Source organism: Pseudomonas sp. LBUM1652 (genome assembly GCF_059716105.1).
This window is the reverse complement of the sequence record NZ_CP166804.1, coordinates 3,883,689-3,999,031: the sequence shown is the minus strand read 5'-3', so window position 1 is coordinate 3,999,031 and position 115,343 is coordinate 3,883,689. Positions and strand designations below refer to the sequence as shown.

Here is a 115,343-nt window from a genome sequence, read left to right as displayed (position 1 = left end):
GCGCAGTCAGCCCCCCTTGATGACTATGGCTGGCCTCGACGGCGCTGATCGGGTCGTACGTTTGGATACGGCGCAACTCGCCTTCCCATTGCAGATACAGCGAATCGCCCTGGCGGATCGCGCGCAAGTTACGACGTACACCGTCGTGCTCGATAACCAGTGTTTCACCACTCAGTTTGGCGTTGCCACCTGCATCCAGTGTCAGCGCCCGATCCTGGCCTTCGCAACTTAAATGCAGGGTGATCTGTTGCGGCAGACCTGCACGCAAACCGCTGTTTGCAGTCCACGGCGAACTCGGATCATCCGCCCGGGCAATCCTCGGCAGGCTCTGCGCAAACGCCTGCGCCGCTACATTCCAGAACGCATCACTCAACTCACCCGGAGCCGGCAACAGTTGCTCCTGATAACGCGGAATAAACCCGGTATCCAGTTCCGCCGCGGCAAACGCCGGATGAGCGATGATCCGCCGCAGGAAATTGATATTGGTCTTCAATCCGCCAATCGCAAACTCATCGAGCATGCTCAGCAAACGCAATCGCGCTTGTTCTCGATCCTCGCCCCAGGCAATCAGCTTGCCGAGCATCGGGTCGTAAAACGGCGAAATCTCATCACCTTCTTCCACTCCACTGTCGACTCGGCGTCCCGGCCCTTCAGCCGATTCACGGTACAACGCCAGGCGCCCGGTCGCGGGCAGGAAGTCATTCGCAGGATCCTCGGCATACAACCGCACTTCAATCGCGTGGCCGTTGAGCGGGACTTGCTGCTGAGTGATCGGCAATACTTCGCCACGGGCAACGCGAATCTGCCAGGCCACCAGATCCAGGCCAGTAATGGCTTCGGTCACCGGGTGCTCAACCTGCAGTCGCGTGTTCATCTCCATAAAGAAGAATTCGCCACGCGCATCGAGCAAAAACTCCACGGTGCCAGCGCCGACGTAGCCGATTGCTTGCGCCGAACGCACGGCCGCCTCGCCCATCGCACGGCGCAGTTCCACCGTTAGGCCCGGTGCCGGTGCTTCTTCGACGACTTTCTGGTGACGGCGCTGGATCGAGCAATCGCGCTCGTTGAGGTAGAGGCAATTGCCATGCTGATCGGCGAACACCTGGATTTCCACGTGGCGTGGCTTGAGCAGGTATTTCTCCACCAGCATCCGCGAATCACCGAACGACGACTGTGCTTCACGTTGAGCGGAGGCCAGTGCCTCAGCGAGTTGGCTGACGTCCTCAACCACTTTCATGCCTTTGCCGCCACCGCCAGCTGTGGCTTTCAGCAGGACTGGATAGCCGATGCGTTCGCAGGCAGCGCGGAAGGTCTCGAGATCCTGCGCTTCACCGTGGTAACCCGGCACCAACGGCACGCCGGCGGTTTCCATCAGCGCTTTGGCTGCGGATTTGCTGCCCATCGCGTCGATGGCCGAGGCGGGTGGGCCGAGGAAAATCAGGCCGGCCGCTTCGATGGCGCGGGCGAAACCGGCGTTCTCCGAAAGAAAGCCGTAACCTGGGTGAATCGCCTGTGCGCCGCTGGCCTTGGCCGCCGCGATCAGCTTGTCGATTTGCAGATAACTGTCGGCGGCTTTGCTGCCTCCGAGATCAACCCGAATATCCGCTTCACGGCTGTGCCGCGCTTCGCGGTCGGTGGCGCTGTGTACGGCGACAGTGGTCAGGCCAAGGGCTTTGGCGGTACGCATGACCCGGCAGGCAATTTCGCCACGGTTGGCCACCAGCACGGTGGTGAGAACAGGTGCGCTCATCAACGCGGCTCCTTGGTAGTAGTTGCGGCTAGCCAGTTCGGCGGGCGTTTTTGCAGAAACGCGCGCAAACCTTCCTGGCCTTCGGGGCTGACGCGGATACGGGCGATGGCGTTTTCGGTGTAGCGGCGCAGCGCCGGGGTCAGCGCTCCGTTCCCTACTTCACGCAGCAAGTCTTTGCTCGCGCGCATGGCGGCAGGGCTGTTGAGCAGCAGATTGTCGATCCATTGCTCGACGCGTTGATCAATTTCAACTGCCGGATAGCTCTCGGACAACAAGCCGATTTCCCGCGCGCGTTGACCGCCAAAACGTTCGGCCGTCAGTGCGTAACGACGTGCCGCGCGCTCGCCAATGGCCTGCACCACGAACGGGCTGATCACTGCGGGTGCCAGGCCGATACGCACTTCCGACAGGCAGAACTGCGCGTCATCGGCGCCAATGGCCATGTCGCAGCAACTGATCAATCCCAGCGCGCCGCCGAACGCCGCGCCTTGCACCACGGCCAAGGTCGGGATTTTCAGCTTGGCGAGGTTGTACATCAGCTCCGCCAGCTCGCGGGCGTCGTCGAGGTTGGTGTGGTAATCGAGTTCAGCCGATTGCTGCATCCAGGCGAGGTCGGCGCCGGCGCTGAAGTGTTTGCCACGCCCGCGCACCAGCAGGAAACGCAGGCTGGCATCGCTGGCAACCTTGTCGAGGGCGAGGATCAGTTCGCGGATCATTTCGGCGTTGAAGGCGTTGTTCTTTTCTGCGCGGTTGAGCCACAGGGTGGCGAAACCTCGTGGGTCGCTTTGCAATTCGAGGGTGTTGAAATCGCTCATGAGATTCTCCCGATCACATCCGGAACACGCCGAAGCGGCTCGGTTCGATAGGCGCGTTCAGCGACGCGGACAAGGCCAGGGCCAGCACATCGCGGGTCTGCGCCGGGTCGATGACGCCGTCGTCCCACAGCCGTGCGCTGGAATAGTAGGGGTGACCCTGCTCTTCGTACTGGTCGAGGATCGGTTGCTTGATCTCGGCTTCCTGCTCGGCGCTGAACGCCTGGCCGCTACGCTCAGCCTGCTCGCGCTTGACCTGCACCAGCACGCCGGCGGCCTGTTCAGCGCCCATCACGCCAATCCGCGCGTTCGGCCACATCCACAGAAAACGCGGATCGTAGGCGCGACCGCACATGCCATAGTTACCGGCGCCGAAGCTGCCGCCGATGATCACGGTGAATTTCGGCACCTTGGCGCAAGCCACGGCGGTCACCAGTTTCGCGCCGTGCTTGGCGATGCCGCCGGCCTCGTATTTCTGACCGACCATGAAGCCGGTGATGTTCTGCAAGAACAGCAGCGGGATGCCGCGCTGGCAGGCCAGTTCGATGAAGTGCGCGCCTTTTTGCGCGGCTTCGGCGAAGAGGATGCCGTTGTTTGCCAGAATCGCGATCGGGTAGCCGTGCAGGTGAGCGAACCCGCAGACCAGCGTGGTGCCGAACAGCGCTTTGAATTCATCGAACACCGAGCCGTCGACCAGTCGCGCGATCACTTCGCGCACATCGAACGGTTGCTTGGCGTCGGCCGACACCACGCCGTACAACTCATCGCTGCTGTAGAGCGGAGCAATCGGTGCGCGCTGTTGCACTTCACCGAGTTTGCGCCAGTTGAGGTTGGCGACACTGCGGCGGGCGAGGGCGAGGGCGTGTTCGTCGCTCTCGGCGTAATGGTCAGCGACTCCGGAAATCTTGCAGTGCACGTCGGCGCCGCCCAGATCCTCGGCGCTGACGACTTCACCGGTCGCGGCTTTCACCAGCGGTGGGCCGGCGAGGAAAATCGTTGCCTGATTGCGCACCATGATCGCTTCGTCGGCCATCGCCGGCACATAAGCGCCGCCGGCGGTGCACGAGCCCATGACCACGGCAATCTGCGGAATGCCCATCGCGCTCATGTTGGCCTGATTGAAGAAGATCCGCCCGAAGTGCTCGCGATCCGGGAACACCTCGTCCTGGCGTGGCAGGTTGGCGCCGCCCGAGTCGACCAGATAAATGCATGGCAAACGGTTTTGTTGGGCGATGGTCTGCGCGCGCAGGTGCTTTTTCACGGTCAGCGGATAGTACGAGCCACCTTTCACGGTCGCGTCGTTGGCGACGATCATGCATTCGACGCCTTCGACCCGGCCAATCCCCGCAATCACCCCGGCAGCCGGCACGTCTTCGCCATAAACGGCGTGGGCGGCCAATTGGCTGATTTCCAGAAATGGCGAGCCCGGATCGAGCAAGCGGTTGATGCGCTCACGCGGCAGCAGTTTGCCCCGCGAGGTGTGCCGTTCCTGAGCTTTCGCGCCACCGCCCTGGGCCACTTGGGCGAGCAGGGTGTGCAAGGCGTCGACCTGTTTGAGCATTGCCGCGCTGTTGGCGGCGAACTCCGCTGAACGCGGGTTGAGCTGAGTGTGCAAGGTTGCCATGGCCAGCTCCGTTTAGCGGGTTTCGTTGAACAGTTCGCGACCGATCAGCATGCGACGGATCTCACTGGTGCCGGCGCCGATTTCGTACAGCTTGGCGTCGCGCAGCAAGCGACCCGCAGGGAATTCGTTGATGTAACCGTTACCGCCCAGAATCTGGATCGCGTCGAGGGCCATTTGCGTGGCGCGTTCGGCGGTATAGAGGATCACGCCGGCGGCGTCTTTGCGGGTGGTCTCGCCACGTTCGCAAGCCTGGGCCACTGCGTAGAGGTAAGCGCGGCTGGCGTTGAGCTGGGTGTACATGTCGGCGACTTTGCCCTGGATCAGCTGGAATTCGCCGATGCTCTGGCCGAACTGCTTGCGGTCGTGGATGTACGGCACGATCAGGTCCATGCACGACTGCATGATCCCGGTCGGGCCGCCGGACAGCACGACGCGTTCGTAGTCGAGGCCGCTCATCAGCACTTTCACGCCGCCGTTGAGCACGCCGAGGATGTTCTCTTCCGGCACTTCGACGTCATCGAAGAACAGCTCGCAGGTGTTGGAGCCGCGCATGCCGAGTTTGTCGAACTTGTTGCTGCGGCTGAAGCCTTTCCAGTCGCGCTCGACGATGAACGCGGTGATGCCGTGGGGGCCTTTTTCCAGATCGGTCTTGGCGTAGATCACGTAGGTATTGGCGTCAGGGCCGTTGGTGATCCAGGTTTTGCTGCCGTTGAGGACGTAGCGGTCGCCGCGTTTGTCGGCGCGCAGTTTCATCGAGACCACGTCGGAACCAGCGTTCGGCTCGCTCATGGCCAGCGCGCCGACGTGCTCGCCGCTGATCAGCTTCGGCAGGTATTTGATTTTCTGTTCGTGGTTGCCGTTGCGGTTGATCTGGTTGACGCAGAGGTTGGAATGCGCGCCGTAGGACAACGCCACCGAGGCCGAGCCACGGCTGATTTCTTCCATCGCCACGACGTGCGCCAGATAACCCAAACCAGCGCCGCCGTACTCTTCCGGCACGGTGATGCCGAGCAGGCCCATGTCACCGAACTTGCGCCACATGTCGGCCGGGAACAGGTTGTCGCTGTCGATCTGCGCCGCACGTGGGGCGATCTCTTTAGCGACAAAGGACTGAACCTGATCGCGCAGCATGTCGATGGTTTCACCGAGGGCGAAGTTCAGGGATGGGTAGCTCATGGGTCACCTTTTGGCTTTTTTGTAGGGTGGGGAGGGCGGTCGTGCCGCTCTCACCTTTACGTTAACGTAAGCCTGTGAGGTATGACTGTCAATCACCCTTTACGTTAACGTCAACTTGAGCGAGAGTAGGGGCAGTTCAAGATTGCTAAACCCACTAATAAAGACAATAGGGGTCGTCATGGATCAACCCAGTGCAAACCCGCAGCGCAGCTATACCCGTGGCTCCCAGGACAAAACCTTGCTGGCGATGACCATCGGGCAGAAGTTCGACCAGACCGTCGCGCAATACCCGGATGGCGAGGCGCTAGTGGTGCGGCATCAGCAGTTGCGCTATTCCTGGCGACAGCTGGCCGACGCGGTGGATCTGCATGCCAGAGCCCTGCTCGCATTGGGTTTACAGGCCGGTGACCGGCTCGGTATCTGGGCACCGAATTGCGCGCAGTGGTGTATCACGCAAGTGGCCACCGCGAAGATCGGCGTGATTCTGGTCAACATCAACCCGGCCTACCGCAGCTCCGAACTGGAATACGTGCTCAAGCAATCCGGTTGCCAATGGCTGGTCTGCGCCGGCGCGTTCAAGTCCTCCAACTATCACGGCATGTTGCAGGGATTGCTGCCGGAGCTGACGGAGCGGTCTGTCGGTCAGTTACGCAGCGAACGCCTGCCGGATCTGCGCGGGGTGATCAGTCTCGACACCCAGCCGCCGCCAGGTTTCCTGCCGTGGTCGCAACTGGCCGATCTGGCCGTCAGCATCTCCCCGCAACAATTGCGCGAACGCAGCGACAGCCTGCACTTCGATCAACCAGTGAACATTCAATACACCTCCGGCACCACCGGTTTCCCCAAGGGCGCGACCCTCAGTCATTACAACATTCTCAACAATGGTTACATGGTCGGCGAAAGCATCGGCCTGACCCCGCTTGATCGACTGGTGATCCCGGTGCCGCTGTATCACTGCTTCGGCATGGTCATGGGCAACCTCGGGTGCATCACCCACGGCAGCACGATGATTTATCCCAACGATGCCTTCGATCCGTTGCTGACCCTGCAAACCGTCGCCGAGGAAAAAGCCACCGGGCTCTACGGCGTGCCGACCATGTTCATTGCCATGCTCGATCAGCCGCAGCGTGCCGAATTCGACTTGTCGAGCCTGCGCACCGGGATCATGGCCGGCGCTACCTGTCCGATCGAAGTGATGCGCCGGGTCATCAGCGAGATGCACATGAGCGAAGTGCAGATCGCCTATGGCATGACCGAAACCAGTCCGGTTTCGCTCCAGACCGGGCCGAACGACGAACTGGAGTTGCGCGTGACCACGGTCGGCCGCACTCAGCCGCAACTCGAAAGCAAGATCATCGACGAGGCTGGCAACCTGGTTCCACGCGGCACTATCGGCGAACTCTGCACCCGCGGTTACAGCGTGATGCTCGGCTACTGGAGCAACCCGCAGGCCACCGCCGAGTCCATCGACGAGGCCGGATGGATGCACACCGGCGACTTGGCGAGCATGAATGACGAGGGTTACGTGAACATCGCCGGGCGTAACAAGGACATGATCATCCGTGGTGGCGAGAACATTTATCCGCGTGAGCTGGAAGAGTTTTTCTTCACCCATCCGGCGGTGGCGGACGTGCAGGTGATCGGCATTCCGTGTTCGCGTTACGGTGAGGAGATTGTTGCCTGGATCAAATTTCACCCCGGCCACAGTGCTTCCGAGCTGGAGCTGCAAACCTGGTGCAAGGAGCGCATCGCACACTTCAAGACGCCGCGACACTTCAAGTTCGTCGAAGAGTTTCCGATGACGGTGACGGGCAAGATCCAGAAATTCAGGATGCGTGAGATCAGTATCGAGGAGTTGAAGGCGCTGCATTGAAGATCAAAAGATCGCAGCCTGCGGCAGCTCCTACAGGGGATCGGTGTAGGAGCTGCGCAGGCTGCGATCTTTTAAAAACACAAAACACAGAAAGCACAAAGGGGAGCCGAGGCTCCCCTTTAATTTTGTCGTCGCGTGCTCTTTTTTATTATTGAGGGTCGGTCTGTTGTTGTTTTTGGTAACCGTGGCCCTTTACCGCTGTTTTTGGCGACCCCCATCCGGGGTCAAGAGCAAACGTATTTTTTTGAGCGCTGATCTGCTTTCTCGTTAAACGATCCAACCGATTCGGGAGCTACCTGAAGGTAGTTTTATTGTTCTCTGCCCGGTTGCGGGTCACTCCTGAGAGCACCCTGAAAAGCACACCTTCTCCAAAAAAATCTGTTAGCTGCGTCTCTGTCGTGTTGTTTTTGTTATGTCAGAGTCGGTACGTCTTATTTTTATTGGTTTGCTGCTTTTTATTCTTGTTATGCCATAGAGATAGCAGAACGCGTGCCAACTTTTAAAAATCCTTATAAATCAATGGTTTGATATTTTTGGTGAGTTTTTCGCTCAGCCGAAACCAGACAATTTGTTTCCGTGTTACTCGCTTGCGACCACACTCCGGACGCAGCGGTAACACCATCTCCCTCACTGTGCGCTACGGGCCTTGGCCACGCGCGAACCGCTTGGGCGACCGAGCACGGCGCTGATTTGCTGACCCGCAGCAATCAAGGCGTCCAGATCGATACCGGTCTCGATACCGAGGCCATTGAGCAGGTACACCACGTCTTCGGTGGCGACGTTACCGCTCGCGCCTTTGGCGTATGGGCAGCCGCCGAGGCCGGCGATAGAGCTGTCGAACACCGCAATCCCTTCGAGCAGGCTGGCATAGATGTTGGCCATGGCCTGGCCGTAGGTGTCGTGGAAATGCCCGGCGAGTTTGTCGCGCGGCACTTGTGCCGACACCACCTCGAACAGACGGCGAGTCGCACCCGCAGTGCCGGTGCCGATGGTGTCGCCCAAAGACACTTCGTAGCAGCCCATCGCGTACAACTCGCGGGCGACCATGGCGACTTGCTCCGGCGCGACCGTGCCTTCATACGGGCAGCCGAGCACGCAGGAAACGTAACCGCGCACGGTAACGCCATGCTGTTTCGCCGCTTCCATGATCGGCGCAAACCGCGCCAGGCTCTCGCTGATCGAGCAATTGATGTTGCGCTGTGAGAACGCCTCGGAGGCAGCGGCGAACACCGCGACTTCCTTGACCCCGGCGGCAATGGCGTCTTCAAACCCGCGCAGATTCGGTGCCAATGCGCCGTAGGTCACGCCGGGTTTGCGCTGGATCTGCGCGAACACGTCGGCGGAACCGGCCATCTGCGGCACCCACTTCGGCGAGACGAAACTGCCGACTTCTATATAGCCAAGACCGGCGGCGCTCAAGGCGTCGACCAATTGCACCTTATCGGCGACGCTGATGGGTTGCGCTTCGTTCTGCAGGCCATCGCGCGGGCCGACTTCGATCAGGCGTACTTGGGAGGGGAGGGACATGGGCTGAGCCTGCTGATTATCTGAATGCAAGGGGATTTTTGTGGGTTTACTGAACCGCTTGCTGGCTCTTGAGCGTCTGCTCCAGCGCCTGCACGCAGCGCTCTTCGGCGGTGTCGAGTTCCAGCTTCATCTGTTCGATGTCGAGCAACTGCTGCTCAAGCTGTTCGCGGCGCTCGCTGATTTTCGCCAGCATGCTGTTGAGCTGTTTGGTGTTACCGCTGGACGGGTCGTAGAGTTCGATCAGTTCGCGGCACTCGGCCAGTGAGAAACCGATGCGCTTGCCACGCAGGATCAGTTTCAGGCTGACTTTGTCGCGGGGCGAATAAATACGTTCCTGGCCTCGGCGCTCGGGGCTGAGCAGGCCTTGCTCTTCATAAAAGCGGATCGCCCGGGTGGTGATGTCCAGCTCGCGGGCGAGGTCGGAAATGCTGTAAGTCTGGCTGCTCATGAAAGCGCTCGAAAAAAGGTCTTGGCGCTAAGCTAATGGCAGGTTGACGTTTACGTCAAGCGTGGACTGCTTACGCCTTATCCAGCTTCTTCTCATGCGCCGTTACCTGTTGGCACAACTCGATCATCTGCTCGCGCATCCAGCGATTCGCCGGGTCCTGGTCGGTACTCTCATGCCAGTACAGGTGAGTCTCCACCGGCGGCACATCATTGACCGGCAGATTAAACGCATGCAGTTCATGCCGCCGGGCGAAACGCTCCGGCACAGTCATGACCATATCGGTCTGCTGCATCACCTGGGACGCCATCAGGTAATGCTGCGAGCGCAGGGCGATCTTGCGCTGAATGCCCATTTTGCCCAGCGCCAGATCGACATAACCCAAACCGCTGCGGCGGCTGGAAATATGGATGTGGGTCAGCGACAGATAGTCATCGAGGGAAAGCTTTTCCTTGCCCGCCATCGGATGGCCCTTGCGCATCGCACACACGTAACGGTCTTCCATCAACTTGACGTGGCGCACCTGCGGGTCGGTGTTGAGCGGCGCGTCCACGGCAAAATCCAGACGCCCGGCCGCCAGTTCCTTGGTGGTTTCCCGGCGTTTGGAAAGGAAACTTTCGATGATCACTGTTGGCGCCAGACGGCGCAGGCGTTGGAACAGCGGCGGCAAAATCACTGCTTCGGTCAGGTCGGTCATGCTGATGCGGTAGGTCTTGACCGCTTGCGCCGGGTTGAAAATGCGACTTTCCTGCACCGACACGCGCAACAGCGACAGTGCGTTGCGTACCGGGCCAATGATGTTCTGCGCCATCGGCGTCGGCACCATGCCCTGGGCGGTACGCACAAAAAGCGGATCGTTGAAGGTTTCGCGCAACCGCGCCAATGCGTTGGACACCGCTGGCTGAGTGATGCCGACAATCTGCCCGGCGCGGGTCAGGTTGGCTTCGGTGTAGATCGCGTCAAAGACGATGAAAAGGTTGAGGTCGACCTTGCTCAGATTCATAACGCGGCTTCTCTTGTTTTTAAGGGCTGACGATCACTGGATCATATATCGGTGATGAATGTTTATACACGCCGAGAATAGGCTAGGTAAATTATCAGCGCTGTTCTAGCATCGATTGCATGACTTAAACAACCTCTGCTCAAGAACTGCCTTAACCATCGGGAGCTGCTCATGGATTTCGCTTATTCGCCCAAGGTGCAAGAACTGCGTGAGCGCGTGACCGCGTTCATGGACACTTATGTTTACCCGGCCGAAGCCGTGTTCGAGCGCCAGGTTGCCGAAGGCGATCGCTGGCAGCCGACGGCGATCATGGAAGAGCTCAAAGCCAAGGCCAAAGCCGAAGGCCTTTGGAACCTGTTTCTGCCTGAGTCGGAACTCGGCGCCGGCCTGACCAACCTTGAATACGCACCGCTGGCGGAAATCATGGGCCGTTCCTTGCTGGGCCCAGAGCCGTTCAACTGCTCGGCGCCGGACACCGGCAACATGGAAGTCTTGGTGCGTTACGCCAACGAAGAACAGAAACAACGCTGGCTCGAACCGCTGCTGCGCGGCGAGATCCGCTCGGCGTTTGCCATGACCGAACCGGACGTTGCCTCCTCCGACGCCACTAACATGGCCGCTCGCGCCGTGCGCGATGGTGACGAGTGGGTGATCAACGGCAAAAAGTGGTGGACCTCCGGCGCTTGCGACCCGCGCTGCAAGATCCTGATCTTCATGGGCCTGAGCGACCCTGATGCACCGCGCCACGCCCAGCACTCGATGATCCTCGTACCGGTCGACACCCCGGGCGTGAAAATCGTTCGGCCGCTACCGGTGTTCGGCTATGACGATGCGCCGCACGGTCACGCCGAAGTGCTGTTCGACAATGTGCGCGTGCCGTACGAAAACGTTCTGCTCGGTGAAGGACGCGGCTTCGAAATCGCTCAGGGTCGCCTTGGCCCTGGCCGGATTCACCACTGCATGCGTTCGATCGGCATGGCCGAGCGTGCGCTGGAATTGATGTGCAAACGCTCGGTGAGCCGCACTGCATTCGGCAAACCGCTGGCACGTTTGGGCGGGAACATCGACAAGATCGCTGACTCGCGGATGGAAATCGACATGGCGCGCCTGCTGACGCTGAAAGCGGCGTACATGATGGACACCGTCGGCAACAAAGTGGCCAAGAGTGAGATTGCGCAGATCAAAGTCGTCGCACCCAACGTGGCACTGCGTGTGATCGACCGGGCGATCCAGATCCATGGCGGGGCAGGGGTTTCCAACGATTTCCCGTTGGCCTACATGTACGCCATGCAACGCACCCTGCGCCTGGCCGACGGCCCGGACGAAGTGCACCGCGCGGCAATCGGCAAGTTCGAGATCGGCAAATATGTGCCGAAGGAGATGCTGCGTAGCGAGCGCTGATCCAGCACAGCGGTGATCGTTCCCACGCGGAGCGTGGGAACGATCAATCATCAAATTCAATACACCCAAACCTCAACCCGTCGATTCTTGATCCGCCCCTCATCCGCACTATTCGCCGCCACCGGCATCTGCGCTCCAAACCCGCGAACCTCCCGCAACACCACGCCGTTCTTCACCAGCTCCCGCCGCACCGCCATCGCCCGCAGCTTCGATAGCAAGTCCGCGCGCGCCGGGTCGTCCTTTACATCACCAAACCCAATCAGCGTCACCGTGCGATCAGTCTTGTTTTGACGCTTTATATAGTCGAGCACCCGGGCCAGATCCTGTCGCGCCTTGTTATCCAGGCTCGCGCTGCCTTCCTCGAAACGGAAGTTCACTGTCAGACGCTGGGCGTGACGGCTGAGTGATTGGTAACCCTCGGGCATCAGCGCATTCGGTGCGACCGTCATGGCCTGAACGGTCTGGCTGATAAACCCGTTGGCCGCCACGATCGCCTGGCCCTGACGACTTTGCGCGAACGCCGCCAATGCTTTCGCCCAAGGATTCTTGCTATTCGGCGGCATATAGAAGAACAACCTGCGGGACAAGGGATAGTCCTCGGTGGCGATCAAGCTGCTCAGCGGCAGCATCGACTGCGACGCACCATCGGCAATCGCCACCGCTTTGGCCTGGCGCACGTAAGGTAAACCGATAAAACCGATGCCTTGCGGATCGGCGCTGACGGCATCGGACAATTGCTCGCTGGATTCAAACCTTTTCGCAACGCTACTCAGATTTTTCCCACGACGACTGAGGACCAATTCCTTAAACGTGTCGTAGGTGCCGGACTGATCATCGCGTGCATATAAATGAATCGCCCCGCCATGGCCGCCGAGGTCTTCCCAGGTTTTCACCTCGCCGGCAAAGATCCGCGCCAGTTGTTCGGTGTCCAGTTGCTGCAACGGGTTGTCGGGGTGAAGGATGATTGCCAGGCCATCGATGGCAATGACTTGCTCGGCTGCGGGGCTTTTCAAGTCGCCGAGCGATTGCAGGCTGAGCAGTTCGCTGTCCTTGATCGGGCGGGAGGAGGCGGCGAGGTCGGCAGCGGCGGCTTTGAGCGCAGTGAAGCCGGTGCTGGAACCGTGGGCTGCGATTTCCACCACGACGCTTTTACCTTGGGCAGACTGGCCGACGATCCGCAGTTCGTTGGCGCTGTCCGGGGTTTCGCGGTGGATCTTCAGCAGCCCTTGTTCCCGTAACAGGCCTTCGACCAACGCCGGGCCGAGTTCGGCGCCGATGGTGTTCGAGCCTTGGATGCGCAATGCCGGGCCGTTTTCAGGGATGGGCAGTGCAGCGGCGGAGACCGTCAGCCATCCACTCAAGAGAAAAACGCACAGAACACGCAGGGTCATGCCGGCACCGAATCAAGCCAAGGGGATTGCCGGGGAGATTAAGTCAGGCGCATGACCAAAACATGACAGTGATCCCACAGGAGAATTTCAGGCGATTTGAAGATCAGGCCAGTTCAAGCCAGATCGGCGCATGGTCCGAAGGCTTTTCCATCCCGCGCAGTTCATAGTCGACACCCGCCGCTTTCACCCGAGGCAACAAACCGTGGGAAGCGAGGATCACGTCGATGCGCAGGCCACGCTTCGGCTCGTCTTCAAACCCACGGCTGCGGTAATCGAACCAACTGAACATGTCGGTCACGTCCGGGTTCAGGTGGCGGTAGCTGTCGGTCAGGCCCCAGTTTTTCAGGCGGGCCATCCACTCGCGCTCTTCCGGCAGGAAGCTGCATTTACCGGTTTTCAGCCAGCGCTTCATGTTGTCCGGGCCGATACCGATGTCGCAGTCTTCCGGGGAAATATTCACATCGCCCATCACCACCAGCGGCTGTTCATTGTGGAACTGGCTTTCTAGCAAGGCTTGCAGATCGCTGTAAAAGCGCTGCTTGGCGGGGAATTTGGTTGGATGGTCGCGGCTTTCGCCCTGTGGGAAATAGCCGTTCATGATCGTCACCGGAACGCCGTTGGCGTCGGCGAAAGTGCCCCAGATGAAGCGGCGCTGGGCGTCTTCTTCGTCGGTGGCAAAACCTTTGTGAATCGCGATCGGCTCCTGACGCGAGAGCAGGGCGACGCCGTAGTGACCTTTCTGGCCGTGGAAATACACGTGATAGCCCAGCGCACGTACTTCTTCCAGCGGGAACTGGTCGTCGTGGACTTTGGTTTCCTGCAGGCCGATCACGTCCGGCTGATGTTTTTCGATCAGCGCTGCCAGCTGATGCGGACGCGCGCGCAGTCCGTTGATGTTGAAGGAAACAATCTTCATGGTCGGCAGTCCTGGCAAAAGGGCGATGCTAGCTGACATGTGGGGTGGGGGCCAGTGTGGGGTAGGGGAAATCGCTTTTGCCTGCCAGATAAATGTTGTCTGAACCGGCGTCATCGCGAGCAGGCTCACTCCTACAATTGAAATGCGTACCCCTGTAGGAGTGAGCCTGCTCGCGATTGGCGGTCGCCCGTTCGATGAAGATCCAAGGTTGGTCTATACCTGTGGGGAACTGTGCCAACGGCAATAGGTTCGTACCAACAAGAGCGCAGTCATTTTAGCCGCGCCCCGGGGAGAATCACCGTCATGCCTGAAACCCAGACCGCCATCGCCGACATTCATATGCTCGACCGCGGCTATTCCCGCGAAGCACGATCCCTGCTGTATCAGGCCTACCGCCACGAGCCGACTTTCGGCTACCTGTTCGAAGCCGAGCGTCCCGGCTACGAGCAGCGGGTGCGGGCGACGGTGCGCGAATTGGTAAAACAACACTTCCTGCAGGATCTGCCGGCCATTGGCCTGCTGGTCAACGATCGCCTGATCGGCATTGCCCTGATTGCACCGCCGCAACGCCGTTTGGGCATCACCGAGAGCTGGGCGTGGCGCCTGCGCATGGTGCTCAGCACCGGTTTCCGCTGTACTCGCCGCTACCTGGAATATCACGATGCCGTGGCCGCCTGCGTGCCGAGCGATTCGGTGCACATGTTGCCGCTGCTGGGTGTTCACCCGCAGTTCCAAGGCAAACACTTCGGTGAGCAACTGCTGACTGCCGTGCACAACTGGTGCGCGGTGGACGAAACCTCGCAAGGCGTGGTGCTCGATACCGGCAACCCGCGTTACCTGGAATTCTATAAACGTCAGGGTTATCAGGAGATTGGCGAAGTTGCCGTCGGCCCGGTGCGCGAACACGTATTTTTCCACGCCAACCCTCAGGTGTTACAAACTGCAACAGCATAGCAATCGAACTTCTTGGGAAATTTCCTCTTCTATTACGCTCCCAAGCCCGTGATAGCATTCGCGCCATGAAGTTTCCAGGAAGATTTACCAGTGGCGTGCTCATGCTGTTATCCAGCTGTGCGGCGCTGGCGCAAAGTGAATTGGATGTGCGGATCAAACCGTCCAACGATGCACTCAAGGCCAATATAGAAGGCTATATCGGCAGCCTCGGTGACCGTGACGAAGAAGCCTTGCTGCGCTTCAGTCGCGGTGCCGAAGAGCAGGCGCGCAAGGCGGCCCAGGCGTTGGGCTACTATCAGCCGCAGATCGACAGCGACGTGAAGGGCGGCGAAAAACCGCGTCTGGTGCTGAACATCGATCCCGGCGAACCGATTCGTCTGCGCAACGTCACAATCCGTGTCGACGGCCCGGCTGCCTCCTTTAAATCCTTTCGCGTGCCGAAAGCCGACGTGCTCAAGCCCGGCGCGGTGCTCAACCATGGTCGCTACGAAGACGCCAAACGGCTGATCCAGAATCAGGCCTCGCGCTTCGGTTATTTCAGCGGCCATTTCACCAGTCAGAAACTCATGGTCGACCCGCGTGCCGGTGTCGCCGATGTTGAATTGATCTACGAAAGCGGCCCGCGTTATGCGCTGGGCAAAGTCAGTTTCGAGGGTGATACGCCGTTCGACGAAGACCTGCTGCAACGCATGGTGCCGTTCAAGGAAGGCGAGCCGTATGACTCCGAGCTGATCGCCGAACTCAACCGCGACCTGCAATCGAGCGGCTATTTCGAAGGGGTGCGCGTCGATGCCGCACCGACCACCGCGAAAAACGAGGTGATCCCGGTGGACGTCAAACTCGACACGCGCAAGCCGCGCACCATGGGCCTGGGCCTCGGTTATTCGACCGACGTCGGGCCACGGATCAAGGCCAACTGGACGCGCCATTGGGTCAATCCGCAGGGCGACAGTTATGGCTGGGAAGCCGAACTCTCGGCGCCACGGCAGAACGTCGGCCTCTTTTACGACATTCCGCTCGACCCGCCGCTGACCGACAAATTGCGTTGGGCCGGTGGTTATCAATTCGAAGACATCGAGGGTTCTGACACCCTGAGCAAGCTGCTGACCTTCGGCCCGGAATGGCACAGCAAGTTGCCCAGTGGCTGGCAACGGGTGATCTCGCTGAAATGGCAGCGCGAGGAATACGAGCTCGGTGATGACTCGGGTTTGAGTACCTTGCTGATGCCCGGCATCAGTTATTCGTACTTGAAAAGCGACAACCGCATCGACCCGCACAATGGCTATCGCCTGACCTTTGAAAGCAAAGTCGCGAAGGAAGGCCTCGGCTCGGACAACAACCTTCTATATGGCACCGCGCTGGTCAAAGGCCTGACCACGGTGTTCGACAAACACCGTTTGCTCGGCCGCGTGCAGGTCGGCGGCAGCGCCACCAACGGTTACGCGTCGGTGCCGCCGTCGCTGCGTTTCTTCGCCGGTGGCGATCAGAGCGTGCGTGGTTACGACTACCAGAGCCTGTCTCCGGAGAACTCCGACGGCAAACGTATCGGTGGCCGTTACATGGTTGCCGGCAGCGTCGAGTATCAATACTCGGTCGCCGAGAAGTGGCGGGTCGCGACCTTCGTCGACCAGGGCAACTCTTTCAACAAACTCGAACTGCCGAACCTCAAGACCGGGGTCGGTATTGGTGTGCGCTGGGTCTCGCCGGTGGGGCCGATCCGCCTCGACCTGGCCCACGCGCTGGACGACGATGGCGGCATCCGGCTGCACTTTTCCATGGGGCCTGAGCTGTGAAACGTGGTTTGAAAATAACGGCACTGACGCTTCTGGCGCTGGTGTTGTTGATTGTCTTGAGCATCGCTGCGGTGCTGGGTACGCAGGCTGGCAGCCGTTGGGCGCTGGGTCTGGTGCCGGGTTTGAGCGTAGAAAATTTCCAGGGCCGCCTCGGCGGACAATGGAGCGCCGATCACCTGTTGTGGCAGCAAGACAGCAGCCGCGTCGAGTTGCAGAAGCCGATTTTCGCCTGGTCGCCGCTGTGCCTGACGCGCATGACCTTGTGCATCGACCAGCTCAAGGCTGATCAGGTCATTCTGCAATTCCCGCCGAGCGAAGAAACTACGCAAAGCGGTCCGATCAAACTGCCGGATCTGCAATTACCGGTGGCCCTCGAGCTGGGCGACGTGCAGGTCGGCAGCCTGTTGTTTAACGGCAGCGAACAACTCAAAGGCCTGAAACTGGCGGCGCACTGGACCGCCAAGGGCATGCAGATCGACAGCGTGCAATTGCAGCGCGACGAGCTCAGCCTGAATCTGTCCGGTCTGTTGCAACCCTCCGGTAACTGGCCACTGAACATCGCCGGTGATCTGACCCTGCCGTCGCCGGGCACCGGCCCATGGACGTTGGCGTTAAAGATCGACGGCGACCTGTTGAAAACCCTCAACCTGAACGCCGACAGCCGTGGCTACCTCGATGGCCAGTTGAGCGGTGAACTGCAACCGCTGGTGGAAAACCTGCCGGCCAAGGTGCGCATCACTTCCGAGGCGTTCAAGCCGAGCGCCGACCTGCCGGACACCCTGCAACTCAATCAACTGGTGCTGACCGGCGAAGGCGACCTGAAAAATGGTTATCAGCTAAACGGCAACGCCACACTGCCCGCTGATAAAGGCCCGGTCGCGCTGTTGCTCAAAGGCAAGGTCGACGCCAGCGGCGCGCAAATCGCCGGGCTCGACCTGACCGCCAACGACAAGCAAAGCCTCAAGCTCACCGGCAGCGTCGACTGGAGCAAAGGCATCACGGCTCAAGCCAACATCAATTGGCAGGACTTCCCGTGGCATCGGCTCTACAACGAAATCGACGAGCCGCAAGTCGCCTTGCGTACCTTCAACGGCGAAGTCTCCTACACCGACGGTCAGTACATCGGTAACTTCGCCGCCGCGCTGGATGGCCCGGCGGGGGCGTTCAGCCTGAGCAGTCCGTTCAGCGGCAGCCTTAAACAGATCGCACTGCCGCAACTGAAAATGGAAGCCGGGCAGGGCAAGGCCGAAGGGCATGTGAACGTGCAGTTCGCCGACGGCATCGCCTGGGACACGGCGCTGGATCTGTCAGCGCTCAACCCAGCGTACTGGGTCGCGGAGCTGCCGGGCACCTTGGCCGGGCCACTGAAAAGCAAAGGCGAAATGAAGAACGAGCGCTTGAGCCTGACAGCCGACCTCGATCTGAAAGGCAAACTGCGCGGCCAACCGGCGATCCTGCAAGCCAAGGCTGACGGTGCGGGCGAGCAGTGGAATCTCAACGCCCTGCAAATCCGCCTCGGCGACAACAGCATCATCGGCAAGGGCAGCCTGCAACAGAAACTCACCGGGCAGATCGACATCAAACTGTCGCGTCTGGCCCAGCTGTGGCCGCAATTGCGCGGGCAGATCAACGGTCAGGTCAACGTAGCCGGTACGCTGAAAGCGCCGCAAGGCAAGCTAGGCCTGCAAGGTTCGCAACTGGCCTTCCAGGACAATCGCCTGCAAAGCCTCAACCTCGACGCCACCCTCGACAGTGCGCAACGGGCGAAAATTGATCTGAAAGGCTCAGGGATTCAGGCTGGCGATACGTCGCTGGGTACACTGACCGCCAGTGCCCAAGGCGACATCAAGAGCCAGAAACTCAGCCTCGATCTGCTCGGGCCGAAACTGAAACTGGCGTTGGGCCTGGACGGCAATCTCGACAAGGGCAACTGGCGTGGACGCTTGGCCAGCGGTGACATTCAGGCCGGTGGCCAGGACTGGAAGCTGCAAAACCCAGCGAAACTCGAACGTCTGGCCGACGGCAAGATCAACTTTGGCGCCCACTGCTGGATGTCCGGCAGCGCCAGCCTGTGCGGTGAAGATCAACGGCTGATGCCCGATCCGAAACTGCGCTACCACCTCAAGCAATTCCCGATTGAGAGTCTGGCGCAGTGGCTGCCCAAGGATTTCGCCTGGCAGGGCAAGCTCAACGCCGATCTGCAACTGGACGTGCCGGCCAGCGGCCCGAACGGTGTGATCAGCGTTGATGCCAGTGGTGGCACGCTGCGCATGCGTGAGAAAGATCAGTGGCTGGATTTCCCGTACCAGACGCTCAAGCTCACCAGCAAACTCACGCCGAAGCGTATCGACACCGACCTCAATTTCGTCGGCGGCAAACTCGGCGAATTGATGGTGCAGGCGCAGCTCAATCCGCTGCCGAAGAACAAACCGCTGAGCGGCTCGTTCCGCTTGAGTGGGCTGGATCTGTCGGTGGTGCGGCCGTTTGTGCCGATGGTCGAGAAACTCACCGGGCGCTTGAACGGTAGCGGCACGATTTCCGGCGGGCTACTGGCACCGCTGGTCAACGGTACGGTGCAGCTCAGCGACGGCGAAGTGTCGGGTGCCGAGTTGCCGATGGAACTCAACAATCTGCAACTGCAAGCCGTGATTGCCGGTGAGTCGGTGCGTCTGGACGGCGGCTGGAAAAGCGGCAAGACCGGGCAGGGCAGTCTGAACGGCAACGTCGCCTGGGGTCAGGCGCTGGTGGTTGATCTCGCTTTGAAAGGTACGCAACTGCCGGTCACCGTCGAGCCATACGCCAAGCTTGAAGTGGCGCCCGACCTGAAGATTTCCATGGCCGGTGATGAGCTGAAGATTGCCGGCAAAGTGCGGGTGCCCAAAGGCGAAATCACCGTGCGCGAATTGCCGCCATCGACGGTGAAAGTCTCCGATGACACGATCATCGTCGGCGCGCAGACCGAAGAGGGCAAACCGCCGATGGCCATGAAAATGGACATTGATGTAGTCGTCGGCGAAGACAAACTCAGCTTCGCCGGCTTCGGCCTGACCGCCAATCTGCAAGGTCAGGTGCACATCGGCGACAACATGGACACCCGCGGCGAGTTGTGGCTCAACGACGGCCGTTACCGCGCCTACGGCCAGCGCCTGACGGTGCGGCGTGCACGTCTGCTGTTTGCCGGCCCCCTCGATCAGCCGTATCTGGACATCGAGGCGATTCGCCAGACTGACGACGTGATCGCCGGTATTCGCCTGAGCGGCAGTGCCGAGCAGCCGACTACGCAGATCTTCTCGGAACCGGCGATGAGCCAGGAGCAGGCGTTGTCCTACCTCGTTCTTGGTCGTCCGCTGAGTACCAGCGGCGAAGACAACAACATGCTCGCGCAAGCGGCGTTGGGTCTCGGCTTGATGGGCAGCTCTGGGGTGACGAGCAGTCTGGCCAAGGACTTGGGCATTCAGGATTTCCAGCTCGACACCCAGGGCAGCGGCAACACCACCAGCGTGGTGGCCAGCGGCAACATTTCCGAAAAACTCAGTTTGCGTTATGGCGTCGGCGTGTTTGAACCGGCCAGCACCATTGCCCTGCGGTACAAGCTGAGCAAGAAGGTTTACCTCGAAGCGGCCAGTGGCGTCGCGAGTTCGCTGGATATCTTCTACAAGCGCGATTTCTGATTCATCTCTGAAAGATCAAAAGATCGCAGCCATCGGCAGCTCCAACAAGGGTTTACTCAATCCCTGTAGGCGCTGCCGATGGCTGCGATCTTTTGCTTTTGGCTTCTGAAGCACCACCACCTATCCGCCAATTACAAAGCCTCCTAACTATTTGTTTGACATTCGCTGCCTAGGCAGTAACATCTCGACATACATTCACTGCCTAGGCAGTTATTAGGTGAGCAAATGAAGCATTTCACCCCGGACGAATTCAAACACTGCCATCTCGGCCTGTTGCTTGGCCGTGCTGCGCTGCTCAAGGACCGGATCATCGACACCCACATGGAACCCCACGGCATCACCGCCGCGCAGTTCAAGGTGTTGATCATCATGGCCCAGTTCGGCGTCGACACCCCGGCTGAGCTGTGCCGGCATCTGTCGCTGGACAGCGGTTCGATGACGCGGATGCTCGATCGTCTGGAGCAGAAAGGTTTCCTGGTTCGCCAACGCAGCGAAGGCGATCGCCGTCAGGTGCAGCTTCGACTTACGGAGCAAGGCCAGCAACTGGCCGATCGCCTGCCGCACATCGGCGCCGATGCGATGAATGAACTGGCCGGCGCCGTCACTCCGGACGAGTTGAAGACCCTGGAATACATCCTCAAGAAAATTCTGCTGGCAGCCGGTGACCCGATCACCATCCAGCGGTTAGGTGAACACAATGAGCGGTAAAACCTTGCGCAGCAGCCTGACACTCGTGCTGTCGGCGATGATCCTCGCCGGTTGCGCCAACTACAGCGGCCTCGATACCCAAGGCCAGAACCTTGATCCGAAAAGCCTGAAAGTCGGCCAATCCCTCAACGGCGTGACCCTGTCGCCGGCCGCGTGGCCGAAAAGCGACTGGTGGACCAGCCTCGGCGATCCGCAACTCGACGGTTTGATCCGCGAAGCGCTGCACGACAGCCCGGACATGCAGATCGCCGAAGCCCGCGCCCATCAAGCCAGCGCCGCTGCGTATGCCGCCGATGCCGCGCGTTATCCGACCCTCGACGCCAGCGCCGGCATCAGCCGTTCGCGTCTGGCCAAGGATCAGGACCCGCGAGGGCAGGGCGATGCCTACGCCACGGTGCGTAATGTCAGCGCCGGCTTCAATTACAACTTCGATTTGTGGGGCGGTCAGCGTGACGCCTGGGAAGCCGCCCTCGGTCAGGCCCGTGCCGCCGAAGTCGACCGTCAGGCTGCGCAGTTGACCCTCGCTGCCGACGTGGCCCGCGCTTACAGCGATCTCGGTCAGGCGCACATCGTCTATGACCTGGCCAACGAAGACCTCAAGCGCACCAAACAGATGCTCGATCTGAGCCAGCGTCGCCTGAGTTCCGGGATCGACAGCCAGTATCAGTTCCAGCAAACGCAAAGCCTGGAAGCGAGTTCCGAAGCCAGCCTGATCGATGCGGAAAAACGCCTGAACAGCGCGAAAATCGCCTTGGCCGTGTTGCTCGGCAAAGGCCCGGATCGCGGCAACGAAATCGCCCGGCCAAAAGTGTTGCAGGCCAGCGCCGTGGCGGTGCCGTCGGTGTTACCGGCGGAACTGCTCGGTCGTCGCCCGGATCTGGTCGCTGCACGCTGGCGGGTAGAAGCGGCGAGCAAGGACATCGACTCGGCGAAGACCCAGTTCTATCCGAACCTGAACCTGACGGCCTCGGCCGGTGCCGAGTCCTTGTTGGGTGACGCAATGTTCGGTTCGGCCAGTCGTTTCTTCAATATTGCCCCGACCATTTCGGTGCCGATCTTCGATGGCGGACGCCTGCGTGCCAACCTCGATGCGCGCGACGCCGATTACGACCTGGCGGTGGCGCAGTACAACAAAAGTCTGGTGAAAGCACTGGGCGATGTCAGCGACACGATCAATCAGTTGCGTGACATCGGCCGGCAGATCGGCGCGCAGCAACACGCCACCGACATTGCTCAGGACTCTTACAACACCGTCGTCCAGCGATACGGTTCCGGCATCGGCAACTACCTGGACGTGCTCAGCATCGAGCAGCAATTGCTCCAGGCCCAGCGTCAATTGGCCAACCTCAATGCCGAGCAGATCGACCTGTCGATTCAACTGATGCAAGCGCTGGGCGGCGGCTTCCAGGGGCAGACCCTGACCGCAGCCAACGCCACCCCAGCCACGTCGCACAACTAATTCAAGGTATTTGTCATGGCCACTGCCGAAAACACTCAAGCTCCAGACAACACCCCAGACACCGGCAATCCGCGCAAACGCAAAGTGATGCTGCTGGTGCTGGCGGTTATCGTCCTCCTCGCTGTTGGCGGCGTCTGGGCGTATCACGAATTCATCGGGCGCTTTAACGAAAGCACCGACGACGCCTACGTCAACGGCAACGTCGTGGAAATCACTCCGCTGGTGACCGGCACCGTGGTCAGCATCGGCGCTGACGATGGCGACCTGGTTCACGAAGGTCAGGTGCTGATCAACTTCGACCCTAACGACGCTGAAGTCGGCCTGCAAAGTGCTCAGGCCAAACTGGCGCGCACCGTGCGTCAGGTGCGTGGCTTGTACAGCAACGTCGATGGCATGAAAGCCCAGGTCAATGCGCAACAGGCTGAAGTGCAGAAGGCGCAGGACAACTTCAATCGCCGGAAGAATCTCGCCGCTGGCGGGGCGATTTCCCAGGAAGAACTGTCCCACGCTCGCGACGACCTGACCTCGGCGCAAAACGCCCTGGCCAACGCCAAACAACAACTGAAAACCAGCAGCGCGCTGGTCGATGACACCGTGGTGTCGTCGCACCCGGACGTGATGTCGGCTGCTGCGGATCTGCGTCAGGCCTACCTGACCAATGCGCGCAGCACCTTGATCGCGCCAGTCACCGGTTACGTCGCCAAACGCACCGTGCAACTCGGTCAGCGCGTACAACCGGGCACCGCGCTGATGGCGGTGATTCCACTGGATCAACTGTGGATCGATGCCAACTTCAAGGAAACCCAACTGCGTGACATGCGCATCGGTCAGCCAGTCGACATCGAGTCCGACATCTACGGCAGCGACGTGAAATACAGCGGCACCGTCGACAGCCTCGGCGCCGGCACCGGCAGCGCGTTTGCCTTGTTGCCTGCGCAGAACGCCACCGGTAACTGGATCAAGATCGTTCAGCGTGTGCCGGTACGGATTCACATCAACGCCGAAGAACTGGCCAAGCACCCGCTGCGGGTGGGCCTGTCGACCAACGTCGAAGTCAATCTGCACGACCAGAGCGGCCCGGTACTGGCCCAGCAGCCACCGCAAAAAGCGTCGTTCAGCACCAACGTCTACGACCGTCAACTGGCCGAAGCCGACGCGATGATCGCTCAGCTGATCCACGACAACAGCGCTGCGGCCAGCAAAACCGCGCAACGCTGATTCACCACTGACCCTGTGGGAGCAGTCTTTGTGGTGAAGAGATTCATCTGGGAAGAAGGGATTCTTCTGTAGAGAAAAGATGCATCTGTGGCGAGGGGATTTATCCCCGATGGACTGCGAAGCAGGCCCGTCTTTTTAGGACCAAAAGAGGGGCCGCTTCGCGACCCATCGGGGATAAATCCCCTCGCCACAAAAGCTCCCTCATCACAAAAGCGTGTTCCCACAAGGGCTGCTGTGTCTGTAACAGACGCAGCGTCAACTTTGTTCCAAAGGATTCACAATGAGCAATAACGCCTCTTTCACGCCGCCCAGCCTGTTGCTCAGCACCATCGGCCTGTCGCTGGCGACCTTCATGCAAGTGCTCGACACCACCATCGCCAACGTGGCATTGCCGACCATTTCCGGCAACCTGGGGGTGAGTTCGGAGCAGGGCACCTGGGTGATCACCTCGTTTGCCGTGAGCAACGCCATTGCGCTGCCGCTGACCGGTTGGCTCAGTCGGCGTTTCGGTGAGGTGAAGCTGTTTCTCTGGGCCACCATTCTGTTTGTGCTGGCCTCGTTTCTCTGCGGTATCTCGACGTCGATGCCCGAGTTGATCGGCTTCCGCGTGCTGCAAGGCCTGGTGGCCGGGCCGCTGTACCCGATGACACAAACCCTGTTGATCGCCGTTTATCCCCCCGCGAAACGGGGGATGGCTTTGGCGTTGCTGGCGATGGTCACGGTGGTCGCACCAATTGCCGGGCCGATTCTCGGTGGCTGGATCACCGACAGCTACAGCTGGCCGTGGATCTTTTTCATCAACGTGCCGATCGGGATCTTTGCGGTGATGGTGGTGCGTTCGCAACTGGCCAAGCGGCCGGTGGTGACCAGTCGTCAGCCGATGGATTACGTTGGGCTGATCTCGCTGATCATCGGCGTCGGTGCCTTGCAGGTGATCCTCGACAAAGGCAATGACCTGGACTGGTTCGAATCGAACTTCATCATCATCGGCGCAGCGATTTCGGTGATTGCCCTGGCGGTGTTCGTCATCTGGGAAATGACTGACCAGCATCCGGTGGTGAATCTGCGGCTGTTCGCGCACCGTAACTTCCGTATCGGCACGATTGTGCTGGTGTTGGGTTACGCCGGGTTCTTCGGCATCAACCTGATCCTGCCGCAGTGGCTGCAAACGCAGATGGGTTACACCGCGACCTGGGCGGGTCTGGCCGTGGCGCCGATCGGCATTCTGCCGGTGCTGCTGTCGCCGTTTGTCGGCAAGTACGCGAACAAGTTCGACCTGCGCTTGCTCGCCGGGCTGGCGTTTCTGGCGATTGGCCTGAGCTGCTTCATGCGCGCCGGGTTCACCAATGAAGTGGACTTCCAGCACATCGCTCTGGTGCAACTGTTCATGGGCATTGGTGTGGCGCTGTTCTTCATGCCGACCTTGAGCATTCTGATGTCGGACTTGCCGCCGAGCCAGATTGCCGACGGTGCGGGCCTGGCGACCTTCCTGCGGACACTGGGCGGCAGCTTTGCCGCGTCGCTGACCACGTGGATCTGGATTCGCCGTGCTGATCAGCATCATGCGTATATGAGTGAAAGCATCAGTACGTATGAGCCGGCGACGCGCGAGACGTTGAATCAACTGGGCGGGGCGAGTCATTCGGCTTATGCGCAGATGGATCAGATCCTCACCAGCCAGGCGTACATGCTCTCCACCGTGGATTACTTCACGCTGCTGGGTTGGGGCTTCATGGGGTTGATTCTGATTGTGTGGCTGGCGAAGCCGCCGTTTGCTGCCAAGGCAGGGCCGGCTGCTTCCGGGCATTAAGGTCAAAAGCCCCTCACCCTAACACTCTCCCGGAGGGAGAGGGGACTGACCGTGGTGGATGTTCGGGATACATCGACCTGACAGACTTCAGTCGAACTCAGGTTTTGAAAAGCACAGAGATCGGCTCCCTTTCCCCCTCGCGCCCCCTGGGGGAGAGGGCTGGGGTGAGGGGGTAGCGATCTTCAGCCGTGCGGCAAAGCCAGCGGCGGGGCGAAGTCGAATGGCGCTAACGCATAGCCGTTCTCATCCACCTGCAACGCCCACCCTTGACGATCCCAATCCCCCAGCACAATCCGCTTCGCCGCTTGCTCACCGAGCTGCAGCTTATGGATCGCCGGGCGATGGGTGTGCCCGTGAATCAGGGTTTTCACGCCAAATGCCTGCATGATCCGCGGAATCTCTTGCGGCGTGACATCGACAATGTCATTGGCCTTCATCCGCACCTGCGCCCGGCTTTCGCTGCGCAGCTTGCGCGCCAGTTTGTGGCGGGTGCTTAAAGGCAGGTTCCGCAGGATAAACAGGGTGATCGGGTTGCGCAGGTAACGACGCAGCTTCATATAGCCGGCGTCGCGGGTGCAGAGGCTGTCGCCGTGCATCAATAGCACCGGTTCGCCGTAAAACTGCACGACACTCGGGTCCTTCAACAGCGTGCAGCCGGCCTGTTTGCAGAAGGCCTTGCCGAGCATGAAGTCGCGATTGCCGTGCATCAGAAAGATGGCCGTGCCGCTGTCGCTCAATTCGCGCAGGGCCTGGCAGATGGAGCGCTGGAAGGGCGTCATGGCATCGTCGCCAATCCACGCCTCGAAGAAGTCGCCCAGAATGTACAACGCACTAGCCGAGCGGGCGCGTCCGGCGAGCAAATCCAGAAACGCCCGGGTTATGTCCGGGCGCTCCTCTTCCAGATGCAAGTCTGAAATCAGCAATATCACGCTTCGATGATCTCGGCTTTCTCGATGATCACGTCGTCTGCTGGTACGTCCTGGTGGCCGGCCTTGGAAGTGGTCGAAACACCTTTGATCTTGTCGACAACGTCGGTACCGGCGGTCACTTTACCGAACACGGCGTAGCCCCAGCCTTGGGTGGTCTTGGCGCTGTGGTTCAGGAAGCTGTTGTCAGCCACGTTGATGAAGAACTGCGCGGAAGCCGAATGCGGCTCCATGGTGCGCGCCATGGCAACGGTGTACTTGTCGTTGGAAAGACCGTTGTCAGCTTCGTTCTGGATGCTTGGACGCTTGTCTTTCTTTTCCTTCATGCCTGGCTCAAAACCGCCGCCCTGGATCATGAAGTTACCGATTACACGGTGGAAAACAGTGTTTTCGTAGTGACCGGCGTTAACGTACTCGATGAAGTTGGCGACGGTGGTCGGCGCCTTTTCAGCATTCAGTTCGATGACGATGTCGCCATGGTTGGTGGTCAGTTTGACTTGAGTCATGGTCATTACTCTTCATAAGGAATTCGTGGTTATCGGACATTGAGCCCCAAAACCGGTTCAGCCTGCTTTGGCCAAGGTGCGCAGTTTAGCGTGACAGGCGCGAATTTCGAGGCTGTTTTTCAATTCCCGGCGATTAAATGCGTTCCTTTATAGGGCCTGCTCTGTCAGCCCCTTGACAGCATCGGCTATGATAGCGGCTTTGTTTTGTCTGGCCCCTCTCTGCGGCCGCGCACATGTAAGTCAAGGATCCTATGAGCAAGCCCACTGTCGACCCTACCTCGAATGCCAAGTCCGGCCCCGCCGTGCCGGTCAACTTCCTGCGGCCGATCATCCAGGCAGACCTGGACTCGGGCAAGCACACTCAGATCGTCACCCGTTTCCCGCCTGAGCCCAACGGCTACCTGCACATCGGCCACGCCAAATCGATCTGCGTGAACTTCGGCCTGGCCCAGGAGTTCGGCGGCGTTACGCACCTGCGTTTTGACGACACCAACCCGGCCAAGGAAGACCAGGAATACATCGACGCGATCGAAAGCGACGTCAAATGGCTGGGCTTCGAATGGTCCGGCGAAGTGCGCTACGCCTCGCAGTATTTCGACCAGTTGCACGACTGGGCGGTCGAGTTGATCAAGGCTGGCAAGGCCTACGTTGACGACCTGACCCCTGAGCAAGCCAAGGAATACCGTGGCAGCCTGACCGAACCGGGCAAGAACAGCCCGTTCCGCGACCGTTCGGTTGAAGAGAACCTCGACTGGTTCGCCCGCATGCGCGCCGGTGAGTTCCCGGACGGCGCCCGTGTGCTGCGCGCCAAGATCGACATGGCCTCGCCGAACATGAACCTGCGCGACCCGATCATGTACCGCATCCGCCACGCTCATCACCATCAGACCGGTGACAAGTGGTGCATCTACCCGAACTACGACTTCACCCACGGTCAGTCGGACGCCATCGAAGGCATCACCCACTCCATCTGCACCCTGGAATTCGAAAGCCATCGTCCGCTGTACGAGTGGTTCCTCGACGCCTTGCCAGTGCCGGCGCACCCGCGTCAGTACGAGTTCAGCCGCCTGAACCTGAACTACACCATCACCAGCAAGCGCAAGCTGAAACAACTGGTCGATGAAAAGCACGTCAATGGCTGGGACGATCCGCGCATGTCCACGCTGTCGGGCTTCCGCCGCCGTGGCTACACGCCGAAATCGATCCGCAACTTCTGCGACATGATCGGCACCAACCGTTCCGACGGCGTGGTTGACTTCGGCATGCTCGAATTCAGCATCCGAGACGACCTCGACCACAGCGCCCCGCGCGCCATGTGCGTGCTGCGTCCGCTGAAAGTCGTGATCACCAACTACCCGGAAGGCCAGGTCGAGAACCTCGAACTGCCGCGCCACCCGAAAGAAGACATGGGCGTGCGCGCTCTGCCATTCGCCCGGGAAATCTACATCGACCGTGAAGACTTCATGGAAGAGCCGCCGAAGGGCTACAAGCGCCTGGAATCGGGCGGTGAAGTGCGTCTGCGCGGCAGCTACGTGATCCGTGCCGACGAAGCGATCAAGGACGCCGACGGCAACATCGTCGAACTGCGTTGCTCCTACGACCCGGAAACCCTCGGCAAGAACCCTGAAGGCCGCAAGGTCAAAGGCGTGGTTCACTGGGTGCCGGCCGCTGCCAGCGTCGAGTGCGAAGTGCGTCTGTACGATCGCCTGTTCCGTTCGGCCAACCCTGAGAAGGCCGAAGACAGCGCCAGTTTCCTCGACAACATCAACCCTGACTCACTGCAAGTGCTGACCGGTTGTCGTGCTGAGCCATCGCTTGGCAATGCACAGCCGGAAGACCGTTTCCAGTTTGAGCGCGAAGGCTACTTCGTCGCGGACATCAAGGACTCGAAACCAGGTCAGCCGGTATTCAACCGTACCGTGACCCTGCGTGATTCGTGGGGCCAGTGATTCAGCGTCAAGGAAATTAAAGTGCTGACGATCTACAACACGCTCACCAAGAGCAAAGAAGTCTTCAAGCCGCTCGATGGCAACAACGTGCGCATGTACGTCTGCGGGATGACCGTGTACGACTACTGCCACCTGGGCCACGGCCGCAGCATGGTCGCGTTCGACCTGGTGACCCGCTGGTTGCGGTTCAGCGGTTACAACCTGACCTACGTGCGTAACATCACCGACATCGACGACAAGATCATCAACCGGGCCAACGAGAACGGCGAATCGTTCGAAGCGTTGACCGAGCGCATGATCGCGGCGATGCACGAAGACGAAGCGCGCCTGAACATCAAGAAGCCGGACATGGAGCCGCGCGCCACGGATCACATTCCGGGCATGCACGCGATGATCCAGACCCTGATCGACAAGGGCTACGCCTACGCCCCGGGCAATGGCGACGTGTACTATCGCGTCGGCAAGTTCATGGGCTACGGCAAGCTGTCGCGCAAGAAGATCGAAGACCTGCGCATCGGTGCGCGGATCGAGGTCGACGAAGCCAAGGAAGATCCGCTGGACTTCGTGCTGTGGAAAGGCGTCAAGCCGGGCGAGCCGAGCTGGGAATCGCCGTGGGGCGCCGGGCGTCCGGGCTGGCACATCGAGTGCTCGGTGATGTCCACCTGCTGCCTCGGTGAGACGTTCGACATTCATGGCGGCGGCAGCGATCTGGAATTCCCGCACCACGAAAACGAAATCGCCCAGAGCGAAGCGGCCACCGGCAAGACCTACGCCAACGCGTGGATGCATTGCGGCATGATTCGCATCAATGGCGAGAAGATGTCCAAGTCTTTGAACAACTTCTTCACCATTCGCGACGTGCTCGACAAGTACCACCCGGAAGTCGTGCGTTACCTGCTGGTGTCGAGCCACTACCGCAGCGCGATCAACTACTCGGAAGACAACCTCAAGGACGCCAAAGGCGCCCTCGAGCGTTTCTACCACGCGTTGAAAGGCCTGCCGACTGTGGCGCCGGCCGGCGGCGAAGCGTTCGTCGAGCGTTTCACCTCGGTGATGAACGACGACTTCGGTACGCCGGAAGCCTGCGCGGTGCTGTTCGAGATGGTGCGTGAGATCAACCGTCTGCGTGAGAGCGATCTCAATGCAGCGGCCGGTCTGGCGGCGCGTCTGAAAGAACTGGCCAGTGTGCTGGGCGTGTTGCAATTGGAAGCCGATGATTTCTTGCAGGCGGGCGCTGAAGGGCGTGTCGATGCGGCTGAAGTCGATGCGCTGATTGCGGCGCGTCTGGCGGCACGGGCCGGTAAGGACTGGGCTGAGTCCGACCGCATCCGCGACCAGCTCACCGCCATGGGCGTGGTGCTGGAAGATGGCAAGGGCGGCACGACCTGGCGTCTGGCTGACTGATCGTCTGATCTGCTTTAAAACAAAACCCGCCTGGTGCGGGTTTTTGTTTGGCTGCGAAGAAGAGCCCCTCACCCTAACCCTCTCCCGGAGGGAGAGGGGGACTGAATGGGGGATATTCAAGAAATACGCCGACCTGAAAGGTTTTCTCCGAATCCATAATCCACGCAATCTCTCAGGTCGATGTACAACGCCAGACACCTCGGTCGGCTCCCTCTCCCTCCGGGAGAGGGCTGGGGTGAGGGGATCTTTTTGCTGTTGCTTTTGGTGTCCGCCTAGGTCTTGATGTCTGACGCGGCAGCGGGATGCTGCTCAGCGACGAATAGAGGGAGAAATCATGGCTAATCACTATCGCGAACTGCTGACAACCCCAGGCGCCACCGGGTTAGTGCTCGCGAGCTCTATTGCCCGATTACCGCAGGCAATGATCGGCATTGGCATCATCACCATGTTGGTACAGCAAACAGGCTTGTACTGGCTGGCCGGCGCAGTCGCCGGTACGTTTACCCTGGCCAATGCACTGCTCGGCCCGCGCATCTCGAAACTCGTTGATCGGCATGGTCAGAGTCGAGTGCTGCCCATCGTCACGGCTTTCAGCGTTGTGATGTTGCTGGCGCTGATCTTCGCCGTCTACATGAGGGCTCCCGCCGCATTGTTTTTTGTGCTCGCTGCACTGGCGGGGACGATGCCGAGCATGCCGTCCATGATCCGGGCACGCTGGACGCAGTTGTTCCGTGGCAAGCCTCAGCTGCATACGGCGTTCTCCCTGGATACGGTGCTGACCGAACTGGCTTACATCATCGGTCCGCCACTGGCGATCGGTTTGAGCGTGAGCTTTTTCGCCGAAGCCGGGCCGCTTGTCGCTGTGGCGCTGCTGGCCATCGGGGTGACGGCGTTTCTGTTGCAGCGCCAGACCGAACCGAAAGTGGTCTTGGGCCACAAGAGCCACACCGGTTCCACCTTGCTGATTCCCGGCGTTCGCACCATCGTGCTGGCGCTGTTGGCGATGGGGGTCATTGGCGGAGCAATCGATGTCGCCGTTGTGGCGTTCGCCAATGCACAAGGCTGGCCAGCGTCCGCCACGTTCATCCTCGCCGCCTATGCGCTCGGCTCTCTGGTGGCGGGCCTGACCTTCGGTGCAATGCGGGTTTCCCTGCCGATCGAAAAACAGTTCTTCATCGGCATTTTGGTCACGGCCGTTACCGGCGTACTGCCGGTTTTCTCAACAGATGTTTATGTCCTGTCAGTGATGCTGTTTATCGCTGGCATATCGTTTGCGCCAACGATGGTCGTGGTCATGAAGCTGGGGACGATCATCATCCCTGCGTCCAGGATGACAGAAGGGCTGACGTGGATGACCACTGGCATCAGCATCGGCGTAGCGCTGGGAGGCATGCTGGCGGGGTTGGTGATTGATGCGTTCGGCGCGCGAGCAGGGTTCGGCGTGGCGATTGGTGCCGGGGTGATGATGATGGTGGTTGTGCTGGTTGGACTGCGTACATTGGGTGCTGCTTCTGCTACGCATGTTGAGCCGGCCTTTTCGCCCTCACCCTAACCCTCTCCCCCAGGAGAGGGGACTGTTTGGGGGATGCTCAAGAGATACGCCGACCTGAACGAGGTGTACTGAATCCATAATCGACACGATTTTTCAGGTCGATGTACCACGCCAGACACCTCGGTCAGCCCCCTCTCCCAAGGGGAGAGGGCTGGGGTGAGGGGCAAGGGCCATCCTCTCAATCCCCCATCTGCCGCAACCGCTTGTAAAGCGTATTGCGACTAACCCCCAACCGCCGCGCCAAGTGCGAAATATTCCCCCCCGCAGCCTTCAACTCCCGGTTCAGCGCTTCAACGTCATTCAAATCCAACCCCAGTGGCTGCGCGCTCTCAACCGGCTCCATCTCCAGATCGACAAAAAAATCATCCGGCAAATGCTCCGGCCGCACCGGTTGCTCCTCAGCCATGGCCAGTGCCACCTGCATCACGCTGCTGACCTGACGCAAATTCCCCGGCCACGGATGCTTGTCGAACAGTTCCAACACTTCGCGGCTCAAACCCGCCCACTGCGTCGGCTCGCGATGCTGTTCCCACAGCCGTTTGAACAATGCCTCTTTGTCACTGCGCTCGCGTAACGGTGGTAGCTCCAATGTCAGCCCACCGATGCGGTAATACAAATCCTCACGAAACCGCCCCAATTGCACCTGTTCCCGCAGCGAGCGGTTGGTCGCCGAGATGATCCGCAGATCCACCGGGAACAACTCGCTGCTGCCCACCGGTTGCACACAGCGCTCCTGCAAAACCCGCAACAACCGCGCCTGGGTCGGCAACGGCATGTCGCCGATTTCATCTAGGAACAGCGTGCCTTTGTCGGCCTTGCGAATCAGGCCGATGCTGCCTTTCTGATTAGCACCGGTGAACGCGCCTTTCTCGTAACCGAACAGTTCGGACTCCACCAGTTCAGCGGGGATCGCCGCACAGTTGACGGCGATGAAAGCCTGTTTGCTGCGCGAACTGGCCTGATGCAAGGCTTTGACGAACACCTCTTTGCCGACCCCGGTTTCGCCGTGGATCAGCAACGGAATGTCTTTTTCCAGCAGACGCTCAGCCTGGCGCACGGCTTTTTCAACGCGGCTGTCGCCAAAGTGCAGAGTGTTGAGACTGATCGTCGTTGAAACGACGGGTTTAGGTTCAGTCGCAAACACCCGCGCCTGAATCGGTGCCTGTTTCGGCCGCTTCAGCAAGCACTGAAAGCGGTTACGTCCGGAGGTCTGCAAGGCGAACGGCAAACCGTCCGGCTGATTGATCAACTCCAGCAGCGACACCTTGAACAGGCTTTCAACGCTGACCTGCGACAAGCGCACGCCCAACAGATTGTCCGCCCGGCGATTGGCCGACAGCACCTGACCGCTCTCATCGAAAATCAGCAAGCCGGCCCATTGGCTGTCGAGGTTGTTCAAACCGGTGTTGAAGGTCAGTTGAAAGTGCTGGCCGTGGAACAGGTTGAGGATCAGTCGGTTCTCCACGGTCTGGCTCATCATCTTGACCATGCCCAAGGTGTGGGAGGGCGGCAGGTAGCTGTCACTGGACACATCGAGCACCGCGATGACTTTGCGCTCGGCGTCGAAAATCGGTGCGGCGGAACCGGTCATGAAGCGGTTGGCCTTGAGGAAATGCTCGTCGTGTTCAATGTGTACCGCCTGCTCACAGGCCAGTGCAGTGCCGATCGCATTGGTGCCGCTGCAGCGCTCCATCCAGCTCGCGCCGGGCTGAAAGCCCCGCGCCAGGTTCGGCTCGATAAACCGTTGCGTGCCCCACGAAGTCAGCACCTGGCCCTGATGGTCGGCGAGCATGATCAGGCAATTGGAATTACTGAGGATGTTCTCGTAGTAGGGCAGCACCTCCTGATGGGTGGTCTGCACCAGCGAGTGCTGGCTGTCGAGCAATTGCGCAATGCCGGCGGCGGGCAATTGGTCGAAGGCCGGGGTACTTTGGTGATCGAGACCGAACGCACGGCAACGTTGCCAGGAACTCTGGATGATCGCGTCGTGGGACAGCGGCGGGGCAGGTGCGGCCATGGCGGTCAGCCTCTGAAGGGCATTCTTATTATTGTTATAAGGCCCCCTGTAGGAGCTGCCGAAGGCTGCGATCTTTTGATTTTGATCGTTAAAAAACAACATCAAGAGATCGCAGCCTTCGGCAGCTCCTACAGGGAATCGGGTCGCGAAAGCGTTCATAGAGTGTTGTTCACTATTGTTCATTGTCAATCGCCCAACTGTTCAAATGTGTTCAGCTCTGAACGCCGTTTAGCCGCGTTTTCAACGTTTTTCACGACAAATCAATCACTTGCCATTTTTGGCACGAAAGTCGCTCCAGTGCACAGGTCGCTTGACTCCAATAATAAAAAGGCCGAGCCATGTCACTCACCCTGGAGCACGTCTGCCGTACCGTCGAAGGCCAGATCTGGATAGACGATGCGTGCCTGAAATTCGAACCCGGTTCCTTCAACGTTTTGCTCGGGCGCACCCTGTCCGGCAAGACCAGCCTGATGCGCCTGATGGCAGGGCTGGACAAGCCCGACAGCGGCCGCATCCTGATGAACGGCGTCGACGTCACCCAACGACCGGTGCGTTTGCGCAACGTGTCGATGGTCTATCAGCAGTTCATCAACTATCCGACCATGACCGTCTTCGAGAACATCGCCTCGCCGCTACGGCAGGCTGGTGTGTCGAAAGAGATCATCCACAGCAAGGTGCAGGAAACGGCGAAGATGCTGCGCATCGAGAAGTTTCTGCAGCGCTATCCGCTGGAACTCTCCGGCGGACAGCAGCAACGCACGGCCATGGCCCGGGCGCTGGTCAAGGATGCCGAGCTGATTCTGTTCGATGAGCCGCTGGTCAACCTCGACTACAAACTGCGCGAAGAACTGCGTCAGGAAATGCGCGAGCTGTTCAAGCTGCGCCACACCATTGCGATCTACGCCACCACCGAGCCCAACGAAGCGCTGGCGCTGGGCGGCACTACCACGATTCTTCATGAAGGTCGGGTGATTCAGAGCGGCCCTTCGACCTCGGTTTACCACCAGCCGCAAACCGTGCTGGCGGCGGAGTTGTTCTCCGAGCCGCCGATCAACCTGATGCCGGGGCGAATTGCCGGCAACGAAGTCAGCTTCGCCAACTTCGTACACTTCCCGTTGAACGTCGATCTGCGCCCGGTGGGCGAGGGCGAGTTCCGCTTCGGCGTGCGCCCCAGCCATATCTCGCTGGTGCCAAGCAACGACGACGATCTGGAATTGGCAGTGACCGTCGAAGTCGCCGAGATCAGCGGTTCGGAAACCTTCCTGCACGTGCGCAACGAGCATTTTCTGCTGGTGCTGCACCTGCCCGGCGTTCACGAATACGACGTCGATGCGCCGATCCGCATCTATATCCCGACCCATAAACTGTTCGTTTTCGATGCGCAGGGCCGTCTGGTGCAAGCACCGGGCCTGCGTGTCGCGAGGGTTGCCTGATGGCCGAAATCCGTTTGCAACACCTCGCCCACAGCTACAGTAAAACCCCCAGCGGCGCGGAGGATTATGCGATTCGCGAGATGGATCACGTCTGGGAGCAGGGCGGTGCCTATGCGTTGCTCGGGCCGTCGGGTTGCGGCAAGTCGACCTTGCTCAACATCATTTCCGGCCTGCTCAGCCCCTCGCAGGGTCATGTGTTGTTCGACGGCAAAGCAGTCAACGACCTGACCCCGGAGAAGCGCAACATCGCTCAGGTTTTCCAGTTTCCGGTGGTTTACGACACCATGACCGTGTTCGATAACCTCGCGTTTCCCCTGCGCAATCAGGGCATGGCCGAGGCGAAAGTACACAGCAAGGTGCAGGAAATTGCCGAGGTGCTCGATCTGCAAAGCCTGCTGAGCAAAAAGGCCCGCAACCTCACCGCCGACGAAAAACAGAAAGTATCCATGGGCCGTGGGCTGGTGCGTGACGACGTCTCGGCGATCCTCTTCGATGAACCGCTGACGGTGATCGACCCGCACCTGAAGTGGAAACTGCGGCGCAAGCTCAAGCAGATCCACGAGCAGTTCAACATCACCATGGTCTACGTGACCCACGATCAACTGGAAGCCTCGACTTTCGCCGACAAAATCGCGGTGATGTACGGCGGCCAGATCGTCCAGTTCGGTACGCCACGGGAGTTGTTCGAACGGCCGAGCCACACCTTTGTCGGCTACTTCATCGGCAGCCCCGGCATGAACCTGATCGAGGTGCAGCCGCAACCCGGCGGCGTCGGTTTCGCCTCGACCCACCTGCCGTTGTCCGACGCCTTGCAGCGCCATATCGAACACGGCCAGTGGAAAAATCTGAAGGTCGGCATTCGCCCGGAATTCATTCATGTGTGGGACGAGCCGTTTGACGACGCGATGCAGGCCAGGGTCGTACACGTCGAAGACCTCGGTACCTACAAGATCATGACCCTGGACCTCGACGGTGCGCCGCTGAAAGTGCGCCTGGCCGAAGACAAACCAGTGCCGCAGGGCACCGCGTACATCAGTTTTCCGGCGCAATGGCTGATGGTCTATGCCGACGAGTTTCTGCTTGAAGCCCCAGAAGAAAACGAGGTGCAGCCATGAACAAGGTGCAGAACAACAAGGCCTGGTGGCTGGTGTTGCCGGTGTTTCTGCTGGTGGCGTTCAGTGCGGTAATCCCGATGATGACCGTGGTCAACTATTCGGTGCAGGACATCTTCGACCAGTCCAGCCGCTACTTCGTCGGTGCCGACTGGTACAAGCAAGTGCTGCTCGATCCGCGTTTGCACGACTCGCTGCTGCGCCAGTTCATCTACTCGGCCTGCGTCTTGTTGATCGAAATCCCGCTGGGCATCGCCGTCGCCCTGACCATGCCGACCAAGGGCCGCTGGTCGTCACTGGTGCTGATCATTCTGGCGATTCCGCTGCTGATTCCATGGAACGTGGTAGGCACCATTTGGCAGATCTTTGGCCGTGCCGATATCGGCTTGCTCGGTTCGAGCCTCAACGCCATGGGCATCAGCTACAACTATGCGGCCAACACCATGGACGCCTGGGTCACGGTGCTGGTGATGGACGTCTGGCACTGGACTTCGCTGGTGGCGCTGTTGTGTTTCTCCGGGTTGCGGGCGATTCCCGACGTGTATTACCAGGCCGCGCGGATCGACCGGGCCTCGGCCTGGGCTGTGTTCCGCCACATCCAGTTGCCCAAGTTGAAAAGCGTGCTGCTGATCGCGGTGATGTTGCGGTTTATGGACAGTTTCATGATTTACACCGAGCCGTTCGTGCTCACCGGCGGCGGGCCGGGTAATGCCACGACCTTCTTGAGTCAGACGTTGACGCAAATGGCCGTAGGGCAATTCGACCTGGGTCCGGCAGCGGCGTTTTCGCTGGTGTACTTTCTGATCATCCTGTTGGTGTCCTGGCTATTCTACACCGCCATGACGCACTCCGACGCCAACCGCTGAGGCCCGGCCATGAGCAAGAGAAAGCTGATCCCGTTGCTGGTCTACATCCTGTTCCTGCTGGTGCCGATCTACTGGCTGCTGAACATGTCCTTCAAGAGCAACACTGAAATCCTCGGCGGCCTGACGCTTTTCCCACAGGACTTCACGCTGGCGAACTACAAGGTGATCTTCACTGATCCGAGCTGGTACACCGGTTATCTGAACTCGCTGTACTACGTCAGCCTGAACACGGTGATTTCCCTGAGTGTGGCGTTGCCGGCGGCGTATGCGTTTTCGCGCTATCGTTTTCTCGGCGACAAGCACCTGTTCTTCTGGCTACTGACCAACCGCATGGCGCCGCCGGCGGTGTTCCTGCTGCCGTTCTTTCAGTTGTATTCGTCGATTGGCTTGTTTGACACGCACATCGCCGTGGCACTGGCGCACTGCCTGTTCAACGTGCCGTTGGCGGTGTGGATTCTGGAGGGCTTCATGTCTGGCGTGCCGAAGGAAATCGACGAAACCGCCTACATTGATGGCTACAGTTTCCCCAAGTTTTTCGTGAAGATTTTCATCCCGTTGATCGGCTCCGGCATCGGCGTCACGGCGTTTTTCTGCTTCATGTTTTCCTGGGTCGAATTGCTGCTGGCGCGCACGTTGACCTCGGTAAACGCCAAGCCGATTGCCGCCGTGATGACCCGCACCGTCTCGGCTTCGGGTATCGATTGGGGCGTGCTGGCAGCGGCGGGGGTGTTGACCATCCTGCCGGGCATGCTGGTGATCTGGTTTGTTCGCAACCACGTGGCCAAGGGCTTTGCCCTCGGTCGGGTCTGAGGAGCTGATGATGGAATGGATGAGTTGGACGACACCCACAGCCGCATTCTTTATCGTCATTGGCCTGATCCTGGCGGGGATGACGACGTGGGAGCTGCGCTCGCCGAGCATCCTGCGGCGAGGTTTTCTGCCGATTGCCACCACCCGTGGCGATCGTTTGTTTATCGGTCTTCTCGGCAGCGCCTACCTGCATCTGCTGGTAATCGGCGCCACCGACTGGAGCATCTGGGTCGCGTCCGCGTTGTCCCTGGTGTGGCTGTTGGCTGTGATGCGTTGGGGCTAGGTTCTTTACAACGTTCGCTCGGCGGGCTTGTGTAAAAAGTCAGCTCCACAACTTAAACAGGAGGTCTCTATGTTCGACAAAAACAATAAGCTGCGACATAGCATTTCATTGGCAGCCATGCTGGCACTCAGCGGTTTGAGCGCGTCTGCCTGGGCCGATGCCTACGAAGACGCCGCGAAAAAGTGGATCGGCAGCGAATTCAAACCGTCGACCCTGACGGCTGAACAGCAGTTGGAAGAATTGAAGTGGTTCATCAAGGCCGCCGAGCCGTTTCGCGGGATGAACATCAAGGTGGTTTCGGAAACCCTGACCACTCACGAATACGAGTCCAAGGTGCTGGCCAAGGCCTTCAGCGAAATCACCGGGATCAAGCTCACCCACGACTTGCTGCAAGAAGGCGACGTGGTGGAAAAAATGCAGACGGTGATGCAGTCCGACAAGAATATCTATGACGGCTGGGTCAACGACTCGGACCTGATCGGTACGCACTTCCGCTACGGCAAGACCGAATCGATCACTGATCTGATGGCCAACGAAGGCAAGAACTTCACCTCGCCGACCCTCGACCTCAAGGACTTCATCGGCATCTCGTTCACCACTGCGCCGGACGGCAAGATCTATCAACTGCCCGACCAGCAGTTCGCCAACCTGTACTGGTTCCGCGCCGACTGGTTCGAGCGTGCCGACCTGAAAGCCAAGTTCAAGGAAAAGTACGGCTATGAATTGGGCGTACCGGTGAACTGGTCAGCCTATGAAGACATCGCCAAATTCTTCAGCGAAGACGTCAAGGAAATCGACGGCAAACGTGTTTACGGGCACATGGACTACGGCAAGAAAGACCCGTCGCTGGGCTGGCGTTTCACCGATGCCTGGTTCTCCATGGCCGGTGGCGGCGACAAGGGCCTGCCTAATGGTCTGCCGGTGGACGAGTGGGGGATTCGTGTCGAGGATTGCCACCCGGTCGGCTCCAGCGTGACCCGTGGCGGCGACACTAACGGCCCGGCGGCAGTGTTTGCCACGACCAAATACGTCGACTGGCTCAAGGCCTACGCGCCACCTGAAGCGGCGGGCATGACCTTCTCCGAGTCGGGGCCGGTGCCATCGCAGGGCAACATCGCCCAGCAGATTTTCTGGTACACCGCGTTCACCGCCGACATGACCAAACCGGGCTTGCCGGTGGTCAACGCCGACGGCACGCCGAAATGGCGCATGGCACCGTCACCGCGTGGGCCGTATTGGGAAGAGGGCATGAAGCTCGGTTATCAGGACGTGGGTTCGTGGACGTTCATGAAATCCACGCCTGAGAAACAGAAGCTCGCGGCGTGGCTGTACGCGCAGTTCGTGACTTCCAAAACCGTGTCGCTGAAGAAAACCATCGTCGGCCTGACGCCGATTCGTGAGTCGGACATCAACTCGCAAGCGATGACTGACCTGGCGCCGAAACTTGGCGGTCTGGTCGAGTTCTATCGCAGCCCGGCCCGCGTGCAATGGACCCCGACCGGGACCAACGTGCCGGACTATCCGCGTCTGGCGCAATTGTGGTGGAGCCACATCGCCGAAGCGGCCAGCGGCGAGAAAACTCCGCAGCAGGCGCTGGATGGGTTGGCGAAAGATCAGGACGCGATCATGACCCGCCTCGAACGCTCCAAGGCCCAAGCCACTTGCGCACCGAAAATGAACCCGGAACGCGACGCGCAATACTGGTTTGATCAGCCAGGCGCGCCGAAACCGAAACTGGCTAACGAGAAGCCGAAGGGCGAGACCGTGAGCTACAACGAACTGCTGAAATCGTGGGCGGATGCTCGCAAGTAAAGGCTGAACTGTGAAAAGAGAACGGCACCGCAAGGTGCCGTTTTCTTTTGTGGCTGATTTACCGTCATCGCGAGCAGGCTCACTCCGACAGGTGTTGTGTCGTTCACAAAATCCGAAGTCACCGCAGATCATTGTGGGAGCATTGGGTTAAACCAGGACAGCCAAATCTGTGTACTGAGCAACCAATGGATCAGCCGTAAGCAGTTTCATCGGTTCGGTCATTGCGGTTGCCACGATGAGGCGATCAAAAGGATCTCGGTGGTGGTGCTCAAGATCCTTAACAGCAATGGCATGTTCGGAGGTCACCGGCAGTTCGATAAATCCGCTATCGAGGCAATATTGGCGGATTTCTTCCAGATCAACGTTCAGTTTTCCGAGTCCAACCTTGATAGCCATCTCCCAGAAGGTGGCGGCACTGATGTAGATATCGGCAGCGTTTTCAATCAGCTTTCTGGCTTTGCCGGACAGTCTGGCGTCATCAGTGAGTGTCCAGAGCAGAATGTGCGTGTCGAGCAGCAGCCTCATGCTTGAGTGCCTTCAAAGGCATCCAGCATGTCATCGGGTATTGGTGAATCGAAATCCTGGGGCAGCACCAGTTTGCCCTTCATCGCACCGATGCGCTGCGTGCTGGGTTTTCCTACCGGAACAAGGCGAGCCATCGCCCGACCATGCTTGGCAATGGTGATGACTTGCCCGGCAGCGGCGTCATCAACGAGTTTGGATAAATTGTTTTTGGCTTCAGCCAGCGGAACGATGATCATCAGTTCACTCCTGTATTCTGGACAAATATAGCCAGAATATTTTAGAGCTGCAAAATCACGCCCATGCTCCGTGCAAATGACGGGTTGATCATTGGGGCTTCGCCGATAGGGGAGTTGCGTGACATGAGTTTGATGCCGGGCTGCCAAAGCATCGACGCCCCCAACCAACTCACAAAAGACATCTCGTTTCATTATTTGCCTCGTTTCGATATTCGACCTGCCTGGGCACTCACCTTAGAGCTATCCACTCAAGGCTGGCTGTAGGACGAAACGGAGGTTAAAGCGAGAGCTTTCGGAGTTTGTGCGGGGGCGCGAGCGTTTCGGTAAAAAATCGCACAAAACGCTCGATTTCCGCTCAGGCATTCAACATTGCTATCGACTGACCCACCGCTATCGCTGGCAAGCCAGCTCCCACAGGTTTCGGTGGTGTTCACAAAATCCGGAGTCACCGTAGATCACTGTGGGAGCTGGCTTGCCAGCGATGGGGCCATTCACGCCTCCGCAGGAAAACCCAATCGGAACACGGTCATCGCACCGGGCAAACTCTTAACGTCGGCCACGCCCTGATGCAGGCCCATGATCGAACGGACGATGGCCAACCCCAACCCGGTACTGCCCTGCGAACGCGAGCGGCTGCTGTCGACCCGGTAGAAGCGATCAAACAGATGCGGCAGATGTTGCGCCTCGATCCCCGCGCCAGGATTACTGACCAGCAGTGACGTCTGCGCCGCGCCTTGCTCGATCAGCAGCGTCACGGTTTTCCCGGCCGGGCAATGCCGAAGCGCGTTGGACAGCAGATTGGAAATCGCCCGCTGAATCATCAACCGATCGCCCATCACCGACGCACTGCCGAGCACGTTCAAATGAATCTGCTTGTCCTGCGCCGACAGCGAAAACATCTCCGCCACCTTCAACGCTTCCACCTCCAGCGCCACCGACTCAAACGGTGCCAGTGCCGATGGATGACTGACCTGCGCCAAGAACAACATGTCCGAGACAATCCGTGCCACGCGCTCCAGTTCTTCAGTGCAGGAGACCAGCACATCCTTGTACTCATCCACGCTGCGTTCGCGTGACAGTGTGACTTGCGCCTTGCCCATCAGATTGTTGATCGGCGTGCGCAGCTCATGGGCCAGATCATCCGAGAACTGCGACAACTGCTGCACCCCGGCATCCAGCCGATGCAGCATGAAGTTGATGCCTTGCGCCAGTTCGCTGAGTTCCTGCGGCATGTTCACCACTGAAAGCCGATGATCCAGATCCTGAGTCGAGACCATCGCCGCCACTTTGCGAAACTCGCGCATTGGCGCCAGCCCGCGCTGCACCGCGCCCCAGGCAGTCAGGCCAATGAAGATCAGCAACAACGGCAAGGCAATCAGCGTCGAGCGCAGATAGGCGCTGAGCAAGGCCTGATCGTGAGCGTTATCCATCGACAGCAACACCGGTACGCTGCTGCCATCCTTGAGGCGGATCAGCTTTGACACCGTCAGAAACTTTGCGCCTTCAGCATCAGTGCTATCGCTGTAGCTCAACTGCTCGGTGGTCGCCCGAACGGCTTTCAATTCAACCCGTGGATCGGCCAGTCCCGAGCCGGATTTCAGCAGCGGCGTACGCAGATTTGCGCGGTCGTAAATGGTCAACGTGAGGTTGTCATGGCCCATCACCTGATCGAGCAAGATATGCGGTTTGGAGCGAATCTCACCAGCATCGGCGTACAGCGACAGGCTGTGTTCGACTTGCTCCACCTTCTTTTCCAAGCTGTCTCTGGAAAGCGCATTGAGCTCATGGGTCAGGGCGAAATACGCCAGGATCGCCAGAAACACCACCAGCAGCGCGCCGAGAATACTCACCGTCAAACCCAGGCGCATCGACAGACTGGCCGGTTTCATTCGCGCGCCTCCAGCACATAACCGACACCGCGCAGGGTGTGGATCAACTTGTGGTCGAACGGGTCGTCGATCTTCGCCCGCAACCGCCGGATCGAGACCTCGACCACATTGGTGTCGCAGTCGAAATTCATGTCCCACACCAGCGAGATGATCTGCGTGCGGGTCAGCACCTCGCCGGACTGGCGCATCAACAGATGCAACAGGGCGAATTCCTTGGTGGTCAGGTCAATGCGCTGCTCGCCACGAAACGCACGATGGCGCCCGGGATCAAGTTCCAGATCAGAGACTTTCAACACCTGCGGCACCGGGATGTTTTCGCTGCGGCGCATCAGTGTACGGACCCGTGCCAGCAACTCGGGGAACTCGAATGGCTTGACCAGATAGTCGTCGGCGCCCAGATCGAGACCGCGAATCTTGTCGGCCAGGCGCCCGCGCGCGGTGAGCATCATCACCCGCGTGGCGTGGGTACGGCGCAGTTGTTCCAGCACGCCCCAGCCGTCGAGTTCCGGCAGATTCACATCGAGAATAATCAGGTCGTAGGCCTGCTGTTGTGCCAGATGCAGTCCATCGGCGCCGGTGGCCGCGTGGTCGACGATATAACCACTTTCGGTCAAACCCTGATGCAAGTATTCGGCAGCTTTAAGCTCGTCCTCGATGACAAGGATTCGCATGATCTATCACCACTTTTATTTAATGGATATTTAATTAAGGGTGGCCGGGAAAGTTGTTGTTTTTGTAAGGGCTTCCGGGCGGGTTTTATTAACGACTAAAAATATTCCTACAGAGATTTCTCTGCGTGCAGGCGTGCAAGGTAAAGGCTGTAGTAGCTACAGAGTCAACGAAAAACCTCTCGATGAAGCCCTGAATAGAGCCACTGCGGCAGCCTGTCGCAGGGCGATAAGGCATCCTTCATGAGAACTCGTTTCAGGCAAGTGCTGTTCGGCAGATAACTTCGGTGTATTTGTTTCCGTGTATTACATAATTGAATGTCGCACTTCGCATGCTAGTGCAAAACAACTTCCTGCAACCCTGGATAACGGATTTGTAATCTTCCAGTCACCTTGTCGATAAGTTCAAAACTCTACCGTGGCGCCATCGAAGATTCTTGATTAAAGGAAGCATTCCATTGCCCGGTTTAATAGAACTGACGGCGCGATCACGCCTGAAAAAAAGGTGGGTACTGGCCAGCAGCGTTTTATGGCTGACCACAGCGGGGCTTGCGCAAGCCTCGACGCTGACCCTCGAACAAGCCCTGCAATCGGCATTCGCCGGCAACCCGGATCTGGCGGCCGCGCAATGGGAAATCGGCATCGCCGAGGGTGACCGCAAACAGGCTGGCCTGATCCCCAACCCCGAAGTGTCATGGGAGGCCGAGGACACCCGCCGCGAATCCCGCACCACCACGGTGATGCTCAGCCAGCCGATCGAACTGGGTGGCAAACGCGGCGCGCGCATTGACGTCGCCAGCCGCGCGCAGGACGCCGCCGGCATCGAGCTTGAACGCAAGCGCAACACATTGCGCGCCGATGTGATTCAAGCGTTCAACAGCGCCCAGACTGCCCAGCAGCGCTTGCAGTTGTCCCGTCAGTCGCTGCAACTGGCCGAGCACGGTTTGCGTGTGGCGCAAGGGCGGATCGAGGCCGGCAAATCATCGCCCGTTGAAGGCACGCGCGCGCAAGTGCAGCTTTCCGAGGTGCGCCTGGAACTGAGCCGCGCCGAACGCGATCAGGCCAACGCCTATCAACAATTGGCGCAGGTCATGGGCGCATCGTTGCCCACTTCGGTCAACGTGCAAGCCGCCACGCAAAGCCTCGCCGCCGTACCGCCACCCACACGTTTGCTTGATCGTCTTAACGAAACCGCCGAGCTGCGTCTGGCCAAATTACAGATCGATCAGCGAGAAGCCTCATTGGGCCTGGAAAAGTCCCAGCGCATCCCCGACCTGACGGTGAGCATCGGCAGCCAATACAGCGAAACCGAGCGCGAGCGGGTCAACGTGGTCGGGCTGTCGATGCCGATTCCTCTGTTCAACCGCAATCAGGGCAACGTGCTCGCGGCCGCACGGCGCAGCGATCAGGCGCGCGACCTGCGCAATGCCACCGAGCTGCGTTTGCGCACGGAAATCCAGACTTCACTGGCGCAATGGCAGACCGCCAACGGTGAGGTCACCGCGTTCAACCAGACCATCCTGCCCGCCGCGCAAAGTGCGGTGGACAGCGCCACGCGCGGCTTTGAAATGGGCAAGTTCGGTTTCCTCGATGTGCTCGACGCCCAGCGCACGCTGATCAGTGCGCGCAGCCAATACATCCAGGCCGTCAGCGAAGCGACGGACGCCCGTGTGCGCATCGAACGGATCTTCGGCGACCTCGCCGTCAGCCCTTGAATTTAATCTTTTTGATCACTGCGCGATGGTTTGGCGCAGAGGAGTTTCCATGGATAAAAAACTGATTGTGGTCGCTGCGGCGACCTTGGCATTAGGCATCGGCATCGGCTCGATGTGGCCGGGCAATGCGTCCATCGACGCCCACGCCGATGAAGCAGCGGAACATGCCGATCACGCTGAAGAAGGCGCAGCCGCTGACGGCGACCACGCTGAAGAAGGGCATATCGAGTTGAGCGCCGAGCAGATCACCGCGGCGGGCATTCAACTGGCCCAGGCACAGGCGCAGAACATCAGCCTCGGCCTGCCGTTCCCGGGCGAAGTGCGCTTTGACGAAGACCGCACCGCCCACGTGGTGCCGCGCGTGCCGGGCGTGGTCGAGTCGGTAACGGTCAACCTCGGGCAACCGGTGAAAAAGGGTCAGTTGCTGGCAGTGATCGCCAGTCAGCAGATCTCCGATCAGCGCAGCGAGCAAGCCGCCGCGCAACGTCGTTTGGCCTTGGCGCGCACGACTTACGAGCGCGAGAAAAAGCTGTGGCAAGACAAGATCTCCGCCGAGCAGGATTTCCTTCAGGCGCGCCAAGCGTTGGAAGAAGCCGAAATCGCCGTCAGCAACGCCCGGCAAAAAATCAGCGTACTCAGCGGCAGCGTGGTCGCTACCGGCGGCAATCGCTATGAACTGCGTGCACCGTTCGACGGTGTCGTGGTGGAAAAACACCTGACGCCGGGGGAGGTGGTTGATGAAACCACGGCGGCTTTCACGCTCTCGGACTTGTCGCGGGTGTGGGTGACGTTCGGCGTGTCACCCAAGGACTTGAACAAGGTGCAAGTGGGCAAAGCAGTCACCGTCAGCGCCCCGGAACTGAACGCCCAAGTCACCGGCAGTGTGGCTTATGTCGGCAGCCTGCTGGGCGAGCAGACTCGCACCGCAACCGTGCGCGTCACTCTGGAAAACCCGCAGGGTTCGTGGCGTCCGGGGCTGTTCGTCACAGCGCTGGTGGCCACCGACAGCCGTCAGGCGCAAGTCGCGGTGCCGGAAACCGCGATCCAGACCGTCGAGGACAAACCCACGGTGTTCGTGCGCACCGACGACGGCTTCAAGGCGCAAGCGGTGGAGTTGGGCAGTCGCGCGGCGGGGCAGGTGGAAATCACTCAAGGGCTGGAGGCGGGCGCGCAAGTCGCCAGCGCCGGCAGCTTCGTCCTCAAGTCGGAACTGGGCAAAGCCTCAGCCGAGCACAGTCATTAATTCTGGAAGGTCCCCATGTTCGAACGCCTGATCCAGTTTGCCATCGAGCAGCGCATCATCGTGCTGCTCGCCGTTCTGCTCATGGCCGGCCTCGGCATCGCCAGTTATCAAAAACTGCCGATCGACGCCGTGCCCGACATCACCAACGTCCAGGTGCAAATCAACACCGGCGCCGCCGGGTTCTCGCCGCTGGAAACCGAGCAGCGCATCACCTTCCCGATTGAAACCGCCATGGCCGGTTTGCCGGCACTGGAGCAGACCCGTTCGCTGTCGCGCTCGGGGCTGTCGCAGGTCACGGTGATCTTCAAGGACGGCACCGACCTGTTCTTCGCCCGCCAATTGGTCAACGAGCGCTTGCAGATCGCCAAGGAGCAATTGCCCGAAGGTGCGGAAGCGGTCATGGGCCCGATTTCCACCGGTCTCGGCGAGATTTTCCTGTGGACGGTCGAGGCGCAGGAAGGTGCGTTGAAGGAGGACGGCACGCCTTACACACCGACCGATCTGCGGGTGATTCAGGACTGGATCATCAAGCCGCAATTGCGCAACGTGCCGGGCGTGGCCGAGATCAACACCATCGGCGGCTTCGCCAAGGAATACCAGATTGCGCCGGACCCGAAACGCCTGGCCGCGTACAAGCTGACCCTCACCGATCTGGTCACGGCGCTGGAGCGCAACAACGCCAACGTCGGCGCCGGTTACATCGAGCGCAGCGGCGAACAGTTGCTGATTCGTGCGCCGGGACAAGTGGCGAGCACCGAGGACATCGCCAACATCGTCATGGCCAATGTCGACGGCACGCCGATCCGCATCAAGAACGTCGCCACCGTGGAAATCGGTCGTGAACTGCGCAGCGGTGCGGCCACGGAAAACGGTCGCGAAGTGGTGCTCGGCACGGTGTTCATGCTGATCGGCGAAAACAGCCGCACCGTCTCGCAAGCCGTCGCCAGCAAGCTTGAGCAGATCAACAAATCCTTGCCCCAAGGTGTGATTGCGGTGCCGGTTTATGACCGCACGCACCTGGTCGACAAAGCCATCGCCACGGTGAAAAAGAACCTCATCGAAGGCGCGATTCTGGTCATAGCGATTCTGTTCCTGTTCCTCGGCAACATCCGCGCGGCGCTGATTACCGCGATGGTGATTCCGCTGTCGATGCTGTTCACCTTCACCGGCATGTTCAGCAACAAGGTCAGCGCCAACCTGATGAGCCTCGGCGCGCTGGACTTCGGCATCATCGTCGACGGAGCGGTGGTGATCGTCGAAAACACCCTGCGTCGACTGGCTCACGCCCAGCAACATCACGGGCGCTTGTTGACCCGGGCCGAGCGTTTCAGAGAAGTGTTTGCGGCGGCCAAAGAGGCGCGGCGACCGCTGATTTTCGGCCAGTTGATCATCATGGTCGTGTACTTGCCGATCTTCGCCCTGAGCGGCGTTGAAGGGAAAATGTTCCACCCGATGGCGTTCACCGTGGTCATCGCGTTGCTCGGTGCCATGCTGTTGTCGGTGACTTTTGTCCCGGCGGCGATTGCGCTGTTCGTGACTGGCAAGGTCAAGGAAGAAGAGGGCGCAGTCATGCGCGGCGCGCGTAATCTTTATGCGCCGGCGCTGGCCTGGGTCATGTCCCATCGCGCGGTTGCCGTGGGCGCTGCGTTGGGCGTGATCGTGCTCAGTGGTGTGCTCACCAGCCGCATGGGCAGCGAGTTTGTGCCGAGCCTCAGCGAAGGTGATTTCGCCCTGCAAGCCTTGCGCGTACCGGGCACCAGCCTGACGCAATCGGTGGACATGCAGCAGCGCCTGGAAACGCTGATTCTGGCCAAAATGCCGGAAGTCGAGCGCGTGTTCGCCCGCACCGGCACTGCCGAAATCGCCTCCGACCCAATGCCGCCGAACATCTCCGACAGCTACGTGATGCTCAAGCCCAAGGATCAATGGCCAGACCCGGGCAAGTCCCGCGAAACCCTGATGACCGAACTGCAAGCCGCCGCCGCGACTCTGCCGGGCAGCAACTATGAGCTGTCGCAGCCGATTCAACTGCGCTTCAACGAACTGATCTCCGGCGTGCGCAGTGACGTGGCAGTGAAGGTGTTTGGCGATGACATGGACGTGCTCAACGCCACCGCTGCGAAAATCGCGGCGGCCATGCAGAAGGTCAACGGCGCGTCCGAAGTCAAAGTCGAGCAGACCACCGGGTTGCCGGTGCTGACCATCAACATTGATCGCGACAAGGCGGCGCGTTACGGGCTCAACGTTGGTGAAGTGCAAGACACGATTGCCGTTGCGGTGGGCGGGCGTCAGGCCGGGACGTTGTATGAGGGCGACCGACGCTTCGACATGGTCGTGCGTTTGTCCGATGCCATGCGCAAGGACATCGAAGGCTTGTCGGCGCTGCTGATTCCAGTGCCTGCCGTGAACGGCTCGGCCAATCAAATTGGCTTCATCGCACTGCAAGACGTCGCCAGCCTTGATCTGGTGCTGGGGCCGAATCAGATCAGCCGCGAAAACGGCAAGCGCCTGGTGATCGTCAGCGCCAACGTGCGTGGGCGTGACATCGGTTCATTCGTTGAAGAGGCGGGCGAAGTGCTCGAACGTGATGTGCAGGTGCCGGCCGGTTACTGGACCAGTTGGGGCGGGCAGTTCGAGCAGCTGCAATCAGCGGCCAAGCGCTTGCAGATTGTGGTGCCGGTGGCGTTGCTGCTGGTGTTCGGGTTGTTGTTCATGATGTTCAACAATCTGAAGGACGGCTTGCTGGTGTTTACCGGGATTCCGTTCGCGCTGACCGGGGGCGTGATGGCGCTGTGGCTGCGGGATATTCCGCTGTCGATTTCGGCGGGTGTCGGGTTTATCGCGCTGTCCGGTGTGGCGGTGCTCAACGGCTTGGTGATGATTGCGTTCATCCGCAATCTGCGGGAGGAGGGACGTTCGCTCACTGATGCGATCAATGTTGGAGCGCTGACTCGCCTGCGGCCGGTGTTGATGACGGCGCTGGTGGCGTCCCTCGGTTTCATTCCGATGGCGCTGGCGACCGGTACTGGCGCGGAAGTGCAGCGGCCATTGGCAACGGTGGTGATCGGCGGGATTCTGTCCTCGACCATCCTCACGCTGCTGATCTTGCCGGCGCTGTACCAGATTGCCCATCGCCGGGATGAGGACGCAGTCCCCACTTAATGGTGGCTACAACCCCCACCTGATGTGTGAACACAACCCTGTGGTGAGGGGATAAATCCCCTCACCACAAATTACTTTTCAGGCCGGCAGCTTCTCTGGTGTGCTGACATTACGAATATGTAATCCCCTCGCCACCGTCACGATAGGTTCGGATTGTTACCTTGATCCCGTCAGCTACTTAAACGAGGAATCAAACATGAAATTGGTAAAAATCAGTGCCTTTGCAGCCGCTCTGGTGATGTCTTCTTTGGCCATGGCCGAAGGTGGCGGTGACCGCACTTTCGAAAAAATGATGACCGCCAACGACCGCTCTGTAGAGCTGTTTGTCGCCCGGGAACAGTCTCGCGATCCGGTCGTCGTCAACGATAAGAAAGACGAAAAAACCCAAGACCTGTAAGTGTGTCGCACTTGATCAAGCCTGTCATCGCGCATCGATGACGGGCTTTTTTATGGAGGTAATAAACATGAAGTTGATCCAGTGGATGGCGTTTGCCGGGGTGATGGCGACGTCGCTGAATGTGTTGGCTGAAGGCGGCGGTGACCGCACGTTTGACAGGGCGCTGAGTGCCAACGGCAAAGCCATGGAAAAGTACGCCGCCAACCAGGGTAAAGCAGCGCCGGTGGTCAAGGAATACGCGTACGGGATGAAGCTGGATGTGGTGAACGTGGTGAGTGTTGTGCGTTCGCCCGTGGCTTGCGCGGTAGTGCCTGCGGCGATGACTTATGAGGACTCCAAAGGCCAGCTCAACACCATTAAATACACCGTGGCGGGGGATTGCCGTAAGCGCGGTGGGTGATACCGCACAACCCGCGATCAAAACGCGGTCCCCGTAGGTGCTGGCGAAGGCTGCGATCTTTTGATCTTTGGGGTGTTGAACACAGCGTCGCCAGGATTGCACCTGTTAGTTTTTACAGTATCGGAGCAACCCAAAAGCGTTCAGTCTTGACCCAACGGTGCAAAAGGACGCTTGTTGCCATGAATGCCTCCCATGACCTCGCCACGCCAACGCTCTCGGTCATCGACCCTCGCTCACACCTGATCCGTAGCATCGGCTATTACCGGCATCCGATCCAACCCGGCATCGATCCGCGCATCACTCGGCAGGTGTTCGATGCGGCGGGGCGTCAGGTGGCATCGTGGGATCCGCGATTATGGGGAGCGGCGCCGAAACCGAATCTGGCCACGACGTATGGTTTGAGCGGTCAGGCCTTGCTGACGGATAGTGTCGATGCCGGGTGGCAGTTGAGCTTGCCGGATCAGACGGGTTTGGCCTGTACTTTCTGGGATGCACGAGGCAGCCAACGTCACACCGAGTTCGACGAACAGCAGCGTCCGGTTGTGCTGACTGAGCAGGCCTTTGGCGAGCAAGCGCAGGTGGTGGAGCGCTTCACCTATGCCGATGTCAGCGATGCCTTCGCGCAGCACAACCAGTGCGGTCGCCTGATCCGTCATGACGATCCGGCCGGTAACCGGCACATCAACGACTATGGTCTCGCCGGTGCCGAGTTGGTCGAATCCCGACGCTTCCTCCTATCTCTCGACTTGCCTGACTGGCCCACTGACCCCGACCTGCGTGACGAGTACCTGGAAGAAAACTTTTATGTAACCCGCCACGGCTTCTACCCGACGGGCGAGTTGCAGCGCCAGACCGATGCCATGGGTAATACGCAATCCTGCCACTACAACGTCGCGGGAAAACCTTCGGCGACCTGGCTTCTCCAGGCCGGTGAAGGCAAGCAGGCGCAGTGTCTGGTCAGTGATATCCGTTATAACGCTCACGAGCAAATCGAACGCGAGACCGCCGGCAATGGCGTCATCACCCGCGCTGAATACGGTCCTTATGACGGTCGGCTGCTCAGGCTGATCGCAGGTGTCGGCGAGCAAAGCCCATTGCAGGATTTGCACTACGCCTATGACCCGGTGGGCAACATCGTCAGCCTGGAAGACAAGACCCAGGCGGTGACGTACTTCAATCACCAGCGTATCGATCCAATCAGCCGTTATCGCTATGACAGTCTGTATCAACTGGTGGAGGCCAAGGGCTGGGAGGTCAGTCAGCCGAGCCATGGGCCCGCACTACCGGGTTTATTGCCAACGCCCCTGGACCCGAATCAACGGCGTAATTACACCCAGGCATTCGACTACGACGCAGCGGGCAATCTGATCACCCGGCACCACAGCGGTGCGCCGGGGTTTTCGATGTTCACCTCCGCTCACAGCAATCGGAGCCTGGCCCAGCGTGATGACGGTACTTTGCCGGGGGAAGGAGAAATCGCTTCAGACTTCGATCCCTGCGGTAATCAAAGGGAGTTGCAACGGGGGCTGGCCATGAGCTGGGATGTGCGTAATCAGCTGAGACGAGTGACGCTGGTGCAACGCCAGGACGAGCCGGATGACGACGAAGGTTATTTCTACGACCGACCCGGCCATCGCGTGCGTAAAACTCGCCTCAGTCAGACATCCGGACAGACCCTGAGATCAGAAGTGCGTTATCTGCCGGGTCTTGAGGTGCATCGCGAAGCGAACGGAAAAGAGCGGCATGTGATCAGTGTCGAAGCCGGGCGTAATCAGGTTCGAATGCTGCATTGGCCTGATGGCGTTGAGGGCGATCAACTGCGTTACAGCCTGAGTGATCATCTCGGTTCCAGCGTTCTGGAGTTGGATGATGGCGCGGGGATTTTGAGTCAGGAGCACTATTACCCGTTTGGTGGTACAGCATGCTGGGCTGCTAAAACTGAGTTGGTGGCGAAGTACAAAAAATTCCGTTATTCGGGGAAAGAGCGGGATGCGACCGGGCTTTATTATTATGGATATCGTTATTACGCACCATGGTTGCAGCGATGGGTAAGTGCTGACCCAAGAGGGGTGATCGACGGTTTAAATATGTTCTTGTTCGTCAGGGCGAATCCTGTTTCTCGAATAGATCCAAACGGTTTGGATAGTGAAACTTTAGCGTCGGTATTTATGAGCAGAGCAAACCGGGCAAGTGATCGCGCTGATGAGTCGCGTGACTCATTTTGGATGGAAACTGCCCCTAAAGAAAAATTCAGAAATTTGGTCGCAACTGTTGTGAATAGAAACAGAGAGTTAAAAAGTTTGGGCGCATTCGTAGTTTATGCAAGTGTGGATGTGCCTTTTGATAAGTCTTTTTTTTGGAGTGGAGATAAGGTCGACCAGAATGGGGATGTTGAAAAAAGTGCAATGTTGACTGCGCAGTTTCTTGCCGCGCAAGACGGAGGTTCCACAATTGAAATGACATCGGGCGGGCAAATGCTGGATAACTACAGCGCCTCTAAATGGCCTGCGTCCGCAGCAAGTCGCTCATCGCCCGGATTTATGTTCCTAAAATCCAGATTTAAGTATATGGATTCACCATTCTTGAGAGAGGAGCTAATAAAAAGTCTGCCTCAAAGCATGGGTGTAGATGTTGAGGCGAATTTGGGAAAAACATTCTTTGCAAGGCCGGAAAATCCACTGAATAGTCCAAATAGTGGCGTTGCTGGTGTCTTGTGGGACGTAGTTTCGATTAGATTTGCTAGACAGGCGACGGGGATGGTTAATGTAATTCATGCAGGATCATCAAGTGATCCATATTTTCAGGGAGCGGCCTTCATGAGAAGTACTTGGATGACTAAAGAAAAAGTGTCGCTGGCTGAAGAGGCTAAGACAACAATAATTGAAAGATTTGGAGAAGACCTTGAGGATTGGCAGCTCCAAGCGCCGAGATGATGGTTGTAGTGGGAATAAGTGCAATGCATGGGCTCCATAGTTTGAGCTCTTTCGAGAGCTCGCATTGCGCTATATTCAAACCTTGCTTAGCGTTTGTTGAATTTATGCGCCAAACGATCCCCACCCAACTGAATCACGGCCACCAACGCGACCAGCAACACAATCACTGTCAGCATGAACTGGCTGTCAAAGCGCTGATAGCCGTAGCGATAGGCGATATCCCCCAACCCACCAGCGTCAATCGCCTCGGCCATCGCCGGAGAGTTGATCATCGTCACCAGCGTAATGGTGAAACCGCCGACAATCCCCGGCAGCGCCTCAGGCAACAGCACATGCCAGACAATGTGCCAGCGTCGGCAACCCATCGCCTGCGCCGCTTCAATCAGGCCATGATCGACCTCGCGCAGACTCACTTCGGCAATCCGCGCAAAGAATGGCGTAGCGGGAATCGTCAGCGGCACCACCGCTGCCCAGACACCGTATGTAGGGCCGACAATCAACCGGGTAAATGGAATCAGCGCGACCATTAGAATAAGAAGCCGGGGGGATTTCAGTATCACGATCTGTATTTCGATTCGGGATGTTTAAAGGTGTAGGTCAATCGCAGAAGCTTCCCACAATGTTTTCAGGTTGTCCGTCGGACGTCGGCTCTCTAGGCTGTGAACGTCGCTGCCAATTCAGCGATCTGGATTGGAACCCCGGAACCCCCGAAAGCGCAAAATCGGCTTTCATGACGTATGCTTGCGCACCTTGATGGTGTGCACTCCGTTATGGCGGCTGTGCGCAGGAGACTTCGAGTCTGTCGGGTTTTTTGGTGGCCCGGGTTCCAACCTGCGTACAGCTGCCACCCCTTCGATTGGAACCGAATGGGCCAGCTCCATCACCACACCGGAGTTACACCATGAAAAAGCCAACACCCAATCCGCCCGAAAAAACCATTCCTGCGGACGCCACTACAACGTCTCCCTACGTTTCTGAAGACACCCGCAAACTCCACGAAGCCGCCGACCGCGCCCTCGACTTCTACCTCAAACCCACGGCCGCCATCATGGCCACGCCCTACGTCCAGAACCAGATGTTCCAGGTCAATCCGAAGGCTGACACCGAATCCCTGCTGGCCAACGCCAGCGAGTCCCTGGGCTCGGCCAGTGTCATGCTCGGCGACTTCGCCGCGCTGCTGCAAGGCACGCATCGCAAGACGCTGCTGGGGATCGCGCAAGTGGTGATGCTTGGTGAACTGGCGGTGAACAAGGCACTGGATAACGTCGAGCCTGCCGCATAACCCTGTAGGAGCGAGCCTGCTCGCGAAAGCGCCGGGTCAGCCAATAAAGAGGCTGGCCGTGCCGACGCCTTCGCGGGCAAGCCCGCTCCTACCGTTTTTGTGATGCTAACGGCACTTGCGTACGCCACAAAATTTCCGCCGTTATGCCTTATCAGAGGAGCATTGCACGTCTGACGCGCTCCACTTCATCCGTCAACAGCCCCAATGAAACAATAGGGCGTGCGTGATGTATCAGGTCTCCATGATTCAAATGCGCCTCGTACATGCTGTTGGCCATTCCGGTCTGGTCGGAGGGGCTACCTCCCGGGGTGGTATTGAGATGCGCCAACATTGCCGAATTATTCGTTACCAGGTTCTCTATCAAAGAGACACCTCTCACATCAGTGGCATCGATTTCATAGAAGTAATATTCACGACTGGCTGTGGCCGCATAAAACAACGCCCCTTCAAGGTTTTCAGAGACAATCAAGGCATCTCCGCTGATCATCTTTTCAGTGCCAGTGAATTCGTTCGAGGGACTAAATCCGTCCTTTAATATTTCAACAGGTTCACGCTGGTCTGCGCGGTAGACTTTCCCGCCAAAGTTGTCCCTTAAAAGTAAACCTCTACCATTCCAGGCGAATCGCATCTGAGGGGCGCCCTGATTCAAGATATCCAGAAGAGTGTTTTGATCATTTACAGGGGGAGTTGGGCTGCCGGGACTACCGGGACTACCTGGGTCGGATTCGCCTGGTGACACCTGGCTCTGAATTGAGTCTGGTGACTGTTGATCGTCCATTGAGTCATCATCGCTGTCTTCAGCGGTGGGATAGCTGAACGCCGGCAGGCCGAAGTCGACCCTCAAACCAGGCTCGTTATCCAAAAACTGCTCCAGTATTCCGTCCATCGAGTTCTCATCAGCGCCGTGCCACATGCGCCCATCGGGATCAACCCTGTCGATCGGGTTGTTGCCACAGAATCCATAGAAATTCAGGCCACCGCTAGCGCCAGCCGGATCTGGATTCAACCACCGCTGCAACCACGCCACGTAATACCGGAAGCCATAGTAATAAAGCCCTGTCACATCGCGCTCTTTCCCCGAATATCGCAGCGTTTTATAACTCGCCTCAATGTCTGCGCGACCGGCAAACCACGCAGTGGTGCCGAACGGGTGATAGCGCTCATGGCTGATTACCTGGCCTGTGCCGTCGAGTTCCAGAGTGCAGGAGCCCAAATGATCGCTCAGGCTGTAACGCTGTTGATCGTTGGCGATGTCCTTGGGCGGTTCGGATTCCCAGTGCAAAACCTGCACGCTGCTGCGCCCGGCCTGAACACTGATGACCTGCAACACTTCACCCGTATTGCGCGTGCGGATTTCCAGGTTCGGCAGATAACGAACTTCAGCGACCAGCGTGCGGGCATTGCTCTGGGTCGAGCGCACTTTGCGCAGGCGCATGCCGTCAGCACCGTAAACGTAGCGCTCGCTGTCGTCAGCCGCCGTGTCACGCTCAACCGGTCGGACTTCACGTAACTGGTTGCGCAGGTCCCAGTGCAGCGATTGTCGCGGTTGCAGGTGGAGCAAATTGCCGTTGGCATCGAAGCTGTTGCGAAAGTCCTTTTCATCAGGTTCCACGCCATCAATCACTGGCAAACAGCGGTTGCTCTGTGCGGCAGCGATCAAGCGATGGCCGTGATTTTGCGGACCTTCGTGGGTCAATTGCAGCAGGTTGCCGCCGCGGTCATAGCGGTAGGTCTGGGTGTAGTTGGCGCAAGCGACGGGATCGTCGAACGCCGAAAACAGTGGTCCTTGATTGGGGCCACCGGCCTCCCATCCGGCCGCTCTGATCAACTGATTCAGGCTGTCATACGCGTAACGGTTGATCGGTTCGATCCGCTGGTTGGCGAAGTAGCGAATTGGCAGGGCGGCGTCTTCGATGCTGAGCACGTTGCCCACCGGATCGTAGGCATAGCGCAAGTCTTGCAGGACGTCGTTATTGCGTTTGGCTTGCAGCCGGGTCAGGCGGCCGTCTTCGGCGGCATATTGCAGCGTGGTGACGACGCCGTTGCCGGCGGTTTCCCGCTCAGTCTGGCGTTGGGCGTTGTACTCGATGGTACTGACCAGGGTCTTAGGCGTGGTATCCGTCTTCAGTTGCAGGCGCACCTCGCGCAGTTGGCCGTCGCAGGTCTGACTGAAAAACTGGCGGTTGCCTTTGGCGTCGGTCTGCTCGATGGCTTCGCCCGGCGGATTGAAAATCGAACGGCTGGTGGCTCCGGTGCCGGTTTCAAGCAACGTGTCGCGCTCGGTCTCAAGTGCGGGCCAGTCGGGGCCGTCCAGTGCGCTTAAAAAATGCCGGGTCTGCTCTAAAACCCCTCCCGTCAAACCGAACCGGGCAAACAACTGGGTGCCTGCCGGGTCATCGTGCCGAATCAGTTGTCCGCACTGGTTGTGCGCGGCGAATGCCGGATCGCTGCCGCCGTAGGCATAACGCGCCGTGCACAATGGCGCGCCGTCCACTGCCTGCTCGAATAGCGTCAGCGGCCTCATCAACTTGTCGTATTCAATCCGCCGCTGACTGCCCCGCTCATCCCAGCCAAACACCGTCTGACTCGCTTCGCCCAAGAGGGCGGCGCGCCACCCGGCATCGACGCTGAGCGTGCTCAGAACCTGGCCGGACAGTGAATAGATCGTGGCGAGGTTGGCGGGCGCCGAAGCGTCGGTCATCAGTCGTGGATCGCGCTGTGCCACCAGACGTGCAGCGGCGTCATGCTGCTGAATGGTGATCCGGGCCTCGGTATCGACCGCCTGGCGCCAGTACGCGACCTGTCGGACCGGCAAGCCACGGCCGTCGATGACTGTCAGGTGAGGAGTCTGTGAGTCGATACTCACGTGTTTTTCCACCAGTTGGTTCGCCGTTGTTCGGGAGGCGGATCAAACAGGTCGTTTTCATCAAAGGTCACGGTGTACCAGATGCAGTATTGCTGCTCCCGGCGTAACGGTTGCAGTTGCGGCGGATTGCCTTGCAACATTTTTTTCGCCAGCACCGTTTCGGTCGGTCGGCCTGCCGCGTCGTAGAACTGTTGATCGAAATAGGTGTGCTGACGCATTGACCGAGCAGTGATGTAACGCAACGGTTCGAGAAAGTAGGGGCGATAAGTCCGCACGATCTGGCCCTTGTTGTTGTACTCCACGGGTTGGCTGACGCGACAGCGTCTCGGCACTTCAAACTCCTCGGGCGTGCCGTCGGGCTTGAGAATCAGTTCGTCGTTTGCATCGACCCGCCATGACAGGCCCGGTTCGACTTCCTGTCTGGTTTGCAGCACTCGGCCGAAGCCGTCCCAGCAGATGATGCTTAACCGCACTTGCATCGCTTCATCACCGGGGTAGCGGTCGGCCAACAAGGCGACGGCGTACACCGGCTCACGCTGTGCCGCGTCGATCTGCTGCTTGAGGATGGTCTCGTCCGGGTCGGGATTCTCCAGACCGGCCACGTGCTGCCGCGCCCTGTCGCAAAGGTGCCCGCTGGGCAGAATAAACCCTTCACGCCTGGCCCACGCAAACCATGTCGGGGAGGGTGGCGTGGTGCGTGAGAGACGACCCATCCAACTGAATGGATCGGAAAAACCGGCGCTGGCGAAGTTGCCGATGGCTGTTTTCGGGTCGGCGATGGCGATGGCAGGGTCACGGTCTGCTGGGGGGACGTAGGTTTCCAGACGATGGAAGCCCACCGGTTCTCCCAGTTCCGTACCGCAGAAACTGGTGATCAGCGGTTCGCCGAAGGCGTTGTAACGGGCTTCCTGAATGTTGCGGTTGGCATCCTCGATGGTTGCCGGCAGGAAAGTCCGGTAATCAACGTCAAGGCTGCGTGTGGTACACAGGTCCGGCAAGGTGACTGCGATGGTCAAACATCCGTAGTCGTCGTAGGTAATCTGCGTTTCGCCATGGCTGCGGGTTTCCCGGTACTTCTGGATGTTAAAAAAACCGTCCAGCTTGTGGTAAGTGGGAAAGCCACGGTGCACTGACCACAAATAGTTTTTCGCGTCTGTGGGGTCTGCAACCGTTTGCCGGGCCAGCTCGGGCAGAAACAGATCCATGATGTGGTAGCCCACCTCAGGCGATTCGAGTTTTTCTTTGAGGTTGAAGGGCATGTTGCCCTGCTCGTCCTTGAGTTTGTCGTAGGCGCTCAGGGCAATCGCGTCCAGTTCGGCCATTTCGACATGGGCAGGCAAGCCTTCGAAGGTCGCTGCGCCGGGCGCAAGGGTCTGACCGTTCTCGGGGTTGATGTAGTGCTGCATGCTCAAACCGCTCAGCACCGCTTGTCTGGCCCACTCGCCGTCGTCCTTGCTCATTGCAAGAAAATGCTCATGGTGGATCGTGGCGGGAGTCAGAGCCTGTTTGTCCAGAACCAGAACATTGCTGCGATTTCGCCAAGGCAGGCCCAGGCGCCACGCCTGTGGAGCCGGCATGTGAATGGGCTGCGACCGGGTTTGCGTCAGATACCAGTGTTGCTGCGCATCGTCATGGGCGTCCTTCCACCAGGTCTGCTGATACTCGTCACTGAAGGGCGGCGTATCGTCGACGGTTTTACGGCGTGCGTAGTGCACGTCGAAACCATGGACGCAGACGCCATATTCGTCCCATTCCAGGTTGATGTGATGCTGGCACAACGGGTCGTCCGGGATGTTCGGCTCATACTGGTAACGGATGGACTCCAGATCCATGGGCTGCACCACGGCGTAGGGCTGATGCTCGCCTTTGGGCCGCAGCACCCGCACCAGATAGCTATTTTCCTGAACCGCGTAGGGCACGGCAGTGGCCGGCTCATCGTCTGCCGCGTAGGTTTCCGAGCGCAGCACTTTGCCGCTCAGGGCGCGGGCGATTTCATGGACGATGTCTTCATCGGCCGCGGTGAAAGGTTGCGTTGCCCTGTCGTTGAAATGGTAGTTGTGCAAAAGCGTGGGTTTGAGGGCAACCGCCAACGGATCGAGTGCGTAATAACCGTCCCGTGAGGGGTCGATGGCATCACCCGTGTGGAACCAGGTCTTGTTCAGGATCGGGGCGGTGAACCCGACAGTCGCGCGTTCAGTCGCCGAGGCTTCGGTATCGCTTTGCAGCAGCAGACGAAAGCCCCTGAACTCGCGTTCACGGCGGTCGTAATAACCGCCACGGTAGCTGAAACACTGTGTCAGGCGGTTACCGGTGATCTCATCGAGCTGCGTTTGCCGGCTGACCAGGTGCATCGCAAACGGCAGGTTGGATACAGGGTTCTCGACCCCGGCGGTGTGCTGTTGTTGTTTTTCGTCCAGCCATTCCTGTGCCGAGCTTCGATAGGTCACGCCGGTGCTGGCGCCCATGTTGTTGCAGGTGCCGTTGACCAGATAGGGTTTGGCTTTGACGAAATCGTAGCGCCAGTGTTGCGGCGCCATGTGCGGCACGGTCAGGATGAGGCTCGAGCAACCCAACCCTTGCAGGTCGGCGGTACTCACCTGGCAGAGCCGGTCGTAGCGTACGCCATCGGGCCAGCGCAGTTCGCGCCTGGTTTGCTCGTAGCCGTTACCGGCATGGTTCATGAATACCCGCAGGCCGTCGGGTTCCAGATAGATCAGATCGGCGGCCCCCGAGCCGTCCAGGTCGGCCAGCAACACTTGGGCGGCGTTGAACTCGCTGTACGCAAACGGCAAGGCACACAGCACAAAGCCTTTGCCGAACCGCCCACGTCCCAGATTCGGCCAGCATTTGACTTCGTTGTGACGGATGCGCACCAGATGTTGCTGCCCGCTGCCGAGCACATCAGCAAACGCCACCAGTTCGGTGGGCGTATCCCTCAGCGGCGGCAGGTCATCGTCATCACCTTCAGGGGTTTTATCCAGATGGGGCACGTCGATGCCGTCGGCGAACCCTTGCTCGCGCCGGTTGGCATACAGGCGCACGCTGCGGGTGCCGATCAGCGCCAGGTCGCTGAGACCGTCACCGACCAGATTGGTCAGGCGCGACATCGGCTGGAAAAATTCGCTGGGGAAGGCATCGAAAGGTACGAAAGTCGACCAGTTTCGATCCGGATCAAGGGTGAAAAAACCGCACATTCCGGGCATGGCGAGTACCCAGTCGAGCTTGCCATCTCCGGTCAGGTCAGTCAGCGACTGGTGAATCGGCTTGCGGCTGTCGGCCACCGGAATATGGTCCAGGCGTTTCCAGTCGCTGTAGCACACCTCGTCGCCACCTGTTTCGCCGCGCAACGGCTCGCGGTAATACCAGGCCTGGTCGTAACGACACAGGATTCCGGGCATGCCTTCGCCGTACAAGTCGACCAATTGATAACGCTGGCCGTCGTTGAGGCCGGGCATGTCGGGGAATCGAGTCCAGCCCTGAGGCTGCGGATCGGGTGCGAAAGCGTTATAGCTGAACTCCATCGGCGGCCGACTTTCGGTCTGACCCAGCCCGTCACAGGCCTGGATGTGCGCTGCGGTCAGTTGGCTGTAACCCAACGGACTGGTCCGGTGCTCCAGCAGCAGGCGCTGTACCAGGACGGGTATTTGACCCAGCTCCTCAGGGAAATGATGGAACATCAACACCTGCCGGCACAGGCGACGGGTGCCCAGTTCGAAACCATAGCTGTAGTTCCAGAATGGATCGTCGCGCTCGGGCCATGGTTGTTGTTCAGCGAAGGTTGGCATCTTTTCAAGTTCGGTCCAGCGCTCGCCGTAATCGAACACCAGATGAAAGTGCCATTGTTCCTGTTTCCAGCTGTCGGTGGCCCACGCGTACAGGTGCGGATGGGCCTTGGCGTTGCCGTAGCACACGCGGGTCAGATAGCGCTGGGCACGGTAGTCACGCCACTGTGGTGCGGCAGGCGGATCTGTTTCGGCCTTGTACTCGTAAACAATGTGCTCACCCCGGGTGTTGAGGCTTTCGTCGATCATCCACACGCCGACATGCTGCCGGTTGTTCGGGTCGCTGCGGCGCGAGCTATCGGTGGTGCCATAGGCATGCAGACTGCCATCGGCACCGTGGATGAGCCAGAAGCCCACGGTGTCGGCCACGGTGGACCAATGTTCGATCAGGGCGAACTCACCCTCGACCCGCGGCCAGTGGCGCACTACCTTGTATTCGCTTGTCAGGGGTTCTTTGTTGTAGGTTTTCTCGGTACGAGAGATCAGCTCACCGTTGCTTTCGTTGCGCTCGGGCATCCACACATCGCCGCCAGGCCCCACCACTTGGTCGGTGCCGTCGTACGTCGGCGCGCCCTGAGTCGTGCGCAGGGTGATGGCATTGACTGTCATCCGCCAGCCGATGCCGAACGGGCTGTTGCCCACGTCGCTGCTGTAGCCCAAACCCAGCGCAGGGGCAAAACCGCGTCCGGGAGAAATCGGCAGAGGTAATTCAAGCGACGCCGCCCCGGTGGTGCCAACGCCCCCCCAACCCTTGCCGATGCTTTGAATGGCACCGCCCATTTTTGGCAGGGAAGGGGTGTTGATTTGCATCGTCGACTGTTGCTGTGGCTGTTGTTCGTTCATAGCGAACCACCCTCGCGTCTGGCCGTGTAGCTCACGTGCACGATGATGTCGGTGAGGGATTTGATCTGGGCCTCCCGATCCGCGAGGTTGGTGAAGGTCAGGGTCCAGCGGGAAATGCCCCCGGTGTATTCGAACGGCAGGTAGCGTTCGTCCTGGAAGTTGAGCTGGAACATGCCGTTGTCATCGGTGCCGTGGGAGAGGGCGATCTGTTGGCTGACTCGCAGGTTTTCCTTGGTGGTGCCGGGGGTGGCGGCCATTTCAACTTTGCTGTAGGTCTGACTCAGCACCGCGCAGATATCTTTATAGGGGCCAATGCTGACCGGGAGGGTCACGCTGAGGGTCTTGATCCGTCGCAGGTAGTGGTTTTGATTTTTGAAGTCATCGTCGAACATTGGTTGCGTCAGTTCGAATTCACAGGTGCCGTTAGTCTCCAGGTCGTTCTTGATAGCGTCCCAGGTCTTGTTGACGGTTGAGGCCGGATCCTTGTCCTTCAGCTCTTTTAGCGAGACGGTTTTACGGATTTCCAGGTCGCGCTTACTGTTTTTCAGGTAATCGGCATGCATCCGTTGCAGGCTCATTTTCAGCTCTTCGCCGGCACCGAGGCCGCGGTAGGTGGCGTTCCAGGCACCGGGACGGATGAAGGTCTGGCTGAAGTCGCCCATTTCGTATTGCCAGCAGGCCTCGGCTGCCTGACACAGGGATTGAGCGGTGGTGTAAGCGGTGCTGTAGAAACTGGCGAACTTGCTGTTGAGCCAGTCATAGGTCTGGGATCGGCTGAAGCGGTTGCTGCTCAGCAGAAAATCATGGGTCGCCCTGACGTGGTCCAACGCGGTTTGCGCCTGGCGCAGTTGCAGTTGAGTGGCTTTGTGTTGTTCGTCACAGACGGCGAGTTGCGCCTTGATTTGTTCGGCTTCGAGTTTTGCCTGGTCATGGGCCTGGGTCCATTCCTGGGCGCGGCGGCGATAACTCTCGATGCGATCCATGAGTTGACCAGCGCTGTTTAGCCATGCTGACTCTGCATGAAGTGTGGCCATCACGCTGTAAGCCGGCGCTTCAAGGCGATGTCCACCTATTGAAAAGCCGATGATATTAGGTGGGGCCTTTGAGCTTTCGCCGAAGGCTTGAGCGACGCAAGCCCCGACTTGGGCCGCGCCGCCCAGAAAGTGAGTGGCCCCCGCGGCGATCTCGAGTTCGCTGACGCCATCGTTCACCAGTTTTTCGTAATAACTGACCCTTCCCGCGATCAATGCCTGACTGGCTTGCAGCGCGTTCTTGTTAGCCTCATCGATCTTCCCGGCCTGCAGTTGTATATCCACAGCCACTTTCGCCATATTCCAGGCCTGTTGCTGTTGCAGCTCAAGGTATTGCGCCGACTCCTTGCGCTCGATCAGTGACAACAAGGTCGAGCCAAACTGAATCACGCTGTCCACCGCGTTCTGGGCCAGGGCAAACATGAACGTAAAGCGGTAATGCGGAATTTGCGGACTCAACAAGCGGCTAAGCGCGGCGCCAGACAAGCCCTGGCCCCAGGCGGCGAGCAGGGCGCGCGGATCCAGTGGCGTGGCGAACAACGGCAGGTTCAAGGCATTACCGGCCATGTCGAGGTGATGCCGCAGGTTGTGCAACCGACTCTCGGCCCGTTCCCAGCGCTGGATCAGCTCAGGGTTGAAGGGGCGGCGCAAGTAAGGATTATCGACGCCGGGCAACGACGGGTCGTCGCGGTATGGCCGCAGGCACAGCAACGGGGCGGCCTCCGAGTCCGGGGCTTTGCCGATGCGCAACGGTGGCTGTTGTTGATACTGGCGTTGCGCGGCGATCAGTTGCCGTTCAAATTCACGCAGCTCCTCATTCTTCGCAAAACTCAGTTCATCCAGCTTGATCGGTGCCCAATCGTCAGCCTGCCGAACGTCCGGACGCGGCCCGAGCAAATCCAGAATGCGTACGTAGCGTAACTTGGCTTCGGCCAACCCGTCCGGGGTCAGTTCCCGATAGGCCTGGTCAGCCTGATTGCTTTCTATATCGATATAGAGCCCATACAAGGCTTTGCGAAAGTGCACTGGAAAACTGAGGGCGATCTGATGCGGGTCATCCGGGTACAAAATAGCCTGGCTGGGGTCCGCCGGGGCGGGCCAAACCGGCTCTTCCAGCGGCACTGTCTGCCAGTAGCCGGGGTGTCCCGAGTCGCTGCTTTGGCGTGCAGGATCGAAGACAAACGACAGCCAGTGTTTGGCTTCTTCGTACTGCTGTTCTTCGTTCAAACGATAAGCCACCAGCCACGGCAGGTAGAGGAACAGTTCGAGGAAATACAGGTAGTAGGCGCCAGAGAAGTCCATCGATTGCGCGCCGAGACCGTTGGGGATGGGCGGTTCCTTCATCTGCTGGGTGTCCCAGCTCAGCAGTGACTCCATGCCGGATTCAGCACGATTGATCAATTGTCTGGCGAAAACGGTATTCATGCGGATCGGCGCCCGCGCTATCGTTTCATCGTCATTTTTCGCGATGCTTGATCCCGTGAAGTCAATGAATTGCGCCTTGCCCAGGGACGGACTGTCCCCCACGGCTGAATCTGTCACATTGTCGATGCTGGGAGCCGTTTGCGGAGAAGCCGGGAGCACCTCGCTCCAGCCGACGCTCAGGGCCTTCAAGGCGCCGCCCTTGATATTCCAGCCGGTAAAGGCGTTCCCCTCGTAAACCAAGACGCCATAAATCAGCGGGATTTTGAGGTCTTTTGCCTCGGGCCAGGTTACGGGCCAACCCTCGGGATGGTTAGTCGTCTGGTCGATCGAGAACGTATAACTTAGCCTGGTGTCTTTGCTCAGACGACTGACGAAATTCGACGCGTTAAGCTTACGCATTTGAACAAATGTTTCGGGTTGTGCATTGGAAATGACATCGTAAGGATGAGCGATGAAAAACTGGTAAGTGTATGGCCCGGACTGTGTGCTCTTCACGGTTTTATTGAGGAGTAACTTATGCCATCCTCCAGAATAAGTTCTACATTCTGTAATAAAGCTCATTCCTGACGGATCCAATATCATTTCCAGCATCGCTTTATAGAGACGCTTGCCTCTGAGCGACGCTGCTTGCCCCGGCTTTGTAGCGGGCAACGAGAATGTGTCGCCTCCCGAACCGTCTATGATCAGATTTTTCATGCCCAAGTTATTGGTGAACATATGTGTAGCATTCTGTCGGTCCAGCCAGTCCGTCGTGGCCGTAATGGTCGATCCCTCGAGTAATGTATATCGCTGGCTGTAGAAGCTGGATTCATTCACAACTAAAACCAACTTGAAAAGTTCCTCTGTTGGATCATTTCTACCAAAGATAGAAACCTCAATAGTTCGATCCTCGTTAAAATCCTCATCCAGTCTTACGGTCAGCTCAATGTTGGCTTTGCTTTGATCGTAAATCAGGTCGATGTCTTTCTGGCTCTGTCTGATTCGCCGCTGCCAACCTCCGAAGTTCCAGGTGAGGGGATCTTTATCCGGGGTGAAGTGCGTGACACCGCCGAATTCAGGCATACCGCTGGGAAGCCAGTACTGAAGGCGGCCGGCATTGCGGTTGGAACTGGCGAATATGTAGCCGATCAACAGCACATGCCCACGGTCGTCAGCTTCGGGCACAACCTTCCTCGTGTCGCCGGGGGGCGTCCCGATGACAAAACCTTCCACAGGGAACAGCGAACTGGCCTTGGCGTTTTTGTCGATTCGCAGGGTTCTCAGGAACTTGTATCCATCCTTCTCGCCAGATGCACCATCGCCTTGAGTGTAATGGCAGTACAGGGCGATAAACATCGACTCCGGTGACGTCGAGTGGTCATACACCACGATAGTGTGCGTTTCCCGCATGACTTCTTCCGGCGTTATATCGGTACCCAGCGTTTTACAATAACTGTCAATGTAGACCCGTGGCGTGCTCCAACTGTCATCGTATTTCTTGTAGCTGGCATATAAACGGAACCGTGGATGTACCTTGAGGTTTGCGTCATCTGCGCTCTCGTTTTCGATGGCATTCTTGTTCTGGATTTCCACCTCGGCCCAGATCACAAACAAGCGATTATTGAACCAGCACGGCCGTATCGTGTGCTCGAGGGCCGCCTCCGAGATCGGCACATTGGCTTTTTGCCAATCCGTCCAGGCGTTGGGCATAGGCTTGTCGTATTTGGGGGGAGTGTCGCCAAGCGTCTCTGCCTGCTCCCGCAACGGACGCTGGCGCATGTCCAGTGAGCGCCAGTAATAGGCGTTTTCTGCCGGGGATTTGCCAATGAAGTAGTAAGTGCTGTTGGCGAAATCTTCGCCGTCGATGTAGCCATTGCAGACCTTGACGTTGGCCACTTCTTCGAAACGCCCCAGGTAAGCCAATACTGCCGACTGCACTGTGTCGGGCTGAATCTGCGCTTGATTGAGGTCGTTCTCCAACTGCTTGAAACTGTCGGTCTTGGTCAGCCGCAGGGTCGGGTCCAGATAGATGTCTGGAAAGTAATGCAGTTGCTGGGTAGCGGCCCAGACCGGATAGCGGTTCAGACTGTCGCGCCAGCGCTTGATCTGGCTGGGGTTGAGGCTGTCATTGCTGTAGCCGGGTTCCATGTTCAGCATCATGGAGTTGATCAGTTGTTGCAGACTGGCAATGGCGCAGGCCACCCGACTGGTCGGTACATTCTGGCTAACCAGGACATCCAGCAACCAGAACTGAAAAAGGTCGTTGGCGGTCTTGATCAGCTCCACCAGCCCCTGCTCGATCAGGTACTGATCGTTAGGCACAGCTTCGTGCAAGTACAGGGCGAGCATCGCGTCACGCATTGCTTCATTCAGTGGGGCATCGAAAGCAGTCGTCATGATCGTTCCTTAACCATTGGCAGGTGATGAGGCTGAGGCAGGGCGGGCGGCCATGACCGCGTCACCTACGGTTTTCCAGGCATCCAGCGTGCTTTGATCATTCAGCCCGGTGGCTTGCAGCAGCGCCGTGGCGGACAGTCCGCTGGACAGGCAGGTCGCGTGGCAGCGACGTACCCAATCCACTTCTGCCATCGAGCAGGCACGTTTTTCGCTGAGGGTGCCGGTCAGCGCAGCGATTTCCACCTCCGACCATTCCAGCAACCGGGCCAAGGCAGCGTTGGCTGTTTCGCTGGCGACCTGGCGCAGGGCTTTGTTTTTCAGCTTGGCCTTGGCCGGATTGGCGCAACTGAAATAGCTCAACAGGCTGTCTTCCGATTGGCTTTGGCCGTGGAACCAATGACTGAAACGTTCGAACAGATAGAGGTCGCTGAGCGAGGGTTCGCTGCTACTCGCCGGGTACAGGTCTGCGCTCAGCCAGGCCGGATTGATCAGGAACAGACGCAATGCGCTGTTGCTCAACCGCAATTGCACGGCGATCTCGGCATGGCGCGACACACGCTGGAAATGCTCGATCAGTGCCGGGTTGACTTCTCGCTCAAGGGCTTCCAGCAAAATGCTGTAAACCGAGGAATGCGCCCAGTGGATGACGGCAACGCAGCGCTCCGGCGGCAGCTTGGTGGTTTCCTGAAACAGCCCTTCAAGCAACTGTGTTTGCCGGTCGTGCGCGCCGAGTAAAAGCTCGACGAGTTTCGCTGCACACATTTCTTTGACCGGCTCTGTCAGCTTGAGCAGTTTGAGCAGGTCATCAACCCCTGCCTGAAGCCAGGTGATCGGCGCGTCCACCAGGCTCAGTGAACGCTCAAGGCCTGGTAACAGTCCCCCATCATCAAGCAGTTTGTGGCTGATCAGTAACTCGAACCATTCGAGTTGTGCCGGGTTGGTTGTGCCATCGTCGACAAGAGGCAGGCCCAGCGAATTTACTTGCTCCTTGGTCACAACGCTTCGGTCTGTGTCCTCACACAACCGGGTCAATCGGCTGAGCAGATCGTCGGGCAGGGCTGCGGGTTCAGCCACTCGTGCTGGCGGGTTGTCATCCAGACCTTCAGCCGCCAAGGGGACATCCGGACCTAAACGCTGCTGCAATTGCGCAACCGTCTGTTGGCTGTCCTTGAGCCAGTCAACAGCCCAGTCCAGTTGCATCAGCACATCAAGAATGTCCGGCTCCGCAGGTGTCGTCCGTGGACTCAAGCGGCCGCTGGCCAGCGCAGTCTTGTAGCGTTGACCACCGAGCAACCCCGTCAGCGTCAACAGGTCGGCGACCGAGTAACCGAAGAGCCGGGCGATCCGCGCCTGACGGTAAAGTGACGAGACGGTGGGCAAATCGCGTTTGAGCCCGCCCAGGTGTTTTTGGGTCTGTTTGACAATCAGCAGCAGAGAATCTGCGGTCGGTTGCAGGCCGAGGCCGGCACACAATTGCAGCAGGGTTTTCTGCGTAGCCGCATGAGTGGTGGAAAGATCGATTTCCGTTTGATCAAGGATCAACGGGGTGTCGAACAGTTTTACCGTGTTGAACACTTGGTCAAACAACGGCACCTCATCCTGGCTATTGGCATAGGGCGAGAGATCGTGCATCAGCGCCGCGAATTCCTGGGGATCAATACCGTGACGCTGGTTCAGATGGCGGTAGATGCCGATTGCGCGCAAGGTGTTTTCATTGAACTCCATTGCAAGATTGGCATCGCCCTCGGCCCGCATAGCGCTGATGATCAACGTGTCCAGTTGTGCGAAGGGGATCTGGCTCCAGCGTTGCAGGCGGACCATGCGTTGCAGGCGATCCAGTCGATTGAGTGAGGTCTTGGTCAGGCGCCACTGCCTGGACTCGCCCAGCCCGACTTGCTCCAGCCCCATGGCATTGTCGAATTGATCGCGCATGATGGATTCGGGCGTCGGGCCTTGTTCACTGTCATATAGGTCCGCGCCCGTGCCGGTGCCATTGACGTAGCAGGCGCCATAGTGGTTCGGGTGGGGAAAGGGCAAAACCTTGCCGACAATGCCACCGATCACCACACCGGCATGTTGCGGGTTCAGGCTTGGGCAGTTGGGGGACAGGCGCACCGCGTATGTGCGTCGAGCCAGGAGCATTTCCACCTGTTCGGCGTTCAGGCCGGTGTGCGCCATAAAGTCGGTCAGCATGGCCAAGGTCCAAAGTGGCGAGTCGTGTGTGACGTCGACACCGTAGGACTGTTTGAAAAACGCCTGTTCTGGCGCCGTCAGGATGTACTGCTCATCGAGGGTGAGGGTGACGCGTTGGCTAGCCAGACTTATCGGCGCGACGTCGGTGCCCGTGGTGGTGATCAGATTGAAGTGGGCGGTGTAGGCGCTCTCCTCTGGCTCTGGAAGGGGGTCCTTGGCTTGGATGAATGAAGTGATGGTGCGCTCGCCGGGGAGGTGCATAGCGTTCAGCAGCCATACTCCGTTAGCGTCTGCAGGTGTGGCAGAACCCAGTGACAGTTTCACCTCGGGAATTACTGTTGCGCCGTCCTTTTTAAAGGTCACGGGCACCGTGTTGGTGCCGGCCGTAACATCGACAGGAATATTCGCCTGGGGATCTGCGGCACCGACGTCGTCCTGCCCCGGGGGCAATGAAAAACACTCCCGCATTGGCGTGTGGGAACCCAGGTAGGTGCTCCCGGCGCTCCTCCAGCCATTAATCAACTCATTACGCGTCAGATAAAAATTGCTGAATACCGAGGGTTCGATCAGCAATGCCTGTTGCTGTGGACTCAACCCGGACAATAACCGTTGCGCTTGCAGCACCGGCTGCTCGTACACTTGGCCAAATTGGTTGGTTGCCTTCTGCCCAATCGGCAGCACCAGGCTGGCTCGGTAATTCAACTCCCCCAGTTGGGGTTTCTTGTCAGCCAAACCCAATTGGCATTGATGGTGATAGAAGTTGTAGGGCAGCTCGAAGGGATAGCGCCGCTCGGCCAATACCTGATGGGTGGACTTGGTGCGGTCGGTGGGATTGCCATCCAGGTAAATGCGCAAGTTACTCCCCAGCACCTCATTGACAATTTCCAGCATCGGTTTTGGGGTAAAGGTGCTTTCGTGGGTGATCAACAGATCCTTCAGGTCCGGGCGGCGGTGATCCAGCAAGATGCGTTTTGAGTCGGTGCTGGTGCCTTCCAGCTCCTGAATGAACGCCCGTAGCGTGCTCAGGTAGGCCACTGGCGAATCGATGGCGGCAAGGGCGCCGACCTTGCAGAACTTATCCCAGTTTTCCTTGAACAGATTGGGAAAAGTCGGCCCCAACGGAATGAGCGCGCGAACGCCACTGCGTTGGGCGAGTTGCTGGAACGTGCCGGAAGAAGTTTGGTATTCACGGTACAGGCGCGCAATCAGCGTGGCGTAGCCCATGGCGTTGTCGTAGGCGAGGTCGGCGTCGGCGTCACTGTGTTTGGCAAGTTGCCGCGCAAATGCGGTTTTGGGCAGGCGAATGATGTCGAAGACTGAGGTGAACGCCATTTTTTGCATGGCCGATGCAAAATCGCTCCGTCCCTTTTTCAACGAACCTTCAGTCTTGACGAGTGAGGTCATCAGTGAATTGTTGTCATCGGCCATGACGGTGATTCTCCTGCCAGAAAAAGGGAAGGCATCGACTAATGCAATGCCCGGCAGGATCACGCTAACGATAAACAGGGGCGACGTAACCTGTCAGACCTGACAGGTGAATAGCGTATATTTAGAACAAATTAATATGTTTTTTATGTTTTTTATTTCTTTATCGAAAAGGCAAATAATCCGCGTTCGTTCGTCGGGACTGTCAGGTTTGACAGGTGTCGCCGTTCTTTTTTGGAGGTAGAACGGGAGGATATCGCGCGATGAGGCTGCGCATTCCAGGAGATAAATCATGTCTGACGAAAATGAAGTTGAAGACAATAAAGACGAACTGTCGGGGAAATTCTTAGTTCCAACACCCATTATTACTGCGCCTACCGCAAGTGTTGTCAGTCGTCGATTTAATGTTCATGCAATCACATCGCCGCGGCCTCACTCCAAGTGGAATCTGGATTTCTTCAAGGTCGGCCAAAGTGGCCGATTGAAAAGATACGACGGTGGAGTTGGTATCGCTTTTATTGAATTCTTAGTGCCCGATGAATTACCCGTTGGAGTGGATCTTTACTTCAAGATTGAATACCGGGACTTAGTCACTACGATATACAGTCCGTGGGCTACCAGTCGTGTTTTTAGAATAATTCAAGCACCCCCGCCCCTGCCGGAGATTCGCGCTCCGGCAGAAGGCTTCTCGCACATCGGAGCCGGTCAGCTCAACGGAACCTGCGTGGCAGGGGCGAAAGTAACGGCGATATTCATCAACGGCAACCCACCGGAGGCAGATGTCTATGTGAACGTGACTGAATGGGCATACAACTACTCATGGGCGCCGGGCAAACATCAGTTCCGGATGAAGCAGACGTTGAACGGAGAGGAATCCGGCCTGACCGGTATACGAACGTTCTACACCAAGGCCCCTCAGCCGACGATCAATCCGCCACCCACCCCGGCGGGGGCGAAACAGGTGCTGACTATTGCCGGCGTTTGGCCTGATGCTCCTACCCTGCAAATGTTGACCGGTGCGAACACACCGGTTGCGGGCACCTTCAGCCCCAGCGGAACCACCCGCACCTTCACACCGACGGCGAGTTGGGCATTCGGCACCACCACGGTCAAAGTCGTACAGACGGTGAACGCTGTGGCTTCGGATCCCAGCAATCTGGTGTCCGTCGTGGTTAAACCCTTGGCGCCGCACATCACGACCCCTAAAGAGGGTGAAAGCCATGTTGCCGTAGAGGTGGCGGGCACCTGTGAGCCCGGCGCTACGGTGAAGGTATGGAGTGTCGGTACTGACCTTGGCGCTACCGAGGTAACGGGCACGAGTTGGATAAACCGCTGGCCCTGGACACCAGGTCCTAAGGTTGTTCACGCGAGGCAAACGGTAGCAGGGCAGACCTCTGATGACAGTGCGGTCATCAACTTCAAAATAAAACCACCGAAGCCGACGATCAGCCCGCCACCCAGGCCGGCGGCCGCGAGAGAGGTGCTGAACATTACCGACGTTTGGTCCGGTGCAGTCACCCTGCAAATGCTGAACGAGGCAGGCACTACGGTTGCTGGCAGCTTCAGCGCCAGCGGAACCACTCGCAGCTTCACACCGACGGAAGATTGGACCCCGGGCGATAACACCGTCACGGTCGTGCAGACCGTCAACGCTGTGGAATCCGATCCAAGTGATGAGTGCACGTTCACCGTGGAGGTTGGGGAAAAGCCTGAAGCTCCACAATTTCTGCTACCGATGGCGGGTGCCAAAACCTCGACACGGCCGGTCATCAAGGTCAGCGGCCTGGCCGGTGCCCTGCATACCGTGCGGCTTGAGGACGGGGGAACGTTGCATGAGAACAACGCGGACGCCGATGGCGTTTTGGAGTTCACGATCCAGACACCTTTGACTCCCGGGACGAACCGCCTCCAAGTGAAACAGAAAGCTAATGGGCCCGCGTCCGACTGGAGTGAGCCGCATCTGTTTACGGTAAAAGAACTGCCGAAAACCCCCATCATTCAGGTGCCGCTGGATGCCGCACTTGTCCCGCGTACACCCGTGATCAGAGGTAAAGGCGAAACCCGGGGACAGATACTTTTGCGTCATGAGGATGACCCCGAGAACCTGATTGCCACGATCAGTGGGTTAACGTCCTGGCGCTGGACCGCCAAGGAGATGTGGCCCCTCGGCGACTACGCCATTCAGGCACAGCAGACAGAAGACGGGGACAGTTCAGATTGGACAGAAACCCGCTCCTTCACGGTGGTTGATGCCCGCTACGGCATTGGCGATGCCACGCCGGTGCTCGGCAATCCGGTGGTGGGCACCGGGCAGAGTGTCATGTTGCGGGTTCAGGTTTTGTCCGGTGACAGCGGGGAGGCGGCCGAAGGGGTGAAGGTGGAATGGCGTATCAAAGGTGAGCAGGATGTCCTCGCGACGACTGAGACCGGCCGTGACGGTTGGGCGCATTATGCCTACACCCCTGAAACTGCCGGCAAAAGTGAAATCGTGGCGGATATCACCAACGATAATGCCGGCGTCGTCATGACCGAACTCTACGAGGTCAACGCCTTGTTGCACGATGACTGGGCGCGGGAGGTCACGCTTTATCTGGACGGTCGTCACGTTGACTTGGCTAAGAGTGACCTCGTTCTGGTGAAAGGCAAACCCTCAAGGCTGCAAATCGAAGTCAAAGCAGGCAGTAAGTTGATTGGCTCTTCCGTCACCTTGCAAGACCTATGGGGGACTACGGAACATGGCCTGACCTTTGTTCCAGAGCTGGGAACGGCGCAGGTGGTAGAGAAAGTACAGGCCTTGGTTTGGTCCATTTCTTTGGAGGAGGGTCAAAGCGGAATTTTTGGTTTGAACCTGACCAGTCCGGTAATGCCTGACTGGCAATTGCCTGGGCACGTGGTAACGGGAGATTTTGCTGAATTCGTGGACGTCGATCTCGATACGTTCCCACAGGTTTTCGGAGGCGAACCGGCATATCCCTGCCTGGGTGCGACGCATACGGTAAATGTGCGACCCAAACTCAATAGTCTTTTGCTTGGCCTGCCCGTAACGCTGCAGTTGACCCAGGAAGCAGCAGACCTTGGGGTGACCGTGAGTCCGAGTTCCCCTCAAAGAATGAACGAGAATGGAGTGAGTTGGTCGCTGGATTGCGTCAACAGTAGTAAAAGCGGCAACTTTGCAGTGCGGTTGAATTTAGTGGGGTGGGAGTTCACGTCCCCGGAAATGCCGATGTCTCTGGGGCATAACAAGGTCGAGATAACGGAAACGTTTGGCCCTCAGGAAATGGGAGGGTCGGCCAGTTATTGGAGGTATGGCAAGCGAGCGACGTCAACATTCACGGGCCAGCCTGCGGGGGGCGTCCCGGTGACGGTCACTATTTCCGGGACTCCTTCGCAACGTAATACAGGGCCAGATGGCTGGATATACGTCAATTACAATGATGATCAATCTGCAAGTTTGACCATTCGCAATCGTTACGACGGAAGCAGTGCCTGACCCGGATTACACGCTACCCACTCAGCAGGCGTTGCCGAAGGCTGCGAGCCTTTGATCTTGATCTCTAAAGGCATGATTAAAGGTTCGCAGCCTTCGGCATTTGCAGGGGACTGCGTTTCAAGCGGACATAAAAAAGGCGCCCCAAAGGACGCCAAAAAATTCACCTCTTTCCAAAGGAGCAAGGAGCTTCTAAAGGTGAATGTGCATTGCTCGTAAACTCAGAGAATCGCCAACGGATACTCGACAATCACCCGCACTTCATCCAGGTCCGACTCGAATGCCGTGGCGCGAGTGGTGGCCTGGCGCAAGCGCAGTGACATGTCTTTAAGCGACCCGCTCTGCACCACGTATTTCACTTCGATGTTCCGCTCCCAACGCTTCTGGTCGGTCAATGGATTGCCGTCGCCATCGCGGCGCATGTACACGGCGTTGGCGTTGGAATAGTCGGCGTCGGTACCGCGCGCGTAACGGGTCATGAACGACAGACCGGGCACGCCATAGGTGGTCATGTCGAGGTCGTAGCGCACCATCCATGAACGTTCTTTCGGCGAGTTGAAGTCGCTGTACTGGATGGAGTTGTCGAGGAAGATCGAATCGGACTGGCGCAGGTAATCGAAGTCGTCGTTACCGTTGTTGCGCTGATGCGAGAGGGCGACGGAATGCGCGCCGAATTTCACCCCGGCACGGCCGCTCCAGATGTTGTTGTCGAACTCCCCGAGCAGTTGTTTGCCTTCGTCGACAGCCTTGTAATAGTTCAGACCACCGAACAGCGACACGTCATCCGATAGCGGATATGTCCACGCGGTGCCAGCGTAGTACTGGTTCCAGGCATCCTTGAGGCGGCTGGAATACAGGCTGAAACTGAGGTTTTTGTTCAGCACATAGTCGCCGCCACCGTAAGCGATCCACGGCGAATTGACGGGGCCGGCATAGAAGGTCGCGAAGTTCTCGCGCATGTCGCTGGACACCGGTTGGCTCATCGCATGCAGTCGACCGCCCTGAACCGATAGACCTTCAATACTGGTGTTGGTCGCTGTCACGCCGCGAAAGCTTTCCGGCAGCAAACGCGAGTCGCCGGCCGCCACGACCGGGTTGGCCGGGAATACATCGCCGACCCTGACCACCGTATCGAATGCCCGCACTTTCGCGGCGCCACCGACCTTGGTGTATTCATCCCGCGCCTCGCCGTCACTGTTGACCGGCAGCACATCAAACGAACTACGGCCACCGTTGCGCCCACCACCGGTGTCGAGTTTCAAGCCGATCATCGCAAACGCATCGACACCGACCCCGACGGTGCCTTGGGTAAAGCCGGATTCGAACTTGCTGATCACCGCATGCGACCAGGCTTCGGAATAACCGTTGCCGGTCGGGCTGGACTCGCCGTTGCGGTGATCACGATTGAAGTAGAAGTTGCGGTTGAGCACTGTCAGGCTGCTGCCTTCGATAAAGCCTTCGGCTTTTTCTTCTGCAAACACCATGGACGGCCCGGAGCCGACCACCACCGCTAAAGCGGCCATCGACATTTTTGTATTGTTAACCATCAAACACTCCTTGGGTTCGGCAGAACGGGAACGTGCTTCGGCGTGGGTTTTATTGTTCGACGGGCAAGCGCCCGCCGGCATGGTCGCCGGGTGACATCGTTGCAAGCTGCGGATAACGCCAAGGTGATGAGGGAATTACAATTTCGTCATATGGGTGGAGCGAAGGCCTTGGATATCAGGTCAGGGCTGCGAGTTGTTCGATTGTCTGCGGAAAACGCTGGACCAGACGGATCAGGGTCGTGGCCTGAGCATTGGGTGTTGCTCGTCCTTGCTCCCAGTTTTCGAGCGTTCGCGTGTTGGTGCGTAGATACATCGCGAATACTGACCGAGAAAGATTAAGTTGCTGACGGATGGCTACCACTTCCTCCGCAGTGATTGGCATCAGTTTTGGCAACTGAACCTTGTGGGTACGCAAGGTGATTTTGCCTTGGCGTTCATCAGCCAGTGCTTCGAGTCCATCCATCAGTTCGGAAAAAATGTCACGTTTCATAGTGGCTTCTCGCGTTGAGTTCTCTATCCAGTGTTTTTCTGAAAAGTTTTTTCTGGGCAGGCGTCAGATCGTCCTGCTCGTTTTTGTTGTAGACGGTAAAGAGCCAGAACTGATCGAAGCCTGACCACCAGTAATAAATCACTCGTAATCCGCTGCGTTTACCTTTCCCTCTTCGTTGGTCGCCAAAGCGAATTTTACGAAGCCCGCCTGTGTCCTCGATGAGATCGCCTGCTTCCGGATTTTTCAGCAACTCCAGTTGAAAGCTGCGAAACAGATCGTCATCCAGATAGTCGTCTCGGTGCTTCTGAAACACAGGTAATTCGATAAATAGAGCATCCATGTTCTGTACGTTACCTACGTATAGTGTTGTCTCGAAAATCGAATCGGTCAAGGCTTCCTGGCCTTGCTTTTCGTCCCTTTTTCAACGGTAGACGCCGGTCGTAAAAACACCTGTAGGACGAATCGCCGCGTGTGGTGAGAACGTTCGATTGATCTATGAAGAGACTTCGCAATTGCCGTGTCGGAACAATCCCGCAGCAGTGTCCAACGCCGAATCGCGATAGCGGCGGGGGGCAGGGTATGAAGAGGCTGAATGTGCCGACGCCTTCGCGAGCAGGCTCGCTCCCACAATGGTCCAGAGTGGTTACAGACTTTGTGAAACCATCGAAACCTGTGGGAGCCGGGCTTGCCCGCGATGAGGCCAGCGCAAGCGCTCGAGATGCTAAATCCCACAAAAACAAAAACGGCACCCGAAGGTGCCGTTTTCATGTGTAGCCAGCCGAGCTATCAGCCCGCCAGACCCGCCTGCTGAACCAGAGTCAGCAATGGCTGCGGGTAAACGCCGAGGAAGAACGCAACCAGGGCGATGGCCAGCAGCATCACGCCGCCTGCCTTCTGTTCCCAGTGCAGTTGCGCATCGTGGCGACGCAGGTTTGGCTCGATCAGGTACAGGGTGACCATCACGCGCAGGTAGTAGAAGACGCCGATGGCGCTGCCCAGTACCAAGGACCCGACCAGCCACCATTGGTGCGACTCGACACCGGTGGCGATGATGTAGAACTTGCCGATGAAGCCTGCGGTCAGCGGGATACCGGCCAGGGACAGCATCATCACGGTCAGTACGGCGGTCAGGTACGGACGGCGCCAGAACAGGCCGCGGTACTCGTACAGGGCGTCTGCGTCACGGCCGTTGTACGGCGAGGACATCAGAGTGATCACACCGAACGCGCCAAGGCTGGTGATCACGTAGGTGACCAGGTAGACGCCGATGGCTTCTACCGCCAGACCCTTGCTCGCCACCAGTGCGATCAGCAGGTAGCCGAAGTGCGCGATGGACGAGTAACCGAGCAGACGCTTGAGGTTGCTCTGGGTCAGGGCCAGCAGGTTACCGAACAGGATCGAGGCGACGGCGATCACGCTCAGCACGTCGCTCAGTACGCCACTGCTTGCAGCAGGGGAGATCTGGAACAGACGCACCATCACCGCAAACACGGCCACTTTCGACGCGGTCGCGAGGAACGCTGCGACCGGTGCCGGAGCACCTTCGTACACGTCCGGCGTCCACAGGTGGAACGGTACCAGCGACAGCTTGAACGCCAGACCGATCAGCATCATGCCCAGGCCCAATTGTGCCAGCGGGCTAGGCAGACCAGTGGCAGCCAGTGCCTGACCAATACCGACGAAGCTCAGCGAACCGGCGTCTGCGTACAGCAGCGCCATACCGAACAGCAGGAACGCGGAACCGGCGGCCGACAGCACCATGTACTTGATACCGGCTTCCAGCGAACGCTTGTTGAAGAAGGCGTAAGCCACCAGACCGTAGACCGGCACCGACAGCAGTTCCAGACCGATGAACAAGCCGGCCAGGTGCTGCGCGCTGACCAGAACCAGACCACCGGCAGCGGCCATCAGGATCAGCAGGTACAGTTCTTCACGGTTGCCCGGGTAACCCGAACCGCCATCGCCCAGATAGGCGTGGGCGAGGGTGACGCAAGCGAGGGTGGCGACCAGGATCAGCGCCATGTACAGGCAGGCAAAGGTGTCGATCTGCAGCAATGGGGTCACGGCCAGAGGCGCGACTTTCAGGGCTGGCAGGATCGACAGCAAGGCCAGGTTCAGACCGGCCACCGAGATCAGGAACGTCTGCGAGTGGTTGCGGCGCCAGGCGATTGCCAGCATCACCACGATAATGGTGAGGCTGGTGATCAACAGTGGCGCAAGCGCAATAAAGTGTTGAATCGTGAATTCCATAGCGCTCTTACCGGGCCGAAGCGAGTTGAGTGAAGGCGGTGCCGAGCCACTGCTGTACGCCATGCATCGTGGCGGCAGAAGTGTCGAGGAACGGTTGCGGGTAGACGCCGAGGTAAATCAGCAGCACCGCAAGGCCTAGCACCATGATCAGTTCGCGAGCGTCCATGCCGTGCAGGATCGAATCCGATTTGGACGGACCGAAATACGCACGGTGGATCATGATCAGCGAGTAGACCGAACCGAACACCAGACCGGAGGTGGCAATCGCGGTGATCCAAGGCCAACTGGCGAACGAACCGATCAGGATCAGGAACTCGCCGACGAAGTTACCGGTGCCTGGCAAGCCCAGCGAAGCGGCTGCGAAGAACAGGCTGATCGCCGGCAGGTAAGCGATACGCGACCACAGACCGCCCATCTCACGCATGTCACGAGTGTGCAGACGCTCGTACAACTGACCGCTGAGGATAAACAGTGCTGCTGCCGACACACCGTGCGCGAGCATCTGGATCACGGCACCTTGCAGCGCCAGTTGGCTACCGGAGTAGATGCCGATCAGTACGAAGCCCATGTGGGAAACGGACGAGAAGGCGATCAGACGCTTGATATCGGTTTGGGCGAACGCCAGGAACGCACCGTAGAAGATCCCGATCAGACCGAGGGTCATGGCGATCGGCGCGAACTCGGCCGAAGCGTTCGGGAACAGCGGCAGGGCGAAACGCAGCAGGCCGTAGGCAGCGGTTTTCAGCAAGATACCGGCGAGGTCGACGGAACCAGCGGTCGGCGCCTGGGCGTGAGCGTCAGGCAACCAGGAGTGGAACGGTACGACGGGCAGCTTGACCGCGAAGGCGATGAAGAAGCCGAGCATCAGAATGTACTCGGTGGTCATCGACATCTTGGTTTTCAACAGGTCGGCGTAGTTGAAGGTAATCACGCCAGTGTTGTTGAAGTTGACCAGCACCAGACCGAGGATCGCCACCAGCATGATCAGGCCGGAAGCCTGAGTGAAGATGAAGAACTTGGTCGCTGCGTAGATCCGGGTTTTCTTGCCGTCCGAAGAACTGTGACCCCAGAGCGCGATGAGGAAGTACATCGGCACCAGCATCATTTCCCAGAAGAAGAAGAACATGAACAGGTCGAGGGCGAGGAACACGCCGACAACGCCGCCCAGGATCCACATCAGGTTCAGGTGGAAGAAGCCAACGTGACGTTGAATCTCTTTCCACGAGCACAGTACCGAGAGGATACCCAGCAGACCGGTCAGCAGAATCATCAACAGCGACAGGCCGTCGAGGGCCAGGTGCACGCTGATGCCGAATCGCTCGATCCAGATGTGCTTGAACTCAAGCGCCCAGGTCGGATCGGCGCCAGGCGCCGGGGCAAATGAATAGTTGCCGGTCGCCCACAGCCAGAGGCCGATCGCGAGCAACAGGGACATGGTGATCAGCGCAATCCAGCGGGGGAGGGTAGCGCCGAAGCGCTCACCCATCCAGCACAGCAGGCCGCCGATGAAGGGGATCAGGATTAGCCAAGGCAGAATCATGACGGGCTCGTTTCCTTTCGCAAATTCGCAAGGTTCATATCAGACCGCTACCAGCACGATGGCGCCAATAACCAGCACGGCACCAGCAGCCATCGAAGCAGCGTACCAACGCAGTTGACCGGTCTCGGTGCGGCTCAGGGCAGTGTGACCACCCTTGGCCATACGCGGGATCAGACCGATGGTCTGGTCGAGCGGGTCTTTGCGCAGGATGTGGCTGATCGCAAGGTACGGCTTGACGAACAGTTTGTCGTAGATCCAGTCGAAGCCCCAGGCAGCGAACCACCAGGCCGAAAGGAAACGGCCGATGCCGCTGTTGGCAATTGCTGTCACGAAGCGACGCTTGCCGAGGAACAGCAGGGCCGCCAGCAGGATACCGGCCAGGGCGATGGCGCCCGACGCGATTTCCAGACTGTGCTTGGCTTCGCCACCGGCATGGCCAACGCTCTCAGGCAGTACGCCGTGTAGCGGTGGAACGATCATGGCGCCGACGAAAGTCGACAGCACGATCAGCACCGACAGTGGCAGCCAGTGAGCGATGCCGTGACCGGCGTGGGCTTCGGTCTTGGCTTCACCGTGGAACGCGATGAAGATCAGGCGGAAGGTGTACAGCGACGTCATGAACGCACCCACCAGACCTGCATAGAGCAGACCGTGGTTGCCGCTGGCGAACGCTTCCCAAAGGATTTCGTCCTTGGAGTAGAAACCAGCGGTGACCAGTGGCAGGGCAGACAGTGCCGCGCCGCCGACGATGAAGCTGGCATAAGCCAGTGGCAGTTTCTTCCACAGGCCGCCCATCTTGAAGATGTTCTGCTCGTGGTGGCAGGCAACGATCACCGCACCGGAAGCAAGGAACAGCAGGGCCTTGAAGAAGGCGTGGGTCATCAGGTGGAAAATCGCGCCATCCCAGGCACCAACGCCCAGCGCCAGGAACATGTAGCCGATCTGGCTCATGGTCGAGTAGGCGAGGATACGTTTGATGTCGGTTTGTACCAGTGCCGCAAAACCAGCCAGAACCAGGGTCACACCACCCACGATGCCGACCAGGTGCAGGATGTCCGGCGCCAGGGTGAACAGGCCGTGAGTACGGGCGATCAGGTAAACGCCTGCGGTCACCATGGTTGCCGCGTGGATCAGTGCCGAAACCGGGGTAGGACCGGCCATCGCGTCTGCCAGCCAGGTTTGCAGCGGCAGTTGCGCCGATTTACCGACAGCGCCGCCCAGCAGCATCAGGGTCGCCAGCGTGATCCAGAAATCGCCGACCTGGAATTTCTGCGGTGCCAGCACCAGCAGTTCCTGGATGTTCAGCGTGCCCACTTGCTGGAACAGGATGAACAGGCCGATGGCCATGAACACGTCGCCGATCCGGGTCACGATGAAGGCTTTGAGTGCGGCGTTACCGTTGTTGCGGTTGCTGTAGTAGAAACCGATCAACAGGTACGAGCACAGGCCTACGCCTTCCCAACCGAAGTACAGGAACAACAGGTTATCGCCCAGGACCAGGAACAGCATGCTGGCGATAAACAGGTTGGTGTACGAGAAGAAGCGCGAGTAACCCGCTTCGCCGCGCATGTACCAGGAGGCGAACAGGTGGATCAGGAAACCTACGCCAACCACCACGCCGAGCATGGTGATCGACAGGCCGTCGATGTAGAGGGCGAAATCAGGCTTGAAGCCTTCCACCGCCATCCACTGCCAAAGCACCAGGGTGTAGTGACCGCCTTCGGGAGGCGCGACGTTGAATTGCCAGATGACGTAGGCGGTGACAATCGCCGACAAGCCAATGGAACCCACGCCGACCAGCGCCGAAAGGTTTTCCGACCAGCGTCCACGGGAAAACGACAGCAGCAGGAAACCGATCAGAGGGAATACGAAAGTCAGAAAGATTAAGTTCATCCGCGCATCTCACTGGCAGCGTCGATATCGAGCGTGTGGAAGCGGCGATACAGTTGCAGCAGGATCGCCAGGCCAATACTGGCCTCGGCGGCTGCCAGGCTGATCACCAGGATGAACATGATCTGTCCATCCGGCTGGCCCCAGCGGGCGCCTGCAACGATGAAGGCCAGTGCCGCGGCGTTCATCATCACTTCCAGACTCATCAACACGAACAAAATGTTGCGGCGGACCATCAGGCCGACCAGACCAAGGCAGAACAGGATGCCGGCAACCGCCAGTCCATGCTCGAGAGGGATAGCAGGCATGTCTTACTCCTTCGCCTCGTTACGGCCCAAATGGAACGCCGTGACGGCTGCGGCGAGCAGCAGCATCGAGGCGAGTTCGACCACCAGCAGATACGGGCCGAACAGGCTGATGCCCACGGCTTTCGCGTCTACGGTGGTGTGGCCGATGGCCTGACCGCTCTGGTGAGCGAACAGCACATACAGCAGTTCGGCCAGCAGCAGGGCGGCGAGAATCACCGGCCCTGCCCAGATACCGGGCTTGAGCCAGACGCGTTCCTGCTGAACGGCGGCTGGGCCCAGGTTGAGCATCATCACCACGAACACGAACAGCACCATGATGGCGCCGGCGTAGGCGATCACTTCCAGCACGCCGGCGAACGGTGCGCCGAGTGCGAAGAAGGTCATGGCCACGGCGATCAACGAGATGATCAGGTAGAGCAGGGCGTGCACAGGATTGGTGTTGGTGACCACGCGTAGCGTGGACACAACAGCGATACCCGATGCGAAATAGAAAGCGAATTCCATCGTTCTTCCTTAAGGCAGCAAGCTCTTCACGTTGATCGGTTCGGCTTCGTTCTGCGCAGCGCCTTTCGGCTTGCCAGCGATTGCCATACCTGCAACACGATAGAAGTTGTAATCAGGGTTTTTGCCGGGGCCGGAGATCAAAAGATCTTCTTTCTCGTACACCAGGTCCTGACGTTTGAACTCGGCCATCTCGAAATCCGGGGTCAGCTGGATCGCGGTGGTCGGACAGGCTTCCTCGCAGAGACCGCAGAAAATGCAGCGCGAGAAGTTGATACGGAAGAAGTCCGGGTACCAGCGACCGTCTTCGGTTTCAGCTTTCTGCAGCGAGATGCAACCCACCGGGCAAGCCACGGCGCACAGGTTGCAGGCTACGCAACGTTCTTCGCCATCGGGGTCGCGGGTCAGGACGATACGACCACGGTAGCGTGGTGGCAGGTAGACCGCTTCTTCCGGGTATTGCAGGGTGTCGCGCTTGCGAAAGCCATGGCCGAAGACCATGACCAGGCTGCGCAACTGGGTACCAGTACCCTTAACGATGTCGCCAATATATTTGAACATGGGTCAAATCCTCACTGAACCGCAACCGCGGGCGTGTTCCACAACACAACCGCAGCGGTTATCAGCAAATTGATCAGGGTCAGTGGCAGGCAGAATTTCCAGCTGAAGTCCATCACCTGGTCATAACGCGGACGCGGGATGGAAGCGCGCAGCAGAATGAACAGCATGATGAAGAACGCGGTCTTCAGTGCGAACCACAGGAACGACAGTTGCGGCAGGATGCCGAACGGACCGTGCCAGCCACCGAAGAACAGGGTGACCAGCAGCGCCGAAATCAAGATGATGCCGATGTATTCACCGACGAAGAACATGCCCCATTTCATACCGGCGTATTCAATGTGGTAACCGTCTGCCAGTTCCTGTTCCGCTTCCGGCTGGTCGAACGGGTGACGGTGAGTCACGGCGACGCCAGCGATGAAGAAGGTACAGAAGCCGAAGAACTGCGGAATGATGAACCACAGGTTCTGCGCCTGGTACTCGACGATGTCGCGCATGTTGAACGAGCCGACCTGCACCACGATGCCCATCAGGGCCAGGCCCATGAACACTTCGTAGGACACGGTCTGCGCCGAGGCACGCAAGGCACCCAGCAGGGCGAACTTGTTGTTACTCGACCAACCAGCGAACAGCACCGCGTAGACCGACAGACCGGCCATGGCGAAGAAGAACAGCAGGCCGATGTTCAGATCCGCCACACCCCAGGTCGGGGTGATCGGGATGATTGCGAACGCAATCAGCAAGGCGGACATGGCCACAACCGGTGCCAGGGTAAAGATCACCTTGTCGGCAAACGGCGGGGTCCAGTCTTCCTTGAAGAACATCTTCAGCATGTCGGCGGCGATCTGGAACATACCAAACGGGCCAACGCGGTTCGGACCGTAACGGTCCTGCCACCAGCCCAGCAGGCGACGTTCGACAAAGCTGAGCAACGCGCCTGCGACCACTACGGCCAACAGAATCACGATCGCTTTGATGACCGTCAGGATCACATCGATCACTTCAGGGGTGAACCAGGTCATTGCGCTGCCTCCTGCAGACCGTCGACGGATACGCCGGCGAATGCCGGTGGAATGCCGGCGATGCCCGCAGGCAATGCCACCAGACCTGCGCCCAGTTCTTCATTGATACGCAATGGCAGACGCAGGGTCTGGCCGGCCACGTTCAGGCTCAGCAGTGCACCGTCGTTGACCCCAAGGCGATCCGCTTCAGACTTGGCCAGAGCAACGTAGGCCGCCGGAATGCGTTCCTGCACAGGAGCGGCTTTCGAAGAGTTCTCGTCGCTACCGAACAGGTGGTAGAACGGCACAGCTTGCCAAGTGCCCGGCGCCGGGTTGAATGCGCGCGGAGCGGCAGCGAACCAGTTCAGCGAATCACCGGTGCTTTCGATCAGGCGGGTGCCCGGGTCGCCAGCGCGGATGTGACCACCGACTTCGTCCTGGAACTTGTTCCAGGCCTGCGGCGAGTTCCAGCCCGGCGACCAGGCGAATGGCACTTGCTGACGTGGCTCAACCGAGCCCGAGTAACCTTCCATGGAGAAGGCAAACGCGGTGTCTTTGTCTTGCGGGGTGCGTGGTTCGTGAACGCTGATGTCGGCGCGCATCGCGGTGCGACCGGAGTAACGCAGCGGCTCACGCGCCAGTTTCAGACCCTTGATACGGAACGCAGCAGACGGTGCAGCGTCGACGATACGCGCCAGTTGCTCGGTGCTCGAAGCAACGGCAGCGGTGACGTGGTCGAGTTGCGTCCAGTCGATCGGCTGGTTCAACAGGGTGGCGCGCAGGGCGTGCAGCCAGCGCCAGCCTTCGTGAACCAGAATGCTCGCGTCCAGGTATTGCGGATCGAAAACCTGGAAGAAGCGCTGGGCGCGACCTTCCTGGCTGACCAGCGTACCGTCGCCTTCAGCGAAGCTGGCGGCTGGCAGAACCAGATGCGCGCGGTCGCTGGTAGCAGTCTTCTGATGGTCAGCAACGATCACCACTTTCGCGGCGTTCAGCGCAGCATCGACTTTCTCTTTGGCGGTGCGGGTGTACAGATCGTTTTCCAGCACGACGATGGCGTCGGCTTTGCCATCGATGACGGCTTGCAGCGCAGCATCCACCGATTCGCCACCGAGCATGGCCAGACCGAGGCTGTTGGCTTCCGGCACGATCAGGCTGATCGAACCGTTCTTCTCGCGCAGCTTCAGAGCCTTGGCGATGTTCGCTGCCGCTTCGATCAGCGCTTTCGAACCCAGCGAAGTGCCGGCGATGATCAGCGGACGTTTGGCCGCGAGCAGGGCGTCGGCGATGCGCTTGGCCAGTTCCAGTGCTTCAGCGTCCAGACCTTCAACGGCCGGTGCGCTGGCGTCCAGAGCGTGAGCCACGGCGAAACCGATGCGCGCCAGATCATCGGGAGCTGCGTGAACGCATGCTTCGGCGATATCGTCGAGCTTGGTTTCAGCGAGGCTGGCGATGAACAGCGGGTTCAGCGCGTGCTGACCGATGTTTTTCACCGCAGCGTCGAGCCATGGCTGAACGCGCATGGCGTCGGCCATTTCTTCGGCTTTGCCTTTGACCGACTGACGCAGGGACAGCGCCATACGGGCGGCGGTCTGGGTCAGGTCTTCACCGAGGACGAACACGGCGTCGTGGTCTTCGATGTCGCGCATGTTTGGCACTGGCAGCGGGCTGTCTTTGAGCACTTGCAGGACCAGACGGATGCGTTCCAGTTCGGACGCTTCGATGCCGGAGTAGAAGTGCTCGGCGCCAACCAGTTCACGCAACGCGTAGTTGCTTTCCAGGCTGGCACGCGGCGAACCGATACCGACGATGTTGCGACCGCGCAGCAGATCGGCAGCCTTGTCCAGCGCAGCATCCAGGCCAAGCTTGGTGCCGTCGGCCAGCAGTGGCTGACGCGGACGGTCGGTGCGGTTGACGTAGCCATAACCGAAACGGCCACGGTCGCACAGGAAGTACTGGTTCACCGAACCGTTGAAACGGTTTTCGATGCGACGCAGTTCGCCGTAACGCTCACCCGGGGAAATGTTGCAACCGCTGGAGCAGCCATGGCAGATGCTCGGCGAGAACTGCATGTCCCACTTACGGTTGTAGCGCTCGGAGTGAGTCTTGTCGGTGAACACACCGGTCGGGCAGACCTCGGTGAGGTTGCCGGAGAACTCGCTTTCGAGGGTGCCGTCTTCAACGCGACCGAAGTACACGTTGTCGTGGGCGCCGAATACACCGAGGTCGGTGCCGCCAGCGTAGTCCTTGTAGAAACGCACGCAGCGGTAGCAAGCGATGCAGCGGTTCATTTCGTGGGAAATGAACGGGCCCAGTTGCTGGTTCTGGTGGGTACGTTTGGTGAAGCGATAACGGCGCTCGTTGTGGCCGGTCATCACTGTCATGTCTTGCAGGTGGCAATGACCGCCTTCTTCGCACACAGGGCAGTCGTGCGGGTGGTTGGTCATCAGCCATTCGACAACACTGGCGCGGAACGCCTTGGATTCTTCATCTTCGATGGAGATCCAGGTGTTGTCGGTGGCTGGGGTCATGCAGGACATGACGATGCGACCACGGGTGTCGTTCTCGTCGGTGTACTGCTTGACCGCGCACTGGCGGCAAGCCCCGACGCTACCAAGCGCGGGGTGCCAGCAGAAATATGGAATGTCGAGGCCCAGCGACAGACATGCCTGTAACAGGTTGTCTGCCCCGTCGACTTCGAGCGCTTTGCCGTCTACGTGGATAGTGGCCATGGTTCAAAGGTCTTCGTTGGCCCGGTGTCAGCGGGCGTGGCTAATGGAATCTTGTTATCCGTGCGAATCAAACCAGCCTCGAAAGGCGTCATCGCAAGAGGCGAAGGGCACGGGCCCTTCACCTTATTAAGCGTTTACGCGCCGATTACGATCGGCCTTGCCAGAGGCGGGACGGCGGCGCTGACAGGCGCGATACCGGCTTCGAACTCTGGACGGAAGTATTTGATGGCACTGCCCAACGGCTCCACGGCACCCGGTGCGTGAGCACAGAAGGTTTTGCCTGGGCCGAGGAAGCCGACCAGACCCAGCAGGGTCTCGATGTCGCCCGGTTGGCCTTCGCCATTCTCGATGGCCATCAGCAGCTTGACGCTCCATGGCAAACCATCACGGCACGGTGTGCAGAAACCGCACGACTCACGGGCGAAGAACTGTTCCATGTTGCGCAGCAGCGAGACCATGTTGACGCTGTCGTCCACCGCCATGGCCAGGCCGGTACCCATACGGGTGCCCACTTTGGCAATGCCGCCGGCGTACATTTGTGCGTCGAGGTGTTCTGGCAGAAGGAAACCGGTACCGGCGCCACCTGGCTGCCAGGCCTTGAGCTTGTAACCATCGCGCATGCCGCCGGCGTAGTCTTCGAACAACTCGCGACCGGTGACGCCGAATGGCAGTTCCCACAGGCCCGGATTCTTGACCTTGCCGGAGAAGCCCATGAGCTTGGTGCCCATGTCTTCGCTGCCTTCGCGGGCCAACGATTTGTACCAGTCAACGCCGTCGGCAATGATCGCCGGCACGTTGCACAGGGTTTCAACGTTGTTCACGCAGGTCGGCTTGCCCCACACGCCAACGGCGGCAGGGAAGGGCGGCTTGGAGCGCGGGTTGGCGCGGCGGCCTTCGAGGGAGTTGATCAGTGCGGTTTCTTCACCGCAGATATAACGCCCGGCGCCGGTGTGGACGAACAGCTCGAAATCGAAGCCGCTGCCCAGGATGTTCTTGCCCAAAAGGCCAGCAGCCTTGGCTTCTTCCACGGCACGGTTGAGGTGCTTGGCGGCGGTGGTGTATTCGCCACGCAGGAAGATGTAGCCACGGTAGGTTTTCAGCGCGCGAGCACTGATCAGCATGCCTTCGATCAGCAGATGGGGCAGTTGCTCCATCAGCATGCGGTCTTTCCAGGTGTTCGGCTCCATTTCATCCGCGTTGCACAGCAGGTAGCGGATGTTGATGGATTCGTCTTTGGGCATCAGGCCCCACTTCACACCCGTGGGGAAACCTGCACCGCCGCGACCCTTCAGGCCTGCGTCCTTCACGGTCTGGACGATGTCGTCCTGGGCCATGTCGGCGAAGGCTTTGCGCGCTGCGGCGTAACCGTTCTTGGCCTGGTATTCGTCGAGCCACACGGCTTCGCCGTCGTCACGCAGACGCCAGGTCAGCGGGTGTGTCTCGGCCGAACGCTTGATGCGGTTGGCCGGGCCGAAAGATGTCAGGGTCATACGTAGCCCTCGAGCAGTTTGGCAACGCCAGCAGGCTGCACATCACCAAAGGTGTCGTCGTCGATCATCAGCGCCGGAGCCTTATCGCAGTTGCCGAGGCAGCAGACAGGCAGCAGGGTGAAACGACCGTCGGTGGTGGTCTGACCCAGGCCGATGCCCAGATTGTTCTGGATTTCGCTGACCACCGACTCGTGGCCGCCGATGTAGCAGACCATGCTGTCGCAGACGCGAATGATGTGACGGCCGACCGGCTGACGGAAGATCTGGCTATAGAACGTCGCCACACCTTCAACGTCGCTGGCCGGGATGCCGAGGATCTCGCCGATTGCGTACAAGGCGCCATCCGGCACCCAGCCGCGTTCTTTCTGAACGATCTTCAGGGCTTCGATCGACGCCGCGCGCGGGTCTTCGTAGTGATGCAGCTCGTGCTCGATGGCCGAGCGCTCGGTTTCACTCAGGGTGAAACGGTCTGTCTGGATAAGCGTGCTGTTCATGCTTAGCGGTCCACGTCGGCCATAACGAAGTCGATACTACCCAGGTACGCAATCAAGTCCGCGACCATGCTGCCTTTGATCACCGAAGGGATCTGTTGCAGATGCGGGAAGCTTGGAGTACGGATCCGGGTACGGTAGCTCATGGTGCCGCCGTCGCTCGTCAGGTAATAACTGTTGATGCCCTTGGTCGCTTCGATCATCTGGAAGGATTCGTTGGCCGGCATGACCGGGCCCCACGAAACTTGCAGGAAGTGCGTGATCAAGGTTTCGATGTGCTGCAGCGTGCGCTCTTTCGGCGGCGGCGTGGTCAGCGGGTGATCCGCCTTGTACGGGCCTTCCGGCATGTTGCGCATGCACTGGTCGATGATCTTGATGCTCTGGCGCATCTCTTCGACGCGAACCATGCAGCGGTCGTAGGCATCGCCGTTGGCGGCCAGCGGCACTTCGAACTCGAAGTTCTCGTAGCCGGAGTACGGACGCGCTTTACGCAGGTCGAAGTCGCAACCGGTCGAACGCAGGCCGGCACCGGTGACGCCCCATTCCAGGGCCTCTTTGGTGTTGTAGGCAGCGACGCCGATGGTACGACCCTTGAGGATGCTGTTTTGCAGGGCAGCCTTGGTGTATTCGTCGAGGCGTTTTGGCAGCCACTCAACGAAATCTTTCACCAGTTTTTCCCAGCCGCGTGGCAGGTCGTGTGCGACGCCACCGATGCGGTACCAGGCCGGGTGCAGACGGAAACCGGTAATGGCTTCAATCACCGTGTACGCCTTCTGGCGGTCGGTAAAGGTGAAGAACACCGGGGTCATGGCGCCGACGTCCTGGATGTAGGTACCCAGGAACAGCAGGTGGCTGGTGATCCGGAAGAACTCGGCCATCATGATGCGGATGACGTCGACCTTCTCGGGCACCTTGATGCCGGCGAGCTTCTCGACCGAGAGCACGTACGGCAGGTTGTTCATCACGCCGCCGAGGTAGTCGATACGGTCGGTGTACGGAATGAAGCTGTGCCAGGACTGACGCTCGGCCATCTTCTCGGCACCACGGTGGTGGTAACCGATGTCTGGCACGCAGTCGACGATCTCTTCACCGTCCAGTTGCAGAATGATGCGGAACGCACCGTGCGCCGAAGGGTGGTTCGGGCCCAGGTTGAGGAACATGTAGTCCTCGTTGGTGCCGGAACGCTTCATGCCCCAGTCTTCAGGACGGAAGCGCGCGGCTTCTTCCTCAAGCTGTTGCTTGGCGAGGTTGAGACTGTACGGATCGAATTCGGTGGCGCGCGCCGGGAAGTCCTTGCGCAGCGGGTGACCTTCCCAGGTCGGCGGCATCATGATGCGCGACAGGTGCGGGTGGCCTTTGAAGTCGATGCCGTACATGTCCCAGACTTCACGCTCGTACCAGTTGGCGTTCGGCCAGATGCTGGTGACGGTCGGCAAGCTCAGGTCGCTTTCGGACAAGGCGACTTTGATCATCACGTCACTATTACGCTCAAGCGACATGAGGTGATAGAACACGGTGAATTCGGCGTCCGACGGCAGCCCTTGACGCTTGGTGCGCAGACGCTCGTCCACGCCGTGCAGGTCATAGAGCATGACGTACGGCTTGGGCAGGTTGCGCAGGAAAGTCAGGACTTCGACGAGTCTGGCGCGAGCCACCCACAGCACCGGCATGCCGGTGCGGGTCGACTGAGCGGTGAACGCTTCGGCGCCAAAACGGTTGTTGAGTTCGACGACCACATCCTGGTCGTCGGCCTTATAAGGCGGGATGTACAGAGCACTGCCTGTAGTCATGGTTATTTTTTCGCTTTCGGTCAACGTAAAGAATGAAGCCAGCTTCTCGTTTCTTTGTAAGAACAGATCTGGATCAGACTTCGTCAGGGCTGCGCAGGTTGGTGACTGCGATTCGCTGTTCGCGGCGCTGTTCCTTTTGCGAAGGCATGTCGGCGCGATAAACGCCTTGATCACCAACGACCCAGGAAAGCGGACGACGCTCCTGTCCAATCGATTCCTGCAACAGCATCAAGCCTTGCAGAAATGCTTCCGGACGGGGCGGGCAGCCAGGTACGTAGACGTCCACCGGCAGGAACTTGTCCACCCCTTGAACCACGGAGTAGATGTCGTACATGCCACCGGAGTTGGCGCACGAACCCATGGAGATAACCCACTTCGGTTCGAGCATTTGCTCGTAGAGACGCTGAATGATCGGCGCCATCTTGATGAAGCAGGTACCGGCGATAACCATGAAGTCGGCCTGACGCGGTGATGCCCGGATAACTTCGGCGCCAAAGCGCGCGATGTCGTGGGGCGCCGTGAAGGCAGTGGTCATTTCCACGTAGCAGCACGACAAGCCGAAGTTGTACGGCCACAGGGAGTTCTTACGTCCCCAGTTGACCGCGCCACTCAGCACGTCTTCCAGCTTGCCCATGAAAATGTTTTTGTGAACTTGATCTTCTAACGGATCGGAAACGGTTTCCCGTTCGCCAATCGGATACTGCTCGTTAGGAGCATCGGGGTCGATCCTGGTGAGATTGTATTGCATTGCCAAAGCCTCATTGTTTCAGCTTCGCCTGCCGCTTGCGACGAGCTTCCGGAGCCCAGTCAAGGGCGCCCACTCGGAACAGGTAGACAAGACCTGCCAACAGAATTGCTATGAAAACGAGAGCTTCGACGAATCCGGTCCAGCCGCTTTCGCGGACAGACACAGACCATGCAAAGAGAAAGAGGGCTTCTATATCGAAGATCACGAACAGCATCGCGACCAGATAGAATTTGGCTGAGAGCCGCAAGCGGGCGCCACCGGTAGGTAGCATGCCCGACTCGAACGGTTCGTTTTTGCTGCGGCCCCAGGCTTTTGACCCGAGGAGGCTGGAGACGCCAAGCATGAAGGCACACAGGCCGACGACACCCAGAAGGAAAATGGCAAAGCCCCAGTTGTGGGCCATGAGTCCTGTCGCTTCGGGCATGCTGGTAATCCTTAACAGAGAGCAAAGGTCTCTGAGCTTGATAAAGAAATAGGCAGTGACGATATGTCGCAGCAATCAATCGCGCTGATTTTATGGCTAAACACCCTGCAAGTAAAATTCCTATAGCGAAATTATTTATTGGAATAAGGACATAGAGCGCCTCCGATGCCCCGTAGCCCAAGCATAGCGGGCATTAGCCGGTTTTCTGCGAATTATGTTTTGTGGGAAATGTAACGAGCATAGTTGCGGCTAAATGATAATTAATATCGTTTGGGGTGATTTTGTAACTGTTTAGCGGTGCAGTAGTTGGGAAGTTGTCTTATATGCCCGTTACTGCAAGTAGCGGTGGCGCCTGTTTTAACTGATTTTTCTGACGCCTATACCGCTATGGATCAATGTTTTTTCAGAAAGGTCTGACACAGAACCTTTGGGATTTGTGTGGTGAGGAACATCACAGGCAAAAAAACGCCCCGAACCAGTCGGGGCGTCAGTCTTGCGGCTCTGCGGTTAGCTTTCTATTCGATCCGCAGAGGCCGTTTGCTCAGGTGAAGCAGATCAGTGGAACTGTTCTTCTTCGGTCGAACCGGTCAGTGCGGTTACCGAGGACGAGCCACCCTGAATCACGGTGGTCATGTCATCGAAGTAGCCGGTGCCCACTTCCTGCTGGTGAGCCACGAAGGTGTAACCCTTGGAGGCGTCAGCGAATTCCTGCTCTTGCAGCTTCACGTAGGCAGTCATGTCGTTACGGGCGTAGTCGTGCGCCAGGTTGAACATGCTGTGCCACATGTTGTGAATGCCGGCCAGGGTGATGAACTGGTGCTTGTAGCCCATGGCGGACAGTTCGCGCTGGAACTTGGCGATGGTCGCGTCGTCCAGGTTTTTCTTCCAGTTGAAGGAAGGCGAGCAGTTGTACGACAGCAGTTGGTCCGGGTATTCCTTCTTGATCGCTTCAGCGAAGCGACGAGCCTCGTCCAGATCCGGCTTGGCGGTTTCGCACCAGATCAGGTCGGCGTAAGGGGCGTAAGCCAGACCACGTGCGATCGCTTGATCCAGACCGGCACGTACCTTGTAGAAACCTTCCTGGGTGCGCTCGCCAGTCACAAACGGCTGGTCGTACGGGTCGCAGTCGGAAGTCAGCAGGTCCGCGGCGTTAGCGTCGGTACGGGCCAGAATGATGGTCGGAGTACCGGCAACGTCAGCTGCCAGACGCGCTGCGGTCAGCTTCTGTACGGCTTCCTGGGTTGGCACCAGAACCTTGCCGCCCATGTGGCCGCATTTCTTTACGGAAGCCAGTTGGTCTTCGAAGTGAACGCCGGCGGCGCCTGCTTCGATCATGCTCTTCATCAGTTCGTAAGCGTTCAGTACGCCGCCGAAACCGGCTTCAGCGTCAGCCACGATCGGCGCGAAGTAGTCGATGTAGCCATCGTCGCCCGGGTTCTTGCCGGCTTTCCACTGGATCTGGTCAGCGCGACGGAACGAGTTGTTGATGCGCTTGACGACGGTTGGCACCGAGTCCACCGGGTACAGCGACTGGTCCGGGTACATCGATTCGGCGGAGTTGTTGTCCGCAGCTACCTGCCAGCCCGACAGGTAGATTGCCTGGATACCGGCTTTGACTTGCTGAACAGCCTGGCCGCCGGTCAGGGCGCCCATGCAGTTGACGAAATCTTTCTCTGGGCGGAAGGACGGCTTGGCACCCTGGGTCACCAGGTTCCACAGCTTCTCGGCGCCCATTTTCGCAAAGGTGTGCTCAGGTTGAACCGAGCCACGCAGACGGACGACGTCAGCAGCGGAATAAGTGCGAGTCACGCCTTTCCAGCGCGGGTTTTCAGCCCAGTCTTTTTCAAGGGCTGCAATTTGCTGTTCGCGTGTCAGTGCCATGGAGATAAACCTCGTCGCGTCTTTTATGAAAAGTTGTTCTGCGGTGGAAAATTCCTGCGCTCGCTGACCAGAAGCTTAGGTGGTCAAGTCGGATTCGGCGGGGTAGGCGACGGGATGAACGATGAGCTCGAGGGGAAGTGAGCAGGTAAAGGCGAAACTGGCGGGCGCATTCGGGCGTCGTGGGCCTTTATACGAACTACAGTGTGATGCCGGGTTACCTAATTACGCTTCCGTCCCTCGGGACAACTTCGTTCCAGTCGGCAACCTCGTCAAACACACCTTGTGGGCGGTACAGACACGAAACGGTTCGCGGGGTAGATGCGAACAGCGCTTCGAAGGCCCTTGCCAGGGCCTCTGATTAGCGGGAGCGAGGCCATCATGCCTTCGCTTTTTTGGCTCGTCAAACGTTTTGTAGTGCTTTTTTTAAAGCACTACATCTTTCGTCTAATACGACTAATCAGTCAGTTTTCGGTGCTTTAGTCCAGGCTGTCGACTTTCACCCGCAGGGTCATGTCATCCCGGCCTTGAGTCGAGTAGCTGCGGGCCAGGCCCTGTTTGTCGGCCTGAGTCTGCCGATTGACGCCGGCCAGAGTGATCCACTCGCCGAGGCGCCCGCTGACGGTTGTGTCGGTGCTTTGCACGTTCACTACATCGGGACGTTCCTGGCTCATGCGGTCACGGTTGGTACTGATTGCCAGATGAACGATGTCGCCGGTGACGCTCGCGGTGACGTAAAAACCCTGAGTGACGTTGCGGTATTGGGTCTGGCTGCTGTAATCGCCGTAGGAGTTGGTCTGACTGTTGGTGATCGGCACGCTCTGGCCGACCTGGATCAGCGCCGGAGCGCCTTCGCTGGCCTGTATTTGCTGAATGCCGCCGTCACGGCTGGCGGTGCTGCGGCTGATGATGCGGGTCTGCGCACCGTTGACTGAATAACCTTCGTCGCCACGGCCATTGTTTTCGTTGGTGTCGACGGTAATCAGCAGGCGTTTCGGCGCGGTGTCGAGTTGGGTCAGCAACGCCTTGAGTTCCTGAATCTTGTCCGGCTCCGCCTTGACGATCAGTTGGTTGCCATAGGCGCTGACCTGGCCATCCTTACCGAGGAAATCCTGCGCCATCGGCAGCATGTCGGTGCTGGTGCGGTACTTGAGGGGGACGATTTCTGTGGCTGCCATCACCGAAAAACTGCAGCCGAGCAGCAGGGTGGTGAGCAGGGTGCGTAGGGACATGTCCGTTATCTCCGCTTTCGAAAGGCTTGATATTGCCAGTTTGTCGGCCCCGGGTGGGGCAAGTTGAATCCAAGACAGCAAAACGCCCCGGCATCGTTCGATGTCGGGGCGTTTGCTGAAGTTTGCATATTGCTCTTGTGGCGAGGGGATTTATCCCCGATGGGCTGCGCAGCAGACCCAAAATTTTAGGGCCGCTTCGCGCCCCATCGGGGATAAATCCCCTCGCCACAAGGTTTCATTCAGCTAGCGGTTGGGCCGAATGGCGAACCATATCGACATGCGGAATCCCTGCTTCCAGGAACTCCTCACTGACCAGGCTGAAACCCAGGCGCTCGTAGAACGCCGTGGCTTGCACCTGAGCGCTGAGCATTTGCTGCTTCAGTCCGCGCTCTTCTGCTTCAGCAATGACCGCTTGCATCAGCGCGTCACCGACCTTCATGCCGCGCCAGTCTTTCAGCACCGAAACCCGGCCAATGTGCCCATCGGGCAACAGACGCGCAGTGCCGATCGGAAAGTCGCCCTCAAATGCCAGGAAATGCACAGCGGTCGCGTCATCGGCGTCCCATTCCAGCTCGGGTGGCACCGATTGTTCGGCGATGAACACCGTTTCACGAATGCGCCGGATCTCGGCGATGTCCTTCTGCCAGTCTGCGACACGTACGCGAATTTTATTCATCAGCGAACCCCAGGCTGCCTTGCTTGACCAGTTCGCACAGCAGGCCGCGACCGTCTTCGTCGTTCAGCCACTCGCCGAGGTTGTCGGTGTGCAAGGCGTCGGCGGCGCAGATCAGCTTCAGCAGTTCGCGCAGTTTGCCCGGCAGATAACGGCTCTGGCCGCTGGCGAACAGCAGCAGATCGTCATCGACTTCCGACCAGGCCAGGCGCGCGCTCGGGTTGCGGATCAGCACGGCGCCATCTTGCAGAGCACTGAGGAAGTCTTCTTCTTCGACTTCTTCCGGGCCGGCTACCAGTTCCGGGTAGCGAGGCTCGGTCATGTACTGGCCGAACCAGGTCAGCAGCAGACGCTCGTCGCTCATGTGTTCGGCGAGCAGGCTTTTCAGGCGATCCAGCGCATCGTGCTGAATCTGATGCGGATCGGCCGCTGGCTGCGCGTCGGCGTCGGTGTAGCGCTCTTCGTCGGTCAGGAACTGGCTGAGGAAGTCGGTGAAGTGGGTCAGCACTTCAGACGCGCTCGGGGCGCGGAAGCCTACCGAGTAGGTCATGCAGTTATCCACGGCGACGCCGCAGTGGGCCAGACGCGGTGGCAGGTAAAGCATGTCACCCGGTTCCAGAACCCACTCTTCGGTTTCGTGGAATTCGGCGAGGATGCGCAGGTCCGCGTGTTGCAGCAGCGGGCTCTCGGAGTCGCACATCTGGCCGATTTTCCAGTTGCGCTTGCCGTGACCTTGCAGCAGGAACACGTCGTAGTTGTCGAAGTGCGGGCCGACGCTGCCACCTGGGGCTGCGAAGCTGATCATCACGTCGTCGACGCGCCAGCTCGGCAGGAAGCGGAAGTTTTCCAGCAGTTCGCTGACTTCCGGTACGAATTGATCGACTGCCTGAACCAGCAGAGTCCACTCTTTTTCCGGCAGCTTGCTGAATTCGTCTTCAGCGAACGGGCCGCGACGCAGTTCCCATGGGCGCTCGCCATGCTCGATGACCAGGCGCGATTCGACTTCTTCTTCCAGGGCCAGGCCGGCCAGTTCGTCGGCGTCGATAGGGCTTTCGAAGTCAGGAATTGCCTGGCGGATCAGCAGTGGCTTTTTCTGCCAGTAGTCGCGCAGGAATTCGCGCGCCGTGATGCCGCCCAGAAGTTGAAGAGGAATATCGGAATTCATATGTAACCTATTGAAAAAAAGCACTTTTCAGACGGGAATAAAAACGCCCGGCGCGGCCGGGCGTCTCAAACGGTTCAAGCGGTCGATCAGATGCGTTTGGCTTGCGCTACAGCGTTGCCGATGTAGTTGGCCGGGGTCAGTTGCTTGAGCTCGGCTTTCGCTGCGGCTGGCATGTCCAGGCCGTCGATGAAAGTCTGCAACGCTTCAGGGCTGATGCCCTTGCCGCGGGTCAGTTCTTTCAGCTTTTCGTACGGGTTTTCGATGTTGTAGCGACGCATCACGGTCTGGATCGGCTCAGCCAGGACTTCCCAGCAAGCGTCGAGGTCAGCGGCAATCTTCTGCTCGTTGAGCTCCAGTTTGCTGATGCCTTTGAGGCTGGCTTCGTAAGCGATCACGCTGTGGGCGAAGCCGACACCGAGGTTGCGCAGTACGGTGGAGTCGGTCAGGTCGCGCTGCCAGCGGGAGATCGGCAGTTTGCTCGCCAGGTGCTGGAACAGCGCGTTGGCGATGCCCAGGTTGCCTTCGGAGTTTTCGAAGTCGATCGGGTTGACCTTGTGCGGCATGGTCGACGAACCGATTTCGCCAGCGATGGTGCGCTGCTTGAAATAACCCAGGGAGATGTAGCCCCAGATGTCACGGTCGAAGTCGATCAGGATGGTGTTGAAGCGCGCAATGGCGTCAAACAGCTCGGCGATGTAGTCGTGCGGTTCGATCTGCGTGGTGTACGGGTTGAAGCCCAGACCCAGCTCGTCTTCGATGAAGGCGCGGGCGTTGGCTTCCCAGTCGATCTGCGGGTAGGCCGACAGGTGAGCGTTGTAGTTGCCGACAGCGCCGTTGATCTTGCCCAGCAGTGGTACAGCAGCGACTTGAGCGATCTGACGCTCGAGACGGTAAACCACGTTCGCCAGTTCTTTACCCAGAGTGGTCGGCGAAGCCGGTTGACCGTGGGTACGCGACAGCATCGGCACGTCAGCGAAACGGATGGCCAGTTCGCGGATGGCGTTGGCAGTCTGGCGCATCAGCGGCAGCATCACGTCGTCACGGCCTTCGCGCAGCATCAGGGCGTGGGACAGGTTGTTGATGTCTTCGCTGGTGCAGGCAAAGTGGATGAACTCGCTGACCTTGGCCAGCTCCGGCAGTTTGGCCGCCTGCTCTTTGAGCAGGTATTCGATCGCTTTGACGTCGTGGTTGGTGGTGCGCTCGATCTCTTTGACGCGCTCGGCGTGCTCCAGCGCGAAGTTTTCAGCCAGTTCATTGAGAACGGCGTTGGCCTCGGCGGAGAAGGCAGGCACTTCCGGGATACCGGCGTGAGCGGCCAGGCGCTGGAGCCAGCGCACTTCAACCAGAACGCGGGCACGGATCAGGCCGTACTCGCTGAAAATCGGGCGCAAGGCCTGGGTTTTGCCGGCGTAGCGGCCGTCAACAGGGGAAACCGCAGTGAGCGAAGAGAGCTGCATGGGGTGTTCTCGGACAGTCGGGCAACGAAATGGGGCGCGTATCATACATGAAAAAATCCGCCGGTCCGTTGCCAACTGACCGGCGTATTACGCGTTACAGACTACAAAGCTTTTATTGCGCGGCGATTTACTCGCTGCGCATCAACGGGTACAGCTCTTTGAGCAGCTTGCGGCGGCTGACCACCAACTGCCAGCGATGGCCGCCGAGTTGACGCCACAGGCGCGCCGAACGGATGCCGGCGAGCAGCAAGGCGCGGATTTTCGATGCGTTGCTCGGCTGCTGCAGGTTGCGCATGTCGCCATGCACCTGAATCCGCTGGCGCAGGGTGCTCAGAGTGTCCTGATAAAGCGCGCCGCACGCGGCAACCACGTTTTCGTGGGCCGGGCCGAAGTGCTCGACCTGCGACTGGATCTGCGGCAAGCGCTTGCCGATCGTGTCGAGCAGGTCGCCACGTTTGGCCAGTTGGCGCTCAAGACCGAGCATCGACAGGGCATAACGCAGTGGCTCGCGCTGCAAAGTGCTTGGGTCGCGTTCAAGTGCGCCGATCAGCGCCCGGTAACCTTCACGCAGGTTGATATCGTCGCCGCCGTACACGTCCAGCGTGTCTTTCGGGTCGCGCACCAGCAGGCTGCCGAGCATGCAGCTCAGGCCGGCCTCGTTGGTCTGGCCAGTCTTGGCGATCCGGTCAACCAGTACGGCCGCGAGAAACACGCCGCCCAGCGCCGTCAGTTGCTCCTGAGTCGGGCTCATGCCTGACCGCTCCACGGCTCGGCGACTTCGATCACGCCGCCACCGAGGCAGATTTCACCGTCATAGAACACCACCGATTGGCCCGGCGTGACCGCGCGTTGCGGTTCGTCGAACACGGCGCGGTAGCCGGTTGCGGTTTTTTCCAGGGTGCAGGCCTGATCGCTTTGGCGATAGCGCACCTTGGCGGTCAAGCGCAGCGGCTGGCTCAGGTCGATCGGGTTGACCCAATATATTTCCGAAGCGAGCAGGGCGCTGGAGAACAGCCATGGATGGTTGTTGCCCTGGCCGACGATCAGTTCATTGTTGTCCAGATCCTTGCGCAGCACGTACCACGGCTCGTCGCCGGCATCCTTCAAGCCGCCGATGCCCAGGCCCTGACGCTGACCGATGGTGTGATACATCAAGCCGTGGTGACGGCCGATGACTTCGCCTTCGGTGGTCTTGATCTCGCCCGGTTGTGCCGGCAGGTATTGCTTGAGGAAGTCGCTGAAACGCCGCTCGCCGATAAAGCAGATCCCGGTGGAATCCTTCTTCTTGGCGGTGGCCAGCTCGTATTTCTCGGCAATTGCGCGCACTTCCGGTTTTTCCAGTTCGCCGACGGGGAACAGCGTCTTGGCGATCTGTTCGCCGCCGACGGCGTGCAGGAAGTAGCTTTGATCCTTGTTCGGATCGAGGCCTTTGAGCAGTTCGGTGCGGCCATCGATGTCGCGGCGGCGCACGTAGTGGCCGGTGGCGATCAGGTCGGCGCCGAGCATCATGGCGTAGTCGAGGAACGCCTTGAACTTGATTTCGCGGTTACACAGGATGTCCGGGTTCGGCGTGCGCCCGGCCTTGTATTCGGCCAGGAAGTGCTCGAACACGTTGTCCCAGTACTCGGCGGCAAAGTTGGCGGTGTGCAGCTTGATGCCGATCTTGTCGCACACGGCCTGGGCATCCGCCAGATCGTCCATGGCGGTGCAGTATTCCGTTCCGTCGTCTTCTTCCCAGTTCTTCATGAACAGGCCTTCCACTTCATAGCCCTGCTCGATCAGCAGGAGAGCGGAAACGGAAGAGTCCACGCCGCCGGACATGCCGACAATGACGCGCTTCTTGGATGTGTCAGAAGGGGCTGGATCACGCATAGGGATTCAATGAGTGTCTTGAAAAAGGACGCGATTCTATCAGGCTCACGGCCTCAAGGCTAAAGAGAAGGGCGGATCAGTTCGAGGCCGAAGTGATGGCCGGCCAGGTAATCATCGATGCAGCGGATGATCAGCTCACTGCGCCAGTTGTCGCGCTGCTCGATTAATTCGTCGCGAGTCAGCCACTTGGCGCCGAGGATGCCGTCGTCGAGTGGGTAGTCCGGATGGTGTTTTATGGCCTTCGCGGAGAAGCAAACACGTTGATAGGTCACGCCGTTGCTTGGCGCGGTATACAGGTAAATGCCGATCACGCCGGTCGGTTCGACGTCCCAGCCGGTTTCTTCGAGGGTTTCGCGCACGGCGGCTTCGATCAGGGTTTCATCCGGGTCCAGGTGGCCGGCGGGCTGGTTGAGCACGTTACGGCCGGCCTTGTGCTCTTCGACCATCAGGAAGCGGCCGTTGTCTTCGACGATGGTGGCGACGGTGATGTGGGGGAGCCAGTCCATAAATCTTCCTCAATCTATTGGTTGAAACCCAATCCTCTGTGGGAGCGAGCCTGCTCGCGAAAGCGGTGGGTCAGTCAATGAAGATGCTGAATGATAAACCGCATTCGCGAGCAGGCTCGCTCCCACAGGGGATTTGTGTGATCTCTGAAAACACAAACCCCGGCACAAGGCCGGGGTTTGTTTACAGCGCTACAACCTTAAACCAGCGCAGCAATCGCCGCGTTGAGGGTTGCGCTTGGGCGCATGGCTTTGCTGATCAGTTCGGCATTGGCGTGGTAGTAACCGCCGATGTCCACTGGCTTGCCCTGAACGGCGTTGAGTTCGGCAACGATGGTTGCTTCGTTCTCGGTCAGAGTCTTGGCCAGAGTCGCGAACTGCGCTTGCAGTGCAGCGTCTTCAGTCTGGGCTGCCAGGGCCTGAGCCCAGTACATCGCCAGGTAGAAGTGGCTGCCGCGGTTGTCGATGTTGCCGACTTTGCGCGATGGCGACTTGTTGTTGTCGAGGAACTGGCCAGTAGCCTGATCCAGAGTCTTGGACAGAACCAGCGCTTTCGGGTTGTTGTAGTTCACACCCAAATGCTCGAGGGATGCCGCCAGAGCCAGGAATTCACCCAGCGAATCCCAGCGCAGGAAGTTCTCTTCGACCAGTTGCTGCACGTGCTTCGGAGCCGAGCCGCCGGCGCCGGTTTCGAACAGGCCGCCACCGTTCATCAGCGGCACGATCGACAGCATCTTGGCGCTGGTGCCCAGTTCCATGATCGGGAACAGGTCGGTCAGGTAGTCGCGCAGTACGTTACCGGTCACCGAGATGGTGTCCTTGCCTTCGCGAGTGCGCTGCAGGGTGTACTTCATTGCGTCGACCGGCGCCATGATCTGGATGTCCAGACCAGCAGTGTCGTGATCCTTCAGGTAAGCCTGAACTTTCTCGATCACTACGCCGTCGTGAGCGCGCATTGGGTCCAGCCAGAAAATAGCTGGAGTGCTGCTGGCGCGAGCACGGTTGACGGCCAGTTTGACCCAGTCCTGGATCGGCGCGTCTTTGGTCTGGCACATGCGGAAGATGTCGCCGGCTTCAACAGCCTGTTCCATCAGCAGGGTGCCTTTGCTGTCGGTCACGCGAACCACGCCGTCAGCCTTGATCTGGAAGGTCTTGTCGTGCGAACCGTACTCTTCGGCTTTCTTCGCCATCAGGCCAACGTTTGGCACGCTGCCCATGGTGGTCGGATCGAATGCGCCATTGGCTTTGCAATCTTCGATCACGGCCTGGTAGATGGTTGCGTAGCAACGATCCGGGATCACAGCCTTGGTGTCGTGCAACTGACCGTCGGTGCCCCACATCTTGCCAGAGTCACGGATCATCGCTGGCATCGAGGCGTCGACGATAACGTCGCTCGGCACGTGCAGGTTGGTGATGCCTTTGTCGGAGTTGACCATCGCCAACGACGGACGTGCGGCGTAGACCGCTACCATGTCAGCTTCGATCTGTGCCTGTTGCTCGGCCGGCAGGGCCTTGATGCGAGCGTACAGATCGCCGATGCCGTTGTTCAGGTTGAAGCCGATCTGGGCCAGCACGTCAGCGTGCTTGGTCAGCGCGTCTTTATAGAACTCGGCAACGATCTGGCCGAACATGATCGGGTCGGAGACCTTCATCATGGTCGCTTTCAGGTGAACCGACAGCAGCACGCCTTGAGCCTTGGCGCTTTCGATTTCAGCAGCGATGAATGCGCGCAGGGCGTTTTTGCTCATCACGGCGCAATCGAGGATCTCGCCAGCCTGAACGCTGGTTTTTTCTTTCAGGACGGTAGCGGTGCCGTCTTTGGCGATCAGTTCGATCTTCACAGCGTCAGCGGCGTCGATCAGGGCAGCTTTTTCGCTGCCGTAGAAATCGCCGGTGCTCATGTGCGCGACGTGGGACTTGGAGTCTTTGGCCCAGGCGCCCATTTTGTGCGGGTGCTTGCGTGCGTAGTTCTTGACCGACAGCGGAGCGCGACGATCGGAGTTGCCTTCGCGCAGAACCGGGTTCACGGCGCTGCCCTTGACCTTGTCGTAACGCGCCTTGGCGTCTTTGTCGGCGTCGCTGGTCACGGTTTCCGGGTAATCCGGCAGGTTGTAACCCTGAGCTTGCAGCTCTTTGATTGCGGCTTGCAGCTGTGGCACCGAAGCGCTGATGTTCGGCAGCTTGATGATGTTGGCTTCAGGCGTAACGGCCAGGTCGCCCAGTTCGGCGAGGTGGTCGGCTACGGCTTTTTCGCCCAGTTGCTCGGGGAAGCTGGCCAGAATGCGCGCTGCAAGAGAGATATCGCGGGTTTCCACGGCGATATCGGCCGAGGCGGTGTAAGCCTCGATGATCGGCAGCAGGGAATAGGTGGCGAGGGCTGGGGCTTCGTCGGTGAAGGTATAGATGATCTTCGAGCGGGTGGGCATATTCGGATTAACTCTCTCTTCTTTGCTAAAGCGTGCGCAGAAACTCGAGGGGCGCCGGGTAAGCGCGTTCGTTCAAAGTCATCCATGAACCGAATGTCGAGATTCTTCGCGGTGATGTTGGGTGCATCAGTAGAGCGTCAAGCGGTCGGGCTGCGGTAACAGCTCAACCAATCAGGCGGAAAGTCTCGTTCTAGAGAGGCCAGCCGTCGTGACCCTTTGGTCAGCGGGCGGCATTATACATAGGTAGCTGGCAATCTGCCGATGGTTCATATGCAACGATTCTCGTCCATTGGTCTAAAGGTCGCAGGGCAGGGTGAGGCGTAGAGTCGCCGCGAATGCTTGAGTTTGGCGCTTTTCCCTTTGCTTTCAGGCTTGTACGAAACCAGATGTGCTCGCGCCGTGAACAGAGGGTTTGCGTGTTGATTTAACTGGGTTACGCTCGAACCAAGCCAGATGTTCAATCCAAACAATGGAGTTCAGCATGGGTTACAAGAAGATTCAGGTTCCAGCCGTCGGCGACAAAATCTCCGTCAATGCAGACCATTCTCTCAATGTTCCTGATAACCCGATCATCCCCTTCATCGAAGGTGACGGCATTGGTGTCGACATCAGTCCGGTGATGATCAAGGTTGTCGATGCTGCAGTTCAAAAGGCATACGGCGGTAAGCGCAAGATTTCCTGGATGGAAGTCTATGCCGGGGAAAAAGCCACTCAGGTTTACGATCAGGACACCTGGCTGCCTCAGGAAACGCTGGACGCAGTCAAGGATTACGTGGTTTCCATCAAAGGCCCTCTGACCACTCCGGTGGGTGGGGGCATTCGCTCGCTGAACGTGGCCCTGCGTCAGCAACTCGACCTATACGTCTGCCTGCGCCCGGTGCGCTGGTTCGAAGGTGTGCCTAGCCCGGTGAAAAAGCCTGGCGACGTCGACATGACCATCTTCCGCGAAAACTCCGAGGACATTTACGCCGGTATCGAGTGGAAGGCCGGTTCGCCGGAAGCCACCAAGGTCATCAAATTCCTTAAAGAAGAAATGGGTGTCACCAAGATCCGTTTCGACGAAAATTGCGGCATCGGCGTCAAGCCGGTTTCTTTAGAGGGCACCAAGCGTCTGGCGCGCAAGGCTCTGCAATATGTGGTCGATAACGATCGCGACTCGCTGACCATCGTGCACAAAGGCAACATCATGAAGTTCACCGAAGGTGCCTTCAAGGAATGGGCCTACGAAGTGGCGGCCGAAGAGTTCGGCGCGACCCTGCTCGACGGTGGCCCTTGGATGCAGTTCAAGAATCCGAAAACCGGCAAGAACGTTGTCGTCAAGGATGCCATCGCCGACGCCATGCTCCAGCAGATCCTGCTGCGCCCGGCCGAATACGATGTGATCGCGACCCTCAACCTCAACGGCGACTACCTCTCCGACGCCCTGGCGGCAGAAGTGGGTGGTATCGGTATTGCGCCGGGCGCCAACCTGTCCGACACCGTGGCGATGTTCGAAGCGACCCACGGCACTGCGCCGAAGTATGCCGGCAAGGATCAGGTCAACCCGGGCTCATTGATTTTGTCAGCGGAAATGATGCTGCGGCACATGGGCTGGGTCGAAGCGGCGGATCTGATCATCAAGGGCACCAACGGCGCCATCAGTGCCAAAACCGTGACCTATGACTTCGAACGTCTGATGGACGGTGCCAAGCTGGTTTCGTCTTCTGGCTTCGGTGATGCGCTGATTTCGCACATGTAATAAAAACAGTTGTAACGAAGCCGCCCGGCTCGAGTGATCGAGTCGGGCGGCTTTTTTATGGCGGGCGGTTTTGTTGCGTCAGTTGGTGACTGATTGCTGCTGAGCGGTGGCCGGAGCGGCTTCTTTCACGGTCTCGGTAGGTACAATATTGTGCGCATGCAGGCCTATGGGGCCTTGCACAATATCAAAACTCACGGTTTGCCCGGCCTTGAGGGTTCTATATCCGTCCATCTGGATGGCGGAGTAATGCGCAAAGAAATCAATCTCTTTGCCGTCCTCGTCTCGACCTTCGTGGGTGTCGGTATTAATGAAACCGAACCCCTTGGCATTGTTGAACCATTTCACCTTGCCGACAGCCATGCTCAAATCCCTCTGCAACAGACTCCATCGCTGGAGTATCATCCAAGTCATCCGCAATCTAATCCGTTAAAAGGATTGACTCCGCGGATCTTTTTTACCCACTGTGGGCTCTATTGGTTGTAACACCGTTTTCCCGATAGTCAAGGTGACCGGGCAGTCGGAGTTGAAAACGTGTGCTGCCGCCCCCACCACTGTATTTGCACAACTGACGAACCTTTCTTTCCATGCATGCAATCAGCCAGATTCGACTAACATTCAATCAGGATCGCCCGCTTCTCCAAAAGGATCTTCCAGAGGAGCACGACGACGATTCGGCAGGCGTTGCTGTTCAGGAAGCAAAGCCTGCGTTACAGGCGCCGCCGATGTACAAGGTGGTTTTGTTCAACGATGACTACACACCGATGGATTTCGTCGTCGAAGTGCTCGAGGTGTTTTTTAACCTGAATCGCGAGCTGGCGACCAAGGTCATGCTGGCCGTCCACACAGAAGGGCGGGCAGTATGTGGAGTGTTTACCCGCGACATCGCCGAGACAAAGGCCATGCAGGTCAACCAGTACGCCAGGGAAAGCCAGCATCCGCTACTCTGTGAAATCGAGAAGGACGGTTAATCGCCGACCACTTGGGTATGAGGTGAAGCTATGTTAAACCGCGAGCTCGAAGTCACCCTCAATCTAGCCTTCAAGGAGGCTCGTTCGAAACGTCATGAATTCATGACCGTCGAACACCTGCTGCTGGCCCTATTGGACAATGAGGCTGCCGCCACCGTTTTGCGTGCCTGCGGCGCAAACCTCGACAAACTCAAGCACGACCTGCAGGAGTTCATCGACTCCACCACGCCTTTGATCCCCGTTCATGACGAAGATCGCGAAACCCAGCCAACCCTGGGCTTCCAGCGTGTACTGCAACGTGCTGTTTTCCACGTACAGAGCTCGGGCAAGCGTGAAGTGACTGGCGCCAATGTGCTGGTTGCAATCTTCAGTGAGCAAGAGAGTCAGGCAGTGTTTCTGCTGAAACAGCAGAGCGTTGCGCGCATTGATGTCGTCAACTACATCGCTCATGGCATTTCCAAAGTGCCGGGGCATGGCGATCACTCTGAAGGTGAACAAGATATGCAGGACGATGAGGGCGGTGAGTCTTCTTCTTCAGGCAATCCTCTGGATGCTTATGCCAGCAACCTCAACGAACTCGCGCGCCAGGGTCGTATTGATCCGCTGGTCGGCCGCGAATCGGAAGTCGAGCGTGTCGCGCAGATTCTCGCGCGTCGGCGCAAAAACAATCCGCTGCTGGTCGGCGAGGCAGGCGTGGGTAAAACCGCGATTGCCGAAGGCCTGGCCAAGCGCATTGTCGACAACCAGGTGCCTGATCTGCTGGCCAACAGCGTTGTCTACTCGCTCGATCTCGGTGCTCTGCTCGCAGGCACCAAATATCGTGGTGATTTCGAGAAGCGCTTCAAGGCGCTGCTCAATGAGCTGAAAAAACGTCCGCAGGCCATCCTGTTCATTGACGAGATCCACACCATCATTGGTGCGGGTGCTGCGTCAGGCGGCGTGATGGATGCTTCGAACCTGCTCAAGCCGCTGCTGTCGTCTGGCGACATTCGTTGCATCGGCTCGACCACGTTCCAGGAATTCCGTGGCATCTTCGAGAAGGATCGAGCCCTGGCGCGTCGCTTCCAGAAGGTCGATGTCGTCGAGCCGTCGGTGGAAGACACCATCGGTATCCTGCGCGGTCTGAAAGGGCGTTTCGAAGCGCACCACAACATCGAATACAGTGATGAGTCGTTGCGCGCTGCCGCAGAACTGGCATCGCGCTACATCAATGACCGGCACATGCCGGACAAGGCCATCGATGTGATCGACGAGGCGGGTGCCTATCAGCGTCTGCAGCCGGTCGAAAAACGCGTGAAGCGCATTGAAGTGCCACAGGTTGAAGATATTGTGGCGAAGATCGCGCGGATTCCTCCGAAGCACGTGACCAGTTCCGACAAGGAACTGCTGCGTAACCTGGAGCGTGACCTGAAACTGACGGTGTTTGGTCAGGACGCGGCGATCGATTCGCTGTCTACCGCGATCAAGCTGTCCCGTGCCGGCCTCAAGTCGCCTGACAAGCCAGTTGGTTCGTTCCTGTTCGCCGGACCGACCGGTGTCGGTAAAACCGAAGCCGCGCGCCAATTGGCCAAGGCGTTGGGGATCGAGCTGGTTCGCTTCGACATGTCCGAGTACATGGAGCGCCACACTGTATCGCGTCTGATCGGTGCGCCTCCGGGGTATGTCGGCTTCGATCAGGGCGGTCTCTTGACCGAAGCGATCACCAAGCAGCCGCACTGCGTATTGCTGCTCGATGAAATCGAGAAGGCGCACCCGGAAGTCTTCAACCTGCTGCTGCAGGTGATGGACCACGGTACGCTCACCGACAACAACGGTCGCAAGGCGGACTTCCGCAATGTAATCGTGATCATGACTACCAACGCCGGTGCCGAAACGGCAGCACGCGCTTCGATCGGTTTCACCCATCAGGACCACTCGTCTGATGCGATGGAAGTGATCAAGAAGAGCTTTACGCCGGAATTCCGCAACCGTCTGGACACCATTATCCAGTTTGGTCGCCTCAGTCATGAGGTCATCAAAAGTGTGGTGGACAAGTTCCTTACCGAGCTTCAGGCGCAGCTGGAAGACAAGCGGGTACTCCTGGAAGTCACCGATGCGGCGCGTAGCTGGCTGGCGGCGGGTGGTTATGATGCGGCAATGGGCGCTCGTCCGATGGCGCGTCTGATTCAGGACAAGATCAAGCGTCCGTTGGCGGAGGAGATTTTGTTTGGCGAGCTGGCCGAGCATGGCGGTGTGGTTCACATCGACATCAAGGACGGGGAGCTGACGTTCGACTTCGAGACTACTGCTGAAATGGCCTGACGGCTGGTTGTAAGTAAAAGGCGCCTTCGGGCGCCTTTTTGTTGTCTGGTGTTTTTGGGGGTATATCCGTTGCTGCGGTGATGGCTTCTTAGGGTTCCGCCCTTACGGCGGGTCACTTTGGCAAACGCCCCAAAGTAACCAAAGGTCTGTGCCCTGACGTACGGCCCTCGCTTAGGCTCGGGTTCCTTCGCTGCGGGATTGATCCGGGCGCATCGCCTCCGGTTTGCTTCGCTGCACCTCCTCTCGATGTGTTTGGCTGCGCCAAACGGTCGCTGCGCTCCCACCCCCGGATCAATCCCTCCACTCAGCCTTCCGACGGGCCTTCAGATCAAGAGCTTTACTCGAGCTAACGCTCATTGTGTTGAGTGGGGCGGCATGCGCCGCGTGCGGGGTGTACTCAATTTCTTGTGTGAGCTGGCTTGCCAGCGATGGCGGCCTGATAGCCGACCAAGCTCTGGTAGGTGTACTCACTCCTTGTAGGAGCTGCCGAAGGCTCGGGCCGCGATCTGACGATCTTTTGATCTGCTTTGGCTTTGGCTTTGGCTTTTGATCTTCAGCCCATCGGCAGGCCGAGCGAAGGTGTTCATCCGGGGGGTAGGCGCGTAGCGCCGTGCGGCGAAGCCGCACACATCGAGAGGAGGTGCAGCGAAGCAAACCGTAGGCGATGCCCCCGGATGGACACCGTAGCGAGGGAACACTGAGCCTCAGCGAAGTGCCGTACGTCAGGGTAAAGCCTTTTGGGTTACCTTTTCGGCGTTTGGAAAAGGTGACCCGCCGTAAGGGCGGAACCCTAAGAAGCCGTTACCGCAGCAACGGATATGCCCCCAACTCCCAACCCTCAACCCCCCCCCAAAAAACCTTAAACCGCAGACAAACAAAAACGCCCGGCAAAGCCGGGCGTCTTGTATTGACTTGATTAACGAGCGCGGTAAGTAATGCGCCCTTTGCTCAAGTCATAGGGCGTCAGCTCGACGCGCACTTTGTCACCGGTAAGAATACGAATGTAGTTCTTGCGCATCTTGCCGGAAATATGCGCGGTTACGACGTGCCCATTTTCCAACTCCACACGAAACATGGTGTTGGGCAGGGTGTCGACGACAGTGCCTTCCATTTCGAAGCTGTCTTCTTTCGACATGCAGTAAAGCCCTCGGTATCCAATGAATGGCCCGGTGCAACTGCGCCAGGCAAAAGCGGCGTGCATTGTGCCCGAAAAATGGGGTTTACGCCAAGGGGTTTAGGGTTTGGGTTTAGTTCAGGATCACCCAGCGCTGATTAATCAGCAGTTCGATGGGGCGATATTGCGTCTTGTAGTTCATCTTTTTGCAGTTCTTGATCCAGTAACCCAGGTAAACCGCCTCAAGCCCGAGGCGCTGGCTCTCGGCAATTTGCCAAAGAATGGCAAAGCGTCCCAGGCTGCGGCGTTCTTCGGCCGGTTCGTAAAACGTGTAGACCGCCGACAAGCCGTTAGGCAGTAAATCGGTCACCGCTACGGCCAGCAACCGTCCGTCGAGACGGAACTCGTAGAAACGGGAGAAGGGCAGGTCGCGTACCAGAAAGGTCGAAAATTGATCACGGCTCGGCGGGTACATGTCGCCGTCGGCGTGGCGCTGTTCGATATAGCGTTGGTACAGATCGAAATATTCTTCACTGAACTGGGGGTTCGCCGGGCGCACCTGCAAATCGGTGTTGCGCCTGAAAATGCGCTTCTGCTGGCGATTGGGAATGAACTGCGACACCGGAATGCGCGCAGGCACGCACGCATTGCAGTTCTGGCAATGAGGCCGATACAGATGGTCGCCGCTGCGACGAAAGCCCATTTCCGACAGGTCTGCGTAGACATGCACATCCATGGGCTGGCTCGGGTCGAGAAACAGGGTCGTGGCCTGCTCCTCGGGCAGATAACTGCAAGAGTGAGGTTGAGTGGCATAGAACTTCAAACGCGCCAACTCGGTCATGATCAACCCTCGGGATAAGCTGGTGAATTAAGTGTAAGCCACGCGCGCAAAAGTCGCTCAGCAAACCCAAGTGGCACGACTGGGTTGATCCAGGTGTCGGGCCAGATAGTCGGCGAACTCGAGGCGGGGAATCGCCCGGGCGCCGAGACTGTGCAGATGATCGGTCGGCATCTGGCAATCAATCAGCACGAAGCCCGAGTCTTGCAGGTGTCGCACCAGCGTGGCAAAGCCGTATTTGGAGGCATTGTCGGCCCGGCTGAACATCGACTCACCGAAAAACAACTGCCCCATCGCCAGCCCGTACAGGCCGCCGACGAGTTCGCCCTCATCCCAGACTTCCACAGAATGGGCGAAGCCGCGCCGGTGCAACTCTACGTAAGCATCCTGCATGGCTTCAGTGATCCAGGTGCCGTCGGCGTAATCCCGTGGCGCCGCGCAGGCGCGGATCACTGCGTCGAAGTCCTGATCGAAGGTTACTTGGTAGCGTTGCTGGCGCAGCAATTTGCCCAGGCTGCGCGAAACATGCAGTTCGTCGGGAAACAGTACGGTGCGTGGGTCAGGCGACCACCACAGAATCGGCTGGCCTTCGGAAAACCAGGGGAAGCAGCCATGGCGATAAGCCTGAATCAGGCGATCGGCGGACAAGTCGCCGCCGGCGGCGAGCAATCCATTGGGGTCGCGCATGGCCTTTTCCAGCGGCGGAAAAGTCAGGGAGTTGCGTTGTAACCAAGTCAGCATGGCATCCAGGCTTGCGGAAGGGGAGGGCGGTGCGGGCTGTTCGGCCCGCGCTAAAGTGTGCCGTTAAATGACACGAATGTCGTGCCGATCCTGCTTGACGCAGGCAGGGCTGCAACTTGGTGAGCTTGTTGCGGTCGTAAGCGAGCGCTGCGGGCTGGCTTGCAACCGGCCTGGCAATGCTTCGCTACGTTCATCAAATACACCTCATAAGCCTTTGTCACAAAAGGTAATGCATGCTCAAATTGCCTCACAGGTTTTGTACGCTTGGCTATGCTCAACACTGGGCTTTGAAGCATGGCATCAGACGCACAAACCCGTACAATGCCGGGCTGTTACAGAATATTCGCTGCGCGCCGTGTTTATAGCTGTATTTATAAAATCGGCAGCACAGTGTTAAAAGTAGTCTCTGTTGTGCCCTTCAACTTTTTTACCTGCCTGGATTGGGCAGTTTTTTATCGTCATTCAATAGATGGACGCGCCTCGGGCGCAGGAAAAGTAGCGTTTTGAAGAAATCCACCGAAGCACCAAAAACAGTCGTTCCGCTCTGGCGGCAGCAGTTGCACTACCGACTCAAGGAAGGTGCATTGATCGCCATCGGCGCCTTGTGCCTGTTCCTGATGATGGCCTTGCTGACCTACGGCAAGGACGACCCGGGCTGGAGCCACAACAGCAAGATCGATGACGTGCAGAATTTCGGCGGCCCGGCGGGCTCCTACAGCGCCGACATTTTGTTCATGGTGCTCGGCTATTTCGCCTATATCTTCCCGTTGCTGCTGGCGATCAAGGCGTACCAGATCTTCCGCCAACGCCACGAACCGTGGCAGTGGAGCGGCTGGCTGTTTTCCTGGCGCCTGATCGGTCTGGTGTTTTTGGTGCTGTCTGGCGCTGCGCTGGCGCATATTCATTTTCACGCCGCCACCGGTCTGCCGGCCGGCGCGGGTGGTGCGTTGGGCGAAAGTCTTGGCGATCTGGCCAAAAACGCGCTGAATATTCAGGGCAGCACATTGCTGTTCATTGCGCTGTTCCTGTTCGGCCTGACCGTATTCACCGATCTGTCGTGGTTCAAGGTGATGGACATCACCGGCAAGATCACCCTTGATCTGTTCGAACTGTTCCAGGGCGCGCTCAACCGCTGGTGGTCAGCGCGTACCGAACGCAAGCAACTGGTGGCGCAACTGCGTGAAGTCGATGACCGCGTACACGATGTGGTTGCACCGACCGTCACCGACAAGCGCGAGCAAGCCAAGGTCAAGGAACGCCTGATCGAACGTGAGCAAGCCCTGAGCAAGCACATGTCCGACCGCGAGAAGCAGGTGCCGCCGGTTATTGCACCGGCTCCCGTCAAGGCGCCGGAGCCGAGCAAGCGCGTACAGAAAGAGAAGCAGGCACCGCTGTTCGTCGACAGCGCTGTGGAAGGTACCTTGCCACCGATCTCGATCCTCGATCCTGCGGAAAAGAAACAACTCAATTACTCGCCGGAGTCTCTGGCTGCGGTCGGCCACTTGCTGGAGATCAAGCTCAAGGAGTTCGGTGTCGAGGTCACGGTGGATTCGATTCACCCGGGCCCGGTGATTACCCGTTACGAAATCCAGCCTGCCGCCGGCGTAAAAGTCAGCCGCATTTCCAACCTCGCGAAGGACCTCGCGCGCTCCCTGGCCGTGACCAGTGTGCGTGTGGTCGAGGTGATTCCGGGCAAGACCACGGTCGGTATCGAGATCCCGAACGAAGACCGGCAGATCGTGCGTTTCTCCGAAGTGCTGTCGACCCCCGAGTACGACAACTTCAAGTCGCCGGTCACTTTGGCTTTGGGCCACGACATCGGCGGCAAACCGGTTATTACCGATCTGGCGAAGATGCCGCACTTGCTGGTGGCGGGTACGACCGGTTCCGGTAAGTCGGTGGGCGTGAACGCGATGATCCTGTCGATCCTGTTCAAGTCCGGCCCGGAAGACGCCAAGCTGATCATGATCGACCCGAAAATGTTGGAGCTGTCGATCTACGAAGGCATTCCGCACTTGCTGTGCCCGGTGGTGACCGACATGAAGGACGCCGCCAACGCCCTGCGCTGGAGCGTTGCCGAGATGGAGCGTCGCTACAAGCTGATGGCGAAGATGGGCGTGCGTAACCTGTCCGGCTTCAACGCCAAGGTCAAGGAAGCCCAGGACGCCGGCGAGCCATTGAGCGATCCGCTGTACAAACGCGAAAGCATTCACGACGAAGCGCCGCTGTTGCAGAAGCTGCCGACCATCGTCGTGGTCGTCGACGAATTCGCCGACATGATGATGATCGTCGGCAAGAAGGTTGAAGAACTGATCGCCCGTATCGCACAGAAAGCGCGGGCGGCGGGTATTCACTTGATCCTTGCGACCCAGCGGCCGTCGGTGGACGTGATCACCGGTCTGATCAAGGCCAACATTCCGACCCGAATGGCGTTCCAGGTGTCGAGCAAGATCGACTCGCGGACCATTATCGACCAGGGTGGCGCCGAACAATTGCTCGGCCACGGTGACATGCTCTACATGCCACCGGGCACCAGCCTGCCGATCCGGGTTCACGGCGCGTTCGTTTCCGACGAAGAAGTTCACCGTGTAGTCGAGGCTTGGAAACTGCGCGGCGCACCGGAATACAACGATGACATTCTTAACGGTGTCGAAGAGGCAGGCAGCGGCTTTGAAGGCAGCAGCGGTGGCGGCGACGGCGATGATCCTGAAGCCGATGCGCTGTATGACGAAGCCGTGCAGTTTGTACTGGAAAGCCGTAGGGCTTCGATCTCCGCGGTGCAGCGCAAGCTGAAGATCGGCTACAACCGTGCCGCACGGATGATCGAAGCCATGGAAATGGCTGGCGTCGTCACATCAATGAACACCAACGGCTCGCGTGAAGTCCTGGCTCCCGGCCCGGTACGCGACTGACCCCAAAAGCAACAGGCGGGACAATGATGTGCCGCCGCTTTCCCACGAGTATTCAAGAGGACTCCCATGCGTCTTATCCGCATGCTGCTGCCAGTACTGGCTTTGACCACACTCACGGCCCACGCCGATGACAAGGACGTGGCTCGTCTGACCCAATTGCTTGAAACATCCAAGACCCTGAGCGCGAACTTCTCGCAGCTGACCCTCGACGGCAGCGGTACTCAGTTGCAGGAAACCACTGGCGACATGACCTTGCAGCGTCCGGGCCTGTTCTACTGGCACACCAATGCGCCGGCCGAGCAGACCATGGTTTCCGATGGCAAGAAAGTCACCCTGTGGGACCCGGATCTGGAACAGGCAACCATCAAGAAGCTCGACGAGCGTCTGACCCAGACCCCGGCGCTGCTGCTGTCCGGTGATGTGTCGAAGATCAGCCAGAGCTTCGACATCAGCGCGAAAGAGGCGGGCGGCGTGATCGATTTCACCCTCAAGCCGAAAACCAAGGACACCCTGTTCGACAACCTGCGCCTGTCGTTCCGCAACGGTCTGCTCAATGACATGCAACTGATCGACAGCGTCGGTCAGCGCACCAACATCCTGTTCACCGGGGTGAAGGCCAACGAGCCGGTTCCAGCGTCGAAGTTCAAGTTCGATATCCCGAAGGGCGCTGACGTTATCCAGGAATAACGCATAGGCTCTGTGATGGGGCTTTTGTGGTGAGGGGATAAATCCCCTCACCACAGGTTTTCCTACATGTCTGAAAAATCGTAATAACCGAGGTTTCAACGGTACGTGATGGATCTGTTTCGCAGTGCACCGATAGCCCAGCCGCTGGCCGCGCGTTTGCGTGCGACCAATCTGGATGAGTACGTCGGTCAGGAGCATGTGCTGGCTCGCGGCAAGCCTCTGCGTGAGGCGCTGGAGCAGGGTGCCCTGCATTCGATGATCTTCTGGGGGCCGCCGGGCGTGGGCAAGACCACGTTGGCGCGGTTGCTGGCAGAAGTCTCGGATGCACACTTCGAAACGGTCTCGGCGGTCCTCGCCGGGGTCAAGGAGATCCGTCAGGCCGTTGAAATCGCCAAGCAGCAGGCCGGCCAGTACGGCAAGCGCACCATTTTGTTCGTCGATGAAGTGCACCGTTTCAACAAATCCCAGCAGGACGCGTTCCTGCCCTACGTTGAAGACGGCACGCTGATCTTCATCGGCGCGACCACCGAAAACCCTTCGTTCGAACTGAACAACGCTTTGCTGTCGCGAGCCCGTGTCTATGTGCTGAAAAGCCTCGACGAAGCGGCGCTACGCAAACTGGTGCATCGCGCGCTGACCGAAGAGCGCGGCTTGGGCAAGCGCAACCTGACGTTGAACGACGAAGGCTTTCAGATGCTGCTGTCCGCCGCCGATGGCGATGGTCGGCGCCTGCTCAATCTGCTGGAGAACGCCTCGGACCTGGCCGAAGACGATAGCGAGATCGGTACCGAGCTTCTGCAAAGTCTACTCGGCGACACGCGTCGGCGTTTCGACAAGGGCGGCGAAGCGTTCTATGACCAGATTTCCGCTTTGCACAAATCGGTGCGCGGCTCCAATCCTGACGGCGCGCTGTACTGGTTCGCGCGGATGATCGATGGTGGTTGCGATCCGCTGTACCTGGCCCGGCGCGTAGTGCGCATGGCCAGCGAAGACATCGGC

81 protein-coding genes and 1 pseudogene (2 of these 82 cut by a window edge) are annotated in these 115,343 nt (G+C 58.8%); 32 read left to right on the top strand and 50 right to left on the bottom strand.

The window, feature by feature from the left end; all coding sequences use genetic code 11:
- The 4 genes in view from ACA069_RS17945 to ACA069_RS17930 are tightly spaced (at most 13 nt apart) and all read right to left on the bottom strand, a layout consistent with a single transcriptional unit that may run on beyond the window.
- Window positions 1-1,750: the 5' portion of an acetyl/propionyl/methylcrotonyl-CoA carboxylase subunit alpha gene (locus ACA069_RS17945; protein WP_497614675.1), read on the bottom strand. It extends 200 nt beyond the left edge of the window; only the first 1,750 of its 1,950 coding nucleotides appear in the window; the start codon lies at window positions 1,748-1,750; its stop codon lies off the left edge, out of view.
- Window positions 1,750-2,565, bottom strand: coding sequence for a gamma-carboxygeranoyl-CoA hydratase (locus ACA069_RS17940; protein ID WP_187680449.1), 816 nt, complete (start codon window positions 2,563-2,565; stop codon window positions 1,750-1,752). Before ACA069_RS17940 ends, ACA069_RS17945 begins: the two co-directional genes overlap by 1 nt.
- A gap of 13 nt (window positions 2,566-2,578) precedes the next feature.
- On the bottom strand, window positions 2,579-4,186 hold the full coding sequence (locus ACA069_RS17935) for a carboxyl transferase domain-containing protein (protein ID WP_187680448.1): 1,608 nt from the start codon (window positions 4,184-4,186) through the stop codon (window positions 2,579-2,581).
- Window positions 4,187-4,198: 12 nt separating this feature from the next.
- Entirely contained in the window at window positions 4,199-5,362 is a 1,164-nt protein-coding gene (locus ACA069_RS17930) for an isovaleryl-CoA dehydrogenase (protein WP_187680447.1), read from the bottom strand.
- Window positions 5,363-5,540: 178 nt separating this feature from the next.
- On the opposite strand from ACA069_RS17930, the gene ACA069_RS17925 reads away from it, so the two are divergent.
- The gene (locus tag ACA069_RS17925; RefSeq protein WP_497614672.1) at window positions 5,541-7,235 is read left to right on the top strand and encodes an AMP-binding protein; all 1,695 of its coding nucleotides are present in this window, start codon (window positions 5,541-5,543) and stop codon (window positions 7,233-7,235) included.
- Between the two features lie 627 nt (window positions 7,236-7,862).
- Here the strand turns inward: ACA069_RS17925 and ACA069_RS17920 are convergent.
- The 3 genes from ACA069_RS17920 to ACA069_RS17910 form a co-directional block, all read right to left on the bottom strand.
- Entirely contained in the window at window positions 7,863-8,762 is a 900-nt protein-coding gene (locus ACA069_RS17920; protein ID WP_401268588.1) for a hydroxymethylglutaryl-CoA lyase, read from the bottom strand.
- 46 nt (window positions 8,763-8,808) lie between these two features.
- Window positions 8,809-9,210 (bottom strand): MerR family transcriptional regulator, encoded by a 402-nt coding sequence (locus ACA069_RS17915; protein WP_064117756.1) that lies wholly within the window; start codon window positions 9,208-9,210, stop codon window positions 8,809-8,811.
- 70 nt (window positions 9,211-9,280) lie between these two features.
- On the bottom strand, window positions 9,281-10,210 hold the full coding sequence (locus tag ACA069_RS17910; RefSeq protein WP_187680444.1) for a LysR family transcriptional regulator: 930 nt from the start codon (window positions 10,208-10,210) through the stop codon (window positions 9,281-9,283).
- Window positions 10,211-10,381: 171 nt separating this feature from the next.
- Here ACA069_RS17910 and ACA069_RS17905 point away from each other — a divergent pair, with 171 nt between their 5' ends.
- Window positions 10,382-11,611: an acyl-CoA dehydrogenase gene (locus ACA069_RS17905; RefSeq protein ID WP_187680443.1), complete on the top strand. Its 1,230-nt coding sequence runs from the start codon at window positions 10,382-10,384 to the stop codon at window positions 11,609-11,611.
- Window positions 11,612-11,667: 56 nt separating this feature from the next.
- Here ACA069_RS17905 and ACA069_RS17900 read toward each other — a convergent pair whose 3' ends face one another.
- Window positions 11,668-13,002, bottom strand: a complete 1,335-nt coding sequence (locus ACA069_RS17900; protein ID WP_187680442.1) for a phosphate ABC transporter substrate-binding/OmpA family protein — start codon at window positions 13,000-13,002, stop codon at window positions 11,668-11,670.
- A 103-nt stretch (window positions 13,003-13,105) separates the two neighbouring features.
- On the bottom strand, window positions 13,106-13,918 hold the full coding sequence (xthA, locus tag ACA069_RS17895; RefSeq protein ID WP_103305276.1) for an exodeoxyribonuclease III: 813 nt from the start codon (window positions 13,916-13,918) through the stop codon (window positions 13,106-13,108).
- A gap of 303 nt (window positions 13,919-14,221) precedes the next feature.
- Here xthA and ACA069_RS17890 point away from each other — a divergent pair, with 303 nt between their 5' ends.
- The 7 genes from ACA069_RS17890 (at window position 14,222) to ACA069_RS17860 (ending at window position 25,531) form a co-directional block, all read left to right on the top strand.
- Window positions 14,222-14,872, top strand: a complete 651-nt coding sequence (locus tag ACA069_RS17890; protein WP_187681035.1) for a GNAT family N-acetyltransferase — start codon at window positions 14,222-14,224, stop codon at window positions 14,870-14,872.
- A 65-nt stretch (window positions 14,873-14,937) separates the two neighbouring features.
- Entirely contained in the window at window positions 14,938-16,665 is a 1,728-nt protein-coding gene (locus ACA069_RS17885) for an autotransporter assembly complex protein TamA (RefSeq protein WP_497614668.1), read from the top strand.
- A complete protein-coding gene (locus ACA069_RS17880) occupies window positions 16,662-20,336 on the top strand; it encodes a translocation/assembly module TamB domain-containing protein (RefSeq protein ID WP_497614666.1) in 3,675 nt (1,224 codons plus the stop codon). Before ACA069_RS17885 ends, ACA069_RS17880 begins: the two co-directional genes overlap by 4 nt.
- Window positions 20,337-20,561: 225 nt before the next feature.
- Window positions 20,562-21,044 carry a MarR family winged helix-turn-helix transcriptional regulator gene (locus tag ACA069_RS17875; protein ID WP_497243680.1) on the top strand — a complete coding sequence of 161 codons (483 nt, stop codon included), beginning with the start codon at window positions 20,562-20,564 and terminating at the stop codon, window positions 21,042-21,044.
- Entirely contained in the window at window positions 21,034-22,503 is a 1,470-nt protein-coding gene (locus ACA069_RS17870; RefSeq protein ID WP_489880277.1) for an efflux transporter outer membrane subunit, read from the top strand. Before ACA069_RS17875 ends, ACA069_RS17870 begins: the two co-directional genes overlap by 11 nt.
- 15 nt (window positions 22,504-22,518) lie before the next feature.
- On the top strand, window positions 22,519-23,721 hold the full coding sequence (locus ACA069_RS17865; RefSeq protein ID WP_187681031.1) for an HlyD family secretion protein: 1,203 nt from the start codon (window positions 22,519-22,521) through the stop codon (window positions 23,719-23,721).
- Between the two features lie 280 nt (window positions 23,722-24,001).
- Complete coding sequence (locus tag ACA069_RS17860) at window positions 24,002-25,531, top strand: DHA2 family efflux MFS transporter permease subunit (protein WP_187681030.1); 1,530 nt, start codon at window positions 24,002-24,004, stop codon at window positions 25,529-25,531.
- A 182-nt stretch (window positions 25,532-25,713) separates the two neighbouring features.
- On the opposite strand, the gene lpxH is transcribed toward ACA069_RS17860, so the two are convergent.
- Complete coding sequence (lpxH, locus tag ACA069_RS17855; protein WP_497614664.1) at window positions 25,714-26,460, bottom strand: UDP-2,3-diacylglucosamine diphosphatase; 747 nt, start codon at window positions 26,458-26,460, stop codon at window positions 25,714-25,716.
- Window positions 26,457-26,963, bottom strand: coding sequence for a peptidylprolyl isomerase (locus ACA069_RS17850; RefSeq protein WP_187681028.1), 507 nt, complete (start codon window positions 26,961-26,963; stop codon window positions 26,457-26,459). The genes lpxH and ACA069_RS17850 overlap by 4 nt, the downstream gene beginning before the upstream one ends.
- A 251-nt stretch (window positions 26,964-27,214) precedes the next feature.
- Between ACA069_RS17850 and ACA069_RS17845 the strand changes: the two genes are divergently transcribed.
- The 3 genes from ACA069_RS17845 to ACA069_RS17835 all read left to right on the top strand — a co-directional run bounded on the left by ACA069_RS17845 (window position 27,215) and on the right by ACA069_RS17835 (window position 31,868).
- A complete protein-coding gene (locus ACA069_RS17845) occupies window positions 27,215-28,912 on the top strand; it encodes a glutamine--tRNA ligase/YqeY domain fusion protein (RefSeq protein ID WP_497614663.1) in 1,698 nt (565 codons plus the stop codon).
- A gap of 21 nt (window positions 28,913-28,933) precedes the next feature.
- Window positions 28,934-30,316 carry a cysteine--tRNA ligase gene (cysS, locus tag ACA069_RS17840; protein WP_497614661.1) on the top strand — a complete coding sequence of 461 codons (1,383 nt, stop codon included), beginning with the start codon at window positions 28,934-28,936 and terminating at the stop codon, window positions 30,314-30,316.
- A 334-nt stretch (window positions 30,317-30,650) separates the two neighbouring features.
- Window positions 30,651-31,868 carry an MFS transporter gene (locus tag ACA069_RS17835; RefSeq protein WP_497614660.1) on the top strand — a complete coding sequence of 406 codons (1,218 nt, stop codon included), beginning with the start codon at window positions 30,651-30,653 and terminating at the stop codon, window positions 31,866-31,868.
- 178 nt (window positions 31,869-32,046) lie between these two features.
- On the opposite strand, the gene ACA069_RS17830 is transcribed toward ACA069_RS17835, so the two are convergent.
- Window positions 32,047-33,885 (bottom strand): sigma-54-dependent Fis family transcriptional regulator, encoded by a 1,839-nt coding sequence (locus tag ACA069_RS17830; protein WP_401271836.1) that lies wholly within the window; start codon window positions 33,883-33,885, stop codon window positions 32,047-32,049.
- A gap of 338 nt (window positions 33,886-34,223) precedes the next feature.
- On the opposite strand from ACA069_RS17830, the gene ACA069_RS17825 reads away from it, so the two are divergent.
- The 6 genes from ACA069_RS17825 (at window position 34,224) to ACA069_RS17800 (ending at window position 40,201) form a co-directional block, all read left to right on the top strand.
- Window positions 34,224-35,318, top strand: a complete 1,095-nt coding sequence (locus tag ACA069_RS17825; protein WP_497614658.1) for an ABC transporter ATP-binding protein — start codon at window positions 34,224-34,226, stop codon at window positions 35,316-35,318.
- Window positions 35,318-36,433: an ABC transporter ATP-binding protein gene (locus tag ACA069_RS17820; RefSeq protein ID WP_103305292.1), complete on the top strand. Its 1,116-nt coding sequence runs from the start codon at window positions 35,318-35,320 to the stop codon at window positions 36,431-36,433. The genes ACA069_RS17825 and ACA069_RS17820 overlap by 1 nt, the downstream gene beginning before the upstream one ends.
- Window positions 36,430-37,296, top strand: a complete 867-nt coding sequence (locus ACA069_RS17815; protein ID WP_095189650.1) for a carbohydrate ABC transporter permease — start codon at window positions 36,430-36,432, stop codon at window positions 37,294-37,296. The genes ACA069_RS17820 and ACA069_RS17815 overlap by 4 nt, the downstream gene beginning before the upstream one ends.
- A 9-nt stretch (window positions 37,297-37,305) precedes the next feature.
- The gene (locus tag ACA069_RS17810) at window positions 37,306-38,106 is read left to right on the top strand and encodes a carbohydrate ABC transporter permease (RefSeq protein WP_003192012.1); all 801 of its coding nucleotides are present in this window, start codon (window positions 37,306-37,308) and stop codon (window positions 38,104-38,106) included.
- A gap of 10 nt (window positions 38,107-38,116) precedes the next feature.
- The gene (locus tag ACA069_RS17805) at window positions 38,117-38,389 is read left to right on the top strand and encodes a DUF2160 domain-containing protein (protein WP_095189651.1); all 273 of its coding nucleotides are present in this window, start codon (window positions 38,117-38,119) and stop codon (window positions 38,387-38,389) included.
- A gap of 69 nt (window positions 38,390-38,458) precedes the next feature.
- A complete protein-coding gene (locus tag ACA069_RS17800; RefSeq protein WP_187681021.1) occupies window positions 38,459-40,201 on the top strand; it encodes an ABC transporter substrate-binding protein in 1,743 nt (580 codons plus the stop codon).
- Between the two features lie 147 nt (window positions 40,202-40,348).
- Here ACA069_RS17800 and ACA069_RS17795 read toward each other — a convergent pair whose 3' ends face one another.
- The 4 genes from ACA069_RS17795 to ACA069_RS17780 all read right to left on the bottom strand — a co-directional run bounded on the left by ACA069_RS17795 (window position 40,349) and on the right by ACA069_RS17780 (window position 43,522).
- On the bottom strand, window positions 40,349-40,726 hold the full coding sequence (locus ACA069_RS17795; protein ID WP_401271835.1) for a type II toxin-antitoxin system VapC family toxin: 378 nt from the start codon (window positions 40,724-40,726) through the stop codon (window positions 40,349-40,351).
- Complete coding sequence (locus ACA069_RS17790) at window positions 40,723-41,154, bottom strand: type II toxin-antitoxin system Phd/YefM family antitoxin (RefSeq protein WP_489880272.1); 432 nt, start codon at window positions 41,152-41,154, stop codon at window positions 40,723-40,725. The genes ACA069_RS17795 and ACA069_RS17790 overlap by 4 nt, the downstream gene beginning before the upstream one ends.
- A 299-nt stretch (window positions 41,155-41,453) precedes the next feature.
- Entirely contained in the window at window positions 41,454-42,851 is a 1,398-nt protein-coding gene (locus ACA069_RS17785; RefSeq protein ID WP_497614654.1) for a heavy metal sensor histidine kinase, read from the bottom strand.
- On the bottom strand, window positions 42,848-43,522 hold the full coding sequence (locus ACA069_RS17780) for a heavy metal response regulator transcription factor (protein ID WP_187681019.1): 675 nt from the start codon (window positions 43,520-43,522) through the stop codon (window positions 42,848-42,850). Before ACA069_RS17780 ends, ACA069_RS17785 begins: the two co-directional genes overlap by 4 nt.
- A gap of 455 nt (window positions 43,523-43,977) precedes the next feature.
- Between ACA069_RS17780 and ACA069_RS17775 the strand changes: the two genes are divergently transcribed.
- The 6 genes from ACA069_RS17775 (at window position 43,978) to ACA069_RS17750 (ending at window position 53,369) form a co-directional block, all read left to right on the top strand.
- Window positions 43,978-45,234: a TolC family protein gene (locus tag ACA069_RS17775; RefSeq protein ID WP_497614652.1), complete on the top strand. Its 1,257-nt coding sequence runs from the start codon at window positions 43,978-43,980 to the stop codon at window positions 45,232-45,234.
- Window positions 45,235-45,283: 49 nt separating this feature from the next.
- On the top strand, window positions 45,284-46,477 hold the full coding sequence (locus ACA069_RS17770) for an efflux RND transporter periplasmic adaptor subunit (protein ID WP_497614650.1): 1,194 nt from the start codon (window positions 45,284-45,286) through the stop codon (window positions 46,475-46,477).
- A 15-nt stretch (window positions 46,478-46,492) separates the two neighbouring features.
- Complete coding sequence (locus ACA069_RS17765) at window positions 46,493-49,639, top strand: CusA/CzcA family heavy metal efflux RND transporter (protein WP_497614648.1); 3,147 nt, start codon at window positions 46,493-46,495, stop codon at window positions 49,637-49,639.
- A 196-nt stretch (window positions 49,640-49,835) separates the two neighbouring features.
- Complete coding sequence (locus ACA069_RS17760; RefSeq protein WP_497614646.1) at window positions 49,836-50,036, top strand: co-regulatory protein PtrA N-terminal domain-containing protein; 201 nt, start codon at window positions 49,836-49,838, stop codon at window positions 50,034-50,036.
- Between the two features lie 67 nt (window positions 50,037-50,103).
- A complete protein-coding gene (locus tag ACA069_RS17755; protein WP_489880268.1) occupies window positions 50,104-50,436 on the top strand; it encodes a DUF2790 domain-containing protein in 333 nt (110 codons plus the stop codon).
- 179 nt (window positions 50,437-50,615) lie between these two features.
- The gene (locus ACA069_RS17750; protein ID WP_497614644.1) at window positions 50,616-53,369 is read left to right on the top strand and encodes an RHS repeat domain-containing protein; all 2,754 of its coding nucleotides are present in this window, start codon (window positions 50,616-50,618) and stop codon (window positions 53,367-53,369) included.
- 86 nt (window positions 53,370-53,455) lie between these two features.
- Here ACA069_RS17750 and ACA069_RS17745 read toward each other — a convergent pair.
- Window positions 53,456-53,917 (bottom strand): annotated as a pseudogene (locus ACA069_RS17745) (methionine ABC transporter permease); the annotation flags it as partial.
- A 353-nt stretch (window positions 53,918-54,270) separates the two neighbouring features.
- On the opposite strand from ACA069_RS17745, the gene ACA069_RS17740 reads away from it, so the two are divergent.
- Entirely contained in the window at window positions 54,271-54,651 is a 381-nt protein-coding gene (locus ACA069_RS17740; protein WP_497614642.1) for a DUF6124 family protein, read from the top strand.
- A 151-nt stretch (window positions 54,652-54,802) separates the two neighbouring features.
- On the opposite strand, the gene ACA069_RS17735 is transcribed toward ACA069_RS17740, so the two are convergent.
- Genes ACA069_RS17735 through ACA069_RS17720 form a run of 4 tightly spaced genes read right to left on the bottom strand, consistent with a single transcriptional unit; the run spans window position 54,803 to window position 70,595 of the window.
- Window positions 54,803-57,517, bottom strand: a complete 2,715-nt coding sequence (locus ACA069_RS17735; protein WP_497614640.1) for an RHS repeat domain-containing protein — start codon at window positions 57,515-57,517, stop codon at window positions 54,803-54,805.
- Window positions 57,514-62,142, bottom strand: coding sequence for a SpvB/TcaC N-terminal domain-containing protein (locus ACA069_RS17730; protein ID WP_497614638.1), 4,629 nt, complete (start codon window positions 62,140-62,142; stop codon window positions 57,514-57,516). Before ACA069_RS17730 ends, ACA069_RS17735 begins: the two co-directional genes overlap by 4 nt.
- Window positions 62,139-66,926 carry a Tc toxin subunit A-related protein gene (locus ACA069_RS17725; protein ID WP_497618262.1) on the bottom strand — a complete coding sequence of 1,596 codons (4,788 nt, stop codon included), beginning with the start codon at window positions 66,924-66,926 and terminating at the stop codon, window positions 62,139-62,141. The genes ACA069_RS17730 and ACA069_RS17725 overlap by 4 nt, the downstream gene beginning before the upstream one ends.
- Before the next feature lie 57 nt (window positions 66,927-66,983).
- Entirely contained in the window at window positions 66,984-70,595 is a 3,612-nt protein-coding gene (locus tag ACA069_RS17720; RefSeq protein ID WP_497614637.1) for a Tc toxin subunit A, read from the bottom strand.
- 289 nt (window positions 70,596-70,884) lie between these two features.
- Here ACA069_RS17720 and ACA069_RS17715 point away from each other — a divergent pair, with 289 nt between their 5' ends.
- Window positions 70,885-74,082, top strand: a complete 3,198-nt coding sequence (locus tag ACA069_RS17715) for an Ig-like domain-containing protein (protein WP_497614635.1) — start codon at window positions 70,885-70,887, stop codon at window positions 74,080-74,082.
- Between the two features lie 218 nt (window positions 74,083-74,300).
- On the opposite strand, the gene ACA069_RS17710 is transcribed toward ACA069_RS17715, so the two are convergent.
- The 25 genes from ACA069_RS17710 to ACA069_RS17590 all read right to left on the bottom strand — a co-directional run bounded on the left by ACA069_RS17710 (window position 74,301) and on the right by ACA069_RS17590 (window position 103,045).
- The gene (locus ACA069_RS17710; RefSeq protein ID WP_497614633.1) at window positions 74,301-75,626 is read right to left on the bottom strand and encodes an OprD family porin; all 1,326 of its coding nucleotides are present in this window, start codon (window positions 75,624-75,626) and stop codon (window positions 74,301-74,303) included.
- A 175-nt stretch (window positions 75,627-75,801) separates the two neighbouring features.
- Window positions 75,802-76,116, bottom strand: coding sequence for a helix-turn-helix domain-containing protein (locus ACA069_RS17705; protein WP_339432013.1), 315 nt, complete (start codon window positions 76,114-76,116; stop codon window positions 75,802-75,804).
- Complete coding sequence (locus ACA069_RS17700; protein ID WP_497614631.1) at window positions 76,106-76,456, bottom strand: toxin; 351 nt, start codon at window positions 76,454-76,456, stop codon at window positions 76,106-76,108. The genes ACA069_RS17705 and ACA069_RS17700 overlap by 11 nt, the downstream gene beginning before the upstream one ends.
- A gap of 446 nt (window positions 76,457-76,902) precedes the next feature.
- The gene (gene nuoN / locus ACA069_RS17695; RefSeq protein ID WP_123529219.1) at window positions 76,903-78,366 is read right to left on the bottom strand and encodes an NADH-quinone oxidoreductase subunit NuoN; all 1,464 of its coding nucleotides are present in this window, start codon (window positions 78,364-78,366) and stop codon (window positions 76,903-76,905) included.
- A 7-nt stretch (window positions 78,367-78,373) separates the two neighbouring features.
- Window positions 78,374-79,906, bottom strand: a complete 1,533-nt coding sequence (gene nuoM / locus ACA069_RS17690) for an NADH-quinone oxidoreductase subunit M (protein WP_187678485.1) — start codon at window positions 79,904-79,906, stop codon at window positions 78,374-78,376.
- A 39-nt stretch (window positions 79,907-79,945) separates the two neighbouring features.
- The gene (gene nuoL, locus ACA069_RS17685) at window positions 79,946-81,799 is read right to left on the bottom strand and encodes an NADH-quinone oxidoreductase subunit L (protein WP_187678484.1); all 1,854 of its coding nucleotides are present in this window, start codon (window positions 81,797-81,799) and stop codon (window positions 79,946-79,948) included.
- Window positions 81,796-82,104 carry an NADH-quinone oxidoreductase subunit NuoK gene (gene nuoK / locus ACA069_RS17680; protein WP_187678483.1) on the bottom strand — a complete coding sequence of 103 codons (309 nt, stop codon included), beginning with the start codon at window positions 82,102-82,104 and terminating at the stop codon, window positions 81,796-81,798. Before nuoK ends, nuoL begins: the two co-directional genes overlap by 4 nt.
- A gap of 3 nt (window positions 82,105-82,107) precedes the next feature.
- Window positions 82,108-82,608, bottom strand: coding sequence for an NADH-quinone oxidoreductase subunit J (gene nuoJ / locus ACA069_RS17675; RefSeq protein WP_187678482.1), 501 nt, complete (start codon window positions 82,606-82,608; stop codon window positions 82,108-82,110).
- A gap of 9 nt (window positions 82,609-82,617) precedes the next feature.
- Window positions 82,618-83,166 (bottom strand): NADH-quinone oxidoreductase subunit NuoI, encoded by a 549-nt coding sequence (gene nuoI / locus ACA069_RS17670; RefSeq protein ID WP_016987418.1) that lies wholly within the window; start codon window positions 83,164-83,166, stop codon window positions 82,618-82,620.
- A gap of 11 nt (window positions 83,167-83,177) precedes the next feature.
- A complete protein-coding gene (gene nuoH, locus ACA069_RS17665) occupies window positions 83,178-84,185 on the bottom strand; it encodes an NADH-quinone oxidoreductase subunit NuoH (RefSeq protein ID WP_187678480.1) in 1,008 nt (335 codons plus the stop codon).
- On the bottom strand, window positions 84,182-86,896 hold the full coding sequence (nuoG, locus tag ACA069_RS17660) for an NADH-quinone oxidoreductase subunit NuoG (protein WP_497614628.1): 2,715 nt from the start codon (window positions 86,894-86,896) through the stop codon (window positions 84,182-84,184). Before nuoG ends, nuoH begins: the two co-directional genes overlap by 4 nt.
- Window positions 86,897-87,030: 134 nt before the next feature.
- Window positions 87,031-88,386, bottom strand: coding sequence for an NADH-quinone oxidoreductase subunit NuoF (nuoF, locus tag ACA069_RS17655; protein WP_100845732.1), 1,356 nt, complete (start codon window positions 88,384-88,386; stop codon window positions 87,031-87,033).
- On the bottom strand, window positions 88,383-88,880 hold the full coding sequence (gene nuoE, locus ACA069_RS17650; RefSeq protein WP_007920186.1) for an NADH-quinone oxidoreductase subunit NuoE: 498 nt from the start codon (window positions 88,878-88,880) through the stop codon (window positions 88,383-88,385). The genes nuoF and nuoE overlap by 4 nt, the downstream gene beginning before the upstream one ends.
- Window positions 88,881-88,882: 2 nt before the next feature.
- Complete coding sequence (gene nuoC, locus ACA069_RS17645; RefSeq protein WP_489880258.1) at window positions 88,883-90,667, bottom strand: NADH-quinone oxidoreductase subunit C/D; 1,785 nt, start codon at window positions 90,665-90,667, stop codon at window positions 88,883-88,885.
- 73 nt (window positions 90,668-90,740) lie between these two features.
- Window positions 90,741-91,415, bottom strand: coding sequence for a NuoB/complex I 20 kDa subunit family protein (locus ACA069_RS17640; RefSeq protein WP_003223809.1), 675 nt, complete (start codon window positions 91,413-91,415; stop codon window positions 90,741-90,743).
- Between the two features lie 10 nt (window positions 91,416-91,425).
- Window positions 91,426-91,839, bottom strand: a complete 414-nt coding sequence (locus ACA069_RS17635) for an NADH-quinone oxidoreductase subunit A (RefSeq protein WP_003223812.1) — start codon at window positions 91,837-91,839, stop codon at window positions 91,426-91,428.
- A 555-nt stretch (window positions 91,840-92,394) separates the two neighbouring features.
- Window positions 92,395-93,720 carry an isocitrate lyase gene (gene aceA, locus ACA069_RS17630; protein ID WP_187678476.1) on the bottom strand — a complete coding sequence of 442 codons (1,326 nt, stop codon included), beginning with the start codon at window positions 93,718-93,720 and terminating at the stop codon, window positions 92,395-92,397.
- Between the two features lie 476 nt (window positions 93,721-94,196).
- The gene (locus ACA069_RS17625; protein ID WP_401272195.1) at window positions 94,197-94,949 is read right to left on the bottom strand and encodes a secretin N-terminal domain-containing protein; all 753 of its coding nucleotides are present in this window, start codon (window positions 94,947-94,949) and stop codon (window positions 94,197-94,199) included.
- A 235-nt stretch (window positions 94,950-95,184) separates the two neighbouring features.
- Window positions 95,185-95,625 carry a GNAT family N-acetyltransferase gene (locus ACA069_RS17620; RefSeq protein WP_401272194.1) on the bottom strand — a complete coding sequence of 147 codons (441 nt, stop codon included), beginning with the start codon at window positions 95,623-95,625 and terminating at the stop codon, window positions 95,185-95,187.
- A complete protein-coding gene (locus ACA069_RS17615) occupies window positions 95,618-96,787 on the bottom strand; it encodes a ribosomal protein uL16 3-hydroxylase (RefSeq protein ID WP_187678474.1) in 1,170 nt (389 codons plus the stop codon). The genes ACA069_RS17620 and ACA069_RS17615 overlap by 8 nt, the downstream gene beginning before the upstream one ends.
- Window positions 96,788-96,873: 86 nt before the next feature.
- Complete coding sequence (gene purB, locus ACA069_RS17610; protein WP_497614624.1) at window positions 96,874-98,244, bottom strand: adenylosuccinate lyase; 1,371 nt, start codon at window positions 98,242-98,244, stop codon at window positions 96,874-96,876.
- 127 nt (window positions 98,245-98,371) lie between these two features.
- Window positions 98,372-98,995, bottom strand: a complete 624-nt coding sequence (gene hflD, locus ACA069_RS17605) for a high frequency lysogenization protein HflD (RefSeq protein ID WP_187678472.1) — start codon at window positions 98,993-98,995, stop codon at window positions 98,372-98,374.
- Window positions 98,992-100,116 (bottom strand): tRNA 2-thiouridine(34) synthase MnmA, encoded by a 1,125-nt coding sequence (gene mnmA, locus ACA069_RS17600; RefSeq protein WP_123529201.1) that lies wholly within the window; start codon window positions 100,114-100,116, stop codon window positions 98,992-98,994. Before mnmA ends, hflD begins: the two co-directional genes overlap by 4 nt.
- 59 nt (window positions 100,117-100,175) lie before the next feature.
- Complete coding sequence (locus ACA069_RS17595) at window positions 100,176-100,622, bottom strand: NUDIX hydrolase (RefSeq protein WP_489880255.1); 447 nt, start codon at window positions 100,620-100,622, stop codon at window positions 100,176-100,178.
- Window positions 100,623-100,819: 197 nt separating this feature from the next.
- A complete protein-coding gene (locus tag ACA069_RS17590) occupies window positions 100,820-103,045 on the bottom strand; it encodes an NADP-dependent isocitrate dehydrogenase (RefSeq protein ID WP_497614621.1) in 2,226 nt (741 codons plus the stop codon).
- A gap of 481 nt (window positions 103,046-103,526) precedes the next feature.
- On the opposite strand from ACA069_RS17590, the gene icd reads away from it, so the two are divergent.
- Window positions 103,527-104,783 (top strand): NADP-dependent isocitrate dehydrogenase, encoded by a 1,257-nt coding sequence (icd, locus tag ACA069_RS17585; protein ID WP_187678468.1) that lies wholly within the window; start codon window positions 103,527-103,529, stop codon window positions 104,781-104,783.
- 78 nt (window positions 104,784-104,861) lie between these two features.
- On the opposite strand, the gene ACA069_RS17580 is transcribed toward icd, so the two are convergent.
- Window positions 104,862-105,143: a cold shock domain-containing protein gene (locus tag ACA069_RS17580; protein ID WP_497614619.1), complete on the bottom strand. Its 282-nt coding sequence runs from the start codon at window positions 105,141-105,143 to the stop codon at window positions 104,862-104,864.
- A gap of 224 nt (window positions 105,144-105,367) precedes the next feature.
- Between ACA069_RS17580 and clpS the strand changes: the two genes are divergently transcribed.
- Window positions 105,368-105,751: an ATP-dependent Clp protease adapter ClpS gene (gene clpS, locus ACA069_RS17575; RefSeq protein ID WP_016987405.1), complete on the top strand. Its 384-nt coding sequence runs from the start codon at window positions 105,368-105,370 to the stop codon at window positions 105,749-105,751.
- A 30-nt stretch (window positions 105,752-105,781) separates the two neighbouring features.
- Window positions 105,782-108,052 carry an ATP-dependent Clp protease ATP-binding subunit ClpA gene (gene clpA, locus ACA069_RS17570; protein ID WP_187678466.1) on the top strand — a complete coding sequence of 757 codons (2,271 nt, stop codon included), beginning with the start codon at window positions 105,782-105,784 and terminating at the stop codon, window positions 108,050-108,052.
- Window positions 108,053-108,968: 916 nt separating this feature from the next.
- Here the strand turns inward: clpA and infA are convergent.
- From infA to aat, 3 genes are all read right to left on the bottom strand, one after another.
- Window positions 108,969-109,187 (bottom strand): translation initiation factor IF-1, encoded by a 219-nt coding sequence (gene infA / locus ACA069_RS17565; RefSeq protein WP_002553999.1) that lies wholly within the window; start codon window positions 109,185-109,187, stop codon window positions 108,969-108,971.
- A gap of 112 nt (window positions 109,188-109,299) precedes the next feature.
- Entirely contained in the window at window positions 109,300-110,007 is a 708-nt protein-coding gene (locus ACA069_RS17560; protein WP_497614615.1) for an arginyltransferase, read from the bottom strand.
- Between the two features lie 57 nt (window positions 110,008-110,064).
- Window positions 110,065-110,745, bottom strand: a complete 681-nt coding sequence (aat, locus tag ACA069_RS17555) for a leucyl/phenylalanyl-tRNA--protein transferase (RefSeq protein ID WP_187678464.1) — start codon at window positions 110,743-110,745, stop codon at window positions 110,065-110,067.
- A 503-nt stretch (window positions 110,746-111,248) separates the two neighbouring features.
- Between aat and ACA069_RS17550 the strand changes: the two genes are divergently transcribed.
- The 3 genes from ACA069_RS17550 to ACA069_RS17540 all read left to right on the top strand — a co-directional run.
- Entirely contained in the window at window positions 111,249-113,657 is a 2,409-nt protein-coding gene (locus tag ACA069_RS17550) for a DNA translocase FtsK (RefSeq protein WP_187678463.1), read from the top strand.
- A gap of 66 nt (window positions 113,658-113,723) precedes the next feature.
- Window positions 113,724-114,344, top strand: a complete 621-nt coding sequence (gene lolA / locus ACA069_RS17545) for an outer membrane lipoprotein periplasmic chaperone LolA (RefSeq protein ID WP_008087013.1) — start codon at window positions 113,724-113,726, stop codon at window positions 114,342-114,344.
- Between the two features lie 108 nt (window positions 114,345-114,452).
- Window positions 114,453-115,343, top strand: the 5' portion of a protein-coding gene (locus ACA069_RS17540) for a replication-associated recombination protein A (protein ID WP_110719382.1). The gene runs 432 nt beyond the window's last position; the window shows 891 of its 1,323 coding nt (coding positions 1-891); the start codon lies at window positions 114,453-114,455; the stop codon falls past the right edge of the window.

Excerpts from the sequence above, each read along its gene's own strand:
- nuoC (WP_489880258.1), bottom strand. The coding sequence starts at position 90,667 with ATGACTACAGGCAGTGCTCTGTACATCCCGCCTTATAAGGCCGACGAC.
- ACA069_RS17560 (WP_497614615.1), bottom strand. The coding sequence starts at position 110,007 with ATGACCGAGTTGGCGCGTTTGAAGTTCTATGCCACTCAACCTCACTCT.
- ACA069_RS17800 (WP_187681021.1), top strand. The coding sequence starts at position 38,459 with ATGTTCGACAAAAACAATAAGCTGCGACATAGCATTTCATTGGCAGCC.
- ACA069_RS17750 (WP_497614644.1), top strand. The coding sequence starts at position 50,616 with ATGAATGCCTCCCATGACCTCGCCACGCCAACGCTCTCGGTCATCGAC.
- ACA069_RS17940 (WP_187680449.1), bottom strand. The coding sequence starts at position 2,565 with ATGAGCGATTTCAACACCCTCGAATTGCAAAGCGACCCACGAGGTTTC.
- ACA069_RS17870 (WP_489880277.1), top strand. The coding sequence starts at position 21,034 with ATGAGCGGTAAAACCTTGCGCAGCAGCCTGACACTCGTGCTGTCGGCG.
- ACA069_RS17785 (WP_497614654.1), bottom strand. The coding sequence starts at position 42,851 with ATGAAACCGGCCAGTCTGTCGATGCGCCTGGGTTTGACGGTGAGTATT.
- ACA069_RS17875 (WP_497243680.1), top strand. The coding sequence starts at position 20,562 with ATGAAGCATTTCACCCCGGACGAATTCAAACACTGCCATCTCGGCCTG.
- ACA069_RS17740 (WP_497614642.1), top strand. The coding sequence starts at position 54,271 with ATGAAAAAGCCAACACCCAATCCGCCCGAAAAAACCATTCCTGCGGAC.
- nuoE (WP_007920186.1), bottom strand. The coding sequence starts at position 88,880 with ATGAACAGCACGCTTATCCAGACAGACCGTTTCACCCTGAGTGAAACC.
- ACA069_RS17615 (WP_187678474.1), bottom strand. The coding sequence starts at position 96,787 with ATGAATTCCGATATTCCTCTTCAACTTCTGGGCGGCATCACGGCGCGC.
- aceA (WP_187678476.1), bottom strand. The coding sequence starts at position 93,720 with ATGGCACTGACACGCGAACAGCAAATTGCAGCCCTTGAAAAAGACTGG.
- ACA069_RS17700 (WP_497614631.1), bottom strand. The coding sequence starts at position 76,456 with ATGGATGCTCTATTTATCGAATTACCTGTGTTTCAGAAGCACCGAGAC.
- ACA069_RS17590 (WP_497614621.1), bottom strand. The coding sequence starts at position 103,045 with ATGCCCACCCGCTCGAAGATCATCTATACCTTCACCGACGAAGCCCCA.
- clpS (WP_016987405.1), top strand. The coding sequence starts at position 105,368 with ATGCATGCAATCAGCCAGATTCGACTAACATTCAATCAGGATCGCCCG.
- ACA069_RS17710 (WP_497614633.1), bottom strand. The coding sequence starts at position 75,626 with ATGGTTAACAATACAAAAATGTCGATGGCCGCTTTAGCGGTGGTGGTC.
- hflD (WP_187678472.1), bottom strand. The coding sequence starts at position 98,995 with ATGAGCCCGACTCAGGAGCAACTGACGGCGCTGGGCGGCGTGTTTCTC.
- nuoL (WP_187678484.1), bottom strand. The coding sequence starts at position 81,799 with ATGAACTTAATCTTTCTGACTTTCGTATTCCCTCTGATCGGTTTCCTG.
- ACA069_RS17905 (WP_187680443.1), top strand. The coding sequence starts at position 10,382 with ATGGATTTCGCTTATTCGCCCAAGGTGCAAGAACTGCGTGAGCGCGTG.
- nuoG (WP_497614628.1), bottom strand. The coding sequence starts at position 86,896 with ATGGCCACTATCCACGTAGACGGCAAAGCGCTCGAAGTCGACGGGGCA.
- ACA069_RS17635 (WP_003223812.1), bottom strand. The coding sequence starts at position 91,839 with ATGCCCGAAGCGACAGGACTCATGGCCCACAACTGGGGCTTTGCCATT.
- nuoF (WP_100845732.1), bottom strand. The coding sequence starts at position 88,386 with ATGACCCTGACATCTTTCGGCCCGGCCAACCGCATCAAGCGTTCGGCC.
- ACA069_RS17595 (WP_489880255.1), bottom strand. The coding sequence starts at position 100,622 with ATGGACTGGCTCCCCCACATCACCGTCGCCACCATCGTCGAAGACAAC.
- nuoI (WP_016987418.1), bottom strand. The coding sequence starts at position 83,166 with ATGTTCAAATATATTGGCGACATCGTTAAGGGTACTGGTACCCAGTTG.
- ACA069_RS17920 (WP_401268588.1), bottom strand. The coding sequence starts at position 8,762 with ATGTCCCTCCCCTCCCAAGTACGCCTGATCGAAGTCGGCCCGCGCGAT.
- aat (WP_187678464.1), bottom strand. The coding sequence starts at position 110,745 with ATGCTGACTTGGTTACAACGCAACTCCCTGACTTTTCCGCCGCTGGAA.
- nuoM (WP_187678485.1), bottom strand. The coding sequence starts at position 79,906 with ATGATTCTGCCTTGGCTAATCCTGATCCCCTTCATCGGCGGCCTGCTG.
- nuoH (WP_187678480.1), bottom strand. The coding sequence starts at position 84,185 with ATGACCTGGTTCACCCCTGAAGTGATCGATGTGATCCTGACGGTCATC.
- ACA069_RS17885 (WP_497614668.1), top strand. The coding sequence starts at position 14,938 with ATGAAGTTTCCAGGAAGATTTACCAGTGGCGTGCTCATGCTGTTATCC.
- ACA069_RS17935 (WP_187680448.1), bottom strand. The coding sequence starts at position 4,186 with ATGGCAACCTTGCACACTCAGCTCAACCCGCGTTCAGCGGAGTTCGCC.
- infA (WP_002553999.1), bottom strand. The coding sequence starts at position 109,187 with ATGTCGAAAGAAGACAGCTTCGAAATGGAAGGCACTGTCGTCGACACC.
- ACA069_RS17805 (WP_095189651.1), top strand. The coding sequence starts at position 38,117 with ATGGAATGGATGAGTTGGACGACACCCACAGCCGCATTCTTTATCGTC.
- ACA069_RS17930 (WP_187680447.1), bottom strand. The coding sequence starts at position 5,362 with ATGAGCTACCCATCCCTGAACTTCGCCCTCGGTGAAACCATCGACATG.
- ACA069_RS17815 (WP_095189650.1), top strand. The coding sequence starts at position 36,430 with ATGAACAAGGTGCAGAACAACAAGGCCTGGTGGCTGGTGTTGCCGGTG.
- ACA069_RS17925 (WP_497614672.1), top strand. The coding sequence starts at position 5,541 with ATGGATCAACCCAGTGCAAACCCGCAGCGCAGCTATACCCGTGGCTCC.
- ACA069_RS17760 (WP_497614646.1), top strand. The coding sequence starts at position 49,836 with ATGAAATTGGTAAAAATCAGTGCCTTTGCAGCCGCTCTGGTGATGTCT.
- ACA069_RS17835 (WP_497614660.1), top strand. The coding sequence starts at position 30,651 with ATGGCTAATCACTATCGCGAACTGCTGACAACCCCAGGCGCCACCGGG.
- nuoK (WP_187678483.1), bottom strand. The coding sequence starts at position 82,104 with ATGCCTGCTATCCCTCTCGAGCATGGACTGGCGGTTGCCGGCATCCTG.
- ACA069_RS17770 (WP_497614650.1), top strand. The coding sequence starts at position 45,284 with ATGGATAAAAAACTGATTGTGGTCGCTGCGGCGACCTTGGCATTAGGC.
- ACA069_RS17860 (WP_187681030.1), top strand. The coding sequence starts at position 24,002 with ATGAGCAATAACGCCTCTTTCACGCCGCCCAGCCTGTTGCTCAGCACC.
- ACA069_RS17625 (WP_401272195.1), bottom strand. The coding sequence starts at position 94,949 with ATGTCCCTACGCACCCTGCTCACCACCCTGCTGCTCGGCTGCAGTTTT.
- ACA069_RS17810 (WP_003192012.1), top strand. The coding sequence starts at position 37,306 with ATGAGCAAGAGAAAGCTGATCCCGTTGCTGGTCTACATCCTGTTCCTG.
- ACA069_RS17715 (WP_497614635.1), top strand. The coding sequence starts at position 70,885 with ATGTCTGACGAAAATGAAGTTGAAGACAATAAAGACGAACTGTCGGGG.
- ACA069_RS17900 (WP_187680442.1), bottom strand. The coding sequence starts at position 13,002 with ATGACCCTGCGTGTTCTGTGCGTTTTTCTCTTGAGTGGATGGCTGACG.
- ACA069_RS17825 (WP_497614658.1), top strand. The coding sequence starts at position 34,224 with ATGTCACTCACCCTGGAGCACGTCTGCCGTACCGTCGAAGGCCAGATC.
- ACA069_RS17850 (WP_187681028.1), bottom strand. The coding sequence starts at position 26,963 with ATGACTCAAGTCAAACTGACCACCAACCATGGCGACATCGTCATCGAA.
- ACA069_RS17830 (WP_401271836.1), bottom strand. The coding sequence starts at position 33,885 with ATGGCCGCACCTGCCCCGCCGCTGTCCCACGACGCGATCATCCAGAGT.
- purB (WP_497614624.1), bottom strand. The coding sequence starts at position 98,244 with ATGCAGCTCTCTTCGCTCACTGCGGTTTCCCCTGTTGACGGCCGCTAC.
- ACA069_RS17820 (WP_103305292.1), top strand. The coding sequence starts at position 35,318 with ATGGCCGAAATCCGTTTGCAACACCTCGCCCACAGCTACAGTAAAACC.
- ACA069_RS17790 (WP_489880272.1), bottom strand. The coding sequence starts at position 41,154 with ATGAAACGAGATGTCTTTTGTGAGTTGGTTGGGGGCGTCGATGCTTTG.
- ACA069_RS17865 (WP_187681031.1), top strand. The coding sequence starts at position 22,519 with ATGGCCACTGCCGAAAACACTCAAGCTCCAGACAACACCCCAGACACC.
- ACA069_RS17755 (WP_489880268.1), top strand. The coding sequence starts at position 50,104 with ATGAAGTTGATCCAGTGGATGGCGTTTGCCGGGGTGATGGCGACGTCG.
- ACA069_RS17705 (WP_339432013.1), bottom strand. The coding sequence starts at position 76,116 with ATGAAACGTGACATTTTTTCCGAACTGATGGATGGACTCGAAGCACTG.
- ACA069_RS17620 (WP_401272194.1), bottom strand. The coding sequence starts at position 95,625 with ATGAATAAAATTCGCGTACGTGTCGCAGACTGGCAGAAGGACATCGCC.
- ACA069_RS17795 (WP_401271835.1), bottom strand. The coding sequence starts at position 40,726 with ATGAGGCTGCTGCTCGACACGCACATTCTGCTCTGGACACTCACTGAT.
- mnmA (WP_123529201.1), bottom strand. The coding sequence starts at position 100,116 with ATGCGTGATCCAGCCCCTTCTGACACATCCAAGAAGCGCGTCATTGTC.
- ACA069_RS17890 (WP_187681035.1), top strand. The coding sequence starts at position 14,222 with ATGCCTGAAACCCAGACCGCCATCGCCGACATTCATATGCTCGACCGC.
- xthA (WP_103305276.1), bottom strand. The coding sequence starts at position 13,918 with ATGAAGATTGTTTCCTTCAACATCAACGGACTGCGCGCGCGTCCGCAT.
- ACA069_RS17580 (WP_497614619.1), bottom strand. The coding sequence starts at position 105,143 with ATGGCTGTCGGCAAGGTGAAATGGTTCAACAATGCCAAGGGGTTCGGT.
- ACA069_RS17910 (WP_187680444.1), bottom strand. The coding sequence starts at position 10,210 with ATGAATCTGAGCAAGGTCGACCTCAACCTTTTCATCGTCTTTGACGCG.
- icd (WP_187678468.1), top strand. The coding sequence starts at position 103,527 with ATGGGTTACAAGAAGATTCAGGTTCCAGCCGTCGGCGACAAAATCTCC.
- lolA (WP_008087013.1), top strand. The coding sequence starts at position 113,724 with ATGCGTCTTATCCGCATGCTGCTGCCAGTACTGGCTTTGACCACACTC.
- ACA069_RS17720 (WP_497614637.1), bottom strand. The coding sequence starts at position 70,595 with ATGGCCGATGACAACAATTCACTGATGACCTCACTCGTCAAGACTGAA.
- ACA069_RS17640 (WP_003223809.1), bottom strand. The coding sequence starts at position 91,415 with ATGCAATACAATCTCACCAGGATCGACCCCGATGCTCCTAACGAGCAG.
- nuoJ (WP_187678482.1), bottom strand. The coding sequence starts at position 82,608 with ATGGAATTCGCTTTCTATTTCGCATCGGGTATCGCTGTTGTGTCCACG.
- ACA069_RS17915 (WP_064117756.1), bottom strand. The coding sequence starts at position 9,210 with ATGAGCAGCCAGACTTACAGCATTTCCGACCTCGCCCGCGAGCTGGAC.
- ACA069_RS17730 (WP_497614638.1), bottom strand. The coding sequence starts at position 62,142 with ATGAACGAACAACAGCCACAGCAACAGTCGACGATGCAAATCAACACC.
- clpA (WP_187678466.1), top strand. The coding sequence starts at position 105,782 with ATGTTAAACCGCGAGCTCGAAGTCACCCTCAATCTAGCCTTCAAGGAG.
- ACA069_RS17780 (WP_187681019.1), bottom strand. The coding sequence starts at position 43,522 with ATGCGAATCCTTGTCATCGAGGACGAGCTTAAAGCTGCCGAATACTTG.
- ACA069_RS17765 (WP_497614648.1), top strand. The coding sequence starts at position 46,493 with ATGTTCGAACGCCTGATCCAGTTTGCCATCGAGCAGCGCATCATCGTG.
- ACA069_RS17845 (WP_497614663.1), top strand. The coding sequence starts at position 27,215 with ATGAGCAAGCCCACTGTCGACCCTACCTCGAATGCCAAGTCCGGCCCC.
- nuoN (WP_123529219.1), bottom strand. The coding sequence starts at position 78,366 with ATGGAATTCACGATTCAACACTTTATTGCGCTTGCGCCACTGTTGATC.
- ACA069_RS17725 (WP_497618262.1), bottom strand. The coding sequence starts at position 66,926 with ATGCTCGCCCTGTACTTGCACGAAGCTGTGCCTAACGATCAGTACCTG.